Genomic DNA, 115,343 nt, shown 5'->3' with positions numbered 1-115,343 from the left:
TAATAATATTAAAAAAGGACATGTCTCATGTCCCTTTTTTGTATAATTCAATTTTTGAAGAAATCTTTCTGGAATTCTTTTTTATTTATTTTTTTCAGAAATAATAGTTGAAATCTATGCTATCTTGGATTACATTAAAATTGTTGAATGTTATAATTTTTATTATATAATAATTATTATTTGTTAATTTCTTTAACTTAAATCTTAAGTTATGGAATTGATTAATGGGGGAATTATTTTGGAGAAAGAACAAGACTTATTTTTGTCAGTTTCTGACATGGAAAAACTACGATTATTTGAACGGGTACGTCAGTTGAAAATTATGGAGATTTCGTATCGGAATGATTTGAAAGCTCATGAGAATTTGGACTTTGATATTACTGATATTAATTTTCGTCAGGCAGCATCACAGATGAACAAGAGTTATGGAAGTATTTATAATACTTACGATGGTATTGTTCAAGATATGAAGGAAATGTTGGGTAAAGAAGATCCAACAATTGAGGAAATTTTTTCAATTGATAATGACCAATATCATTTTTTCCTAGTTTCGAAATCTGATGCATATAATTTTATGATGGGGATTTTAGAAGATACTTGTCAATCTTTTGATGAATTCTATCGCAGATGTGGTAATAGTAAGGCAACTGCGCTACGTCATTTAAAACCAATGCGGCTGTTTTTGAAAAATTTTAATGTTCGAATAACATATGAAAAAATGCGTTTCGTTGGGGAAGAAACCGATGTTCGTTTGGCATTATCAGTTATGTTTTGGGAAGCTACTCGTGGATATGCTTGGCCATTTAAATCTATTTCAGAATCTCAAGCAAAGTGGTTGGTTGATGAAGGTCTAAAAGCATTTAATGTTGTATCGGTACCTAATAAAATGACTTTTAAAGTTTATGAAATTTATTCGACAGTGAACTGCTTAAGAATTATTCGCGGTCATTTTGTTGAACGTGATGTCAAAATTGATTGGGTACATTATCCTAATCTTAATGTTTACGAAAGCTTTATGACAGAAGACAGTTATGAAAAGTTTGCTGACAGTGAATTCTCTAAAATTATTAACTATTATCGTAGCTTAACACCTGCTCGTTTAATGAATGAATCATACAATTTGTATAATTTGGTCAATTGTTCATTATCAATAGTTCCTTGCGGTGATGAAAAAGCGGATCAAATTTTGGATCATATGGAGGAATATGATACTAAAATTTATGATTTTGTGGGTTCTTTCCTACAATCTATGCCATATAATATTCAGCATCATTTTAACTTGCCTGATAATATTATGAAACTATATCGAATTGCTTTAATGCGAGTTCTAATTGGTGGTTTAGCTTTTGGAAATAGCTATTATCAAATGATAGAAGTTTATACTGGTGAACAATTGGGACTTTCTAGTATTGATTTACCAGAATTTAAAAAAGTAATTCGAAATATTTTGCAACATTTATTTGAACAAAATGAATTTAAGGATTTTAAAGACAAAGTTAATTTATTAACCGATGCAGTTTATAAAATTCTTTTGCGAGTAGTGGTCATGTTTTCGGATCACTTTGCTGTCAAAATTTATCCAGGAATTGAAGAAAATCAATTATATTTCTTTGATATGATTGAAACAATTTCTAGTTTACCTTACGTCAAATTGGTTCGGACACAAGAAGAAGCTGATTTGATAGTTACAACGTCCTATAATCCTGATTTAGAACCACAAAAACCGGACACTTATATTTTTAAATGGGAGCATGACACTAATAGTGCTCAGTATGGACAACTAATTAGTTTAATTCGCGATATTTGGACAGAAAAGAAGATTTCCAAATAGTGGCTTGCCTTTTAATCAAAGATATATTATTATCAACCTAGAAACGCTGATATTTTGTTAACTTTACAGAGAACTAGTGCTTGCTGAGAGCTAGAAAGTTACTTTTCCAATATCGTTATGATGCGGATAATTAATAATTATACGGTAGTACCGTTATTGCTAATGAGTGTAGTGTCTAACACTAAAATTGGGTGGTACCGCGATGAAGAGTTTGATTCGTCCCTTTCTGGGATTAATCAACTCTTTTTTATTTTAGACAGGAGGAAGTTAGAATGTTAGATTTAAAATTAATTAGAAATAATCCTGATTGGGCTAAGCAAAAGTTAGCTGAAAGAAACGTCAAGGCAGAAGAGATTGATCAGTTATTGAGTTTAGATGTTAAAAGACGCCAAGTTATGACTGAAACTGAAGATTTAAAGGCAAAGCGGAACGAAGTTTCTAAACAAATTGCTGAAAAGAAACGGCAAAAAGAGGATGCCAGTACTGCTATTGCCGATATGAAATCCGTTGGTGAACAAATTAAGCAACTAGATGAACAATTAGCTAAATTAAACGATCAAACAGATTATATCTTGGTTCGGTTACCAAACTTTCCTGACGACTCGGTACCAGTTGGTGCTGATGAATCATCTAATGTTGAGATCCGTAAGTGGGGAAAAATTCCAGAATTTGATTTTGAAGCGCAAGCACACTGGGATTTGGGCGAAAAATTAGGTATTTTAGATTTTGAACGGGCAGCGAAAGTTTCTGGCAGTCGGTTTGTTTATTATTTAGGTGCTGGCGCTAAGTTAGAACGTGCTTTATATAATTTTATGTTAGATGAACACCAAAAAGATGGTTATACCGAAGTGATTCCACCTTATTTGGTGAATAGTGATTCAATGTTTGGAACTAGTCAATTTCCGAAGTTTACTGAAGATGTTTATACAATTATTGATGAAGATCGTCCTTTAACTTTAATTCCGACAGCAGAAGTACCACTAACGAATTACTACCGTGGTGAAATTTTAAGTGAAGAGCAATTACCCACTTATTTAACAGCCTTAACTCCTTGTTTCCGTTCGGAAGCTGGATCAGCTGGACGTGATACTCGTGGATTGATTCGAATGCATCAATTTAATAAAGTTGAAATGGTGAAATATGTTAAACCAGAAGATTCTTGGGCTGAATTGGAAAAATTAACAGCCAATGCAGAAAATATTTTACAAAAATTAAACTTACCATATCATGTAGTGACTTTATCAAGTGGTGATGCTAGTTTTAGTTCAGCTAAAACTTATGACTTGGAAGTTTGGATGCCACAGCAAAACACTTATCGGGAAATTTCTAGTTGCTCAAACTGTACCGATTTTCAGGCGCGTCGGTCACAGATTCGTTATCGTGATGAAAATGGTAAGTTACAATTTGTTCATACACTAAATGGCTCTGGCCTAGCTGTTGGACGAGCAGTTGCTGCAATCCTTGAAAATTATCAAAATGCTGATGGCAGTGTTACTATTCCAGAAGTTTTAGTTCCTTACATGAATGGTTTAAAGAAAATTACTAAGTAAATATGTAAAAATCTTAAATACTCAAGTAAATCTTGGGTATTTTTTTATTAGCACGAATAGCGGTGTAAAGGGAATTAGAGAGCAAAGAGCAAAAAAAATCAAAAAAGATAACAAAAAGGGGTTGCAAAAAGGACGAAAAGTTGATAATATATTTTCTGTTGTCAATGAGTCATGCAGGTCGCTGCTAAACAAATAAAAAAAGCAGTTGACAAGCTCATGATAAAATGATAAACTAAATGAGCCGCTTAATCAAGTGGCAAATGATAAAAAGTAGATCTTTGAAAACTGAACAAAGTTTCTTTTAACACCAAGTGCTGGGTTCTGAAAAGAACCTGTCAATTGAACAAAAATAAAGAAGACAAAGAACGTTAGAGTTCTAAGTCTGAGTCAACAAACTAACAAAAAATGAGAGTTTGATCCTGGCTCAGGACGAACGCTGGCGGCGTGCCTAATACATGCAAGTCGAGCGAGCAGAAGTAACGGAATACCTTCGGGTAGGAAGATATGGACGCGAGCGGCGGATGGGTGAGTAACACGTAGGTAACCTGCCCTTTAGCGGGGGATAACAATTGGAAACAGTTGCTAATACCGCATAAAGTGCTTAATCACATGATTAAGGAATGAAAGACGGTTTCGGCTGTCACTAAAGGATGGACCTGCGGCGTATTAGCTAGTTGGTAAGGTAACGGCTTACCAAGGCAATGATACGTAGCCGACCTGAGAGGGTAATCGGCCACATTGGGACTGAGACACGGCCCAAACTCCTACGGGAGGCAGCAGTAGGGAATCTTCCACAATGGACGAAAGTCTGATGGAGCAACGCCGCGTGGATGAAGAAGGTTTTCGGATCGTAAAATCCTGTTGTTGAAGAAGAACGTATTTGAGAGTAACTGCTCAGATAGTGACGGTATTCAACCAGAAAGTCACGGCTAACTACGTGCCAGCAGCCGCGGTAATACGTAGGTGGCAAGCGTTGTCCGGATTTATTGGGCGTAAAGGGAGCGCAGGCGGTTTGAAAAGTCTGAATGTGAAAGCCCTCAGCTTAACTGAGGAAGAGCATCGGAAACTGTCAAACTTGAGTGCAGAAGAGGAGAGTGGAACTCCATGTGTAGCGGTGAAATGCGTAGATATATGGAAGAACACCAGTGGCGAAGGCGGCTCTCTGGTCTGTAACTGACGCTGAGGCTCGAAAGCATGGGTAGCGAACAGGATTAGATACCCTGGTAGTCCATGCCGTAAACGATGAGTGCTAAGTGTTGGGAGGTTTCCGCCTCTCAGTGCTGCAGCTAACGCATTAAGCACTCCGCCTGGGGAGTACGACCGCAAGGTTGAAACTCAAAGGAATTGACGGGGGCCCGCACAAGCGGTGGAGCATGTGGTTTAATTCGAAGCAACGCGAAGAACCTTACCAGGTCTTGACATCTCCTGCAAGTTGTAGAGATACAAGGTTCCCTTCGGGGACAGGAAGACAGGTGGTGCATGGTTGTCGTCAGCTCGTGTCGTGAGATGTTGGGTTAAGTCCCGCAACGAGCGCAACCCTTGTTACTAGTTGCCAGCATTAAGTTGGGCACTCTAGTGAGACTGCCGGTGACAAACCGGAGGAAGGTGGGGACGACGTCAAATCATCATGCCCCTTATGACCTGGGCTACACACGTGCTACAATGGATGGTACAACGAGAAGCGAACTCGCGAGGGCAAGCGGAACTCTAAAAACCATTCTCAGTTCGGATTGCAGGCTGCAACTCGCCTGTATGAAGTTGGAATCGCTAGTAATCGTGGATCAGCATGCCACGGTGAATACGTTCTCGGGCCTTGTACACACCGCCCGTCACACCATGAGAGTTTGTAATACCCAAAGCCGGTGGGGTAACCTTTCGGGGAGCTAGCCGTCTAAGGTAGGACAAATGATTAGGGTGAAGTCGTAACAAGGTAGCCGTAGGAGAACCTGCGGCTGGATCACCTCCTTTCTAAGGAAAAGATACGGAAAGCATTTGGTTAGAAACTTTGTTTAGTTTTGAGAGGTTTACTCTCAAACATTAGTACTTTGAAAACTGAATATTATGATAAGAAAGACACCGAGAATCGAGAGATTCGAGAAGTAAGAAGTAATAAATAGGTTAAGATAAAAAGGGCGCACGGTGGATGCCTAGGTACTAGGAGCCGAAGAAGGACGTAACGAACAGCGAAATGCTCCGGGGAGTTGTAAGTAAGCGAAGATCCGGAGATGTCCGAATGGGGGAACCCGGCTAAGGTAAAGCTTAGTCACACTTTGTTGAAAGATAAAGTGAGGAAGACGTGGTGAACTGAAACATCTAAGTAGCCATAGGAAGAGAAAGAAAAATCGATTTCCCAAGTAGCGGCGAGCGAAACGGAAGGAGCCCAAACCAAAGAGCTTGCTCTTTGGGGTTGTAGGACTGGGACGTGAGACAGTCGAAGATAGCTGAATCAGCTGGGAAGCTGAGCTAGAGAGAGTGAAAGCCTCGTAAGCGAAATCGAAGACGCTCTACCAGGATCCTGAGTACGGCGGGACACGAGAAATCCCGTCGGAAGCAGGGAGGACCATCTCCCAAGGCTAAATACTCCCTAGTGACCGATAGAGAACAAGTACCGTGAGGGAAAGGTGAAAAGCACCCCGGGAGGGGAGTGAAATAGATCCTGAAACCGTGTGCCTACAAGTAGTCAGAGCTCGTTAAAGAGTGATGGCGTGCCTTTTGTAGAATGAACCGGCGAGTTACGATTGCGTGCGAGGTTAAGTTGAGAAGACGGAGCCGAAGCGAAAGCGAGTCTGAATAGGGCGAAAGGAAGTACGTAGTTGTAGACCCGAAACCAAGTGACCTACCCATGTCCAGGTTGAAGGTGCGGTAAAACGCACTGGAGGACCGAACCCACGTAAGTTGAAAATTGCGGGGATGAGGTGTGGGTAGCGGTGAAATTCCAAACGAACTTGGAGATAGCTGGTTCTCTCCGAAATAGCTTTAGGGCTAGCCTCGGAGAAGAGGATCTTGGAGGTAGAGCACTGTTTGGACTAGGGGCCCAACATGGGTTACTGAATTCAGATAAACTCCGAATGCCAAAGATCTTTCTCCGGGAGTCAGACGGTGAGTGATAAGATCCATCGTCGAAAGGGGAACAGCCCAGATCACCAGTTAAGGTCCCAAAATCCATACTAAGTGGAAAAGGAAGTGGAACTGCATAGACAACTAGGATGTTGGCTTAGAAGCAGCAACCCATTTAAAGAGTGCGTAATAGCTCACTAGTCGAGTGGTTCTGCGCCGAAAATGTACCGGGGCTAAGTATGGTACCGAAACTGTGGATGTGCATTGAAAGATATGTACGTGGTAGGAGAGCGTTGTAAGCACGAAGAAGCCAGATCGTAAGGACTGGTGGAGAGCTTAGAAGTGAGAATGCCGGTATGAGTAGCGCGAGACCAGTGAGAATCTGGTCCACCGGAAGACTAAGGTTTCCTGGGGAAGGCTCGTCCGCCCAGGGTTAGTCGGGACCTAAGATGAGGCCGAGAGGCGTAATCGATGGAAAACAGGTTGAGATTCCTGTACTGTTCAGTGTTGTTTGAACGATGGAGGGACGCAGGAGATGAATTGTGAGCATGCAGCTGGAAAAGCATGTCTAAGCATCGAGTCTGGATATGAGTCAAATGCTTGTAACCGAGAAGGATGAGATGTGATAGGGAGCGAAAATAAAGTAGCGAAGCACAATAGTCACACTGCCGAGAAAAGCTTCTAGTTAGATACTGAGTACCCGTACCGCAAACCGACACAGGTAGTCAAGGAGAGAATCCTCAGGTGAGCGAGAGAACTATCGTTAAGGAACTCGGCAAAATAGCCCCGTAACTTTGGAAGAAGGGGTGCTGGTGTAAGAGCCAGCCGCAGTGAAAAGGCCCAAACAACTGTTTATCAAAAACACAGGTCTCTGCAAAATCGTAAGATGACGTATAGGGGCTGACGCCTGCCCGGTGCTGGAAGGTTAAGAGGATGAGTTAGACGTAAGTCGAAGCCCAGAATTGAAGCCCCAGTAAACGGCGGCCGTAACTATAACGGTCCTAAGGTAGCGAAATTCCTTGTCGGGTAAGTTCCGACCCGCACGAAAGGCGTAATGATTTGGGCACTGTCTCAACGATAGACTCGGTGAAATTATAATACCCGTGAAGATGCAGGTTACCCGCGACAGGACGGAAAGACCCCATGGAGCTTTACTGTAGCTTGATATTGAGTTTTTGTGTAACATGTACAGGATAGGTAGGAGCCGTAGAGATCGGTACGCTAGTATCGAAGGAGGCGCTGGTGGGATACTACCCTTGTTATATGAAAGCTCTAACCCGCGCCGTTGAATCACGGCGGGAGACAGTGTCAGGTAGGCAGTTTGACTGGGGCGGTCGCCTCCTAAACAGTAACGGAGGCGCCCAAAGGTTCCCTCAGAATGGTTGGAAATCATTCGTAGAGTGTAAAGGTAGAAGGGAGCTTGACTGCGAGACAGACAAGTCGAGCAGGGACGAAAGTCGGGCTTAATGATCCGGTGGCACCGAATGGAAGGGCCATCGCTCAACGGACAAAAGCTACCCTGGGGATAACAGGCTTATCTCCCCCAAGAGTTCACATCGACGGGGAGGTTTGGCACCTCGATGTCGGCTCATCGCATCCTGGGGCTGTAGTCGGTCCCAAGGGTTGGGCTGTTCGCCCATTAAAGCGGTACGCGAGCTGGGTTCAGAACGTCGTGAGACAGTTCGGTCCCTATCCGTCGCGGGCGTAGGAAATTTGAGAGGATCTGTCCTTAGTACGAGAGGACCGGGATGGACATACCACTGGTGAACCAGTTGTCTTGCCAAAGGCATAGCTGGGTAGCTAAGTATGGAAGGGATAAACGCTGAAAGCATCTAAGTGTGAAACCCACCTCAAGATGAGATTTCCCATTCAGGAATGAAGTAAGACCCCTCAAAGAAGATGAGGTAGATAGGTTGCGAGTGGAAGTGTAGTGATATATGGAGCTGAGCAATACTAATCGGTCGAGGGCTTAACCGAGGTAGTCGAGTAGGATCATAATATTCAGTTTTGAGAGGACTAAGGTTCTTTCAGAAGGTAAGAAGAGAGCAAGTGTGGTGGCGATAGCGAGGAGGAAACACCTGTCGACATGCCGAACACAGAAGTTAAGCTTCTCAGCGCCGAAAGTAGTTGGTGGGAAACTACCTGCGAGGATAGGTCGTTGCCATGCTGGTCTTATTCCGGTTTAGCTCAGTTGGTAGAGCATCTGACTGTTAATCAGGGTGTCGTCAGTTCGAGTCTGACAACCGGAGTTATAGTCGGATGTTTAGCCGACTTTTTTTGTTAGAAAGTTTTGTTCGCCAGCTTAGCTCAGTTGGTAGAGCATCGGTATCGTAAACCGAGGGTCACAGGTTCGAATCCTGCAGCTGGCAGTAAGCGATATATTGTCGTCATACAGATGTATGGCGTTTTTTATTGCATTTCATTCAGGTTCTATAATGTTGAGTGTCGATGAGTAATTTAGTCGACACTCTTTTTGTCTGATTAACAATAGTTAAATTACATTTCTTATTGTATGAAGCGTGTATCAGTATTTACTCCTAACTGTTTCGAAAGAAGGTTGAATTAGATTATAGTGGTTTAGCAATCTGATACAGAACTATTGGCGCTTATTTAGAGAGTTAACCTACATTTTTTTAATTATCGTTTCAAGGTATAGATCCAGTTTAACCAATGATCTCAAAGCCAAAATTGTTAGCAAAGTTCAACTGATTTTATTAATTCTACTTGAGTGTGCAATTATTGCTTAGTATCGTGGCTTAATTGTTAAATAGCTTAGAATATTACTGTTCTGAAATTTAACTTAAATAATTATCAACTAGGCAAGTACCAAGCAAAACATTTGATTGTAATATTAATGGCGGTGTCATTGAAAGCAGAGTAGTAGTAATTAAGCGGTCAACTTTTATTTATGCTTAAAGTGTGAATATCATCAAATAACTACTAGAAGAAGCTAAGACAAAATAAAATGCCCGTATCAAAATACGAACATTTTTCTTTATGGTGTTCCAAAAGTCAGAAATTTGGGTTGAATTACGCCTAACGCTAAATTAGCCGTTAGATTAAAGAGACTTAATCATTTGATGATGTTGAATACCAGCATCTAAAAATTGTTTTCCTTGCACTTGATAGCCAAGTTTGGTATAAAAATCTTGAGCCTGATCTTGTGCATTGAGAACTAAAAGTCTAATACCATTTTTTTGAGCTTGATCTTCGATACTTGTCATCAATTGACTAGCTAAATTTTGGTGACGATAATCTTTTTGGACTGCTACTCGTTGAATGTGCCATTGGGTAGGAGTTTCTGGCAAAATTCGTGCTGTCGCCACGGCAGTTTGATTTTTATAACCGACGAAGTATTGACAATTGGCTTCATCTTGATCTATCTCGCGGCTTTCTGGGACGTTTTGTTCATTAATAAAAACTTCTTGACGGATTTTTAGACTGTCTTGATAGATAGAACTATTGATATCATTGGTTGTTTTAATTTGCATTGCTTTTTTCTCCTTGTTGATTTGCGGTTTAATGTAGTTCAGCAGTACAATTGCCTGATTATGGACTTGATCTTTAGCGCCATATAAAATGGTAACGTTATTAGAAATAAGTTGTTCATTGATTATTTTAATTAACTGCTGAACTGCGGGATTTTGTTGCAGCTCTTGTTGATATTTTTGCTTAAATTGTGAGTATTTATCACTATCATGATGATACCATTTACGTAATTCAGTTGATGGGGCAACTTCTTTAGCCCATAAGTTCAAGTTGGATTTTTCTTTAGAAATACCACGGGGCCAGAGTCGATCTACTAAAATACGATAGCCATCTGTTAATGAAGAAGCTTTATAAATCCGCTTTAATTGTAATTTAATTATTATCAGCTCCAAACTCTAATATTTATTTAAGCTTAACATATATTTCATCAATAGAAAGGGATGAATTGTTATTAATTTAATAAGTGATTTTTTAAAAAGTGAAACGACTGTTCAACTGGCTCAAGACCTTTTAGGTCGGGAATTGTGTTACAATTCTGAGCAGGGAAAAATTGCGGGCTTAATTGTTGAAACCGAAGCTTACTTAGGCGCTAAAGATTCAGCTTCACATGCATATCAAGGACACCATTCTGCGGCAAATGAAGCACTATATCGTGAACCAGGTACAATTTATATTCATACACAACGCGGACACTACTTACTTGATATTGTTGTTCAAGAACCAAATCAGCCCGACGGTATTTTAATTAGAGCTTTACAGCCCACACAAGGCTTAAAAATAATGCAGAGATATCGCCAAACGGCGAATTTTAATTTAACCAGTGGTCCAGGAAAATTAACCCAAGCTCTAGGGATTAACTCTAAAAAATTGAATTTAACTTTACTTAATTTCAAGACTTTGAGCTTAAGTAGTAAAAGAATTAAAGTTCCCAAAATTATTAAAACTTCTCCCAGAATTAATGTTAGTACTAGAGGGTCTTGGACACAACGTCCTTTACGTTTTTTCGTTGCTGGTAATCCATATGTTTCTAATTGTGTAAAAAAAGAATTAGAATTAGTTAATTATGGCTGGCAGTGAAAATTATTAACGACATTTTGACATTATATGTTAGAAAGATTAAAATGTTAAGGCATTGTCTAATATTTAGGGAGATTAATTATTAATTATGGATACAAAAAAACAAAAAACTTTCTTTGGTCAACCAATGGGCTTAAAGACTTTGTTTATGACCGAATTTTGGGAACGGTTCAGTTATTATGGCATGCGTGCTATTTTACTTTACTATATGTATTATGCAGTGACCCAAGGTGGTTTGGGCTTTAAACAAGAAACTGCAGCTTCAATTATGTCGATCTATGGTTCACTAGTTTATATGACCAGTGTATTGGGGGGATATATTAGTGATCGAATTTTAGGGAGTCGGCGAACCGTCTTTTGGGGGGGAGTTTTAATCATGTTTGGACATATTTTCTTGTCCTTACCATTAGGCTCAACCACGTTATATTTATCAATATTATTTATTACCATTGGAACAGGTTTGTTAAAACCTAATGTTTCTGATATGGTTGGCGATTTATACAGTGCTGAAGATAATCGACGTGATGCAGGTTTTAGTATTTTTGTTATGGGAATTAACCTTGGTTCATTGATTGCACCTGCAGTCGTGAGTCAAGCTTGGAAGAGTTATAATTTTCATGTCGGATTTTCTTTAGCTGCGATTGGTATGTTTTTTGGTTTAATTACTTATTACATTCAAGGTAAAAAGTATTTACCTTTAGAAACATTAAAACCCTCTGATCCGATTACTGGTGCTGAAAAATCACGGTTAGTGAAACATGTTCTTTTATTTGTAGCAGCAATTGTCGTTATTATCATTGCAATGATTCTTACCAAGTTAGCTAGTTTACAAAACTTTATTAATTTGATTAGTATTTTTGGCATTGTTTTACCAATTATTTATTTTGTCATTATTTTAAGTAGTCAAAAAGTGACTAAAATTGAAAAATCACGTGTTTATGCTTATATTGGTTTATTTATTGCAGCAGTAATCTTTTGGGCAATTGAAGAGCAAGGTTCATCTATTTTAGGCCTGTTTGTTGCTAATAATACGCAATTAAAGCTTGGTGGGCTTGAGCTGAATCCAAGTTGGTTCCAAATGTTAAATCCATTCTTTATTATTATTTATACACCACTATTTGCTTCGCTTTGGACTAAATTAGGTAAAAAGCAACCTTCTTCGCCAACTAAATTTTGGTTAGGTTTAGTCTTTACTGGAATCTCATATTTAGTTTTAGTGTTACCGTTAATTGGTGGTAGTCGCGGTAAAGTTAATCCATTATGGTTAGTTTTAAGCTGGGGAATTGTTGAAATTGGTGAAATGCTGATCTCACCAATTGGCCTCTCTGTAACAACTAAATTGGCGCCGAAAGCTTTTTCTTCAGAAATGATGAGTATGTGGTTCTTAGCTGATGCTGCTGGTCAAGCAATTAATTCACAATTAGTAAGATTTTATCCACATCATGAAATGGCTTATTTTGGCGTTACCGGTTTAGTTGCAATTGGTTTTGCTATTTTATTGATTTTCTTTACACCAAAAATTAAACAGTTAATGTCTGGGATCAATTAACACAAAGTTCACCTACGGGTGAGCTTTTTTACTTAAAAAATTAGTAACTTGGAGAGCTTTAAAAATTGTGTTAAAATCAAATAGTGAAACGGTCAACTAGATTGTTGAAGCTAAAGATCGCTTTGTTTTTGATTAAACTGAGATCAAGGCTAAGATTAACGGTTACGTAATTTATTTGATTTGAAAAATAAGTTATTTTAAAGCGACAAGTAATGCCTTTTTTAAGCTGTGGTGAATTGCTTCTCAACTTAAATGTGGTAACATCTAATTCGAAAACAAAGAACTTTAAAAATAACAAAATATTGGTTTGGAACAAACCTTGGTAAAGTAGGACAGCCACTACTGAGTTGTAAGAAAAAGCTTAGCAAGTTAAGTCCGTTCCCAGAAACTCGGTATTTTAGTACCGATGTAGTTCACTAGTATAATGGTAGATGATGTTTCAGGGGTATCAACAGAAAAAAATTAGCAAAACCTCTTGCAAATTTATGCTAAATTGGTTATTATATTTAGTGTCCTATTGATAGTTTGGAAGGGTAGCGAAGTCTGGCTAAACGCGGCGGACTGTAAATCCGCTCCTTCGGGTTCGGTGGTTCGAATCCACTCCCTTCCATTGATTGGGTTATAGCCAAGTGGTAAGGCAATGGACTTTGACTCCATTATGCGCTGGTTCGAATCCAGCTAACCCAATAATTGACTGAAACGTTTGTTTCAGTCTTTTTTTATTTTTGAAAATGAGCCAAGAATCACGTTTTTTTAAGGACGTGATGAATTTCTTTGATATTTAAATTTTAACCGTTTCATAACTATGAAACTTTGATTCTGGGGTATTTTAAATTTGTGAGGTATTTTCTGTGTCAGAAATTCCGATTTATGTTCAAATTCATAACCGCATGAAATCTGATATTGCGCAAGGTAAGTGGCAAGTGGGCCAGCGAATTCCCTCTGAACGGTGGTTAGCGCAAAAATTCAGTGTTAGTCGTATGACAGCACGGCAAGCCATTCAAACGTTAGTAGATGAAGGAATTTTATCACGTAAAGTTGGTTCAGGAACTTATGTGGCGAGTCAAAAAGTTCAAGAAAAGATGTCTGGAACCACTAGTTTTACTGATATTATGCTTTCGCAGGGCAAACATCCAGCTAGTAAGGTGGTTTCTTATCATTTAGCTGAACCAACATTAAGCGAAAAAGAAAATTTACAGTTATCTGAAAAGATTGATGTTTTACGAATGGAACGCATTCGCTTGGCAGACGGCATACCAATTTGTTTTGAAATTACAACCGTGCCTTGGAATTTAGTGCGCGATTTAAGTCAGCAACAAATTACCCAATCTTTATATCATGCCTTGGAACAAAAAGGATTTAAATTAGGTCATGCTCAACAGACCGTTTCAGCCATGTTAGCGTCAGAAAAAGTGTCTGAGCTTTTACGAGTTAAGTACGGTGCACCTGTGCTAAGATTGCGGCAGGTTACTTTATTAGATAACGGTCAACCTTTTGAATATGTTCGCTCACAGTATGTTGGTGAAAGATTTGAATTTTATTTAGAAAGATAATGGAGAATTATTGTGAAAAACAAGCTAGTTCAGAATTTTAGTTGGTATATGATGCTCTATGTATTAATCCAACCACTTTTGGATGTAATTACAGGTTGGCAAATTAAATTGTTACCTAACTTTAGTTTGACGGTTGGCGTAGCTGTCAGAGCTATTATGTTATTAGTCATTGTTTGGTTTATTTTATTAGTTGCTAGGCAGCATAATAATTGGATAGATCGTTATGTGCCTTGGTTTTTAGGACTTTTATTGATTTTAGCTTTGATTAATTTAGGGGTTAATTATTTTAATAAGCCTGTCTTTTCTTTATTCACGGAAATAGCGGCCTGTTTTAAAAGTCTACACTATTTGGTTATCATTCTTGGAATGTACTATGCTTTTGAAAATTTATCTCGGCAACAATTAGCTAAGGCAGTACCAGCGTTTGTTTATTGGGCACAGATGATGATTAATGTTGTCATGCTAGTAGCAGTTTTGACTAATACTGCTTTTAAAACTTATCCTCAGGGAAAATTGGGGCTCAGCGGTTGGTTTAATGCCGGCAACGAATTAGGGGCAATTTTGGCGATTACTTTCCCCATTGTTTTGTTGTATGCTCTTAATAAAGCGCAAATTAAGAATAATTATTGGTATTTTGTGGGCGTAATTTTATCAGTTAATTCGATTATTTTAATTGGAACTAAAAGTTGTTTTTATGGCATGTTGCTGGCTTTAATCGTAGCCGCGGTTTTTCAATTGATCAAAACTTTTATTTCGAAAAAATATCGGCTAGCCAATTTGATTAGTACAATTTTAATTGTAATGTTGTTTGGTGGGGTCATGGCGATTTATCCGCATTCACCAGTTCATAACAATAGTGCCATTCAAAATCGAATTATTCGGGAAAACCAAAAGAACAAAGAAAAAATTTTATCTAGTAAAAAGAAAAAACACCGGATGGATCACTATGAACGTTTTTTGATGCAAAATAAAGAATTAAGTAATCCATTATTAGCTAAATTATTAAGTGGCCGAACTAATTATTATCGCTTGAACAGTTATCAGTATAAGAAAGCTCCTTTGGGGCAAAAGTTATTTGGCATGGGCTACGGGGGCAATTATCATAAACGTCCGCGCACCGTCGAGATGGATTGGTTAGATTTTTATTTTGAATTTGGTTTAATTGGGTTTTTAATTACAATGTTGCCACTGCTAGTTATTACGATTTATTTATTATTTGAATTTTTCCGCAACTTTTTGCAGGCTAAAGTCCAACAAAATTTGTTGTACTTTGTCGCTTTTGGTTTAGGAATTTTTATGTCAATATTGTCAGGCCACGTTTTAACTGCTCCTGGTGTTAGTTTGTATTTTGGTTGGGTCACGGCTTATTTGTTGTTTGCTTTACGCAGCCCACGACCGCAACATTTAGCTCGCAGTATTAGACAAATCACGTTGCCTTGATTTATTAATCAAGTATTAAAAGAAAAAAGTGACCGAAAAAATGCCGCGGCTGAGACAAAAGTCGCTAAGCAGTTGAACGCTAATGGTTGTAAAGCTGCAGGTTAAAATTAATATTGGCAGATTTAAGATCATTAGGCACAAACTGTTGACTTTTAGAAATTAATGTTCGTTTGATTGAAATAAAATGCGATCATTAATTTTATTGTTGCAGTCTGACAAATTTTTGGGGTCACTTTTTTAACGGCTTATTGTAGTTAGTGATTTTGTTTGACTAATTTTAAAAAACGGGGTAAAGCCATGAAACGTTTGAAACGACTAGGATGACTTAATAAGCGATAAAGCCATTCTAAATGCCAGTTTTGGATAAATTTGGGTGCCCGCTTAACACTGCCGGATAAAACATCAAAACTGCCGCCAACGCCAATCCAGACCGCGGGACTTAATTGGCGGTAATGGTGGATAAACTCTTCTTGTTTTGGAAAACCTAAGGCAACTGCAACAATGTCGGGCTGGGTTTGCTTAATTTTCTGGGCAATAGGTGCTGCATCTTGAAAATAACCATCATGACTACCGACAATTGTTAAATGCGGATATTTTTGCTGAACATTTTGGACAGTTTGAGTGATTATTTCGGGTTTAGCACCTAACAAATACACTTTTAGGCTACACATATTTGCAATTTCTAGTAAACTAGTAAGTGTATCAAAACCAGTAATTCTTTCTGTTAAGGGCTGATTAATTAAATTACCAGCCTTAATAATTCCAATTCCATCTGGTGTAATATAATCAGCAGTCTTAATAATTTTTCGATATTGTGGATGATCATACGCATAGACTGCAATTTCGGGATTAGCAGTAACGATAAAAGTGTTTTGATGATTCTTTAAACGTTCTTGAAGCAGTTTGATGAAAGCCTGATTGGTGGTATTAATAAAAGGTAAATCTAGAATAGTTATTTTTTTTAGCACTGTTGAAAAACTCCTTTTTTGATAACCTTAGTTTACGATAACTGCTAAATTTTAACAATTTATTGTGAGGATTTAATTATGAAAACTTTACATGTCAACGCTGGAAATGAAAATGGTGGTGGGCGAACTATCATTATCAATTTAGTACGTGGTTTAAATGAGCTGGATATTAATTCACAATTATTAGTTTTGGAACGAGGCCCAGTTTCTGATCTAGCAAGTAAGGCTCAAATTCCAACGACAATTATGAATCAAAATGGTCAATTGGATTTACGAATTTTGGGTCGTTTAAAAAAATTTATTAATGATAATCAAATTGATGTTGTGAATACCCATGGACCACGAGCTAACTTTTTAATGAGTTTGATTCATAAGCATATTCATGCTAAATGGGTGATAACTTTGCATAGTGATCCATATGTTGACTTTCCCGATAATCTCAAAGGAAAGTTAATGACTTCCTTAAATATTCGTGCCTTAAAAAAAGCCGATTTGATCATGCCAGTTACCTCTAAATTTGAAGCAATTTTAAAAGAATTGGAGATTAAGCCAACTAAAATTCATTCGGTGTTTAATACCATGTATTTTCAGCCTGAGCCCCCTAAAACAACACGGCAAGAAGTTTTTACATTACTTAATGTGGCACGGTTAGTGCCCGTTAAAAATCAGCAACTATTATTAAAAGTTTTAGCAGATTTGGATTTTGACTATCGCTTACAATTAGTTGGTGAGGGGGTGTCAGAAACACAATTAAAACAATTAGCGCAAAAATTAAAAATTCAAGATAAAGTCGAGTTTGTGGGTTTTACAGAACAAACAGAACAATATTATCAAAATGCTGATTTATTTGTTTTACCTTCAACTTCAGAGGGTTTTCCACTTGTTTTATTAGAAGCAGCCAATAATGCGCTACCCGTGGTGGCTAGTGATGTTGGTTCCGATGCTGAAGCAGTGCAACCAGACGCGGGCTGGATTGTTGCGATGAATGATTTTGACGACTTAAAACAAGCAATTTTACAAGCCTATACTTTTTGGCAAAAGGATGAATTACGGTTGATGGGACAGAACAATTACCAGTATTGTTCCACACATTTTTCTAATGAGCGTTTAGCTCAGACTGTCAGCCAAATTTATCAGAATGTGTTAAAGTAGAATTATTTTAAAAGCGAGGTTAGATTGTTGCGACCATTACAAAAAGAAATTATTGCCTATGAGAAAGTTGCACCGCAAATTGATCCGGAAAAGGAAATTCAGCGAAGTGTGAACTTTTTAAAAACTTTTTTACAAAAAAATCATGTTAAAACTTTAGTTTTAGGAATTTCTGGGGGACAGGATTCCACTTTAACTGGACGTCTAGCTCAATTAGCAGTGTCTCAATTACGTCAAGAACTGGCTGATCAGAGTTATCAATTTATTGCAGTGCGTTTACCATACGGGCAACAAGCTGATGAGTCTGATGCTTTGGCAGCTTTAGAATTTATTCAACCTGATCAAACTTATCGTGTCGATATCAAACCAGCGGTTGATGCAGTGGTTAAAAGTATTGCGACTAATGGTCTGCAAATTAGTGATTTTAATAAGGGTAACATCAAAGCGCGGCAAAGAATGGTTGTTCAATATGCGATTGCAGGAAATACCAATGGCATTGTGGTAGGAACTGATCATGCTGCTGAAAATATCACTGGTTTTTATACTAAATATGGTGATGGTGCCGCCGATGTCACGCCGCTATTTCGCTTGGATAAACGCCAAGGTCGCCAATTATTAAAGTATTTACAAGCACCCCAAGCACTTTATTTAAAGACGCCAACTGCTGATTTAGAAGATGGTCGGCCAGGATTAGCTGATGAGGTGGCATTAGGTGTTACTTATCAAGAAATTGATGACTATTTAGAGGGACATGAGATTGATGAAGCTGCGGCTCAAAAAATTGAATCCTGGTATGTAAAAACGACGCATAAACGGCAATTACCATATACGGTGTTTGATCAATTTTAAGCTTGTTTGACAACAAGTTTTAAGAATGTAAATTAGATTTTAATTAAAGAAGGAAATAATTAATGGTTAATAAAGCACAACAGCGCGCAATTAAGTATGCGCAGACTTTGAATGACGTTTTGCAACGTACACAAGAAATTCAAGGTGAACTAAATCCTAAATTTCAGGAAATCAAAACAGCTTTAAAAAATGATGAATTAACACAGATGCAATCAGCCCACTATTTGGAAATTCAAGGCGCTTTTCAACGGGGAACTGATGAATACGCTCAGTTAACACAAAAATTAGCTGCATTAAGAGCTCCTGCTAGATTAATGGGGATTCATTTAACGTTAGTTAGTGCATATCAAGACTATGTCAAAGCTTGTCAGGCAATGATTGAAAGTATGAAAGATGACCGCACTGTTGATCACGAGCAGTTTAATCAATCGGAGCAGGATCAAGATCAAGCAACCGAAAAAATTGCTAAATGTCTGCAACGTATGAATTAATTTGCAACAAGTCTTGCAAAATTTGTTCAATCATATTATCATGAATAAGTGTTATTTGCGGGCATGGCGGAATTGGCAGACGCGCAAGACTAAGGATCTTGTGGAGAATTATCTCCGTGGAAGTTCGAGTCTTCTTACCCGCATTTTGGGACAGATAATCTGTTCATTTTGAGGTCTGATGGCAAAAATTGTAGTTTGATGGACTATGATTTTTTCATCACTATTTTAAAAGTAACGTGATTTTAAGGCTGACTTGTTTATTGATAATTAATTAAAATAAATTTAATAAATTTATTAAAACTTGATTGATTATCTTGAGTGAGCATGTTAAGATAAAGACGTGTTTTTGAATGGTTATGGTTCGATGGTTCATGTGTAACTAACTTCCATATCGGCCACAAAGAAATGCAAAAAGTGTTTTGAGGAGGATGTTCACATGGAACATGGAACAGTAAAATGGTTTAACGCTGAAAAAGGTTATGGTTTTATTACTCGTGAAGATGGTAGTGATGTATTCGTACATTTCTCCGCTATCAACGGTGAAGGCTATAAGACTCTTGAAGAAGGTCAATCAGTAACTTTCGATATCGAAGAAAGTGATCGTGGACCACAAGCAGTTAACGTTAATAAAGACTAAGATTTTAATTTTAGTTCTGACCAGCCAGTGGGCTGGTTTTTTTTTACATAAAAACTTTTGAGAGATTATGGTAAAATTGTCTTAGAAATAATCGGGGAAAAAATGTGGCAAAAAGACGGCGACGAATTTATCAAAAAAGTAATAATATTAATGGTTTGATGGCAATAATAATTTTAAGCTTGGGCTTTGTAGTGGCAGTCGTGGCGATTAATCATTGGCGCCAAAATGTGGTAGAATCACAACCAAATATTCAAGTTCAAAATCAATTTCAAAAAAAACAGCATTTCATTAATGAGTTGGCACCAGCAGCCATTAAATATGGTCACCAATACCATGTTTTGCCGAGTATCACTTTAGCACAGGCAATTTTAGAGAGTAACTGGGGCAAAAGTGGTTTGGCTGCAGATTATTATAATTTGTTTGGGGTCAAAGATGATAATCCTCATCAGTCGCAAGAATTACAAACCCAGGAGTACCAAAATGGCCAATGGCAGACAGTCACAGCCCGGTTTCGAGTATATCAAAGTTTTGAAGAATCAATTGCTGATCATGATGCCTTAATTGCTAACGGAACAACGTGGAATAAGCAGCAGTATCAACAGGTTTTAACGGCTGATAATTATCTGGAAGCGGCGCATAGTTTGCAAACGGCCGGTTATGCCACGGATCCTGACTATGCTAAAAAATTAATTCAGATTATTCAAACTTATAATTTAAGTCAATATGATAAAAAGTAAAGTAGATAATGGTAGGCTTAAAATAAAAGTTAAGGAGGAAATATTGTGGATGAACTAAAAGCACGGATAAAAAGCGACGGTCGCGTTTTGGGAAAAGATGTTTTGAAAGTTGATAGTTTTTTAAATCATCAAGTAGACCCACTGTTAATGCAAAAAATTGGTCAAGCTTTTTATCAATATTTTAAAGAACAACCGATTACCAAAATTTTGACGGTGGAATCCTCGGGAATTGCTCCAGCGGTGTTAACAGGCTTGGAATTTCAGAAACCAGTAGTTTTTGCCCGCAAGCATCGTTCAATTACAATGAGTCAAGATTTATACGTGGCTGATGTTTATTCCTTTACTAAAAAGGAAACTAATAAAATTAGTATTGCCAAAAACTTTTTAACCGCACAAGATCGGGTCTTGATTGTCGATGACTTTTTGGCTAACGGACAGGCGGTTTCGGGTTTAACGGATATTATTCAACAGGCGGGAGCTCAACTAGAAGGCATTGGCATCGTGATTGAAAAAACCTTTCAAAAGGGACGGCAATTGATTGAACAGCAACAAATTCCGATTTTATCCTTAGCGAGAATTAGTGGATTTCAAGATGGAGAGGTAATTTTTGCAGAAGAATGAGGCAGATTTAAGTATGAAATTTATGAAACCCCAGATCCCAATTGGGATTATTCATGGCGGTATTAGTGATTATAGCTTGGCTCACCAAGCTCATCTCATGGGCTTTAAAGTGGTAGTTTTAACCAATCAACCACAATTATGGCAAAATTTTTCTGGTGAATTACTAGTTGGTGATTATCATAATTTAGACAATTTGAATGATTTGTTTGCGCAAGTTGAGTTGGTAATCTATAACAATGCCAATATTGAATTACCTGATCTGCAACAGTTAAAGCAACCAGAGAAACTAGTCCAGGGAACAGAAATCTTAGATTTAATGCAAGATCGCTATCTAGAACGTTGTTTTTTAAATGAGCATAATCTTAATATCACTCCTTATGTAACGGTGGTTAATAAAGCGGATCTACAAAAAGCCGTTTCTGAGATTGGCTTTCCTTGTATTTTAAAACCAATTCAGCGCGCTGTTTATCCGGGATTTCGAGAAATTTTTTATGATCAAAAGCAAATTGACCAATATCAATTACCGCAAGGTTCATTTATTTTAGAGTCCTTAGTTGATATTCACCAAGAACTTTTTGCGATGGTGACCAAAGATGCAGCTGAACAAATTAGAACGTATCCTTTAATCAAAGTTACGCGTCCCCAAGGTTTAAAAACGGCGTTAATTACAGCCAATAACAACACGACTTTAGTGAAAGAAGTGCAAGATATTGCTCAAACAATTGGGCAACAACTACACTACCAAGGCTTATTTGCAATTAAACTGTGTACGACTAATAGTGGGATGTTATATGTAGAACGTTTATATCCAGGTACCGTTTTTTCGGCTCAAATTTTTGCTGCTGTTACCCAAAGTAATCAAGAAGAATTAATGCTCCGCAGCTTATGCAATTGGCCGTTACCTCAGTTAAAACCCTTGATTAACGGTTGTGAGTTATTAGTGACAGCAGAACATTTAAATATTGCTCTGGATTTGATTCAACAACATCCACAGTGGCAATTACATTTTAATTCGAAAGTTAATGCTAACTTAAACAATGATAATGAGGAAATTGGGGCGCTTACAATTTTTGCCCAAACGGAGCAACAATTAATTAATTACGTCAATGCTACAGGATTGTGGCAAATTTAAGTTTAATTTTAAAAGGTTTAAATAAAAATTGAAGGAGATTACTTATGGTCATAAAACGTTATCAGCGGCCAGAAATGGCTCAAATCTGGAGTGATCAAAACAAATATCAAGCTTGGCTAGATGTGGAAATTGCAGTTGATGCTGCTTGGAACAAATTAGGAAAAATTCCTGATGCTGACTTAGCTGCAATTAAGCAAAAAGCTAAGTTTAATGTTGATGATATTTTGACCATGGAAAAAATCACGAAACATGATGTTGTAGCTTTTACAAGAACTGTTTCACAAAGTTTGGGACCAGAAAAAAAGTGGATTCACTTTGGAGTCACCTCGACTGACGTGGTCGATACGGCTTATGGTTATCTACTTAAGCAGGCGAACGCTATTTTACGCCAAGATTTAACGGCTTTGCTGGCTGTAGTAGCTCGTAAAGCGCGCCAGTATAAAACCACTGTTATGATGGGGCGAACACATGGTGTGCACGCGGAACCGACAACTTTCGGGCTAATTTTAGCTAATTGGTATTCAGAATTGAAACGCGATTTAGACCGTTTTGATCATGCTGCCCAGGGCGTCCAAGCCGGCAAAATTAGTGGGGCTGTCGGCACTTTTGCTAATGTTCCACCAGAAGTTGAACAAATGGTTTGTGCCCAGTTAGGCTTGACGGCTCAAGAAATTTCAACTCAGGTTTTACCACGAGATTTACATGCTGAATATATTATGACTTTAGCTTTGATTGCTTCAGCTTTAGAACGGTTTGCCCTAGAAATTCGCCATCTACAGCGCACCGAAGTACGAGAAGTTGAAGAACATTTTGCAGCTGGTCAAAAGGGATCTTCAGCCATGCCACATAAGCGTAATCCGATTGGTTCTGAGAATATTACTGGTTTATCACGGGTTATCAAAGGGCAGGTTTTTACAGCACTAGAGAATATTGAGCTCTGGCATGAACGGGATATTTCTCACAGTTCAGCCGAGCGCATTATTTTACCCGATGCCACCGAAATTTTGGATTACATGTTACATCGGTTTACTAATATTTTGGACAACCTGACTGTTTTTGAAGATAAAATGTTAGCCGATTTAAATGTTACGCATGGTTTGATTTATTCACAGCGGGTGATGTTAAAATTAATTGATTCCGGTTTAAGTCGAGAACAAGCTTACGATTTGGTTCAGCCCAAAACCGCTCAGGTCTGGGAGCAACAGGTTGACTTTCGCCCCTTGTTGGAAGCTGATGACCAAATTATGCAGCACTTAAGTCAAGCTGATTTAGATGCAGCCTTTGACTATCACTGGCATTTAAAACATATTGACGAAATTTTTGCTCGCGTGGGAATTGAATAATTCTTACAACTTTAATTATTAAAGAGGTTGGGATACCTAAATTAATGGTCGTTGACGTTACGATCATTGACTAGGAGGGGATCCGATCCTCTTTTCTTTTCGCGATGCTGGATTGTCTGTAAGAGTTTGCTATAATTAAAAATGTAATTTATAGAAGAAAAGGAAGAATCTATTTAATGTCAGAAGCAGCTATTTTACAAGGACTAAATGATAAACAGAGACAAGCAACAACAACGACCACTGGTCCTTTATTGGTTTTGGCTGGAGCTGGTAGTGGTAAAACGCGGGTTTTGACGCATCGAATTGCCTATTTAATTGAAGAACAGCATATTTTACCATGGCATATTTTAGCCATTACGTTTACTAATAAAGCTGCTCGTGAAATGCAAGACCGTGTTAAACAGTTGTTAGGTGAACAAGGACAGGAAGTTTGGGTTTCAACTTTTCATTCAATGTGTGTGCGGATTTTGCGACGTGAAGCGGAAGCAATTGGCTACAGTCGAGCTTTTACCATTACAGGCTCTTCGGAACAACTGACTTTAGTTAAGCAAATCTTAAAACAGTTAAATTTGGATCCTAAAAAATATGATCCGCGAGCAATTTTAAGTTTAATCAGTAGTGCTAAAAATGAATTATTGACAGCTAAAGCCTATTCTCAGCAGGCTAATAATCCTTTTGAACAAGTAACCGCTCAAGTTTATGAACGGTACCAAAAACGTTTGCAGGAAAATCAAAGTCTGGATTTTGACGATTTGATCATGCAAACGACAATTTTATTTGAACAAAATAATGATGTTTTACAAAAATATCAAGACAAATTTCAATATATTCACGTTGATGAATATCAGGATACTAATGATGCACAGTATCGGTTAGTCAATTTGTTAGCGGCTAAGTATCAAAATTTGTGTGTAGTTGGTGATGGTGATCAGAGTATCTATGGTTGGCGTGGGGCTAATTTGGATAATATTTTAAACTTTGAGCAAGATTATCCGAAAGCCCAGACGATTTTACTGGAACAAAATTATCGGTCCACCAAAACGATTTTACAGGCGGCCAATGAAGTGATTGCTAATAATAGTAATCGGAAACCGAAAGAATTGTGGACTGATAATCCGCAGGGAGAAAAAATTTCTTATTATCGTGCTGGCTCAGAACAAGATGAGGCTTTATATGTTGTTGATCAAATTAATGAATTGACACATAAAAAAAATTATCAACTAAAACAGATTGCTATTTTATATCGAACGAATGCGCAATCGCGAATTTTAGAAGATCGATTGTTAAAAGCCAATTTACCTTATAAAATTATTGGCGGTCATAAATTTTATGATCGTAAAGAAATTCGGGACGTTTTGGCTTATTTACAGCTAGTTGCTAATCCAAAAGATTCGCTAAGTTTTCAACGAGTAATTAATGAACCTAAACGCGGCATTGGTCAAGGATCCATTGCTAAATTGCAACAAGTAGCCGATCAAGAACAGCTTAGCTTATTGGAAGCAGCTTTTAATGCAGACACAATTACGGGCTTAACCAGTAAAGTTAAAAGTAATCTTCAAGAGTTTGCACAAATGATTAATGATTTGCAAAAAACACAGGCAAATGCTAATATGACGCAATTATTGCAAGCAGTTTTAGAAAAAAGTGGTTATGTCGCCAGCCTAGAACGCCAAGATTCTTTAGCGGCACAAACTCGTTTAGAGAACATTCAAGAATTATTGACGGTCACGCAAGATTTTGATCGCACCTATGAACCTGAGGAACCAGAAGCAGATTTCTTAGTCGACTTTTTGGCCGATTTAGCTTTGGTTAGCAGTGAAGATAGTGAGGATGACGAGGAAAATCAAATAACGTTGTTGACGTTACATGCGGCCAAAGGCTTAGAGTTTCCCGTTGTTTTCTTAGTCGGAATGGAAGAAGGAATTTTTCCTTTAAGTCGTTCCTTGACTGATGAAAACCAATTAGAAGAAGAACGCCGCTTGGCTTACGTGGGGATTACTCGGGCACAAGAACGGTTATATTTAACTAGTGCTTGGTCACGTATGTTATATGGACGGACGCAAAGTAATCCGCAGTCCCGTTTTGTCGATGAAATTTCAGACGATTTGTTGGAACAAAAAAATGTGCAACCCCATCAAGCACCAACGCAACTACCTTTTGATCGCCAACGCTCCATTCGTCGGCCGCGTAAACCTCAACAAAAACCACAAGCTCCTAGTGTAGCTAATCAAAGTGATGCTGGTAAAGTTAATTGGCAAATTGGTCAGCAAGTTAAACATCAAGCTTGGGGTATCGGAACGATTGTGAAGATCAATGGTCAAGGCGAGAGTGCCGAATTAGACATCGCCTTTGAACAGCCAACAGGTATTAAACGTTTATTAGCTGAGTTTGCACCGATTAAAAAAGTTGAGTAAGGAGAAACTAATGGATGAACAAGCAGCAGCAGCCAAACTAACTGAATTACGGGCTAAACTAAATCGGGAACGAACTGCTTATTACACAAAAGATGCGCCAGTAGTTGAAGATCATGTTTATGATCAACAATACGAGCAATTACTCAAGTTAGAACAACAGTTTCCACAATTAGTGACCGCAGATTCTCCTAGTCAATTAGTCGGTGGTGCTGTCTTACCAGAATTCTCTAAAGTACAACATGATTTACCAATGTTATCTATGGGTGATGTGTTTTCTTTTAGTGAACTAGAGGCTTTTAATCAACGCGTTAAAAGTGCCGTTGGGCATCCGGTAGATTATTGTGTCGAATTAAAAATTGATGGGTTAGCTTTATCGTTACGTTATGAAAAAGGTCAGCTCGTTCAAGGTTCAACACGCGGAGATGGACAAGTTGGTGAGGATGTTACGACGAATGTCAAAACGATTGCCGATATTCCAGAAACTTTAGCCGAACCTTTGACGATTGAAGTTCGGGGCGAGTGTTATATGTCCAAATTAGCTTTTCAAAAATTAAATCAAAAACGTGAACAAGAAGCGACTAGTGTTTTTGCCAATCCCCGCAATGCGGCGGCTGGTAGTTTACGGCAATTAGATGCTAAAATTACGCAAAAACGCCAGTTAAGTACGTTTATTTATACTTTGATGCAACCACGTGAACTACAGGTTACAACGCAAAGTCAGGCGTTAGAAACAATGCAAAATTTAGGTTTTACGACTAATCCCGATCATTTTGTTAGTCACGATTTAGCGGGGGTCAAAGACTTTATAGCTAAGTATCAGGATTTACGTAATGACTTGCCCTATGGCATTGATGGCGTGGTTTTAAAGGTTAATGACTTAGCTGTCCAAGCTAAGTTAGGGAATACCGTTAAAGTACCACGCTGGGAAATTGCCTATAAATTTCCACCGGAAGAAGCTCAAACAACGATTCAAGAAATCGTTTGGACGGTAGGACGAACGGGAGTGGTGACACCAACGGCGGTGATGGATCCCGTTAAATTAGCTGGAACAACCGTTGCTCGTGCCACTTTACACAATCCTGATTTAATTGCGGAAAAAGATATTCGTCTGCACGACACGGTTTTGTTGCATAAAGCCGGCGATATTATTCCTGAAGTTTCCCGCGTGGTTTTAGAAAAAAGACCAGTTGACAGTCAACCATATGTTATTCCGACCCATTGTCCCTCTTGTCAAGCCCGCTTAGTTCATTTAGAAGAGGAAGTGGCACTAAGATGTATTAATCCGATGTGTCCCGCTCAAGTTAAAGAAGGCTTGGCCCATTTTGCTTCACGCAATGCGATGGATATTACCGGTTTAGGTCCTCGAATTGTGCAACAACTCTGGCAGCAAGAGTTGGTTCATGATGTGGCGGATTTGTATCGGTTAACGGCAGCCGATTTAGCCCAATTACCCGGTTTTAAAGAAAAATCAATCACTAATTTATTGACGGCAATTAACCAGTCTAAAACTAACTCTTTGGAACGCTTACTTTATGGCTTAGGGATTCACCATGTTGGTGCGAAAGCTGCGTTGTTATTAGCGCAAGAATTTAAAACCATGACGCAATTAATGCAAGCTTCTAAAGAGCAAATTGCCCAAATTAATACGCTAGGAGAAATTATTGCCGACAGTGTGACCGTCTATTTTGCTAATCCTAAAGTGCAACAATTGATGGCTGAATTAGAACAACTCCAAGTGAATTTGACTTATCAAGGTGTCAATTTAGAAACTACCGATAATGCTTTCAATGGTAAAACAGTTGTTTTGACTGGTTCACTGCAGCATTATACCCGCCCAGAGTTGACGTCTCAATTAGAACATTTGGGCGCTAAGGTGACTGGATCAGTTTCGAAAAAAACAGATTTGTTGATTGCTGGTGAAAAAGCAGGTAGTAAATTAACTAAAGCGCGCCAATTAGGAGTTCTGATTTGGGATGAAGAGCAATTACAACAACAACTTAAGGAAGTGTAACCATGACAAGTAACAAAATTTCTGGACTCGTGATGACGTTAATGACCGTGTTTTTAGTGGCTGGTTGTGGTAACTTAAATAATTCCTCATTGTCAACACATAATAACGAGAAAGGCAGCAAGGTAATGACGACTGGGGCTTCCAAAACAGGACAATACAGTACGTTATTACAAAATGGTAAGTATCATACCAGCCCGATCAGCGGTTTGACTGCCGACAGTGATAGTGATAATTCCAGTAATTCCACAGCTTTTGAAAGTGGTTTACTAGAAATCTCGCAAAAAGAATTTTCTACCGATCGGTATTCATTTCAAGAAGGAAAAATTATTTCTGCTAAAACGGCTCAATCATGGCTTGATCGGAAATCAGCCAAAAATCCTGCAGGTTTAAATCCAGAGGACAATGGTGCAACGGATCCCGATAAACGCAATCCGATTTATTTACAACAGTTATTGGAACAAGATTTTTATACGCAAAATGATAAAAGTTATACTTTAAGTGGTATCAGTATTGGTTTAGCCATGAACGATGTTGATTATTATACCAAGGAGCGCTACGGTGCCCAATTTGAAACGAAAATCTCGCCGGAACAACGTTTACAACAAGCTAAGAAAATCGCCGACGAAATTGTGACGCGCTTACGAAAAAAAGCTAGTCTGAAAAATGTGCCCATTATGGTTGGTTTATATCGACAAAATATTAATGATTCACTGGTTGGCGGAACATTTTTTGGTTATGGTGTGAGCCAAGCTAAACAAAATCAAGTTACTAATTGGAAAGATATAAAGCAGGAAAATCAAGTTTGGCCCGTAGTTAATAATGAAACGCCAATTAATAGTAGTGATGCTGATAGTTTTTCGAATTTTAAAAATCATATTCAAAATTACTTTCCTAATTTAAGCGGTGTGACTGCTCAAGCGCATTATCAAGATGGTAGTTTACATGGCTTGGATATCACGATTACGACGCAATTTTATGGCGTAGCCCAAATTAATAGTTTTACGCAATTTGTTCAAGATTCGGCCAACAAGTATCTACCACAACAACCAGCTTTAGAAATTAAGATTCAGACCGTTCAGGATTTGCAGTCTTTGATAACAAAAGATTATAATAGTAAGCAGTTTAGTAGTCATGTTTTAACTTCTTATTAGGGTTTTGGTTCAGCGTAAAGAAGCTAATTGGCGTCAACTTTAACTGCTAATAAGAATCAAATTTTTAACTAAATACAGGACAATTTGATTGACATCATAAGGAGGATGATTTAATGCTTGATAAGGAATTGGTTCGGCATGTAGCCGGCTTGTCTAAACTAGAGTTTGATGATGCTAGTTTAGAACATTTTACAGTTCAATTGGATGATATTATTCGGATGGAAGATGAATTAAGTCAAGTTGATACGACTGGTGTCCAGCCAACAACTCATATTGCACGGCAAGAAAGTACTTTTCGCATGGATGAACCACAAGCTGGTCCAGGACGAGAGGTTCTCTTAAAAAATGTTCCAGAACAAGAAAGTGGCTTTATTAAAGTACCGTCAATGTTAAAGCAGGGGGACAAGTAACGTGAATTATTTTGATGAAACAATTGCATCGCTCCATCAAAAATTAGCGACTAAACAAATTAGTAGTCAAGAATTAACCAAGGAAACTTTAGCTAAGATTAAAGCTTTAAATCCACAATTAAATGCTTTTATCACGGTCAATGAGGCGGCCGGTGAGCAACAGCCAGTAACAGTTTTAGAAGATGAAGTTTTAAAGGGTATTCCGCTAGCTATTAAGGATAATATCTTGACTAAGGGAATTAAGACGACAGCTGCCAGCAAAATTTTGCATAATTTTGTGCCTGTTTATGATGCCACCGTTACAAAAAAGGCTCAAGCAGCTGGTTTGATTAACGTTGGTAAAACTAATATGGATGAATTTGCCATGGGTTCTTCGAGTGAAACCTCACATTTTGGCAAAGTTAAAAATCCGTGGAACACCAATAAAGTTCCGGGCGGTTCTTCTGGTGGTTCGGCAGCGGCCGTAGCTTCTGGACAAGTGTTAGCCGCTTTAGGAACTGATACTGGTGGTTCCGTGCGTCAACCGGCTTCTTTTAACGGGGTGTTTGGCATTAAGCCGACTTATGGCCGGGTTTCTCGTTGGGGCGTCATTGCTTTTAGTTCTAGTTTAGATCAAGTTGGCGTCTTATCACGCCATGTAGCTGATTCAGCCCAAATTTTACAATCCATTAGTGGCTATGACCATCATGATAATACTAGTTCACAAAAAGCCGTGCCCGATTGGCAAATTAAAGCCGATGTACGGGGCTTAAAGGTTGCAGTTCCTGAAGAATTTATGGGCAATGGTGTTGACGAACAAGTTAAGGCACAAGTAGAACGAGGAATTCAAATTCTGCAACAAAATGGTGCGACAGTTGATACTGTCCAATTACCGCATGCCCAATATGCCGTGCAAGTTTATTATATTATTGCTTCCAGTGAAGCTTCTTCTAACTTGCAACGTTATGATGGGATTCGCTATGGTTTTCGAGCACAAGATGTGCATAATTTGGAAGACGTTTATGTTAAATCGCGCAGCGAAGGCTTTGGTGATGAAGTTAAACGCCGGATTATGTTAGGTAGTTTTGCGTTGTCGGCGGGTTATTATGATGCTTATTTCAATAAAGCAGCACAAGTCCGGACCTTAATTATTGATGATTTTAATAAAGTTTTTGAAGATTACGATTTGATTGTTGGACCAACAGCCCCGACGACAGCCTTTGATCTTGGCAGTCGGATTGAAGACCCAGTGGTCATGTATATGAATGATATTTTGACCATTCCGGCTAACTTAGCAGGGTTACCAGCTGCTTCTGTACCAGTTGGCTTAGCTGACGGTATGCCCGTTGGTTTACAAATGATTGCCAAACCTTTTGCTGAACAAACAATTTTTAATGCTGCACAAGTTTTGGAAGATGAAACACAATTTTTACAGCAACGGCCACAGTTGGGAGGCAATAATTAATGAATTTTGAAACGACAATTGGTTTGGAAGTCCATGTTGAATTAAAAACTAAATCCAAGATGTTTAGTCCCGCTCCAGTTTCTTACGGTGCTAGTCCCAATACAATGACGAATGTGATTGATTTTGGGATGCCAGGGACGTTACCGACTGTGAATCAAAATGCTTATCGGTTGGGTGTGATGGTTGCCTTGGCATTAAATGCCGAAGTTGAACACCATACGCACTTCGATCGGAAAAATTATTTTTATCCTGATAATCCTAAAGCATATCAAATTACACAAAAAGAAAAGCCATTAGCTCATGATGGCTGGATTGAAATTGAAGTTAATGGTCAAACTAAGAAGATCGGTATTGAAGAAATGCACGTTGAAGAGGATGCTGGTAAAAATACGCATGCGGACAACGGTTATTCTTACGTTGATTTAAACCGACAGGGTACACCGTTAATTGAAATTGTTTCCAAACCTGATATTGCCTCACCAGAAGAAGCTTATGCTTATTTGGAAAAATTACGCCAAATTGTGCAATTTACTGGGGCTTCTGATGTGAAGATGGAAGAAGGTTCCATGCGGGTTGATACGAATATTTCCCTTCGGCCTATTGGTTCCGATAAATTAGGTCAAAAAGTCGAATTAAAAAACTTAAATTCTTTTCGTCATGTGTTAAATGGTTTAGCTTTTGAAACCAAACGCCAGTCCGAAATTTTAATGGCTGGTGGAACAATTGCCCAAGAAACGCGACGCTATGATGAACCAACGGCTTCCACAATTTTGATGCGGGTTAAAGAAGGTGCGGATGATTACCGCTACTTCCCCGAACCGGATTTACCTGATTACCACATTACGAGTGAGTGGATTGACCAAATTAAACAACAAATTCCCGAAATGCCAGATAAAAGACGGCAACGTTATATTAAAGAATTAGGAATTCCCGAATATGATGCCGGCGTGTTAACGGATACTAAAGAAATGTCCGATTTCTTTGATCAAACGGTGGCTCTAGGGGCTGATGCTAAACAAGTTTCCAACTGGTTAATGGTTAATGTGAATGCTTATTTGAATGAAAATGATCTTGATTTACCACAGACGAAGCTAACGCCACAAAATTTAGCTACGATGATTAATCTAGTTAAAGATGGGACTATTTCTTCAAAAATTGCGAAAAAAGTTTTTGCTGAAACCATCACTAATGGCACAGAACCTAAGAGTTGGGTTGAAGAAAAAGGAATGGTGCAACAATCTGATCCAGCAGTCTTGACACCGATTATTAACCAAATTTTAGATGATAATGAACAATCCATCATTGACTTTAAAAATGGTAAAGATCGTGCCATTGGCTTTTTAGTGGGGCAAATCATGAAGCAAACTCGTGGTAAAGCTAATCCGAAAATGGTTAATCAAATTTTAAATGCAGAAATTAAGAAGCGCTAAGAGGATAATGAATGAAAGCACGACTGATTTATAACCCCACTTCGGGTAATGAAACGATTTTAAAAAGCGTCGCTGATATTTTAGATGTTTTAGAAGAAGCCGGTTATGAAGCTAGTGCTTTTAGAACAACACCGAAACCCTTATCAGCACAAAATGAAGCGCACCGGGCAGCTTTAGCGGGCTTTGACTTAATTGTAGCTGCTGGTGGTGATGGTACTTTAAACGAAGTAGTCAATGGGTTAGCACCGCTAAAAAAGCGCCCGTTAATGGCGATTATTCCGGGGGGAACAACTAATGATTATGCACGGGCTTTAAAAATACCACGGAATGATCCTGTGGCAGCAGCACGGCTGATCTTAAAAAAGCAATTATTACCCATGGATATTGGTCAAGCTGGTGAACATTATTTTATGAATATCGCTGGCGGTGGTTCGATTTCGGAGTTGACTTATGAAGTGCCGTCGGAATATAAATCAGTTTTAGGTTATTTGGCTTATTTGGTTAAAGGGGCAGAAATGTTGCCCCGCATTAAGCCAATTAATATGCACATTGAATATGATGACGGCGTTTATGATGGTGATGTAACTTTATTCTTGTCTGGTTTAACGAACTCTGTCGGTGGTTTTGAACAAATTGCTCCAGATTCAGAATTGGGTGATGGCAAGGCTTCATTACTGATTGTTAAGGGCGCTAACATTGCGGAAATGTTAGTCTTGATTGCTAAAGCTTTAAATGGTGGCAAACATGTTGATGATCCCAAAATTATTTACACGAAAACGAAAAAGTTGTTTGTTAAACCCAATGACAACCAACGGATTATGATTAATTTAGATGGTGAATACGGTGGGGATGCGCCGATTGAGATTAAGGTTTTACGCCACCATATTCAGATGTTTGCGGATGTTGATGCGATTCCTGATCGATCAATTAATACTGAAACTCCAGATGAAAAGCAAGCTGAAGAACAATTTGTTCAAGGAGTTAATTCTTTAAACGAATAGTTATTAAGCGCTGGATAAAGTGGTTAACAACTAGAATTTGAGTTCTGAGTTCTAGTTAGATAATTGTTTCTGGTTTTGTAAACGCCATTTAAATCAGGTGGTAGCTAAAATTGGTGGCAATTTTCAATTAATTTAAGTTAAGAGGCTGGGATCAAAAGTTTCTTAGCAGTTGAGTACTATGAGGCATAAACTGCTGACTTTTGGCAAGCAATAAGAATTAATGTGCGTTTAATTTGCGACGGAATGCGACATTAATTTTATTGTCCCAGCCTCTTAGTCGTAGTTAGTGGTAAATTTTTGGTCTTGGGAATGCCATTAAAAATTATTATTCGAGTAGAAAGCAAAGTGGTGCCAAGCTTTAATTTAAATTAAGTAAAGGAAAAGTTATGACAGAAGTTAATTTAACTAAGAATCAGATTGTTACTTTAGATATTTTGGATTTATCTTATGAAGGTTTAGGGGTAGCTAAAGTTGATGGCTATTCACTGTTTGTAGAAAATGCCTTGCCTAATGAGCAAGTAGAAGCCATCGTGACGAAAGTCGGACGCAAGTTTGGTTTTGCGAAAACCAATAAAATTTTACAAGCGTCACCTGATCGGATTACGAAATATGACCCGAAGTATATTCAGACGGGAATTGCGCCCTTAATACATTGGCGTTATGAACGGCAATTAGAATTTAAACGGCAACAAGTGGTTAATAATTTTGCTAAGCACAATTTGGATATTTCCGTGGCCAAAACGGTGGGCTCGAAGCAACCATTAGGTTACCGTAACAAAGCTCAAATTCCCGTGCGGACGATTAAAGGTCAAGCAACAACTGGCTTTTTCCGGAGTCGCTCGCATGATTTGGTTCCCTTGGATGATTATTTGATTCAAGATCCAGCCATTGATGCAGAAATTAATCAAATTCGGGATTTATTACGGGAGTTTAAGATTCAAGGTTATGATGAAATTCATAATCGCGGACAAGTGCGTCACATCATGGTACGTAAAGCGCAAGCTAGTGGTGAATTGATGGTTGTTCTAGTGGTAATGTCAGACAAAATTAAACAATTACCACAATTATGTAAGGCGATTTTACAAAATCAACAGGTTGCTTCACTGTATTTAAATATTAATGCCAAGAAGACCAATGTCATTTTAGGCTCCAAATTCGAGTTGGTGGCAGGACAAAGCTATATTACCGATGAAATCCTAGGCAAAAAATTCCGCATTTCGCCGCAATCTTTTTACCAAGTTAATGCTGAACAAACTCAAAAATTGTATCAATTAGCGATTGAAGCTGCCGCTTTAACTGGTCAAGAAGTAGTCGTTGATGCTTATTCTGGGATCGGCACAATTGGCTTAAGTTTGGCTGATCAAGCTAAGCAAGTTATTGGCATTGAAGTTGTTAAACAAGCGGTGCAAGATGCTCAGGTTAATGCTGCGATTAACCAAATTGAAAATGCTAAGTTTATTGTTGGTAAAACAGAAGAAGTTTTACAAAAATGGACCCAAGGACAACGCCAAATTGATGTCTTACTAGTGGATCCACCACGCAAGGGCTTGGATGCCAGTTTAATTGCTAGTATTCAGGCTTTAAAGCCACAAAGAATTGTTTATATCAGTTGTAATCCAGCTACTTTGGCCCGCGATGTTGATTTGTTGAGAGCAGATTACCAAGCAATAACTAGTACACCGGTTGATATGTTTCCAATGACCAAACACGTTGAAAGTGTGACGAAACTAGAACGAATTGATAAAGATTAAATTAGTTTGAGGGCAGCTTGTTTAATTGATAATTTTCTAAATAAAAAAAGTGTGATGTGACCCCCGAAGTTAGGACAACTTCGGAGGTTATTTTTATGTCTAAATTGTCTAAGCAAGATAAAATTGATATTTACAATTTATGGAAATATTATGGTATTGGTCCAAAAGTCAACAGTTTGTTAGTGCTCAATTGTTAAACGCCTTCTTTTTCAGCCTCATTTCTTTACATAAGTAATAGTAGCGTAATTAGCTAAAAACAGCGTTTTTAAAGTCGAAAGCTTTGATATTAGTTTAATTTTATAAGTGGTCTATTGAATGTTTAGTTGTCTCAATGTTAATAATTATAATTTTGGGGCAATTTTACTTTGCTTGAAACTAATCAATATGTTAAATTTATGTACATCTTAATAAATTATCATAAAAATTAATTATGCTGGAAATATAATATTAATATTCTGCTCAGAATTAATTCATATTGCGTTCCAAAAAACAAAATCTGGCAGCTTACTTGTTTAAGTTACAAAATAACTTAAATAAGTATTCTAGGTTATACTTAGTTGCTAGCGCTTTTATTTTCAGCTTTTTAATTTTTAAATAACAATAAAATGGGGAAAATGATGGTTAAAATAGATATGAATCAACTGGAAGCCAATAATTATCACTTACAAAAGCAAACGCAAGCGTGGAATTTATTATTAATAATCAAACGGGTCAATTAGTCAAATTTGATCCGGCAGTAACTATTGGTAAAAGTGGGACAAATTTAGCTGAATGGCAGTTACTAATGCGAAAATGGAAAAAAATAACTTTTATAAGATTTTAATTACTCCGTAAATTGCAATAATAAAGCTGGCCTGTCATAAAAATAAGTTTACTAACTGATAAATTAAACTTTATTTTCTTTCAAAAAAGCCACTGGTACCGTTCAATGCGTTTTACATTTGCTCAAGATAAATATGAATAATTTTAGGAAATAAGCCGATATAGTTCGCTAATCACGAATTATTAATTAAAATTTATTTGTTATAGTTCACTATTTTGGAGTATAATCAAATTGTGGTTCAGTTGAAATTTGAAAGGAATTGGTGAAAAATGACAGTCGTTGATCAACTTTTTATTAATGCACAAGTATTTAATGTTTACTTAAAAGAGTTTCAAAAACGAAATATTGCTGTAAAAGATGGCCAAATTTATTGGGTAACGAAACAACAACCAGAAGCCAAAACGATAATTGACTTGAAAGATAAGTTTGTGATTCCCGGTTTGGTTGATGCCCATATGCACATTGAAAGTTCAATGACAACGCCCACTGCGTTTGGTGCGCAAGCAGCCCAATTTGGAACAACGACGGTCGTGGCTGATGATCATGAAATTGCCAACGTGGCTGGTTTGAGTGGCTTAAAAGAATTTATGGATCAGCCCAGTTTGATTGATATCTTTTTTGCCATTCCTTCGTCGGTACCGTCAACGAATACGCAAATGGAAACCACTGGCGGAGTGATTGATGAGCAAGCTGCCAGTCAATTATTGGATGATCCTCGCGTGGTTGTTTTGGGAGAAGTCATGAACTTTCAAGGAGTTGTGGCTCAACCAGATTCTTTAATTAATAAATTAATTGCTGTTTGCCGTAAAAAACGGCCCACCATGCCTTTAGAAGGTCACTGTCCCAAATATTTGGATGAAGATTTAGCTCGCTTTATCAATGGCGGCATTACTTCTGATCATACTCAGCAAACACCCGAAGGGATGCTGCAGCGGATTGAAAACGGCATGTTTGTGGAAATTCAGGCGAAGTCGTTAACGCCCGAGATTATTCAAACAGTGATTGACCATCAGTTGTATGAACATGTTTGTTTTGTTACGGATGATGTCATGGCTGATGATTTACGTTATGGTCATTTGAATAAGATTGTCGCGCAAGCGATGAGTTACGGCTTGAGTCCCGAAATGGCTATTTATATGGCGACTTATACTCCCGCGCGGCGTATGAGTTTGTGGGATCGCGGCGCGATTGCTCCCGGTCGGGTGGCTGATTTAATTGTCTTGGATGATTTGGCCACTTTGAAAATTAATTCCGTTTATAAAAATGGACAGCTAGTTGAAGATACTAAACCGCAGCCTGTGCACTTTAGTGAACAATTAAGTCATTCGATTCAAGCCAAAACTTTAACCGCGGCTGATTTACAATTAGCCGTTCCCCAAATTTCAGGGACAGTCACCGCCAATGTAATTCAAATTGAACCCAAGAGTACTTTTACCAAGTGTGTACCAACCACTTTAACTGTTAAAGATCATCAAGTACAATGGCAAGCCGCTGGTTTGGCCTTATTATTAGTTCAAGAACGTTATGGTCATCATAATCCTTTGCAATTTGCGTTAATTAAAGGTGCAATTGATCAGCTAGGGGCGATTGGCACGACTTGGGCGCATGACCATCACAATTTAATGGTTATGGGCACCGATTTAGCTGACATGGTTAAAGCTCAGAATCAATTAGTCAAACAACAAGGTGGTTATTTAGTAGTTAAGAATCAAGAAGTGATCGCAAATTCACCTTTACCAATTGGAGGAGTAGTTTCTAATGCCCCAATTGCTGAATTAGGACAACAATTAGCCCAGGTTCGTCAAGGAATGCAGGACTTAGGTTATCATCATTTTAACGAGATTATGTCGTTGTCGACGTTGTCGCTCTTAGTTTCACCAGCACTTAAAATATCTGATCAAGGCATGTTTGATGTTAAATCGCAACAGCCCGTACCCTTGTTTCAAAACTGATTTTCCTAAATTGATGGCACGTTAAAAATTAGCTGGAGGGTACGGATTCATGCAGACCATTTTAATTTTATTAATTAGTTTAATTGCCGTGGGAATTTTAGTTTATATGTTGCTGAAAAAAAATGATATTAAAATGACGTTACTGTTATTGGGTTTAGTTTTGATGTATGTAGCACTAATTTTGGGGCAAAAAGTGAAAGTTAGTGCGCCCACGGGAAATATCTGGTTAAATCCTTTTCAATCGTTGGTTGATCAATTTACGACCACGTTAGTCGGTCCGGGTTTTGTCATTTTGTTATTAGGTGGTTATAGTGCTTATATGAATCAAATTCAAGCCAACCAAGTGACCGTTGATGCGTTAAGTAAGCCGATTAAGAAAATTAAATCCGTTTATTTATTAGTCCCCATCGTTTTCTTATTAGGAACATTGATGTCGTTAGTCATTCCTAGTGCCGCCAATTTAGCTATTATTTTGTTGGCCACTTTGTATCCAGTGTTACGCACAGCGGGCATGAGCCGCTTTAGTGCGGCAGCGGTAATTGCGACTTCGGCGACAATTGTGCCGACGCCGTTAGGTGCGGATAACGTGGCGATTGCGGCCCAACTACATTTACCCGTTAGTACCTATGTATTTCAATATCATGCGATTATTTCGGTGCCGACCATTTTAGCTATGGCTATAGTGCATTATTTCTGGCAAAAATATCAAGACCAAAAGCATCCTGAGCAATTAACTTATCAACAAGAATTAGCGCAAAAAACGACCACCAGTCAACAGCAGGCGGCTCAACAAGTCCCTCATTATTCGGGTGGTTGGCGGTTCATTTACGGGATCTTACCGTTATTGCCAATTATCTTGTTATTATTAGTTTTTGTTGTCAATTTGTGTTTGAAGAAACCCTTAAACATAAGTGTTCAAGTGGTTTCCATTATTAGCTTCTTCTTGGCAGTAGTGGTTGAATGCTTAAAAAAACACCATTTGCAAAGTGTTTTAAAAGAAACGAATATGTTCTTTACCGGCATGGGCAATGTGATGAGTGTTGTGGCGTTATTGGTGGCGGCACAAGTCTTTGTCCAAGGCTTAACGTCGTTAGGTTTGATTAATTTAGTGCAAACTACAATGCACAATTTAACCGGCGCCGGTTTCATCTTACCAGTGGTGATGGTGGCCTTTACGGCGGTGATTGTCCTATTAAGTGGTAGTGGCATGGCCTTAATCTTTGCCATGATTCCGCTGATGGTGCCGTTGGCCAAAGCCGCTGGCATTACGCCGATGGCCTTATCCGTGCCCATGCAATTAGCAGGAAATTTGTTACGGGCGGTTTCGCCGGTGGCGGCCGTGATTTTGATTGTCGCTGGTGAAACCAAATTAGCACCCTTACAGATTATTCAACGTACTTGGGTGCCTATGGTTTTTGGCACGATCATGATGCTAATTATGGCGTTAGTGCTATTGTAATAACAAAATAATTTACAGTGAAAGACTAGTCTTGATTAGTTAATTGAGACTGGTCTTTTTTCTGTGGCTTAATTAGTAGGTAATCTGCTCTTAATTTGTTTAAAAAATAAGCATTTTATCCAACACTAGTGTTGGAACTTAATAAAAACTTAAGAATCTTAAGAAAAACTTAACATTTAGATTTTTGCTATTTTTGAAAAAATCGTTCACAAGAATAAATGCGATGAATATCAGCTTTACGGCAAGTATGTGAAAAAACAAAGTGATGATTTTGTGTGATGTATAAATCACAACGGGCTTTTTCGAGAGTTTTTTGCCAAATAGGGTTTGATTTATCACTAATTAACCAATTATAATATGAAATATATGAGAGACTAAGATTATTAATTGATTATCATTTGATAAAATTAGGTATCAAATCCGATCGAACATAGTCAAAATTATTTCCAAAAAACGTAAATATTTTAGACGATTAAAGGAGCGTATAAAAATGCATCGAAGTAAAAGATTGTTAGCAACTATGGGTGTGACCTTATTCTCATCAACATTGTGGTTAACTGCCAATAAAACGACCACTAAAGCAGATGAAGTTAATGATCAAGGTAAAGTCGATCAAGCCGCACCAGGAGAAGAAATTCAGACGACCGATCCCAGTGAAATAAATGGCAGTAACAATCGACAATCGACAATCGACAATCGACAATCGACAATCGACAATCGACAATCGACAATCGACAATCGACAATCGACAATCGACAATCGACAATCGACAATCGACAATCGACAATCGACAATCGACAATCGACAATCGACAATCGACAATCGACAATCGACAATCGACAATCGACAATCGACAATCGACAATCGACAATCGACAATCGACAATCGACAATCGACAATCCTGCAGTTAGCAGCGTAAACAGTACAAGTAATAATAATCAGCAGCAAGTAGAGGGTATTACTAACGAAAATAGTACGACTAGTTCAGTAGGTGGCTCTAATGTAAACGGTAACATCAATGCTACCAATAACGCCGACCAAGATAATACTAGTGCAGTTACTGGTAATCATAGTAATGCAAGTAATTCTACCAACAATTCCGCAACTCAACCAAGTAGTCCAAACCTAGCTGATCATAATACTAATCAATTAGAACAACCTAATAGTACTGACACTGATAATAATCAAAGTGTAGTACATAATGATACAAATGAAACCACCAAACCAGAAATTGCAAATTTTGATAAAGTTGTTACAGTTTCTACCTCTCAGGAATTAATTGAGGCAATCATGCATTCGAATGCTTCTAAAATTGTTTTAAATAATGATATTTTAGTGGCAGCATATAATGTAGGTATCTTTAGATCTATGATTATTGACGGTGGTGGTCATTCCTTAAAATCTTTTTCTGGACAGTTAAATCAACCGCAATTTGAATTACTGACTGCTGGAGTATCTTTGACATTGCAAAATATTAATATTTTTAGCAATGGTAATTTTATTTCTGAACAGCCTAATAACGACGCAGAAAAAGGAATTTTAACTGACTTATATTTAAATAACGTTACTTTTCAAGGTGGAGTTTTTAGTGAGGATCATAATGTTAGTATTCATGTAACCGGAAATACTTCGATAAAAGGTGTACAAAACTTTGCTTTTATGGGTCAAACGTATACTGTTTCATTCACAGATTTGATTCGAGCTAATAATTTGACAGTTGAAAAAGGTGCTACGCTTAGCTTAGATAACATGGGGATTAGGTGTGTTAATAGTAATGGTACTATTGATGTTCAGCAAGGCGGCTCCATTAATGCCAGTTATGAAGTTAATAGCTCGAATTATAGTCTTTTTCAGACTAACAGCATGATTTCCGCAAATAACTTAAAGATAAGTGGTACTTTTGCCGCAAAGTTGTTAAGTAATAATGTTCCGTCTAGTCGTGGCTATTTTGTGAGTGTTGATCACTTTTTTGCTAATAAGGGTTCTAATATAGAAATTACTGATGAAACTTCTGGTCATTACACACTTTATAACGTTACTGAGACTGTTATTGATGCTCCAAAAGATTTTATCGTAAATACTAATGGTAATGCTAATGACACTTTGGTAATATCTGTAGTCGGTGGTATTAAGTTTAATTTTAATAATGTCCAATACATTAATGGCAATAATTATTCACCAAATATAGGAAATATGGACTTTGTGGTTAAAAACAATGTCATTCAAGATATTACAAATACAGTTTGTCAAACGCAAGCAGATGAACAGACTGTTATTTCACTATTAAATAACAAAAATCTTAACGGCGGAATATTAGAGTTTAAGGCTATACCTGGAGACGATGTTGGCTTTTCAGAAACTCCGACAATAGATTCTCAATTGGTTACCGGTACAACTAATGTTGGTGATGCTAATATCACGGTACAAATTAAGCATAGTGATGGTACACAAACTTTGCTTTTGATTGATGGGCAATCAACTAATGGAGGTTATTGGCGAAATACTGAAAAACTTTATATTACTAAATCAGATGCTGATGGTAAGTTTAGTTTTACAATTCCAAGTGGCATTTTAAAAAGGGGCGACCAGTTAGAGTTAGTTGCTAATAAGGATTTTTGGGATAGTCCAGTCTATGATTTAGATACAGCAGTGTTATTTGAATATCAAACCGCACTCTCAGCTTTAGAGACTCAATTTAATACCGATAAGTCCGCTTTAGAAAGTATGGCTACTAATCTGGATAATACGAACGATTTAATTACTTCTTTAACAACTTCTTATAATACTGCGGTTAAGGATGTTAAAGATGCTACTTCAGTTACCGATATTGAACCGGCTAAACAAGATGGCTTAACTGCTATGGCTAATATCATGGCTTTACCCCAAGCACAAAATGATGCTTTAAATAGTTTAAAAGATAAATATGATGGCACCAATGGTGCTTTGACAACAATTAACGGTTTGCAGAATCTAACTCCTGACCAAATTGATTACTTTAATAAAGAAACCACTGGTCAAGTACCATTAGCTTATCAACAAGCTGTCGCAAACATTAAAGCTGCAACTGATTCAACAGCTGCTACTAGTGCAGGTGGTGTTGGTGAGCAAAAGTTAACTGATTTAGTTAGTTTGGCTACGGCTTTAGATACTGCTAATCAAAAAATTAAAGCTTTACAAGACCCAACAGGGCAATTAAATGAGACTCAAGTTGACAACTTTTTGACTCAAGTTAATGAAGCTTTGACTACTGCAACAAGTGCTTATAATACTGCTACGAATGACAATGATCGCCAAACAGCAGTAGCTAAAGGTCAAGCTGCCATTGATGCTTTAGCTGCTTTAGTGGATGAGTTAAATACGACTGACCAAACGATTGCTGGTCAGACCGACTTAGATACAGATGGATTAAAGAATCAAGCCTATCAAGCAGCTAAAGTTGGAATCACAGCGATTCAGACGGCACAAACAGATGCTACCTTGGTAGCATCTGATGTTACAAATGCGGCGAGTGACGCGTTAAGCAACATTAATAATTTAGTTAGTGACCAGCAGACTGCAATTAATAATTTAAAAGATAAACTGGATAGTGCTTTAGCAGCGGTCACTGCTTTAAGTAAAGATAATGGTCAAAGCTTAACAACTGCACAAATTAATTACTTCAATGAAAATGACGAAACGCAAGTGGGGTTGATTTATCAAGCTTATCAAACGGCTGTAGATCAAATTAAGGCAACAACAACTAGTGCAGATGCCACCTCAGCTGAAACGACAGCAGAAGGTATTTTAGATACGTTAGTTGATTTAGCGAATAAATTTAATGAGACTAATAACAGTATTAATGATTTAAGTAAGGATAAAAATGGACATTTAAGTTCAACTGAAGTCGATGTTGCATTAACGTCAATTGATCAAAAAGTTCAAGGTATGGTCACAGCATATCAACAAGCTAGTTCCGCAAATGATAAATCGAGTGTCATTAATCAAGGCATGGTTGATTTAGCCAAAGGCTTGGCACAAGCCCAATTGCAAGATTGTGTTAATAAGGCCAAGGAAGACTTGAATGCCTTAAGTACGGACCAAGGTGGTGCTTTAAGTCAAGACCAAATTAATGGCTATATAGACGAAATTATTAATACAGATACTGGTGCACAAGCTAATGGTCAAGCCGCAATTAATGCCGCTACTGATGCGCAAGAAGCAGCAGCTGCTTTTGCTGGAACTGATGGAGCCAAAGGTAAGATCGAAGCTATTGTGGCGGCTGCTAGGGGATTATCAGATGCTAACAGTGGTTTCTTAACGGACGATACTAAGAATGGTTTGGCTGGTTGGATTGAGGTAGCTAAACAACAGATTGAGGCCTTGCAACATTTGACAGTTGGTAGTGATCCAGCTGATACAAGTGCACAAGTTGGTCAATTGTTGGCCTTAGTGGATAATGTTCAAAAAGAGATCACTAAAGATGTTAATAATTTAGGTGCTGGTGGTTTAAATGATGCTTTTAAAGCTGACGAAAAAGCGAAAGTTACAAAGATCACCGACTTGGCGGATGAGATTAATGACGCCATGGATGAATTGAAGAGTCAACATGATAGCGCCAATACGACAATTAATGACTTACCGAACTTAGCGACTGCTCAGGATAAGAAGAAGTACACTGACTTGGTTGATAAAGCTTATAACGATGCTACAAATAATTTAAATACCATTACTGACCAAACAACACAAGCTCAGGTAACAGAGGTTGAAAACACTGGTTTATTAGGAATTGCTAAGGGATTAGCTACTGCTCAATTGCAAGATTGTGTTAATCAAGCAACAGTTGATTTGGATGCCTTGAGTACTGCCAATGGTGGTCGTTTAAGTGCTAATGTTGTTCAAGATTATAAAAATAAAATTACAAATTCTGATGCAAGTAAAGAAACTGAACAAACTAAAGGTCAAGCGGCAATTAATGCAGCAAGTGACGCTGATAAAGCTAATAGCGCTTTTACCACAGCCCAAGCAGCTATTAATGAGATTGTGCAAGGCGCTCAAGGTAACGCTGATGCTAACAATGGTTTCTTAAATAATACAACGGATGGTTTAGCTGGCTGGATTAATGATGCTAAACAACAGATTAAGGACTTACAACATTTGACGGTTGGCAGTGATCCGGCTGATACAAATGAGCAAGTTGGCAAATTATTGGCATTAGTGGACGATGTTCAAGCAGTAATTACGAATGATTTAAACAATTTAGCTGCTAATGGCTTAACTGAAGAATGGAAGACCAACGAAAAAGCTAAGATTAATGTTATCACTGATTTAGCTACTAACCTTGATACTGCCATGAGTAAGTTACAAACTGCTAAAAATGATGCCGGGGAAACAGTTGATAATGATTTAACCGCCTTAACTGATAAGGAAACTTATAAAGATAATATTGATGGTGCTTATAATACGGCAGTTAGTGGTTTGGATTCTTTGATTGTCACAACAACAACCCAAGACCAAATTGATGCTACTGTTAATACGGGCTTAAAAGAAATTGCCCAAAAGTTAGCTGGTGCGCAACTTCAAAATGGGGTCACGGCTGCTGTTAACAAAATTAATGGTTTAACGCATTTAACAAATGAACAAAAGACAAAGTATCAACAACAAATTACGAATACTGATCCGACTAAAGAAACCGAACAAACTAAAGGGCAAGCTGCGATTGATAGTGCTACTGATGCAGACTCTACTGCTAGTGCTTATCAAGCTGCTCAAGCAAAGATTAACAATATTGTTAGTCAAGCTACAACTGCCGATAAAGTTACTGATTGGTACAATACCGAAAAGGAAAACATTACTAATTTAGGCGACAATAAACAAGGGCATTTAACAACCACAGCGCCTGACGCCGAACATAAGTCACAAGTGGATACCTTAGTGGAACAATTAGGTACGGCTTACGATACAGTCTTGAGTGATTTAGAAAATCCTGGGGCAAACTTCAACGAAGAAACAGAGGAGCAAAAGCTCACAGCAGTAACTGGTAAAGCAAGAACCATGAATACAGACATGGGTAAGTTACAAACTGCTTACCAAACAGCTCAAGCTGAAACAGCTGCTGACAAACTCGGTCATTTAAAGCCGAATCAGCAGACATCATATCAAGGCCAAGTAACAAGTGCTTATCAGGCTGCAGTAGCTGAGATTACTGCTGGAACTGATAACGCTGAAGCTGATGGTGAAACAGCGTTACAACAAGTGGTGGATCAAGCACAATTGGCGGAACATAAAGCTGATAATCAAAGCCAATTAGATAGCTATGCGCAAGCTGCGAGTGACATAATTGGTCATTTGACGGACACCTTGCAACCAACAGATATTCAAAAGTATCAAGATCAAATTACCAATACCACTGATGGCGCCCAAACGACAGCAAATCAGAATATTGAGAAAGCTGATAGTGTTACTGCGGCTAATACAGCTTTAAGTGATGGTAAAGATGCAATTGATAAGATTGTTACAGCGGCGCAAAACTTATCCGATAACCTAAGTACAGTAGCTGGTTGGTATAATACTGCTAAGGATAATATTAATAAGTTAGCTGCAAGTAGTCATAATGAAGACAGTTATTTAACTGGTGCTGCTGATTCAACTGATACCAGTACGCAAGTTGGTAAATTATTAGCTGATTTAGCTAGTGCTTATGAACAAGTTAAAACAGACGCTGCTAAACCAGGCTTTGATGATACTCAAGAACCAAGTTCCTTAACTGATGTTGTGACTAAAGCTCATGCTATGAATACGGCTATGCAAACAGTAGAAGCCGCTTATCAAACAGCTAAGGATGCTTTGAGTAATTTACACCATCATGATGAGTTGGTTACTGGTGATCAATTAACGACAGCTTTAGATAATGCTTATCAAACCGCCCAAGCTGATTTAAGAGATGCAACTACTGCCAACATGTCGGCGCAAACTAACGTTGAAGTGACAAATATTCAAGCTGTGATTGCGTTAGTACAAGACCAAGCAACGGCTTGGGATGATCTGGAAATCATTTATAACAATGGTGTGAATGACTTAAATGGTGCTGCTGGCAATCACTTTGGTGATAACTTAACTGCGGCTTTGAAGAAGTTGAAAGACCAATACGATACTGAAGTTGATAGGATTAAAGCTGCAGACAAAGGCACGATAGAATCTGTTAGTTCCTTAGCGCAATCTAATGTCCGCGACTTGTTGGCAACCTTAAAAGAACAAAATACGCAATTAGGGGCGTTAGCTACTGCTAAACAAGATGTGGAAACAGCTTTAAGTAATGCTACCGATTTAAGCCATGATCAACAGACTAATTTCACTGATGAAATTACAAACACTTATAATCAGGCTGTCAATGATGTCTTGGTTACTAAAAATTCAACTACTGCTCAAACCAAAGGGCAAGCAGGGGTTACTGCTTTAAATAAGATTAAAGAAACAATCACCCAAAAAGCTACAATTATGCAACAGTTACAAACTGACTACAATACTGCAGTGGATCATATTAAAGAGTTAGGTGACGGTACCACTGGTCATAACTTAACGGGTGGCACGACGCCAACTGATGAAGCTCAACAAATTGGTAAGTTATTAGCTCAATTAGCGGCAGCGAAGACAACAATTGAAACTAACTTACAGAATGTTACTGATTTGTCAGATTCATGGTTAACTGATCAAGAAACAACAAACTTTAAGCCGGTAACGGATTTAGCTGATAATATGAATACGGCCATGGGTGTGGTTAATTCAGCTGTTACTGCCGCTAATACTGCTATTGGTAATTTGGATCAATTAGCTGACCAACAAGCTGGCTTGAAGCAACAAGTTAGTGAGCAACAAGCTAAGATTGTTGAACAAATTACTAAAGCTGATGCAACGACTAATCTTAATAAAGTAGCGAGTGACGGTGCCACAGCTATTAATAAGTTGTTGAAGTTATCGCAGGCTCAAAATGAGGCCTTAACAGCCTTGCAGACGCAAATTACCACGGCTACGAATCAGCTTGAAACCACAGCTGGTTTGACGGCTGCGCAAAAGACACAATTTAAAGATCAAATTACCCAAGCGCAAAGTTCATTAACTACTAAAATCAAAGCGGCAACGAGTGTCGAGGCGACTCAAGTCAAGACGCAAGTTATTACGGACTTAACTAATTTAGCTACGACTTTAGGTCAAGCCAACAACGATTTAACTGGTTTAACGAATATCAGTGCTGAGCAACAAACTGCTTTCTTAAATCAAGTCAATACCGCTGCTAACACGGCTTTAACTGGTATGCAAGATAGTAACACCGAAGCTACGGCCTTTAATAAAGGGGGCGCCGCTATTCAAGCAATTGTGGCTTTAGCGCAACAATTAGCTGCTAATAAGCAAAAGATTAATGATTTAGGTCAAGGCGACAACAAGTTAGACTCAGATCAAATTAATCAATTACAACACCAAGCTGACCAAACAGCAACTAATGGGGTGGCTGCCATTGAAACGGCACAACAAGATTCCAGTAAGACGGCGCAGGATGTCACTAATGCTGCTGGTCAAGAAAATACTGATTTAAATCAATTAGTAGCGACTGCTAAACAAAAGCAGAAGTTGCAAGCAAGTATTAACCAAGCAGTCAATGACGCCAAGCAAAAGATCAAAGATTTAGGTAAACCGGACAAAGGTGGTCACTTAACCGCTGATCAAGTTAATAATTTATTAGAGCAAGTCACAACCGAACAAACAGCGATGTTAAATGATTTAAATGAAACCACCGACGTTACTGAAAGCTGGCTCACGCAAGAAAAACAGAAGTTACAACCAACGTTAGACTTAGCCGAGACGATTAATCAGGCGATGCAAAAAGTTGATCAAGCCGAAACGGCCGCCAATGAGGTAATTGCAGGCTTAAATCATTATCAAGCTGACCAAGATAGCTTGAAACAAGACGTGCAAAACCAAAAAGCGCAGGCGATTGCCGTTATCAATCAAGCTACTTCGACCACTGCTATTCAACAAGTCGCTAAAGATGGTGTGGAAAATATTAAGCAAGTAACGGACTTGAAGCAACAACAAAATGCCGCTTGGAATGCCTTGGATGATGAGTTAAATCAGGAGCAACAAGAACTTAATGGTTTGACTAATGGTGGTAACTTAAGTAGTGACCAAGTTAACCAATTACAACAACAAGTGACAACTGCTTATGAGACTGGTTTAAACCAAATTAAACAAGAAACGACCGCTGCCAACGTTGCTGGTGAACAACAACAAACTATTGAGCAAATGAAACAACAAGTCACTTTAGCCCAACAAAAAGCTCAGGCAGTGCAACAGATTAAGCAAACGCAAAAACAAGTTCAACAAGCTTATAATGTTGCGGAAGCTTTGAATAGTGATCAACAAACTATATTACAGAGTCAGATTATTCAACAAGCCACAGCAGCCATTGATCAAATCTTAGCGGCAACAGATCAAAGTGGTGTTGATCAGGTTCAACAAACTGGAACTAAGCAATTAAATGACACTAAGACTTTGATTAATCACAAGAACCAAGCGATGCAGGAATTAAAACAAACCTATCAAGAAGAACAAGCTAAGATTAACGGCTTGATGCATTATAAGGATCAAATTGGCAGTTTGAATGGTTTGTTAGAGACCGCTTATCAAGCAGCGCAAGACAGTATTACTAATGCCGAATTAACAGAAGTTGATCCGCACAAACAAACCGGAATTGAAAACATGCAACAAGTAGTTCAAGTTACGAAAGCTAAAGATGATAGCCTGACCATTCTAGAGAATCATTATCAAGATACCAAGGATCATTTGAACGATTTAACTGACTTAACACCTGAACAAAAAGACGACACTCAACACAAGGTGGATGCGGCCTATCAAGCGGCCAAAGATCAAATTGATCAAAGCCAAGGTGTTGATGCTGCTCATGCTGCCGAAGTAGTAGGGGAAAATAGTATCTCTGATGAAGTGGTTAAAGCCCAAGTGGCGCAAGCTAGTGCGGTTGCCATTAATGCCATTCATCAAGCAGCTGATCAAGCGGTTAAGAACTTAGAGAACAATACCAGTTTAGACGCTGATAAACGCCAAGATCGGATCTTTGCGGTGCGGCATGCTGAAAGTGCGGGCATTGACCAAGTGCAACAAGCAACGAGTGTCGCAGCTGTCAACCAAGCCCAACATGATTGCATTCAACGCATTAATAGTTTAGCAGGCACAGGTAGTGTCAACTTGGCTGATAATTTAGGTGGTGGCTTGAGTCAAAGTCATAGCGTTCGCAATCCGGGAATTGCCATTGTTAAACCCGATGTCACGGGTGGTTTCATTCACTTGTATGACCAGCAAGGTCACCAGTTGGAGCAAGTCTTAGCCGCCAATACTGATTGGAAAGTCGATTATATTTATACGCAAAATGATGGCACGATGTATTACCGTGTAGGTGCCAATGAATATGTTAAAGCTGACGATGTCAACTATACTAAGATTGGTAAACGGCAAATCATTGATGGAGTAATTACGGTACAACCAACCGCTGGTCAAGACTTCATCACCGTGTATAGTGATCAAGGTGCTGCGCTGAAGCAACAATTGCCAACGGGTACGCAGTGGTTAGTTAATGCCCAAGAAACATTAGCTGACGGACAAATTTATTATCAAGTAGCACCACATCAATATGTGCGAGCCCTGGATGTTACGGTCATGACGACGGCAATTGTCACCAAGTCCCAAACCGGAACCTTAAGCTTGAAAGAACAAGCGGCACCGATTTATCATTATCAATCACAGATTGGTTTCTTAAGTCGTTCCACAGATAAACACTTAACTCGCCAAGCTACTTGGAACTTCGATCAAGTTCTAACGGTTAATGGTCATCGTTATTATCAAGTAGGTGATAATGATTGGGTCAGAGATGTGGATGTTAAATTGAATTAAAAGCAAATAAAGCAAAACAAAAAGAAAGTTTCTAACAAAGGAAACTTTCTTTTTTTATAATTAAAATTATCTTAAAAAGTGTATCTCAAAAATGTTATACTAATTATGTACATAAGGCTCAACTAAGACGGTGGCTTCTCTTCTGAAGGAGATGGTTGCTTATGGTGTAAAAATTGTAATAATTAACATTCTGATGAAAGGAGGAGCGCTTTGACTTGGCTTTTCGTTTTAGAAGCTATCTATTGGTCTGTTAAAATAATCCATGAGATTGTGAATACAGTCATAGATATTCTAAAATATCGAAAATCTAAGTAAAAACAACCGCTTAGTAGGCGGTTGTTTTAATTTTGTATTAATACAGCTACCATCAGTAGCCTTATGAGAAGTTGGTGCGGTAACACCAACTTCGATCTACATAAATTGTAACACGTTTAGTTGAAAAATTAAAATCTTATAAGTGCTTTTGTTAGCGTAAAGTATTTGTGGGCAGAAATCTAAAAATATAAAATAGAGAACCAACTCTCGGTTACAATTGTAATTACTTCAAAACAATGAAAAAAACGCTATTTCCTAATGGATATTTTACAAAAGATGGCGAAAAAGTTCTGTACGATAGTGTAATCTTTCGAAGGAATAACTTGATAGTAATGGTGTTTATTAGTTAATTGTTTTAAAATGAAGTCATATTCAAGTTAGAGTTAATTTAAATAAGGAGTACTACTTATGATTTATTGGACCGGTAAAACTACTGTACAGCTCAAAGCAATTACAATTGAAGCCCAAGATATGCGAGATTTAATGTTTCAATTAATGCACACGACAAGCCCTAATTATCCGGATAAGCCAATTATTACTATTGAAGAAATCAGAGATTATGTTGAATACAATAATCAGCGCGTTAATGATATTGTGCTTAATTTAATGGCTGCAGAAGGAATTGGTGATGAAAGTTTAGTTCAAGAATTTGAACGACAGGAGGATGAAGCACTGACCGAAGAAGTGAAAAAAATGAATGACCGAAAATTGAAGTCAATGATTAAAGAGCTTTGTGAGGATAATGATCTTCAGTGTAAAATTACTGAAGTTAAATCATAAAGTAACAAAAAAAGCTAGACGTGAGATTTAATTTCTCTGTCTAGCCTTTTTATTGAAAAGTGTTAGTTATTCACCCTTAAAACTATTGATAGTTTTTTCATCTAAGGATTCAATAATCTTAACAGCTAATTTAACAGCATTTTGAAAGTCATCTAAGTTAGCCCAGTTAAAGGCTGTGTGCTCATAACGAACAGGAATACCGATTACGATAGTTGGTGCGCCACGGTAATATTGAATTGGGCCACCATTAACGCCACCACCAGTCCGCACCGAACGAGTATGCGGAATATCATATTTTTTAGCAACATCATCAGCGTATTGTTCAAAAATCGGATTGGCAATAAAGGAAGTATCCATATCCCGTAACATTGGTCCCCGTTTCAACCCCGTCTGTGCTAACCAAGCGGGTGTAAAGGTATCATCACAAGGACAACCTTCAAAAACGATTGAAAGGTCGGGATCAATATTGCGGACTGTCACTTGCGCGCCACGCGTACCTACTTCTTCTTGCGTGGATAGAGCCATGGTTAAGTCAACGTCTAAGTCTTTATCGGCGAGGTCAGCTAAAGTAGCCACTAATGCAGCGGCACCAACCCGGTTATCAAAGTCTTTACCAAAGAACATCCGCGTTTTATCGTAATATTGACATTCGGCATCAACGGTAATTGGACAGCCCGTATTGATTTTGAAATCGTTAATCGTTTCTTCGCGGCTAGTGGAACCAACATCAACGGATAAATCAGCAATTTTAGGCACGGCATTGCGTTCTTCAGCGGTCATAAAATGTGGTGGCTTAGTAGCAACTACGCCTTTAATATATTGACCGTCTTGATTACGTACACGGACACGCATTGCTGGGATATTAGTTGGCGCCCAACCACCAAGCGGAACAAACTTGATTAAACCGTTAGGACGGATAGCTTGAACAATGAAACCAACAGAATCGGCGTGAGCATCCATTTGAATCATTGGGCGTTTACCAGTGTTTTGTTGGCGGCTAACATAACTGTTAAACAGGCCATCAATTTTTGTCTGGCCATAAGGTTTAGTTTGTTGTTGGAAGAATTTAGCAACTTCCATTTCAAAACCAGAAGCACCGTTTAAGTTGGAAAAGTTTTTAATTAATTCAATTTCTTGATTTTCTTTCATCTAGACAGCTCCTTAAAATTAGTCTTGGGTACCAGCTAACATGACGATGGCGATAATTTCGTTCAATAAAGCTTTCATGGAAGGACATTGTACTTCGATAGTCCGACCATCAACGCGTTTAACATCTTGCATTTGTTCGACGGCATCAGCTTTAGCGGTATTAGCTAATTGCATTTTCAAAGTTAATGGCGCACCTAATGGTTCAACTGCACTATAAGGTGTTGGATTATCAATCACTTCTTTGGCACCATTGATAATATCAGCTTTTACTTGTTTACGAGGATAACTCATGGCTGAAAAACGATTTAAGGATTTTTTAGTAACGACCATTTTTGGTGTAGGGCACATTTTTTCATCAACCAATTGTTCTTTTAAAGCAGAATCGCCGACAACTAAGGTTACAGGCACACCTAATTCATTAGCGTAAGCAACATTGATGGTTGTTTCATTTTGATATTTGCCGTTAATCCACACGTTATATGCAGAACGAGCACTATAACTGTGATCCATATTGCCATGTAATTTACCAATTCCGGAATGGTAACCCACGAAGAAGACTTGATCAAAGGAAGAATCAAAGCCACTCATCATATAGTCTTCCCGTGGATAACCACTAATTAAAGAGATTCGGTCATCAATATCAGATAAATAGTTATAATCAAGGTTAGTGCCACGGGCATGGGAATCAGAAATTAAAATTTCATCAATTTGATCGTTATTAGTAGCTTGTTGAATACCTTGTAAAACCCAAGCTACTTGGTCATTATAAAGTTTGCGGAATTTGACTGTGTCATTATCGTCCATACTCCAATCAGTAATACCAGCTAAACCTTCAACATCAGTTGAGATATAAATTTTCATAATTATTGCTCCTAAATTTTTTGTTTTTGGTTAAGAAAATTGTAACGCTTAGTTCATCGTTGCATTCTTATAGTATGGGAAGCCCATTGGTCCCATCACAATGCCCTTTAATTTGGGATTGATTAAATAAACAAATGATAGATAATACATCGGCGTCATTGGGGCTTTTTCAATAACTAACTTATTAGCTTGTTGTAAAGTATCCCAACGTTTAGCAGGATCAGTAGCGTATTGATTATTAGCAGTATCGATTAATTGATCATACTGACTGTCGCTAAATTTACCATCATTATTCTTGTTATCAGTTGTAAATAGGTTTAAGAAATCAGTTGGATCCGCAAAAGTTGGTGACCAACCAATAACTGCAGCGTCAAAGTCGCCTGATTGACATGATGATAAACGACTATTGAATGGGACAGCTTTGACAGAAACCTTTAAGTTAGGTAAATTACTTTGTAATTGAGATTGCAAGAATTCATCTAATTTTTTAGTTTGGTCGTCATTACTAGATAAAATAGTGAATTTACCCGACTTCAAGCCTAATTCACTTAAACCACTTTGCCAGAGTTCTTTGGCCTGTTTCGGATCGTATTTATTTAACTGACCAGCTTCTTTAGAAAAGTCCTGTTTGGTTTGCGGATTTTTGAAACCTTCGGGCACAAAACCAGTCGCTGGTTCCGATTTATCTTGTAAAACTTTATCAGTTAATTGTTTACGATCAACGGCCATTGACATGGCTTGGCGAACTTTTTCATTACTGAATAATTTGCGCTTAGTGTTATAAGATAAATACATCGTAGCCGGTAAGCGTCTGACATATAAGGCTTTACTCTTGGCGTGATTCTTAATTTCTTGACCGGTCAATGGTACTAAAGCTAATTCCTTTGATTCAAATTGGTAAGCCCCAGTATCTTGACTCTTAATTACTGAAACTTTGATTTTGTCTAAGTGCACGTGCTTTTTATCCCAATAGTGCGGATTTTTGACATATGACCAAGTATCACTAGTTCCATCCCAATCTTTTAAGACAAACGGTCCGTTGTAAAGGGTATGACTAGCATCAGTCCCGTACTTCTTGCCTTGAGCTTCCACGTATGGTTTATATAGTGGGAATGAAGCACTCATGGCTAGCACTGATGGAAAGTAAGGTACGGCATGATCCAAAGTAATCTGCAATTGGTATTTGCCAGTGGCCTTGATCCCAAAATTGCTGGGGTCCATCTTACCACTGTTAATGGCCTTGTAATTTTTGACATTTTCCAAGAAATAAGATTGCTGTGACTTAGTCTTGGGTGTCACTGTCCGTTGCCAACCGTAAACGAAGTCTTTGGCGGTGACGGGTTTACCATTACTCCAATGTCCATTATGTTTCATATTAATGGTATAAGTAGTTTGGTTATTTGATAATTTTGGCATGCCCTTGGCCAGAGCCGGAATAATTTGTCCTTTCTTATTAAAGTTGTACAAGCCTTCGTTAACTTGTTCAGCGACTTCGGCTGATTCGTTATCCATGGCTAAGGAGACATCAGCCGTACTTAATTCAGCTGATGTTCCAATGGAAATCTCTTTTTTGTTGTTAGCGTTATTGTGACCGCAACCAACAAGACTGAGGCCACTTAAAACGGTTAAGCCTAGTAAAGCTAATTTCTTCATGAACATCCCTCCTTAAAATTAGAAATTAATTTCATTTTAATTCGATATTAATTTAATTGCAATTAAAAATTAAAAATAAATATAAAAATCTTATAAGAGTTAAATTTATCATGAGTAAAAATAGCCTTTACGAGCCTAGAAAACTAATTAATTATGTGCTTGTTGATGTCATTTTTATAGAAATATTATAATTAAATCTAAAAAGTAAAATTGAAGTTGATTAAAAATAAATAATTTGTGGACGCTTGTTAGTTAGAGACTTTAAGGTGATTTTGCCGCGCAATTATTAGTTCTTATTTGGCAATTGAACTAATTTGCAGTAACAAAAAAAGCATTTAAAATTTTTTGAATTTTAAATGCTTAATTAGCTGCTGCTTATCATTGAACTTGGAATCCGTTTCTCAGCCCATATCTTGGACTGATGAACTGGAGGATTAATTATAAATGAAACCAAAATTTCAACAGAGTACCTAAAATAAGGGCGATGACAGCAGACATAAGATAGTGATTCATTTGTTCTTCATAAGTCTTTTTCCGTTTTCTTTTCATAAAATTTGTCCAAGTATTCTGGATCCAGTTGAATTTTAAAAGTTGGTTCAAGACACTTAGTGTTCTGAAGTTGGTTGGTGTAGAACCAATTCTTATCTGGAACAAACTTGTTTATCACACTCCTAAATTCAATCATACTACATATTGAAGATTCATAACTAATTCATCGTTGCATTTTTATAGTATGGAAAACCCATAGGTCCCATGACGATTCCTTTTAATTGAGGATTGATTAAAAAGACTGATGATAGATAGTATAACGGCACAATAGGTGCTTTTTGAACTACTAATTGATTAGCTTGCTGTAAGAGATCCCAACGTTTGTCCGGATTGGTAGCGTATTGATTATTAGCGGTGGCAATTAAACGGTCATATTGTTGGTCATTAAATTTACCGTCGTTATTTTTGTTATCCGTAGTGAGCAGGTTTAAGAAATCAGTCGGATCTGCAAAAGTTGGGGTCCACCCTGTCAAAACGGCATCGTAATTACCTGATTGACTTTCTGATAAACGACTGTTAAAGGGCACTGCTTTGACGGCGACTTTTAACTTCGGTAGGTGTGTTTGTAATTGGGATTGTAAAAATTCATCCACTTTTTTTGTTTGATCGTCATTGCTGGATAAAATCGTCATTTTACCGGAGCTCAAACCTAATTCATTTAAACCCGCTTGCCAGAGCATTTTGGCTTTTTGGGGATTATATTGATTTAATTGACCCGCTTCTTGAGCAAAATCTTGCTTGGTTTTTTTATTTTTAAAACCAGTCGGTACAAAACCAGTAGCGGGGACTGATTTATCTTGTAAAACTTTATTCGTCAATTGTTTGCGATCAACAGCTAGCGCCATCGCTTGGCGAATTTTTTCGTTGCTAAAGAGTTGGCGCTTTGTATTAAAATCTAAATATTGTGTGCCCGGTAATTTACGAACGTATAAAGCTTTACTTTTGGCATGATTTTTAATTTCTTGGCCTGTTAACGGTACTAAGGCTAACTCTTTGGATTCAAATTGATAAGCGCCCGTATCTTGACTTTTAATCACTGAAACTTTGATTTTATCTAAATGCACGTGCTTTTTATCCCAGTAATGCGGATTTTTGACATACGACCAAGTATCACTAGTTCCATCCCAATCTTTTAAGACAAACGGTCCGTTGTACAGCGTGTGTTGGGCGTCGGTACCATATTTCTTGCCTTGAGCTTTGACGTAAGGCTGATATAAGGGAAAAGAAGCACTCATGGCTAAGACCGAAGGAAAATAAGGTACGGGATGATCGAGCGTGATTTTTAATTGGTATTTGCCAGTCGCCTTGATCCCAAAATTATGCGGATTCATTTTACCACTATTAATAGCTTTATAGTTTTTAACATTTTCTAAGAAGTAAGATTGTTGCGATTTGGTTTGAGGAGTGACGGTTCGTTGCCAACCATAAACAAAATCTTGGGCGGTGACGGGTTTACCATTACTCCAGCGCCCGTTATGTCTCAGATTGATCGTGTAAGTAGTTTGGTCATTAGACAATTTTGGCATACCCTTAGCTAAAGCGGGGATGATTTGGCCTTTTTTATTGAAGTTATACAAACCTTCATTAACTTGTTCGGCAACCTCAGCGGACTCATTATCCATGGCTAAAGACACATCGGCGGTGCTCAACTCGGCGGAGGTTCCAATCGCGATTTCTTTTTTGTTAGCGGCATCATTGTGACCACAACCCCATAAACTTAAGCTGCTTACTAAAATTAAACCCAATAAAGCTGGTTTTTTCATACTAATTCACTCCCCTTGGTTTTTATAAATTAATCGTATTCTAATTTATATCTAATCAAAATGCAAGAAAAAATTAATTATTTTAGTACGTCGGCTTTGCTGCTATTGAAGTTAGCGCCAAGCACTGAACGACAAAAAGAGCTTTAAGTTAGTTATGCCAACTTAAAGCTCTGATTGCAGGGGAGAATTATAATAAACTTTGATAAATATCGTTAACATCTTGTTCGCTTAATTTAATTGGTGAATTAACCATTAAGCGTTGTTGATTATCCATAACCGATTTGGCAAATTCTTGACAAGTCGTATTGTTCATGCCGATTTGACTGAGACTTTGATTGGGCAAAATTTGGTCAATTAATTTTTCTAATTCTGTTAAAGTTTCTTGAGGAGCAACTGGTAAAACGGCAGCTAAAATAGTTTCTAAAGAACTTAAATCGGCACCTAATTCGTGGTATTTTTTAAAAGTACCACTAAAGACTAGATAATTAGACTGCCCATGAGCAATATGGTACGTAGCTCCAATGGGGTAAGCTAAAGCATGCACGGGGCCACACCCCGCATTACCAAAAGCTACGCCTGCCATGGTACTAGCCTCTAAGAAATCTAAGAGTAACTGGCCTTGTGGTGTTTGACCAACTTGTTGGTTAATAATAATTTGGTTATAACCTTGAATAATAGTTTTCATTGCTTGCACGGAGAACATTTGACTGAAGCTTGTCGCTTTGGGTGAGAGATAGGATTCAATTGAATGAACTAAAGCGTCAATAGAACTAGTGGCAAAAACTTTGTACGGCATCGTTTGGGCTAGTTGTGGTACTAAATAAACTTGATCAGCGTACATTTGCGGATAAGCGAGGCCGACTTTAGTTTGTTTATCTAAGAAATTAAAGACTGCAACATTAGTGACTTCACTACCAGTACCAGTAGTGGTGGGGACAATGATTAATTGCCGCTTTTTTGGTAAAGTTGCTCCTTGTTGGGCAATCATTTGCATATTAACGTCAGCGCCATAAACTAATAATTTGGCGTTATCAATGACCGATCCCCCGCCAATGGCTAAAATCCGTTGGTAGGACTTTTGGTTAACTTGGCTTAATAGTTGATCAGCTGCTTGATCAGTTGGCTCGCCTTGAATATAGTTTTCTAAATAGATGACATCTAATGGGAGCTGCTCTAAATCTAAGTGTGGTTCAATAATATACTTATTAGTTAACAATAAGTCGTGAGGGCCAACCTGGAGTGCTTGAAATAAGGTTGGTAAATCAGGCACGCTGGTCAGTGTGGGTTTAATACTGAATTCATTCATGGGATTATCGACTTCTTTCATTATTTATTAAAGTTAAAAACAACTACATTGTAGAGAATCGCTCGTAATTTGCTTAACAATCTGCTTAAAAATTGATCTTGTTTGTCATAGTGAGCTAACTAATTTTTTATCGAGGGAAATAGTTAGTGCTTAAAGACTAATCGTTACTTTGCCTAGTTTGTCGATTAACTTCATATTTTCTGAGTAATCAACAGGGCAGAAAATAACGTTAACTTGTTGATTAGTTAAACTAGTTTGTAAAGTTTGGACTAAATCTTGGCGACTTTGCACTAAATGTGCATTAGCACCAAATGATTGGGCGTAACTGATTAAATCTGGATTTTTAAAGTCGACTTCAGAATGATGACCGAGTTCCATATCCATCTTCCATTTGATTAAACCATAAGCTTGGTCGACCCAAACTAAATTAGTGAGTGGAATTTCATAACGAACAGCTGTTTCTAACTCTTGAGAATTCATCATGAAACTACCATCACCCATGACAGCTAAAATATTCTTGTCAGGACAGGCTAGTTTAGCACCAAGGGCGCCGGGCAAAGCCCAAGACATTGTGGATAAACCATTATCAATCAAAGCAGAATTCGGCGTATAGGTTTGATATAAACGGGCCATCCACATTTTAACGGCTCCAGTATCTACCAAAACAATTCCTTGATCATCCACGGCTTGGCGCGTAGCAGTCACAATTTGTTGTGGTGTTAACGGTACTTGGCTTTCTTGTTGACCGGCGGTTAATTCACTTTGAACAGCTTCTTTGATTGCTGGCTGGAGATCAGTTGCGTGAAAGTCAGCTAATTGTTCTTGGAATAAAGGTACAGTGGCTGCAATATTGCCAATTAAGTTTTGACTAACAGTATAATGACCATCGGTATCTTCTTGAAAATCATTCAGATGAATAATTTTTTTATCGCCTTGCGGATTAATTCGCTTAGGGTCAAACTCAGATAATTCATAACCAATAGTAATAATTACATCCGCTTGATCATAAGCAAAGTTTTCATAATCATGCCGCATAAAACCGACAACTCCTAAAGCTGATGGCAACCGATCATCAATGGCACCTTTACCCATAAACGTTGTGGCGGCTGGCAAATTAGTCTTTTTGATCAAATCATTAACTTGTTGACTGGCTTGATCGCGAATGACGCCCATGCCAATTAAAGCAATGGGATGCTGAGCGGCTTTGATAATCTGTGCCGCATGTTGTAAATCGCTGGCTTGCGGGATCGTGTGGTTAGCTGGAGTTGAAGCACTAGGCGCAATGTCCAAGACAGCAGCTTTTGGTTCAATATCTTGTGGAATACCGACGTAAACAGGACCGGGCCGACCGTTGACTGCCTGGTTGAAGGCTTTATTAATAATTTCGGGAGCGGCGTTAGCTTCATAAATATTTTCGGCCCATTTAGTAACTGGTTGAAACATTGTTCTTAAATCAATCACTTGGTGGGATTCTTTATAAATACGATTTAATCCACCTTGAGCGGTAATGGCAATCAAAGGAGTGGAATTAGTTTTGGCATCTGCAACGCCTAATAGTAAATTGATCGCCCCTGGTCCTAACGTGGCCGTGGCAACACCTGGTTGGCCAGTTAAGCGGCCATAAACATCGGCCATGAATGAAGCGCCTTGTTCATGGCGCACTAAGATAAATTGAATTTTGTTGGAATCATGAATGGCATCGACAATGCGAATATTTTCTTCGCCGGGAATGCCAAAAACATACTTGACGCCGCGATCTTCTAAAATTTTAACAATTTGTTGAGCAATATTCATTAGTAACTAACTCCTTTAATAATTTTAATTAAATACCTAAGAAAATAATGATGAAACCTAAAGTGATGACTGATAAGACAGTGCTTAAGAATAAGGTTGAAGCCATTTCCCGTTCCGCCAATTGATATTGGTTAGCAAAGATTGTACAAATCGCTGCGGTGGGAATACCTAAAGATACTAAAGCTTCTTTGAGGGTTTGGGAATCAACATGAAATACAAGCATTAAGAGGTACATAATGATTGGAATAATAACGATTTTGGTAATGGTATTGCCCCAGACTGGCAGGGATAATTTGGGCTTTTTCTCAAATAAAACAATTCCAGAAGAAAAGAGTGCCAAGCCACCAGTTGCTTGCCCTAAAACTGAGAAGCAACGTTCCCAATCGCTAGAAATGGTTAAGCCACACATGACTAAGATAAAAGCTAAGATTGGTGCCCAGACAACAGGCTTTTTAAAAGCATTTTTTAAATTAGTCCCCAAGCTAACGTGTTGACCGGTAGCACTGGATAGCAAGATAACGGTCACGGGGACTTGAATAATGTTCATTACTAAGCCGCCAATGGAAACTAAGAGGGCACTTTTACTCGGAAATAAAGCTCCTAAAACCGTTGGTCCGACAAAAGGAATGGCTGGACCAGTAATGGCTAAAGTCCGTAAAGCTGCTAGGGATAATTTGTTTTTTAAGAGATAGTGTAAAATCAATAAAACAAGTACGTAACCGCCAATCATGCCAATAAAGATCCACCAAGCAACCTGAACATTTTGGAGTAGAACTTGGCCGTTGGTGGCAACAATTCCGCCGAAGAGACTCATCGGTAAGGTATAACTCATGACTAACTTGTTAATGCCAGCAGCACTTTGACCGTTAAAGTCGTGGCGATAGCCAGCGTAGTAGCCCAGCATTAAAGTGACAACTACCGGTAATAAAGCACTAACTAGAGTAGAAATCACAGAGGTCATCTCCTTTATTAAAAGTAAGTTTAGTAGTGAACGTTCACAACGCAACTGTAGTTCTTTGTGAATATATTGTCAATTGTTTTTTGCGAAATTTATTTAATTTAATTAGTGAAATTAGTCGCAAAAGACGATGATAGTGGTCATCGTCAATTCATTATCTTTTTTAAATAAAATTTTTGATAATTATTGAATAATTGACCTAATTAAAATGGATTTGATAATTAAGATTTTGGACTATAAATTAAAAAAGATAGTGTCTATGAAGCTAATATTAGAAGCCGAGTGCGTTGAAAATGAAAAATCTGTTAAAATAAACTGAAAAGGAGGTAATAATTAAGTATGACTGATAATTTTTATCCAGGTGATTTGGCACAATTTTTTTCAGTGATTCACCGGGCCTTTTTAAGAGATACTCATGCGGCCTACCAAAAGTTAAACTTGAATGCCACTAGTGCTTATATTTTAGTGTTGCTATGTAAAAAAGGTTCTCAAAATCAGAACCAAATTGCGCAAACTTTGTTAATTAGTAAGGGACAAATTACCCGGGAAATAAAACGTTTAAAAGACTTAAAATATGTGACGCAAGAAGTTTCGACGCAAAATCGGGCACACAATATTATTGCTTTGACTAACGAAGGTCAGAAAGTTTTACCGCAAATTGAGGCCATTCGTAATCAATGGTGGCAGCAAAGGATTACCGCTAATCAGATCACACCCCAATCGTTATTTGAACCCGCTTTACAGCAGATAACTCAAGAATTAATTGCGCGTATCAATGGTTAAAAAATGACAATAAAAAAAGAGGCTGAGCCAGTAAGGCTAGCACTCGTATTAGAGAAAATTATGCAAATATTAATTTATGAATTATAACTAGTTTATTAAATGATTTTTAGCAAGTTAAGTTGGTGCGGTACTAAATTTCCGACGTAGTTTATAAGAGATGATGATCTTGGTACCAATTGATGAAATCTTTAAAAAACGGTAAGGAAAAACAAACTTTTCCACGAGTGGGAACTTGGATTAGTTGAGCATCAATTAAACGAGCTCGATAAACGGATAAATAATTTTTCGGCTTATGCAATTGATTTTGAATGAAGTTGATAGGGACTAATGATTGCTGATAAGATGCCATGATTTGGAGTGTTTTTTGATCCATGGGTGAAAGTTCTGTGTAGAGCTTTTCATAGGAGTTGCGATAAAGATCTTGTTTAGTTGCTTGAACTGTTTGGTCAATAACATTTTGGTTAATTATGTTCTTACTAAAGCGCCAAGCATAATAGCCCACAGTCTGAAAGGCGTAAGGGTAACCGCCGGCACTATTAGCTAAAAAATCCAAGTCATGGTCGTCAATTATTTTGTTACCCTGATTAAATGCTGCCTGATAGTTATTAATGATAGCTGATTTAGTTAACGGACTGAGATAAATGCGATTACTGCGTAGTAAGAAAGTTAATACTTGATCGTTTTGTAATTTTGATAGGCGATTAGGCAAACCAGTCATTAACAAGGCTACATTATATTCTTCACCAATTAGCATTTGATACATCGAAGCAAATGCTCGGACGTCAGTACTAATTTCCATTTCATCAATCCCTATTAAAACAAAGATCTTTAATTTTTTGAGATGCGCTAACATTTTTTCTAGTAACCCTTTATAGTCAATACTTTGATTTGAAGTATTACTTTTTAAGGTAATACCAAAAATACTAAAATTTAATTCCGCTGAAAATTGTTTTAAGACTTGTCGCCAATCAATACCGTTGATTTTTTGGAGCTCTAAGACCAATTGCATTAATAGGTTGTCCTGACTTAAGGTCAATCTTAAGAAGCGCCAATTAGGGACTTTTTCTAATTGACGTTTTACATTAATTAAAAAAACTGTTTTACCAGAGCCACGAACACCGTAAACCATCGAAGTTTGGTATTTACCGTCTTGATCAATTAAACCAGTTAAGTAATCATTGAGCGTAGCCTGTTGATCAATGATAATGACAGGTAATCGCCCAAAACTAGGGAGAAAAGGATTTTTTGTCTGCATGATGGGTACTCCTGAAATTTTATTTTATACTTGTTTTATACTTTGATTTTTAATTTTATACTTATTTTATACTTTCAACAAGGAAGTTAGCTGAAGAATGATTTATGAAAAAAATTTGGTGCAGTTACAAAAATTTTACCGTAGCGATTATTTTAAACAATTGCAGATGGACGATCCGACAACAATCACTAGAATAATAGCAGCACTTTGCTTAGACCCTGATGTGAGCGATGATGCTTTATATCAACAATTAAGTGCAAAATATCACTTGCCAGTTAAGTCTAGAAATCTAATTGATCAAGTTGATGGTCAAGAAATTAGATTAGGGGCGGATGTAGTTTGTGGCTGGAAACAGCTTTACACATATTTACCTAACTTTCAAGACTGGTTGACTGCCTATGCAAAAATTCGTAGTAATTTAAATTTACATTTTATTTGGCCACGTCATAAATTACCGACGATTAATACCTATCGTTATCAGCGCTATGATGATCGAATTGATTATTGTTTGTTGGATTTAAAGTGTTATTTTTCTGGTGTACAAACACCAATGAAGGCTAAAGTTTACCAACAATTGGAAACTAAATTATGGTTGAGTCAATTTAACAATGATTTTTCTTGTTTTATTAAAAAAATGCAGCTAGAAAATTTCGTTGATCAAAATTTTGCTGTCTTGGATATTGCTGCGGGACAAACAAGAACTTTGAGTGCTAAAAATTTGCTTGATGATAATTTGAAGCAAACTGTGCCACAATATCTGCAGCAATTATTGTTATTAAACAATCAAGGAAGATTTTAGAATATTGCTACTTAGTTACTGTATAATAAAGGACTGATGTTAACTAGTATGAAAAGGAGACGAAAAGTTTGACTGATGTGAAGACAACCAATGTTTTATATGAAAATCAGGTGGTTGATTGGTCAATTGAACAGATTTTTGACCATGAACAATTTGATCAACTGATAGGGGTCACTTATTCAATTTCTCCTAAATTTGTTAATCAATATTTAGAACAATTTGCCCAAGTTTCATTAGTTGTGGGGATTCCCGAAGGTAAAGTACAAGCTGCGACTAATGATGAATTGATTAAGGCAACTATTAAGTATGTTAATCAACAAACCGCTAAAAAAACTCCCTTGAAATTCTTTGGTCAGCTTAAAGCCCCAATTAAGCAAGAAATTTTAGAGCATCGGTTTGAAATGAAAGTTCCACAACCAGGTTTTTCGATCCATTCTAAATTTTATTTGCTGAAAAATAGTCACAATCAACAAACACGGGTCATCATCGGTTCTGCTAATCTATCGCCGCAGGCTTTTGATAATAATTTTAATCAATTTGAAGAGGTTTTAATTTATGATAATAGTGCACTATACCAACAGTTAAACCAGCATTATCAAACCGATTTGCAGCCCATTTTAACAGATTATTTACCAGCAGAATTATTTAAAATTGTGAAAAAGAAAAAACATGATAATCAAGAATTGAAACCCATGGAGCAGATTGTTTCAGCCACCGTTTTAGATGATCAAGACGTTATTGATATTCAACAGGATAGTGTAGTTCAAACGGTGGATAATTTACGCAATGGGATAGCAATTGGACTTTTACCACAAAATACTGGTGAACTAATCAATCAAATTCAGGATGAAAAGACAATTGGTAGTCCCCAAGCCCAACAAAAGAAGGAAGATCAACAAGCCGAAAAATTTGTGTATGATATTGCTAGTGACATGATCTCTAATCGGAATCAAAAGCACTCCTTAGCAACAACGCCTACAGTTAAGAAAAGAGTAGTCAAGCATTTACAACTTAAACAAGTAGCAAGCGTTGATGAACAAGTTCATGAAAGAACTTCATTGATTTTTGATGAATCAACAATTGACTTATTACGAAAGCAATCAGGTTTATTTGCCAAAGATTCAGTTAACAAAAACAAGGCTATTCCTTTTGGCAAGTATGCTACCACTGAGCAAATCAAGTTTGCATTGACGACGATTAATCACTTATTGCGTAATTATGAAAAATATACAATTAAGTATACTAATGATTATGGTGCGCGTATTTATGAAGCTATCTTGTATGCTTTTACAGCACCGTTTATTTCCGTATTACGGCATCATGCGGGTTCAGCAGAGGAACAAAAAGATGTACCACAATTTTTATTTTTAGGTGGTACCGCTAATTCAGGTAAATCAAGTTTGTTGAGAATTATTTCCCGCATGACGGCTGTTCATACAACTAAATTGGATTTTTGGGACTACAATACTATTTTGCCAGAAAATATTCATAATAAAAAATCCCAAACGATTCAACAATTAGCTAATTGGCTACAGGAATCTAATGTCTATCCATTATTAGTTGATGAAATTCCTAGTGAATTTTTCAGTAAAGCTAACTATGGTGAAAATTTGGTAGTTAATACAACCAATACGGTAGATAGCCAACAGGAAAATTATCCAGCCTTTATTGGGACGACCAATAGTGATGGCTATACTTTACCGGAAAGAGCGCGGCGGCGGAGTTATTATTTAAAAAATGATAAAGTGTTTGATGATAAGTATAAGCAAGAATCAGTGGCGTCATACAATGAAATTTTAGATCGCGTTGATAATACCTTATTTAAAGATTTTGTATTAAGATTTGCTGCTCGAATTGTTGATGATCAACAAAATTGGGCTTTCTATGAAAACGGTGGAAAGATCGACTTTTTGCACATCACAAGAGAAATTTTTAAAGAATATTATGAATTAGTTGATGAAGCACTGCCGATTTTCTTTCCGGAGCATCGTTATGATGACTCACAAGAATCCAGTCAAGAAAAATGGCGAAAATTATATTTAGGATCAAGTCATGAGTATTTTAAATATAATCACGAAACTGACTCCTTAATTTTTAAAATTTCTAGTTTGGACGAAAATGCCAGTCGCTTTGGTGATAGTCGTCCATCGAAGGTTTATCGAGATGCTTTATCACCCAAAGTTATTAATGGTAATTCAGAAGGCGTTGATATTGAACTAGATGCGCCAGCGTTTTTTGAGTGGATTAACGTGAAAAATCCTTATCAAAGTAAGAATCCTTTTAAAAAATTATTTTATAAATAAAGCGTAAGATAGCTGCCCAAAAGTAGGCTAGTATATTACTAATGTTTATGATTTAAAGTGTAAAAAAACCTCAAGTTGCTTGTGAACTTGAGGTTTTTTGTTACTACAGAAGTTTGGCTGGCACCACAACTTTTTGATGATCTAATTGTTGATTAGTTAATAACTTGAGTAACATTTCCGCAGCAATTCCGCCCATTAGAAAGGGATTTTGGGTAATTAATTTGGAGTCGGGATTAATGAGATGTGCGGTTTTGGTATCAGCAAAACCGGTAGCGGTAACTTTTTGATTATCAATGTAGCCATCAGAAATTAATGACGGAATAAATTCTAAAAACCAGCGTTCTTTCAAGGTAAAAATCAGCGTTTTTTCCGTACTATTTTGCAACTTAGTTTTAATTTGGTGCTGAATTTGGGTACGATTATAAGTTTCTTCTGGAATTTCAATTACATCAATGTCTTGGGTTACAGCTTTAATGCCTAAGAAACGTTCTCGACGCGTTGAAACGGAATCAATGGCAGATGAGAGCACTAAAACATGATTAAAACCTTTTTGCTGGAAAAACAAAGTAGCTTTGCGGGCACTTTCATAGTTATCAGTGATGACTTGTGGCCAGCGCGTGGTATCTAAATTCCGATCCACAATGATCATCGGAATATCAGGTTGAATTTTAAAATTCATGTAGTCTAATGAACTGTTATTGGGTTGAAAAATCAAACCATCAAAACTGTATTGATTAATCGTTTGAATAATTTTTTGCTCTTTTTGAACGTCAGCATTGCTGTCAAATAAAACGGCGATGTAACCATTTGATTCCAAAAAAGAACTGACACCTTTAAATAATTCAGTAGAGAAGTAATCATCAATATTAGCGACAATGACGGCAATCATCATACTAGCATTAGTGACCATTTGCCGCGCCGCTGCATTGGGAATGTAGTTTAATTTATCAATTGCAGTCTTGATTTTAGCTGCCGTTTGCGTTGACATTTTATCTAAATTTTTATTTAAAAAGCGTGAAACTGTAGTGGTAGAAACACCAGCTAAGTTAGCCACATCTTTCATATTGGGCTTTCTTTTTTTGGGGCGACTAACCATAAATTTCCTCCATACTAATAAAATACAATTAATTATAGGACATGTTGGCAAAAGATGTAAAACCAATAAATTTTTAAAAAACAAGAAAACGTGTTCAAAAAACTATTGCAATGTTTTGGTTAAACGTTTAACATAAAAAGAGTAAATAGGCCTGTTTATATAATTTTGACCATTTCAACGGAAATAAATGGTTGAGCTAGTATGCAATTAAGAAATTTTTTTACCTTTTTAGGAAAACGTTAAACCTAAAAGGCACTAACTACGAATCATTTAATAAGCTAGAGGAGGATATTCATGACATTAATTTTGAATACTTGGATTTTTGAAAAAGATGTTCAAAAAGGAACAGATCAAGTAACTTTAGTGGATCGAGTTCACGCTTTAGGTGCTGATGGAATCGAAGTCCGACGCGAATATTTTGACGATCTGCCAAAGCAATTACCGTTAGTTGGCAAAAAGGCGCAAGAATTAGGCTTGATTGTTAATTATAGCGTGCCAGATGCTATTTTTTTAGCAGACGGTCAGTTAAATCCTAAGTTACAGCAATATTTTGTTGAAGGACAAACCCTCGGGATTACTAAAATTAAATTTAATATAGGTCATTTTGAAAAATTTCACGGTGACTTGAAACAGGAACTAAGCCAATTACCGTTAGATAAAATCGAAATGAATGTGGAAAATGATCAAACCCTATTAAGTGGCACTTTAAAGCCAATTCAAAACTTTTTAACAGCTACTAGCCAAGCTGGTTTGCAACAAATTGGTTATGTTTATGATTTAGGCAATTGGGCTTTTACCCACGTGGATCCAATTGAAAGCGCTCAAGCGTTAGCCGCGCGGACGCATTATATTCATTTGAAAAATATTATTAGTGATAGTGGTGAATTGAGTACTTCGGCTGATTTAGAAACCGGAATTTTTGATTGGCGCCAAATTTTGCAGTACTTGCCTCAAGATGTGATGGTGGCTTTGGAATATCCGATGAATTCTGATCAAGAGATTAAACAACAAATGCAGTTATTGCAACAAGAAATCGGTGATGGCAAATGAGTTCAACCATTATTTCAATCCTATTATTAATTTCTTTTGTGGCATTTATTGTTTACATTTTGAAAGGTGGCAATTTAGTCATCGGTTTCTTCGTGATGGCAATTTTATGGTCAATTATTGGCCTAGTACCTTTTAATGTGGCCATTAAAAAAGTTTTTGCAGAACCAGCACTGAATTATGGTCCGACGATTATTTATATTATTTTTGGTTCTTGGTTTGGCCGCGTTTTGGTTGATAGTGGTATTGCACCCGCTATTTCTCGGGCGACGAATAAAGTCGGTAAAAAGAAACCGTTAATCGCTGCGATTTTAGTGATTATTGTGACCGCTTTTATTTTTGTGAGTGCTTACGGAGTAGGTTCAGTCATTGCCATTGGAGTCATTTTACTACCAATTTTATTGTCCGTGGGTGTACCGCGGGATATTGCTCTAACCGCTTTTTCGTTAGCAATTGGCGCGCCAATGTACGTCAATATTGTGTTGTATAACCAAATTAAAGCCTTTTTCCCGCATGCAGTTTACGGCGGCCGTTATTTACAATTTGGCTGGATCGCTGCGTTGGTGCAATTGGTAATTGTGATTATCTTTTTGGTTTTGATGCGTAAGAAATTCAATCCGGATCAAGCGGCAGAAAATTTAGAGGTTATTGGCGCCAGTTTTGAACAAAATGACGAGCACCAAGAAAAAGTTCCGTATTTAGCTTATGTCGTGCCCATTATTCCGGTAGCCATGAACATGTTATTTAAGTGGGATGCCATCCCCTCTTTAGTGTTATCAATTATTATTGCCATGCTTTTAACGGGTAAGTTAAAAGGCTATAAAAAAGCGGTGGACTTTATTAATTCTACTGTTGCACAGGCAATTAGTGATATTTCTGGCTTAATTATCTTCTTAATGGCCTTAATTATGTTTAGCGGGGCAGCCACAATTAATGCCAAACACTTTGAACCGTTATTTAACGCGATTTTGCCCCATAGTCATCTGATTTTGGCGTTAGCCTTAGGAATTTTAGCACCATTGGCTTTGTTTAGAGGCCCACTACATGTTTGGGGTGCCGGTGCAGCCACGGCAGCAGTTTTATCAGGTACTGGTTTGTTTAAAGATGCTTTCTTATTACCGTTACTTTACGTGCCAACGTTGATGGCAGTTTCAACTGATATTACGCAGTCTTGGAATGTTTGGGGCTTGGATTACATGAAAGTGGAGTCTAAAGACTTTCTCAAATACGGAGTGCCGGTGATGTGGCTGGTTTCAGTCATTAATGAAGTTTTAGTTTATGTCTTTTTTGGCTAAATTTTTGGAAAATAAAATGGAGATTAAATAATGAGTGAATTTATTACAATTGGTGAACCACTGGTAACTTTTGCTTCCAAAGATCCAGATATTTCTTTAACTGATGCGCTGGATTTTGGCAAAATTATGGGCGGTGCTGAATTAAATGTGGCGATTGGGGTGACCCGCTTGGGGCATAGTTCCGAATATATTTCTCAAGTAGGTGCCGATCCTTTTGGTGAATTTGTTAAAAAAACAATTCTTAGTCACCATGTGGGCACTACGTACGTTTCAGAAGATCCTAAACATTTTACTGGTCATCAGTTAAAACAATTAGTAACTAAGGGTGATCCAGATACTTTTAATTATCGTAAAGGTTCGGCAGCTTGTTATCTAGATGAAAAAATCATTGACCAAGTAGATTTAGCGGGTGTCAAAATTGCACATATGTCGGGAATTTTTCCAGCCATTTCTAAAACTGCTGAGTCGACTTTTCGTAAATTATTTCAACGGCTCATTGACCAAAAGATTTTGACAACGTTTGATCCCAATTTACGGCCATCATTGTGGTCTTCACAAGAGCAGATGGTGCAGACGGTTAATGAATTAGCTGGTTTGGCCGATATGGTTTTACCAGGAATTAACGAAGGAAAAATTTTGGTCGGCACTGCTGATCCAGAACAAATTGCGGACTTTTATTTGCAACAAGGTCGCACGAAAACGGTGATTGTCAAAATTGGACCAGCAGGAGCTTTTGTTAAAACTAAAGCTGGTACTAGTTATACAGTACCTGGTTTTAAGGTTGAACACGTGGTTGATACAGTGGGCGCTGGTGATGGCTTTGCCTTGGGGGTCATTACGGCACTTTTGGAGAAAAAAGATTTGCATGCAGCTGTGATCCGCGGCAACGCGGTGGGGGCTTTACAAGTTCAAACGCCTGGTGATAATGATGGTTATCCAACACCTGTGCAATTACAAGAATTCTATCAACAGCATGGGGTTCAAGAAAACTAATGAAATTACAAGTCGCCTTAGATCGCGTTAGTTTAACAACAGCGCTCAAGTTAGCACAACAATTAGATGGTCAAGCCGATATTGTAGAATTTGGCACCTCAATTATTAAAGATTATGGTTTACAGTTTTTACAAGCTATTAATTTTCGGCTGAATCATTCGCAATTGTTATTAGACTTAAAAACGATGGATGAAGGTGTTTATGAATTCGAACAAGGTTTTAAAACTGCTGCTGATATTTTAACCGTTATGGGTAGTTCAACGATGGGCACGATTCAACAAACTTATGCAATCGCCAAACGCCAACAAAAGGGTGTTCTGATAGACTTGATGGCAACTGATGTGGCAAAAATTAGACAATTACAATACTTTCAACAAGCTATTTTTAATATTCATGCGGCTAAAGACAGTCATCAAGTAATTGATTGGCCTAAAAAGATTGCTGATTTTCGGCAACAATTTCCATTGATTAAGCATATTGCCGTAGCTGGCGGAATTGATTTAACCCAAGCCCAAGCGATTGCGCAACAAGGATTGGCCGAAGTGATTATTGTTGGTGCCAAAATTACTCATGCTGCGGATCCGCGAGTGGCAACGCAAAAATTTTTGGAGGTCGTAAAATGAAAGTCATAAAAGAGGTGTTAGACGAAATTCAACAAGTATTGAACTTGGTGGATGAAGAGCAATTAAGAAAAACACTGGCGCTGATTCACAAGCAGCAACGGATTTTTGTTTTAGGTGCTGGACGTTCCGGTTTAATGGCTAAAGGTTTTGCCATGCGCTTGATGCATTTGGGGTATCAAGTCTACGTGATTGGTGAAACCATTACACCAGCAATTCAAAAAGAAGACTTGTTAATTGCTGTTTCGGGCTCAGGACAAACGAACAGTGTGCTTGAACCGAGTCAAAAGGCGCACAATGCGGGAGTCACAGTTCTTGCGATAACTAGTGATCCACAATCGCCCTTAGCTCAATTAGCCACCTTGACTTTAGTTGTCCCGGGGGCGACGAAAACGGGTGCGGGCATCAAGTCGATGCAGTTATTGAGTACGTTGTTTGATCAAAGTGTTCATATTATTTTAGACATCGTGTGTTTATTATTGAGTCAACGCGATCAAACTTCTAATGAAGCAGCTAAGGCTAGTCACAGTAATTTAGAGTAAAAAGGAAGTTAAAAAGTAATGCAAAAGGTGAATATTTTAAATCAAATTCAAGCTGCGGGGGTCGTGGCTGTGGTTCGGGGCGAGAACGCTGACCAAGCTGTCCAAACGGCGACAGCTTGTATTCAAGGTGGAGTTAAAGCCATTGAATTGACGTTTACGGTGCCGCAAGCTGATGCAGCAATTACAAAACTTAAACAAGACTTTGTGACAGATTCTCAAGTAGTCATTGGTGCGGGCACCGTGTTAGATGCCATCACGGCGCGAATTGCTATCATAGCTGGTGCTCGCTTTATTGTCAGTCCTACGTTTGATAAACAAACTGCGTTATTGTGCAATGAATACCAGATTCCATATCTGCCAGGTTGTATGACACCCACGGAAGTGGACACGGCTTTGCGCTATGGGGTGGATATTGTCAAGGTCTTTCCTGGAAGTGTGGTTGGTGCTAATTTTGTGCAAGCCATCAAAGCACCATTACCATATGCCAACATCATGCCCACAGGCGGTGTTAATTTAGAGAATATGCACGAATGGTTTGAAAAAGGTGTGGTGGTTGTAGGTGCCGGTAGTGATTTAACGGGTGCAGCCAAACAGGGTGATTTTGCCAGTGTTACCAAACGTGCGCAAGCATATTGCCAAGAATATCAACGAATTCGGCAAAATTAATTGTCCAAATAAAATAGCAGGTTAAGAAGCTGGGATACAATAAGGAATGAATGCGCGTTTAATTCGACGATAATTATTCTTATTGTCTCAGCATCAAAGCCTGCTATTTTTGTGCTTTAGATTAATTAGTTTAAATAAGCAATATCTTCAACTGGTTGAACTTTAAATTCGCGATAATCAGTTTCTTTGAGTAATTCTGGCGTTAAGCGAACGCAATTAATCCGTTGATTACCATAAGTTGAATAGTAATAACTGCGCGATTCTGCACAAATGTAAGCACTGTAACAAGTATAATCAAACGTTCCATCAGGAGTAACGACGATACCGCGCGGAATGCTAACGGGTTCTAACATATGATGAGCTAAAGAAACTCCCGCTTTCTCATCAGCTGCTGGTTCAACATTGTTTTTCATGAAGGCAGTCCGTACAAAACGACTAACTGGTGTGTAATCACCGGGCAAACCAAAAGTTCCAGAACCTTGACTAAAAGGTTTTAAGGTTTTACCAATAAAGTCCACGTCATCATGTTGCATCGAAGTAACGGATAAGTAATTACGTAAGTTAGTTTCATGCCAATGATAATCGGGACTGTTAGTCATGACACCAATGGAGTTTTCGATCAAATGGACGCCATCGGCTTGTGGTTCGACGATTAAACTAGCACCACTTTCATCAGAAAAAATATAATGCAAAGGGGAAACAGCTTTTAAAGTCGGATTAGCATCGTTGATGATGGTAATTTTGTCATTGAATAATTGTTTGATTTCCGCCAAATTTTTAGCTTGTGACAAAATGACCGAAATTACTTTATCAGGGGAAACTGCCCAAGTATTGGCTGCGGCCTGATCGTGATAACTGCAATAACCTGGAAAATAAAGGGTGCCGCCCATGACACCTTGTTCATTCACACCGTCAAAGGTGATGGGGGCTTGATTTTCAATAGCGCCCATTCCTAAAAAAGCATACTTACTAGTAACTGTTTGTGAGCTACTGTAAGCACTGGGGAAAGTTTTGTTTTGGGGCACGAAAACCACTTGTTGTGCCATTTCCATCATAAAATCCATGGTTCGTGATAAGAAATGTTTCTGATCTTTAGTGGCCATTGTAAAACTACTGCATCCGATCATTTAAATCACTCCAATTCTTAATTTTAGATTAATAATCTTGATAAGAATTATAGGCTTGGCAAGTGTTGAATGCAATTTATATTTAAAATTTGGATATAAACTGTATAATTATGAATAGATATTATCATAGTGAAAATTAGAAGGGTATGGATCTAGGTCAAACATTTGGACACATTTTTGTAGAATTTTTTAGTGTTTTGAGACATTTTTGCTTGCTTCAATTTGAATTGGAAACTAAAACTTTCTAATTAAAACTGAGGCAAGTAAATTAAAAGCCTGATTATATTGATTCAACTTGATTAGGTGTTAAATAATTGGGACTACTATGAATTCTCTGGTTATTATAAAATCCTTCAATGTATTTAAATACAGCAATTTTGGCTTCCTCAAAAGTTTGATAATTATGCAGACACACCTCTTCTTTTTTAATGAAGCATGAAATGATTCAATCGTAGTGTTGTCATAGGGATATCCCTTTTGACTATATGAATGTTTAATACCTAGTCTGCTTAATTCTTGATTGTAAAAATTGCTGGTATATTGTGAACCCATATCTGAATGTAAAATCAACACAAACTTGGGAATCTTTTGAGTCTCACAAGCATTATTTAAAGTCTTTACGCATAAATCAACAGTCATTCTTTTTGAAAAAACCCCGGCAATAATCTTTTTTGAATATAGGTCTTGAATCGTTGATAAATAGCACCAACCAACTTGTTTGGTATAAATATAAGTGATGTCTGTTACCCATTTTTCATTATAATGTTGGGCTGTAAAATCTTGCTTTAATATATTTGGTAATTGAACTATTTTACGTTTTTTACCAACACTGGGACGCCATTTCTTAACTGTTTTAGAATGAACTCCTAATCCCTGCATGATTCTTTGCACCAACTTCAAACTAACTTTTAGCAGGATCTGGTAAATTTTTGGTGCGCCATAGATGCCCTTAAACTGATCATAAATTTCTTTAATACGTTTTTTCAAAGACAAATGACGTTGTTTTCGTTGAGAAACCTTATATTGTAAAACGTTATAATACGTTTATCTTGGACTATCTAATACCTGACAGATTTCAATAACGGAATGCTACTTTTGATTGACCAGCAGCGCACCTTGCCAATCATTAGCACTTACTTTTTGGAGAACACGGTTAAGGCTTTTTTTAAAATATCATTTTCACTTTCTAGTTTGGGTACTTGCTTTTTTAAGGCTAAAAAATCAGCCTGAGAAATACCTGTTTTCGAATCTTTTTGATAAAGTTTAATCCATTTATAAATTGTTGCCTCTGCTAAACCATATTCACGTTGTAAGTCAGCTACTGAAGAACCATTTTCATATAAACCGACAATTGTCTTTTTAAAGTCTATAGAATATTTTTTTCTATTCATGTTTGGCGCATTCCTTTCCTTAATGGAATTCTACCAAATTCTGTCCATGAATTTATACTAGCACCAACAAGTGCTGATATTGGTACTTAATATTTACTTTTTGGTTCATGAAATTCTAGATGTTGATGGAACTTACTTTTCAATTGTTCTTTATTTATTAGGTACGGTTTTTGTAGTTATTTCCTTGATCTGTATTGATTTACCAAAATTTAAGGTAATTTCTAATAAGACGAGAATACTTCTAGATTCTTGGAGCACAGCTCTTCTATTTGCAGCAGCTGTTTTTGATCTTACTGCAGAAGGAGTAATTCATTCAGTTTATGGAATAATGGCTACTTTAATTTTACTGGTGTTGTCTGCATTTTCTGTATTTGTTGATTACATTTTAGAAAAACAACGTAAGAAATAGTTTAATCTTATATTTCTTACTTGATACTTACTTTTTTAATTATTAACTTGATTTATAAAAGAAAACGCTTATACTATTAAATGCGAACATAAGTTCGACATGAATATTTTATTTGGAGGATAAACTATGTTTAATCTTGATGTAACTGTTAATAACGCTTTGAGTCTACTAGATGTTGATTTTAAAAAAGGAGTAAGAGAGCTTAATAAAAGACAAGTTTGATCTTATTTTGTTTTTATTCAAAGATATGATGGAACTGTACAAATCTGAACTGTCTACGGATATCAACCATGTTTTGAATCAAATTATAAGCAGATGTATAGCGGAACGATATCTGTATATTAAATTTCTTGTTTGTGATGGTTCCAAAAGATATGATTTGAAAAAAGAAGCGTATTCTCTGGTTCAGGAGACATATGCTGAAAAAAAGTATAAAGATGTATTTCGTTTGGTGGAAATAAAATCTGAAAAGGATGCATTTCAAATTGCAGCAGCTACTAATATTGCAAGCAACCAGTTTAGGAAAACAAATTCATCTTTTGAAAGTAAGGAACAAAAGATTATGAGTTCTGTAAATGACTTTTTAGAAAGATTTAATAAAGAATATGGGTCTAATTTGACTTATGAACAATTTAAAGACAAAGACCAATTTTATAAGATTTTTCCTAATGAAAATAAGAAACAATTAGGTACTTTACAAGAATTGGCAAGATATTTAGGTGACAATAAAGAAAATGTATTGGTGATGAACACTTCATCTCAAAGGGTTCACGCTTCTGATGAATATGACGAGTATTGTATAAAAAATGGTTCTATCAAAAAAAAGCAGAATCCAGATGATATGATTCCTAAGATGATTGGCATTAAATATTTAGGATACTCTCTTAAAATAATTGCAGAGTTTTGTTCATTTGATAATTTGATTGATAGAAAAGTATTTGAATATGTTGATAATGTCTATAAAGAAGGAAGGAAAACGGCAGAGTATTACATGAAAAATTAAAGGAGTAAAAGTTAATGTATGAAGCAGTATTTAACGGGCAAAGATTAACAGAGGCAAGGCATTACAGAGGAATGACGATTAGTGAATTAGCAAGCCTCCTATCAGTTTCAAATAAGATATTGAGTCAGTACGAGAATGATATTTTGATGCCCAATGAGGATAAAATATTTGTGCTGATGAAAGAGCTGGGGCTAGATAGGGATTTCTTTTATGGAACGGACAAAGTGATCGTCAATAATGAGAGTACATTTTATAGTTCCAATAATAATGTTGATGTTGCTTCAGTAAAGGCACCTTTTGATTTCTACTTAAAAGTAGTCTGTATACTGAGAGACTATTTTGAAAACTACTTAAACTTTTCAAGCTTGAATAGTGACCTTGGTTACTTATCAGAAATGAAACCAGTTGACGCTGCAATGGCTTTAAGAATGGAATGGGGATTAGGTTCAGATCCTGCTGATAATTTACTGTACAAGTTACAGCAGAACGGTTACTTAGTAGTTACCTTACCATCTTGGATAAGTGATCCATATAAAGATACTTCAGGAATGGCGACATGTAGATCAGTTCAAGATATTAATTTGGGTAATAAAGTCAAGTATTACTTACTTGTCACTAGCTCAAATATTTCAGTTTTTGATCAGCAATGGTCTTTGGCCAAGGGTCTAGGACACATGCTTTTGCATATGGGAAATTATAATCCTTTAGAATTAGATAGCATGGAGCTATTTGACTTAAGCAAACAAGCAGAGGAGTTTGCAGATGCTTTGTTATTACCACCGACTACTCCAGTTCAAAAAGAGATGAACAATATTAGGTCAATAGATGATGTCTTTAGTATGAAGCAGAAATGGAAAGTATCAGCTGAAAGAATTATTTTGCGTTCTAGAAGTTCTCAATTTAGTACACAAAGTGCCCCAACTCATTTAATGTCGCAATTAGATGAGTATAAAAAGAGCAACAATGGTATTGAGGAATATGAAAATGATCCAAACTTTAAAATGATTCAACCAGCCACTTTAAACCAAGCTGTAATGATTTTACAAAATAATGATGTATTGAATTTAAATGAAATTGCTGATCAAATACAGAAAAATTATGGAATAAAGTATCCAGTAAGTTTAATAGAGTCAATATGTGGTATTTCAAATAATTACAAAGTTTTTGGCAAGGAAACACGCTCTTTTAAGGACGTGATGAATTGCCTAGTATTTAAATCTTAACTACTTTATAAATAACTATGACTTATAATTAATTTATTAAACCAAAGGTGGTGCAAGATCTTGGTGTTCAAAGCTGTTCAACTAAAAATCTATCCGAACCAAAAACAACGACAACAAATTATTGAAAACTTTGGTGCTGTGCGCTTTGTTTGGAATCAAATGTTAGCGATGCAGCAAGAACGTCATGATAACGGTGGCAAGTTTGTTAAGACCTTTGGCATGAATTATTTAATCAAACAGTTAAAGCAAGAATACCAGTTCTTAAAGAATGCTGAAGCTACTAGTTTGATCAACACCAATAAAAACTTAGGAATTGCTTATGAACGTTTCTTTCATAAACAAGCTCGTTTCCCCAAGTTCAAATCTAAACACTATGCTAAACAAAGTTATACTTGCAATAATGTTAACCAAAACATTAGAGTCCTGAAGCAACATTATTTGAAACTTCCTAAGCTGGGGGTGGTTAAATATCGTGGTCGTTACATCACTGACAAAGTTAAATCGGCTACCATTAAGCTTAGTCCAGCAGGCAAGTTTTATTGCGTTTTATTGATTGAGTGTGAAAACCAAACACCTTTCAAGAAAACAAGTCAAACTGTGGGTTTAGATATGGGAGTTGCTGATTTAGTGATTAGTTCTGATGGTCAAAAATTTAAAACGATTCGGTTTGATAATCAGTTATCGCAGAAAAAACGTCAGTGGCAACGTAAACTAGCTCGTCGACGAGCTTTAGCTAAGACGCGTGTTGCCATGCATAATCGGTTTCATCCTGATAACAAGATTGATCTAAATGATTGTCACAATTATGTGCAAGCCAAACAAAAGGTAGCTCAAATTTCAGAACAAATTGCCAATCAACGCCATGATTATCTAAATAAGTTAACGACCCAATTAGTTAACGGCTATGACTTGATTGTGATAGAAGATTTGAAAACCAAAAATTTGCTAAAGAATCACCATCTAGCTAAAGTGATAACTAATCAAGCGTGGCGAGAAATTCGCCGACAATTGGAGTATAAGTGTGCATGGTACGGTAAACAATTAATTACTGTCAATCCGAGAAAAACGAGTCAAATCTGTTCCAATTGTGGCTATGATGACGGAAAACATGAGTTAGATGTCAGACAGTGGCAATGTCCACAATGTAAAAAGACTCATGACCGCGATGTCAATGCTGCATTAAATATAAAGCAATTAGGCTTGGAACAAGCCATGGTAAATTAGGATAAACCGCTACTAAGTTGTAAGACAAAGCTTAGCAAGTTAAGTCTGTTCCCAGAAGCTCGGTACTTTAGTGCCGACGTAGTTCACGGGCCTCGTTTCTAACTCCTAAACAAGCGCCATTCGTGGCAATCACATTTTGGTACCAGTAAAAAGATTGCTTTTTGTAACGCTTAAAAGTCTGAGCATCAACATAAATAAAATCATAACGTTTTTCAATTTCACCAGTCGAAGCACTGATCAAATCAATAGCAGACCACGGTGTATAACCCAAAACGTCAACACCGTCCAGTTCAATGGCTTTGATCATTTGGGTGACATGTTGTTGTAAATACTCAATGCGATAATCGTCATTGATTTTACCAGCTTCAAATTTGTCATAAGCACCAAAACCATTTTCCACAATAAATAATGGTTTTTGATAGCGCTCATATACAACATTTAAGATATAGCGTAAGCCGATTGGATCAATTGCCCAACCCCAATCACTTTTGGGCACGTTGGGATTAGCCACTTCAGTAAAATCATTTGCGGCGTTGAATTGTGCGGTTGTGGATTTATAGTAGCTAAATCCCAAGTAATCCACCGTTCCTTGTTTAATCGTAGCTAAATCTTGGTTCGTGATATCGAGCTTAAAATGTTTACGTTCCCATAATTTGGTGATGTAAGCTGGATAAGAGCCGCGTACTTGCACGTCACTGAAGAAAAAGCGGCGATCCATGGCTTTCACACTAGCCAGCACATCTTGTGGTTGACATGAGTAAGGATAAATGGGGCCGAAGTGAAGCATACAACCAACTTGAAAGTCAGGATTGATTTTTTTGCGGCTTGCACAGCTAAGGCACTGGCGACAAATTGGTAATGACTGATTTGATACATCGTTTGTTCAGCATTTTCATCAGCATGATATAAAACCCCAGCGCCCGTCCAAGCGTTAAAGGGATTGTCAATGTCAATTAAGTTATTGATTTCGTTAAAAGTCATCCAATATTTGACTTGATTAGCATAGCGATGGAAGCAAACTTCGGCATATTTTAAAAAGAAGTCAATCATTTTGCGATTGCGCCAGCCACCATAAGTTTTCGCCAGATGGTAAGGCATTTCAAAATGCGACAAGGTAACGACAGGTTGAATGTCATATTTTAAGCATTCAGCAAAGACGCGGTCGTAGAATTCTAGTCCCATTTCATTAGGTTGTGCTTCATCACCATTTGGAAAAATTCGCGACCAAGCAATACTCAAGCGAAAACACTTAAAGCCCATTTCCGCCATTAATTTAATATCTTCTTGATAGTGATGATAAAAATCAATTGCTTGATGATTCGGATAGGTTTGATTGGCGAGAACTCCGGCGGTAATTTTGCGTGGATGTTTGACATCACCTTTAGTCATAACATCAGTGACACTGACACCTTTGCCAGCGACATTCCAAGCACCTTCATACTGATTGGCAACCACGGCGCCACCCCAGAGAAAATTTTTATTTAACATGGATCATTATTCTTCCTTTTCTTGATCGACTTGGTGTGAGATGCGGTTGATGGTCGGGTAATTAGCTAACATTTTAAAAGAAACGATGACATCGAATAAATACTGGAGTGCAGCAATATAAACCACATTACTGAGATCTAAAGTTCCTTTAGTCGTCATGATCACAATGGTTTCATCACAAATTTGACAAATTGGGCGCTTATTACTATCACAAATTACGACCGTTTGGTAATTTTGGGAGCGCAATTGTTGGGCAATTTGATACATTTGTTGATTATTACCAGTATGGGTCAAGATAAAAGCTAAAACAGGCGGATGTTCAGCAGTCGCGTTGTTAGAATGCATTGGATTTAAAGAATTATAAGCATTAGAAATGCACCCGACTTCTTCCAGTTCTAAACAAAAACTTCGTGCTAATTCATAATTTAAACCTTGACCATAGATTTCGATTCGTTGAGCTTGTTGAACTAACTCAATAATGTGTGCAATAGTCGTTGGATTTAATAAGCTATTTGTATATTCGATAGCACGTTTATGCACCCGAGCAATGCGCTTAAAAACATCATCTATGGGCATGGTTGGTTCTAAAGGTTTGACGTCTAAATCTTCGCGCAATTTAATAATATTGGGTAATTCACAAGCAAACGTATACTTAAACTGTGAATAACCACTAAAACCAGCTTTTTGGCATAAGCGGACAATTGTTGCGGCACTAGTGTAACTAGCTTTAGCTAATTGATTAATGTTTAATCCTAAAATTTTAGTTGGGTTATTGACGATATAATTTAAACTAACGCGTTCTTGGGCGGTCAAGTTAGTAATTGCCTGCATCTCATCAAGGATCATGATTTAAAATTCCTTTCCAGTCGACATGGAAGAAAGTCGTGAGCATTTGAGATTAAAACTGAGTAATAATCTGATTTTAATTAGGAGCCAACTAATTAAAACTGTTTACTTGCGACTTCACTTATATTATAAAGTGCTTTTAAGAGCGACTGCAAGACTTGGAGATTAAATTGGTAATCGTTTTCAAAAAAGCGTAATTTCAAAATAAAAATTGGAAGATATTTTCAAAAATAGGTAACAGCTATAAAAATGACCAGTTGCAGGCTAGAAGGCAACTGGTCATTGGGATGAAATTTTTAAGTGATACTGCTAGAATTAAGGCAGACTAATTAAACCTGTTTAGCTAACAAGTTTAATTGGTTTAGCAGTGACGTGTGACTACGCACCCTTCAAATATACTAAACTGTGGAGGTGAAAGTCATGCTAATTTGGCAAGGACTAGGAGGATTCTACGATTAAAATCGCTATTATTATCGTAGCTTGTGGGCAATTCATCATTGATTGCGCTAGAGCTTACGCGATAATAAAAAAAAGCTAATCATTAAGATTAGCTAGCTCCTAGTCACTAAACTGCGATTGAGAGTATCAGCTGCATCTGATACTTTCTTTACATAATTCATTTTAATCAGTAATTTTCTTTTTTGCAAGTATTTTGTTATTTATATACTCATAGTATTATGACAAATTATCAGTTGCTTTTATATTGATCTGCAATTTCTTTATTTCTCAATTATTAGCTTTTAAAAAGCTAATGAACGTAATGAAGTTGATTTTTATTCATCATCTTCGCCATACAAAAATTGATCACCTTGATGAATAATAGCATCTAAAAGGGTTTTAGAAAGATCTAGATCTAAATTTCGACTTAAATCATCTGCCCATTGGGGGATAGTTAAAGTTTTTTCTATCAGTTGATCAGCTTGTAAGTACTTAGTAACATCGACCATAACCATAGAGATAAAAGATTTATTGGGATCATAATAAAACTCGCCGGGTAAGGGATTATTTTTAACTAATGACAACGTATTGATGTTAGAAGCTTTTGGCAGAGGGCGCTTTCTTTCAAAATGATCAGCCAACACCATACCTAGCCAATCACTAGCCATAAAAAGTGCATCAGAAATATCTGCGCCTTGTGTTCCTGCTCCATCAAAATCAGGGAAACTAATGAAAAAAGAATCTGCGTTGCTGTTACTGTCATCATAATAAAAAAGTGCCGGATAACTATAGTTCATATTTAAACTCCTAAATGAAAAATTTATTAATTACCAAAAATATCAATAAATTAAAAATATTTATCCCATTATTATAATAAGCTGAATTGATTTGATTTTCAAATTCATAATATAAAAATAGTTTATTTCCGATGGAGTTAGGCTACGACCAAAGCTAACGGTTAGGTACAAATTAATATAATGCGTAAATTCATCTTATTGCTCAAATTTCACTAATTGTTAATCAATTTACCATATTTTTAATCCAGTATTTGTTATAAAATTAAAAGTTTTGCTACAAATTGATTAGATTTAGGTTATTATGTAATTGATAAAATAATTTATTCAATTGTGGGGGATAGAGTAAATGGATTTTTATGATTTGTTGAAAAAGTACAAATTAGAAATTATTGTAGAATTGGTGATTATTGTCTTGCTCCTAATTTGTGGCTTGGCAGGAATTCTAAATTTTCGTAGTGTGTTAAGTGATGGTACCTTTGTGGCAGCAGCGCTATCTGTGCCGGTGGCAATAACCCAGTTTCTAATTTCCAAAAATGAAAATGATGATGAGTTCTACTATGATTATCTAGAAAAAATGATTCAGTTGCCAAATTTTGAGAATGAACAGTTTGATGATGATATATGTGTGAAATTAAAGTCCATTCAATTAAAAAGAATTTATGAATCGGCGATGCGCGAAATTAGTGATCACAAATCAAGACAAGATTTTAAGGCAGCGACTTTGTCGACTTATTTTAAAATTTTTACCAAGGGAATGAACTTTGATATTGACCAGATTTTTCCAGTGGCTGAACAAAATCAATTAGAGACAACAATTAATCCTGAAACTTATTTGCAAGATTGTAGAAGCTACATCAAATTTGTTGAAGATAAGTTACAAGATGATCAGGATTTTAGACAACTTTTACAACAGGTAGCTGAACAACAGACGAATAATGAAGTTTATGCCGACCTTCAAACGCAAGTAATTGATCAAGAATTTGGCAAAATCTTTAAAAATGTTGTTTGGAAAAGAATTTTTGACTGGAAGGATTCTGATAATAACCATCGTTATTTTAATAAGAATATTTTTTTAAATGCCCAATTCAATAATTGGGAAGACATGGGTGTGTTTGATAGCTCAATTTTGATTAATCCAGTGTTTAATTACTCGAATATGTCTGATGGTGAAGCTCGCAGGTTACGCAACGGCTTGGAACTAAATCACTATACGGATATTGAATATGTAGTCAAAAATAAATTAAATAGTGTAATGATTAATCCACAGGTTAAAATCGAAGGCAAAGATTTGGCACTTTATGGTGATGATGAACCTAAAAATGAAATTGAAGCTTATGTCGAACTGAGTGACTTAGTCGATCGTTCAATTTTGCGGCAAAATTATTTATCGGAGAATGATGGCATTGTGAAGATTTCTAAGGCTTATAATATGGATTATGCTGCAAAGTGGGAATCTTGGTTTAGTTTTAATCGTGATTATTGGCAAAGGTTTTATAATGATAATAGCGTTCGGCATTTTTATTTTATTATTGCTGGGGATGTTAAATCTTTGATTATTAAGTTTGATAAATTCAACCTGCAAAAGATAATTGCCGTTAAGGAGAATAGTGGTAGTTATGATCGCTATGATTTTTATTTTCGCTTTCAGCCACTTGCTGGGGCTCAATGGCAATTGTGTGATTCTAAGGTTAAAAATGATGATGCTATTAAAATTAAGACGAATGTGAATGAGCTGGAGCTTTTGTGACAGGTAGAAACATTAGTAGTTGCTCGGTTTTATAAACAAGCAGCTTTGATCAAAAATAACCACTAGTTGAAGAAGAATATTCTCCAACTGTGGTTGTTTGTGTGGATTAAGTTGTTCCATTGCTAAATCTTTAAGGGTACAAAAACTAATACTATAGAGTACATTAAACTGTTAGCCTTAATATACTTTTATTACTATGTGAAAGTCAAGTTAATCAAATAATTTTAAATCATCATAATACTATAGAACATTAGTTTTAATCCCATGTATGAATGTAAATGATTTTTTGAAATTTAACCTTGAAAATTGCTAGAATTCGGTTTATTGTTAAAACATATAAAATAAAAATTACAGATTTTTAATTGATTTAAGTTTATTACTTTTTGAAACAAGTTAAAAGGATTTTACTTATGAAAACATATGAAGAACCAATAATTGCCAACTTAGATGTTACTGATAAACGTTTGATCATTCCAGTTTATCGGCGCAATTATGATTGGCAACGAGATAATTGTCGGCAATTATTTCAGGATTTGTTAACAGTTATTAAAGAACAAAAGAATAGTCATTTTTTTGGTAGTATAGTTCAAGTTCGTGATGAGGAGGTTTCAGATGATGAAATAGTTATAGACGGCCAACAACGCATAACTACTGTTTACTTACTTTTATTGGCAATTGAAAAGTTATTGAATGAAGACAAAATTCAAGTTCATGATAAGCAATTAGTCTTGCGAATTAAAGATGGTTACTTAACCAATCAATTTTTACCTAAGAACGAAAGCTTACGATTGAAGCCGATTGACGATGATGAAGTAGCTTTGAAAAAATTAGTTTTTGATCCAGCTACTGAATATGTAATGGATTCTAATATTACTAATAATTATCAATATTTTTACGAAACTATTTTACAAAGTGGTCTTTTTGCAGATGAACTATTCGCCGCCATTAAGAAATTGCGTGTTGTAAGAATTGCTTTAAATCCTAAAGAAGATAATGCACAGTTAATTTTTGAAAGCTTGAATTCCACGGGTTTGGATTTGACGGAAGCTGATAAAATTCGAAATTATGTTTTAATGAATCAATCACAGAAACTGCAGGAAAAATATTATCAACAATATTGGCACAAAATGGAGCAGTTAACACAATATCAAGTGTCCGATTTGATTCGCAATTTTCTGACTTTAAAATTAAAACGAACGCAAAAAATTAATCAAGTCTATCCTGAATTTAAAAAATACGTTCAAAAATCTAAACTCACGATTGAACCAGTTTTACAGGAATTGACTCAATTAGCTAAATTTTACCAAGAAATCGTTGCTGCTGATACTTCTGATGAAAATGTTGATATTATTTTAAAACGGCTTAACGTTTTAGAAATGAATGTTACTCGGCCATTTTTATTAGCAGTATTTGCTGATTGGCAACAAAAGAAATTAACAGCTACTCAAGTTGTGCAAATTTTACAAACAATCGAAACGTTCATTTTTCGGCGATTGATCTGTGACTTATCTACTAACTCACTCAACAAAGTTTTTGCTACTTTATATAATGATATTACTAAGTTGGGTGCTAGTGCTGAACAGTTTGTTCCCGTCCTTAATTATATTTTGCTGAATAAACAAGATTCAGGGCGGTTACCAAATGATCGTGAATTTTCCAATGCTTTAGCAACTAAAGATATTTATCACATGCAGTCTAAAAATAAGCGTTACTTATTTAATCGGTTAGAAAATCAAAATTCACGTGAACGGGTGAATGTGCTGCAAAATACGAATAATGGTACTTATACAATTGAACATATTATGCCACAAACTTTATCTGCCACTTGGAAGAAGGAGTTGGGAACCAATTATCAACAAGTTCATGAACAGTGGCAAAATCGTTTGGCTAATCTGACGTTAACAGCCTACAACAGCAATTACAGTAATCGCTCTTTTACAGAAAAGAAAAACATGCCAGATGGTTTTAACCATAGTGGGTTTCGAATGAGTGAGTTTATGAAAAACTGTGATCATTGGACAAAAAAAGAACTATTGGAGCGAAATGAATTATTAAAACGACAAGCTTTAAAATTATGGTCTTATCCGACGACGAATTTTGTTCCACCGGTCAAGATATATGAACAGCATACCATTGATGAAGATTATCAGTTTACCGGTAAAAAATTAGTATCCTATATTTTTCAAGGAACGACTTATCAAGTTAAATCTTGGCGAGAAATGTATCTTGATATGATTCATAATTTTATGGAAATTGATCCAACCCCGGTTTATAAATGGGTCGCTAGTAAAGCCACTAAGGGATTAGGATTACATTTTACTGCGACCTCCAATGAAAAAAATAAAAAATTGGCAGATGGCGTTTATGTTTTAGTTCATAGTAGTACTTGGAATAAAATTCACATGTTGCGCAAATTATTTAATTTGTATCAGGTTGATTGATATGGATGAGTTAGTGTTGGAAGTTAAATAACGGAGGAAATAATGTCACCAAAGTTAATTGATAATAAGGAAAATAATACCCTTAAAAATGTTTTGGCTGATAAAATTGTTAAGGGTTCAAAGATTAGTATTCAAACGGATGCTTTTTCAATTTTTGCGTTTCATGCTCTTCAAAAAGAGATTAAACGTTCAAGTGGATTGAATTTGTTATTAACAACAAGATCTTTTCTTGAAAATGAAGAGACAAGTCTATTAAAACGCTACGAAATTGCACAAATTAAAGAGTAAATTTAATGGAATGGGATGGATATTTTGAAAATTAATAAAAAGTTGATTGTTTTGTGTTTTATGTTTCTCATGATTATTTTAACTGGATGTACTAGTAACAATTATAGTAAAGATAACAATAATAAAGAGTACTCAGAGTCCGATAATATAATATCTAAAATTAAAAAATTTCATTCAGCTGATGATGTTATTACATTTGAAGAAACTGATGGTAATAAAAATAATAATGAACAGTCAAGTGGGAGAGCATACCTAATGAAAAATATGAGTGATGGGGGGTCTTATAGATTTGGAATGACAGAATCAGGGAATGATGATCCATTTATAATGTTTTATTTGGCTAAAGTTTATGCCCATGATTGTCATCATTACATGTATGTGTTATTTCCATATTATACAAGCTATAAGCGTGGTGTTTTGAAGGCTTATGTAAAAAGTAAGCAAGTTATATTAAGTAATAATCTTTTTGTTTCCAGAAATATGAATGAATTTTCACCTAATCAATTAGAAAGTATTTTTAATATGGAGATTGATAAGAATACTAAGTTTACTTTTACCCCAGATGGGGATGATTATTTTATTTGGAGGTGATTGTTTATATTAATTTTTTCAATTTATCTGATGATTAATGAAGTTCATGTGGTTTTAGTTAAAGAATATGGGGTGCTAGTATAAATTCATGGACAGAATTTGGTAGAATTCCATTAAGGAAAGGGATGTGCCAAACATGAATAGAAAAAAATATTCTATAGACTTTAAAAAGACAATTGTCGGTTTATATGAAAATGGTTCTTCAGTAACTGACTTACAACGTGAATATGGTTTAGCGGCTGCAACAATTTATAAATGGATTAAACTTTATCAAAAAGATTCAGAAATAGGTATTTCTCAGGCTGGTTTTTTAGCCTTAAAAAAACAAGTAACCAAATTAGAAAGTGAAAATGATATTTAAAAAAAAGCCTTAACCATATTCGCAAAAAAGTAAGTGTTAATGATTGGCAAGCTGCGCTGCGGATCAATCAAAAGCAGCATTCCATTATTGAAATCTGTCAGGTATTAGATAGTCCAAGATCAACGTATTATAGTGTTCTGCAATATAAGGTTTCTCAACGAAAACAACGTCATTTATCTTTGAAAAAACATATTATATTAAAGAAATTTATGATCAGTTTAAGGGCATCTATGGCGCACCAAAAATTTACCAGATCCTGCTAAAAGAAGGTCTCAAAGTTAGTTTGAAGTTGGTGCAAAGAATCATGCAAGAATTAGTAATTCATTCTAAAACAGTTAAGAAATGGCGTTCCAGTGTTGGTAAAAAGCATAAAATAGTTCAATTACCAAATATTTTAAAGCAAGATTTTACAGCCCAACATTGTAATGAAAAATGGGTAACAGACATTACTTATATTTACACCAAACAAGATGGTTGGTGCTATTTATCAACGATTCAAGACCTATATTCAAAAAAGATTATTGCCGAGGTTTTTTCCCAAAAAATGACTGTTGATTTATGCGTAAAGACTTTAAATAATGCTTGTGAGACTCAAAAGATTCCCAAGTTTGTGTTGATTTTACATTCAGATATGGGTTCACAATATACCAGCAATTTTTACAATCAAGAATTAAGCAGACTAGGTATTAAACATTCATATAGTCAAAAGGGATATCCCTATGACAGTGCTACGATTGAATCATTTCATGCTTCATTAAAAAAAGAAGAGGTGTATCTGCATAATTATCAAACTTTTGAGGAAGCCAAAATTGCTTTATTTAAATACATTGAAGGATTTTATAATAACCAGAGAATTCATAGTAGTCTCAATTATTTAACACCTAATCAAGTTGAATCAATGTAATCAGGCTTTTAATTTACTTGCCTCAGTTTGAATTAGAAAGTTTTAGTTTCCAATTCAAACTGAGGCAAGCAAAAAGGTCTCAAAGCACTAAAAAATTCTACAAAAATGTGTCCAAATGTTTAACCTAGATCCACAATTTTGCCTCTTTCTTCAGGAGAGAGTTGGTGATAATGGTGTTGCGTGTTAGACTGAGATTGGGTCATGGAGAATTACCTACTTTTTTGTTTGATCACTTTAAGTTTAGGACTCTATGGCCTATTTGTATACTTTATTTTTTGTTGCATTTAGATTTTAAATCAGGCTATAAATTTTGTCTCTCTTATTAGAAAAAATTTCGATAATATCCAATGCGTGTTAAACTTAAATTAGACAAACAGAGTTCCTACTTTTTTTACTTTAATTTTAAATTCAAAAAAGTTTTTATTTCACTATAGGGTAATTTTTTAAGGGAACGTAAATACAATGTCCATATTAATTGATGAATATTTTCTATGAGATTATAGACTTAAAACATTAAGCTAATAGGAAATATTATTTTTGGTAAAATAAAGAATCGAGGAACTATTTATGTCACAGTACCCACAGTTTATAGACAATAAGAGAAAAACTTTAGCTGAGACTCTTAGGATGATAGCACCAAATTATCGAGTACTAAGGATTGCTACTGGCTATTGGGATTTACCTGGAACCATTGAGCTTATAGATGAAATTAAAGACTATAAAAAAATAAAATTACTTATTGGTCAAGAGCCGCTAGCAGATCATCTTCAGAAAAGATACAATCTTGTATTTGATGAAAAACAACTGTTTCCAGATAGTTATGTTGAATCTGATTTAGAAGATTGTGGAACAAATAATGAAATTAATAAATTGCGAGAAACTGCGAAAAAATTAGTTAAATTAATTGAAGATAAAAAACTCGAAGTTAAAGTTTTTCGTACTCCACGCCTTCATGCCAAAGCATATATATTTGGAGAATTAGGAGACGGAAATTCTGTTGGTATTGTAGGTTCATCTAATTTTACTAAGGCAGGTCTTACAACAAGCCAAGAACTTAACTTTTTAACCGATGACTATAGAATAGTTGAATTTGAGCCAAAAACTGATAATCAGGAAAATGGTCATATTACTTGGTTTGATGAATTATGGAATGATAAAGAAGCAGAAGAGTGGACAGGAGATTTTACTAAAATTATCAGCAATAGCCCAGTTGGTGATACAACCTATGGTCCTTATGATGTTTATATTAAAACATTAATGGAAGTTTTTTCTGACGAAATGGTAGATGTGCCTCCCTTTGATAAAGATATTGAAGATGTATTATATGAATTTCAAAATCAAAATGCATTAAGTTTAAGAAGGAAGCTTGACACTATGGGGGTAGCAATGCTTTCTGATTCTGTTGGATTAGGTAAAACTGTTACTGCTGCTGCGATTATTAAGCAATATATTCAAGAAGGGAAAGTTAATATAGCTATTATACCTCCTGCATCATTAAGGCAACAGTGGATAGATGAATTAGAAAGTACACGTTGGAATTTGATAGAACATCGTGATTTTGAAATTTATGCTCAACAAGATAGTGTTAAAATTGGCAAGTTAATTGAAAAATCACAAAAAAGAAAAAATACACGAGATGAGATAAATCTTTTTGTAGTGGATGAAGCACATAACTTGCGAAATCCCGCTTCAACTCGTCATCAGCAGATACTAAAACTATTTCAAGAGAATCCTAATTCTAAAGTATTATTACTTACAGCTACTCCAATAAATAATTCTTTAATGGATTTTGCTAACCAAATTCAACTTGGATCAAAAGGTGATTTGGTTTCTGTAAATGTTCCGTATAGTACTAAAAATTCATCACTTGAATATATTGATTTTTTTGAAGCTTTAAAGCGAATTCAATCTCAAGTTTCTCGTGCGGAGAAGTCCGGTGAAAAACTAGATTGGAATATTTATAAAAAGTCTTTAACTTCAGGTATTCGGCATTATTTGGTTCGTTCTACTAGACAGGGTGTCGTTAAAAGAAATACGATGAAGTTGGCAGCGAATGGACATAACTTGTTTCCGAAAACTAGAGTAGAGCAATTTTCATACAGTTATAGTAAAGATGACACTGTGCTACTTAAAGAAGTTATTGAAGCAGAAATTGGTAATATTTTTGAAGGATTAGATCCAAGAAAACTAAATTTAGATTTTGTAAGTGAAATAACACAACGAACTATGCATCCAATTGATCTATATAATAAAATAAAAAAATTACAAATTGATGGAAAAATAGATAAAGTACTTGAGGATAACGATATTTCTGAAGAATATAGAAATACAGGAATTTTTAATGATAGTATTTCTGGGACAGTTATTCTGATGCTATTTCAATTAATTAATTTTTTGGGATTTACGCCGTATAAACCAGATTCATATCTAAAAGAAATTTATGGTAAAACTATTCCTGAAATTCGAGCTAAAAAAATTTCAGGAAAACAGCGTACGCAGTTAGCAATTCATAATATGCTTCATGTTACTTGGCTGAAACGTCTTGAATCTTCAATGGCTGCGTTACGTAAGTCTGTTGAAAACTATCAGCAACGTATTAAACTTTTTGAAAAGTGGCTAAATAAAGGTTATGTTGTAGCTTTGAGTGATGCTACTCTATTAGAAAATGAATACGGTGAAGATATTGATCAAGCTTTTGAAGATTATGAAGCTTATCTGAAAGAGCTTGACGCAGCAGCTGATGGCGATGAAGAATTGATTAAGAAGCGCGGTGTAGAACGAAGAAAAGCAGATCCTGAAGTTTATAATTTGGATCAATTAAGAAAGGATATTAAAAGAGACAAGGATATAATAAATATACTTAAACAAATATTGTCTTTGCTAACAGGAAAGGGAAAAGATGATAAGATCAATGTATTTTCAGATCATTTGGTTAGAAGTATGCATGATGGCAAATATGGGAAAAAAGTTCTTGTATTTAGTTTCTTTTCAGATACAATTGATTATCTTAGAGAGTCGTTGCCGGCTTTGTTAGAAGAAAAAATTCCTGGATTTTCAGGTCAAGCAGAATTTGTATCGGGAAATAGTAAAGAAGTAGAACAAATTGTAAAACGCTTCTCTCCTAATAGTAAAAAGTATGATTTCAAAAAAGGTGAAAAAGAATTAAACTATTTGTTTGCAACTGATGTTCTTTCGGAGGGTCAAAACTTGCAAGATTCAGGAATTCTTGTAAATTATGATCTTCACTGGAACCCAGTTCGTATGATTCAGCGTAATGGGCGTATCAATAGGCTAGGTTCACCGTATAATGAGGTACTGATTGCTAATGCAAGGCCTAGTGCTGATCTGGAAACATATTTAAAATTGGTACGTCGATTAGAGAGAAAAATTGACACGATTAATTCAACAATAGGAAATGATCAAAGCATTTTAGGAGAAGAAGCTAATCCTGTAGAATTCAATGATTTGCTTGACTACTTTAATCCAGATTCAAGTACTGCAAGTAGAGCAGCTAAAAAATTAGAACAGCAGGAAGATCCTTTGGATTGGATTGATGATTATTTACTGGAACTCAGAGCATATCTTGAATCACACAAAGACGACGGTGAGATAACTCGAATTAAGTCTATTCCAAAAGGTAAATGGAATTATTTACCTGATGACAGAAATAATTTAGTAGATCCAACAGAAGTTTTAGGATTGTATACAGCAAATGGTAAAATAACTGGAACTGGTGAGAAAATTAAAGATATTGGTTTTGTAAAGATTTCATCTTTAGGTAAAAGTCTTGGACCATTTAGTTCTATTACAGCTGAATATGTGGAAGATCAGGTTGCTTTGAAAAAAATAAAAACAACATCTGACAATAATAAAACTGATATAGATAAAATAAAAGTGAATCGCGAAGATTACATTTCTAAAGGGAAGACGGAAGTAAAAGTTCAGTTTGATAAAAATAGGTCTGTTTTTGAATTGAAACCAGCTCAGCGTAAAGCTTTAGAGTTGATCAGTAATGATTTCCCGATAGACGTTTTAGGTGTTGTTAAACGAGGTATTAAACGTTCTAATGAAAAAAGAGAATTTAAGAAATTGGTTGGAAAGTTAAATAAAGAAGTCAGAGAATCCGGTTCTCCTTTTTCAACTACAATTCATAAACTGAAAGATTTTATAAATCAATTATCGGATAAAGAAAATCAAGAACGAAAACTAGGGAAAATTGAAGGAATGTTATTTTATGCTCATAAACAATAGTCTTAATAAGATAGATGGATTAGTTAATAAATTATATTTAGAAAAAAGCAAATGGACGTCATTAGCAATTGCCATTGATTTAGCAGATGAGGTATTAAAGATACTATTACCTGACAAGACTGAATGGCAAAAGAAATTAGATCGCAATTCTCAAAATACTGGTAATTTACCTCAACCACTTTCATTGGATACTTTTAAGAATAAGAAACAAGAAAGTTGGTTTCATTCATATCCTGGATTAAGTTCTGCTAAAAGTGCATTTAAGCTATTTTTTGAAGAAAACTGTGCGTTGGAAAGTAACTTTTTTTGGTTTAGTAAGTCTGCTACAAAACAAAAAATATCTGTGGCAACTGAATATTCTCCAAATTGGGAAGATTCGGAATTAACAAGAAAGCCGCAATATAAGGTTGGAATAGACTTCTTCTTGACGTCAGATGCGAATAGCCTGCTAATTGTATTATCTAACCACCAGAAACTTCGTGTACTTGAATTACGTGATCATTTAAGCAATACACAAAAAAGAATTTTTACAGATAGGCTAAATGGTGCTGCTTCATATACAGGAATTGAGGATGGAGAGCAATTAGATTTTGAACCGCAGAGAACGATCCATACAACTTTATGGGATGCTTTTCAACTTAAAGAAGTCAACAAACAATTTTATGACTATATTGCAGGACATTTTAAAGAGCTTGTAGATACAATGGAATTAAACGGGAAAAGTCCAGATGATGCAAAGCAATTTTCTTCTCGATTGCTTGGACGCTTGTTATTTGTATGGTTTTTAAGAAAGATGAATATAATTAACGAAGACTCCGGATATTTTGATACAGATTCATTAAGTGCTACAGATTACTATGAGCAAAAATTAAAAGTGCTTTTCTTTAGAACTTTAAATACAGAAATTTCAGATAGAAAAGATCAAGATTTAAAGACACCGTATTTAAATGGTGGCCTTTTTGCTGCTCAATATAATGATTTTGCAGATGAAGTATTGCACTTCCCTAACGCCTTTTTTAAAAGATTATACGAACACTTTAACGAGTTTGATTTTACAGTAGATGAGTCTAGTGCTGATTATGAGTTAGTGGCTGTTGATCCTGAAATGTTGGGAAAGGTATTTGAATCTTTGTTAGCATCACAAACAAGTGAAGATAATACAAATGCAAGAAATAATACAGGTTCTTTCTATACGCCACGTGAAGTTGTAGGATATATGGTTAAAGAAACACTTCGTCAGTATTTGTACTCTAAACTTGATCAATCTGCACATGACGGAATTGATGAGTTGTTAGATTTATCTGATTCTCAATGGCTTAGACGAAAGAGCACTTCACAAACTAATGTGTGGGGAGTAAATAGTAAAAAAGTGATTGCAGAAATTAAAATAGCATTGAAAAATTTCAAAGTACTAGATCCAGCCGCTGGATCAGGTGCTTTTCCTATGGGAATGCTTCAACAATTGCTGAAAACTTATGAACGAATTGAGAATAAGGATGAATTTGATCAATACAATCAAAAATTATCAATTATTGAAAATAATATTTTTGGTGTTGACTTGCAGCCAATGGCAGTTGAAATTTCTAAGTTAAGAGCATGGCTGTCAATTATTATTGATGAACCTGATAAAAATAATATTCAACCATTACCAAATTTAGATTTTAAGTTTGTTGCGGCAAACAGTTTAGTAAAACTTGAATCGGGTGAAAATCAAAATGGTAATTTATTCGAACAAGATTCACTAGAATTAGATAGTAAATTACGAAGTTTACGTGATAATTATTTCAATGAACGTGATCCACAGCAAAAACAAGGATATCAAGATAAATATCATGAGTTAACTGTAATAAATGGTGACTACGAGGATAAACGAACAAAACAGCTTAAGTCTTTTGATCCCTTTAATGATTGTAAAGCTGCTGACTTTTTTGATCCGCATGTAATGTTTGGGGTAACCGAAGGTTTTGATGCTGTGATTGGTAATCCGCCTTACATCCATCTTGAAAGAATGGAAAAAATTGAACGTAAGTTTTATAAAGACAATGCAAAAAAATTAGGCTTTACAACATATGCTGCTCGTGGAGATATGTATACGTTGTTCTATGAAAAAGGTATTCAACTGCTTCATAATGGTGGAGTTTTGACGTTTATTACTTCTAATAAATGGATGAGAGCTGGGTATGGTGAAAAGCTTCGTGATTTTTTTGTTAAAGATACTAATCCTGTTGAGCTAATTGACTTAGGACCGGGTGTTTTTGAATCTGCTACTGTAGATACAAATATATTATTGCTACAGAAAAATCAAAATCAACATCAACATCAACATCAATTAAAAGCTATTACTCTTGATAAGGATTGCTCAGAGAATATGAGCGATTATATTCGACAGAATGCTACATCAATTGATTATAAAAAAGGAGAAAGTTGGGTCATTCTTAATGAAATTGAACAATCTATCAAAAAGAAAGTTGAAGCTGTTGGTACACCACTTAAAGATTGGAATATAAAAATTAACTATGGTATTAAAACCGGTCTAAACGAAGCATTCATTATTTCTAAGGAAAAAAGGGATGAACTAATTGCAAAAGATCCTAAATCTGCCGAAATTATACGACCGATTTTACGTGGCAGAGATATTAGAAGAAACTCAATAGACTTTGCTAATTTATACGTAATTACAACATATAAAGGAATTAACGAAATAATACAAAAGGAATATCCAGCTGTTTATGCCCATTTAAAACAATTTGAATCCAAGTTACGAGAAAGAGGGCAAGTTGAAGGGAAGCCAGGCAGTCCTGGATCTAATCAGCACCATTGGACAGAACTAGATAATAATATTAGTTTAGAAAAATTGGACGATTTTTCTAAACCTAAAATATTATATTCAGAAATAGTACAATCGCCACAGTTTTACCTAGATTCAGAAGGAGTATTTACACCTGAAGCGACTTCATTTTTAATTATTGGTTCACACCTTGACAATTTAATTAAATATTTAAATTCTTCAATTGTTTCATGGATATTCAAACATTATTATGCTGGTGGTGGATTAGGTGAAGGATTCAGATATAAGAAAAAGTTTATCGAAAAACTTCCAATTCCATCTAACTCAATTAGAGGAACAAGTGATGAGGACATTGACAAAGAAATAGCTAAAGCATACCAATTAAGCGATATAGAAGTTTGCCATATTAAAGAATTAATATAAGCTATTCTTATATGTATATTAAAATTGTTTCTATACTAACAAGTGTTGATGATGGAAAATCAATGCTTTTTTGTATAACAATTTAAATTGGTTCTATAATATTGAGTGTTGATGAGTGATTTCATCGGCACTCTTTTTATGTATACCAATTCATTTTTGGACACAAAAAGAACATTGCCTCCCTATGTTACAATTTAGTCGACTAAAACCTATTGAAAGAGGGAAAAAACAATGTTCCTAGACAATTATTTTACCAGTTTATTTTTAATTAAATATGAAAATAAATATTGATTTTAAGCTTGTAGATTAACTCCAAGTTATAAATTTTTTAATCACTTCTGTAAATTATTTAAGGAAATTTCAAGTCTTGCTGTGTTAACTGCGTCAAAGTTTTGTGACCATAATGATGAACTTTTTCCGGAACTTTGTGGATTATTGCCAAGTGAACGCATCATTTCTATAGTATTATTGACTAGCTTTGACTTAGTCTTTTCCCAAACATCAATTGGGTCTACACTCCACTGTGGTTGACCATTTTCAGCTGTTGTTACTAAAGCTCTAAATGCAGCTAAGATAGGGAAGATTAATCCTTGAGAGATTGTATAGTCTATTTTTTCATTATAAAATTTACTGCCAATATTTTTCTTGTTAAGATCAACACCTTTAATTCGACCAAAAGCACCATTTTTCGTGACTTGAAGATATGCTTCAGGCATTTCTTCTTCGATTTTGTCGTAAAGTTTGGTTATTTCTGGTAATAATGGCGCCAATTTTTTATAAGGATTGTCTTTGTTAGAATATTCGTTTAGATAGTCTTTTAACACTGCTGATTTACCACTATATGCAGCAATCGGCTGAGTTGTTGTATTACTATCATATTTGAAAATATTGAATACATATAATAAACGGACAAAATCAATTGAGTCTATCGGGTTTTCCTCGTTTTCTCTATAAGCGACTAGTTGTGCGTAAGGTTCATTTTTTATAGCATCTTTGATAAATTCGAATTTGTCTGCTAATTCTGCTATTGCCTTATCTGAAACTTGAACACTGGTATTTCTGGCAGATGCTAGTTCATCAATATTTGTAACATTAGTCATAATTTCTAAGTGAACATATTCAACGTCGCTATTATTCATTTCATCTCTATGACTAGTAATGGCATTATATGTGTGACCACCATCTAAGACTCCATACAGTGTGTTGTCGTGCTCAGATCCATTACCAATATTGAGCTTTAATATTTTATTTAATTTGTCCCAGGTCACTTCTTTTGCTGCAATTAGTAGGCCACGATTATTAACAAAAAATGAGTTGCTATTTTCAGACAAGGCATTTACTATTATTTTGTAAACCTTTTTATGAGTATTAACATCTCGAGGATTAACTTCAGTTGGAATACCTTCAGGCAATTCATTAACGTTAACAAAGAAATGATAAATGACACGATTATCATTTTTGTAAGGACTATCCATTCTGACACCTTTTACGTATGGAATATTAAATACTTGTTCTTTATTCATTTTATTATCTCCTTTGCTTTTGACTACGTTTTAATAGTATAAAAATTAACGAATATATTAAAGGAACCATGGTGCTTATTTTGACAATTAGAAATAATTTGTATGATGAAAAACTGCGTTACGCAGGTGATAATTTAAGGAAAATAAGAAAAAATATATGCAATATGAGTATTGATAACTTTTCAGAAGTAGTTAACTTGTCTTCAAAAACAATTAGTAACTATGAACTTGGTAAAAACCTTATATCAATTGAAAGCTTGATCAATATATATGAAGGAATTTTAAATTATCAAATTGATGAGGGTGCTGTTCCAACTTTTTCTACTTTAACTGATTTATTTGATGCGGTTGTAACTGACGTGTATGACAATTGATATTAATTTTTTTAAATCTATTTTTTTACTCTCTTCCACGATCATCTGCATATCCTTCATCCTGTTGCTATTGAGCTAATTGATTTGAACGATAATAGTGCATATCAGTCCACAGGCTAGCGCCACTGGCTGCAAATAAAACGGGTGTTTGTTGACCGTCAATATCTTCGTTCATAATATAGTAATATGTTCCATCACCGGCGCTTTGGTACCAGCCACGTAAGTCAACAATTGGTGATAGTGGTGTGGTGTCAAAATTGGCGGTTTGTGGATCAATACTAGATAGAGCTGTCCAGTTATCCATACGATTTTGTTGTTCTGCATTTAAAGAATTTGTGCCGTTATTTAAGGTAGCTTGATCATCTGTGGGACGAACACTGCCATCATAGGCATAACTATCTTTACCATCAACAGTGATTTGATTGCCCGTAAAAGTTATAGCTTTGACGGAATCTGAATATTTATCATAACCATACCAAGGTCCTTGCATGATCTGGGGAAAATCAACTTTTTTGAAGCTATTATCATTTGTATTAGTTGGAAGTTTGGCTGCAGAGGTTTGATTTTGAGTATTTTGGTTAGTTGCTGTTTTGATTGTTTCTTGATTGAGATTAGCAGCCTATAATTGAGGTGTTATTTTTGATAATTGTCGGCCATGAACAGTCTTGGTTTTTATGATGTGCCATTGACTACCAGCAGCTAATAATTTTTGCGGTACTTTGTGACCATTTGCATAATAAAGTGGCGTGATTTTGGTTACTGTTGCTGAAGAGTTGGCTTGGACATTATTAACTTTGAAGAATTGTTTACCTCCTGTAAGTAATAAAACGGTACCAATCATTGTACTAATTGCTATCTTTTTGTTCATCTTTAATCTTCCTCTAATAATAAATAGCATTTTTGTGGAAAAATTTCAAATCTATTTTATCTGACCAGTTTGTGTTAAGTTACGGATTAGATTATTTGATAGTTACGGTCTTGAGCTAAACAAATTCTCAGTTACAGTCTTAATGAATATTTTTATTTTGTATAATCAAAGTGATTTTCTTCTATCAAATGAATAATACCAGGATTATTAAAATTTTTTATTGTTTTTATTTAAAGTATACACAAAGAGAAAACGCTATATTAAAATAGAACTATGTAAATTGTTATTGAAGGGGAGATTAGTGTGAAACACAATAAAAGTATTAGTGTTGGTGCAATAGTAATGACTTTATTAGCTGTGGCACCAATAGCAACTGCTAGCATGAACATTCAAACTAATGTTTATGCTGCTACAACTAATGAAGGTGATCAAACAATTATTGATAAGTTTGCGTCCCATTTTAGTCAGGATACTTTGGTTATGGATGGTTGGAGAGCAAAAAATAATTTAAGAGTCAAAGATTTTAATGTTAGTCAACCTGCTGGTGGCACTGATGATGATTCTAGTTTTGTTAATGTTTATGGCAAAGTAACTGGTATTGCTAACGAATTTTTTGGTGAGGGTGGTAACGATAAAGATGAAGAATTTGCTAAAATTGCTGCTAATTATCGTATAAAAGTGTTATTAAATATCAATGGTCAAGATTATTCATCTGATCCTAGACCAGTTGATGAATTAAATAAAGTGATTGATCATGGTGGAACTATCATAGAAAAGATTAATATTGTTAAAAAAAGTTCTCCAGATATAATTTTGAAAACAATCAATTTACCATTAAGAATAATATCGGTTGAAGATGAAAATATTTTTAATTATACTAATGTATTTTGGTCTTATTTTGTTCCAACTCCCTTGCAACTGGATTCTGATTCACCACAATTGACAGTTGGTATATTTAATCCATCAACTAAACTAGTACAAAGTGTTAATACTCCTGGTTTTATAGATAAGAAGCACAATTATAAAATTAGTGGACTAGCAGGTGCATTATTAAATAACAATACAAAACATGACATTCAAGATTTAGCCGACAAATATCCAGATTTAGATGTTAAAGTTCAAATTTTTAATGATAATAAATTAGTTAAAGATACTGATTATGCTAAATTAATTAAAGATTTAAAGGAGAGTGGTGGTACTGTTACAGAAAAGATTGTTTTGTTAAAAGATGATCAGCCAATTAGTAATCCAGTTAGCCTTAATTTAGTTGTTAATCCACCTCAGAATTCTTCCAATGCTACTGCACTTCCTGTAACTTCAAGTTCAGGTAATGATACTAGTTCTAGTGAAACTAATAAACCTATTTCTGACAATAAGCCAAATAATAATCAATCAACAACCAATTCAACTAAACCCAATGATAGCAATCAAACAAATACTAATAATTCAACTGATAATCATTCCCAACCAGTTGTTGTAACGCATTCGTTACATGGTACAGTAACCGTCAATCCTACTATTGTTGGTGGCTATGCTCAAATTTATGATGCTAATGGAACTGCAATTTTAGATCGTGCATTGGCTGCTGGTACCGGTTGGGCGACTGATGGCAAGCGGACATTAAATGATGGGCGCGTTTTATATAAAGTTTCTCCATCTGAATATGTTTTGGCTTCTGATGTTAGTTTTGGAGACATAAGAGCAGCATTTACAGAGACTGGGTCTGTGACTATTACTAAACAACGTGGTGTTGTTACTGTCACTTCACCAGGAATTGTATTTTTAAATACTTGGGATGATGCGGGGCCAGGATTTAGAGTTTTACCCAATCGAGCAGTTGCTACGAATACTAGTTGGAAATTCGATAAAAAAGCAACGATCAATGATTCAACTTATTATCGAGTGGCTGGATACGAATGGATTAGGGGGCAATATGTTGCTGAACAAAATAGTAATCATTCTGTAAGTCATGAAAGTAAACCAATCGTTGTCACCACTAAGCCTGACCAACAAAAAGTTCCACAAGAATATAAGAATGCACTTTTAAAAGCAGAAGAATATCAACAACTAAATGGAACTATGAGTTATAAAGGTTTGTACAAGCAACTGACAAGTCAATATGGTGAGGGCTTTTCCGCTTATGCTGCTAACTATGCACTAAAGAATATTAGTATTGATTACAACCAAAATGCATTAAGATGTGCAAAACAATACGAAAAATTAGATCATTTAAGCACATCAGAACTTTTTAAACAGTTAACCAGTGAATATGGAGAAGAATTTACTACCGAGCAAGCGCAGTATGCAATTGATCATTTGAGCAAATAAGCTTACTAATTAAACTTAAATACTTGTTCTAAATTAAAGTGATGTCATTTTCAATCTTATTAGTTCATTATTGAAGATGACACCACTTTTTTATTTTACTCAACTCCTTTTACTCAAATCACCTTAAACTTTTACAAAACATTTACACTATTAACAATAGATTTTTACAATTGTTTGTTATACTTTCGCTTGGAGGTAAGACTTGATGAAAAAGTTGAACTGTTTTCTATTATTAATAATAGAATTGTTGACAGTTGTGGGCTGTAGCCAAATTAAAAGTTCTGAACAGACGATTACGGCTGTCGGTTCTTCTGCCTTGCAACCTTTAGTTGAGGCTGCAGGGGAAAAGTACAGTCACAATCATCCTAATTCATTCATTACCGTGCAAGGTGGCGGAAGTGGTACTGGGTTGTCACAAATTCAACAAAATGCAGTGGCAATTGGTAACTCTGATGTTTTTGCTGAACAAAAAAAAGGCATTCAAGCCGACCAATTAATTGATCATCGGATTGCAGTAGTTGCTGTCATCCCTGTAGTTAATTCTCAAGTTAAGCTCAATAACATTACTTTAAAACAATTACAAGCTATTTTTGCCGGCAAAATTACTAATTGGCAAACCTTGGGTGGTTCCAATTTAAAAATTTCAGTGGTGAACAGAGCTCAAGGTAGTGGAACCCGCACTGTTTTTGAACAACAAGTGATGCGTGGCGTTGGTAGTGTGCGCAGTTCTGAGCAAGATTCTAGTGGCATGGTTCGCCAAATTGTAAAAAATACGCCAGGCGCCATTAGTTATGTGGCTTGGCCTTATCTGACTAAAGATCTACGGCCATTAGCAGTCAATGGAGTAAAGATTTCAGCTACCAATGTCCAAACTAATCGTTGGAAAATTTGGTCATATGAACATATGTATACCACTAAGAAACCCAATGCTTTAACGAAAAATTTCATTCAATATTTATTAAGTGCTGACTTTCAAAATCATGAAGTTCAGCAAATGCGCTATATTCCGATCAAATCCATGCATTATCAACAAGATGCTCAAGGACAAGTAACGCCCATTACTCAAGGAGGAAAATAAAGTGGCAGATTCAATTGCAAAAAAATTACAGCACAAGTCGCTCTCCGCTAAAATTGAACATCGCGGTAAACTAGTTACTCAGATTTTAACGTTACTCATTGTTTTGTTACTCTTGGTTATCTTTGCTTTTATTGCGACGAAAGGACTGACCATTTTTGTGCAAGACCACGGCAGTTTATCCAATTTTTTAACGGGCAAAATTTGGAATCCCGATAAAATTGATTTGCACCACCAACCTTTAATCGGAGCGTTACCGATGATTGTGGGGTCATTTTTGGTTACTTTACTAGCGGTTGTGGTAGCCACACCATTTGCGATTGCAGCGGCGATCTTTATGACAGAAATTGCTCCCAAAAGAGGACATCAGATTTTGCAACCAGTCATTGAATTGTTAGTGGGCATTCCTTCGGTGGTGTATGGCTTTATTGGCTTAGGGGTGATTGTTCCCACTGTGCAAAAAGTAATTGGTGGTAGTGGTTTTGGCATTTTAGCGGGCGCCATTGTATTATTTGTCATGATTTTACCAACGATTACTTCAATGAGTGTTGATGCTTTAAAATCAGTGCCGCGCTATTACCGCGAAGCTTCCTTAGCTTTAGGAGCAACGCAGTGGCAAACTATCTATAAAGTCGTTTTAAGAGCAGCAGCACCTGGGATTATGACAGCAATTATTTTTGGCATGTCGCGGGCATTTGGCGAAGCCTTAGCGGTGCAAATGGTGATTGGCAATGCTATTTTGATGCCGACCAGCTTAGTCTCACCAGCAACTACATTGACAAGTGTTTTGACGATGAATATGGGTAATACGATTATGGGTACTACTGCCAATAATGCCCTTTGGTCGTTAGCGTTACTACTATTATTAATGTCGTTAGTCTTCAATATTGTGGTGAAATATCTGGCGAAGCGAGGTGAGCTGAAATGAATCCGCAAAAAGTTGATAAGTTGATGACCGCTTTAATTTGGATTTTATCTGGTTTTATTATTTTAATTTTAGCTTCGCTATTATTATATATTTTGATTAGTGGCATTCATGTGATTAATTGGCATTTTTTGACTGCACCGGCTAAAAGTTTTCAAGTTGGCGGCGGGATTGGTGCACAGTTATTTAATTCTTTGTACTTGTTAATCTTGTCCATGATGATTTCCGTGCCCATTTCTTTAGGGATCGCGATTTATTTATCTGAATATGCACAAAATCTACGTTTAACCAATTTAGTACGCTCTGCTATTGAAGTTTTAAGCTCCCTACCTTCTATTGTCGTTGGTTTATTCGGTTTTTTAGTCTTTGTGATTAGTTTTCATTTACAATTTTCGATTTTATCGGGTGCTTTAACACTGTTGATTTTTAATCTACCGTTATTAATTCGCAGTATTGAAGATGCTCTGCATTCAGTCAGCAATAGTCAGCGTGAAGCGGGGTTAGCACTGGGATTATCGCGTTGGGAAACCGTTATTCACGTGATTATTCCCGAATGTTTACCAACGATTGTCACCGGCATAATTTTGGCCGCTGGGCGAGTTTTTGGGGAAGCGGCGGCTTTGATTTACACTGCTGGTCAAAGTGCTCCACCACTGAATTTTCATAATTGGAATATCTTAAGTTTAACCTCACCGTTAAATCCAATGCGGCCAGCGGAAACTTTAGCCGTGCATATTTGGAAGGTTAATTCTGAAGGCTTAATTCCGGATGCCCAAGCCATTTCAGCTGGGTCTTCGTTGGTGCTAGTTTTAGTTGTATTAATTTTTAATTTACTGGCTCGTTATTTTAGTAAAAAATTATATCAACATTTAACAGGAGATTAAAATGATGCAAGAATTGACGACCTATACAGCGCCTTTACCAGCAAAAACAGAAGTTGCATTAGCAACACATGATTTACGGGTTAACTATGGTAATAAAGAAGCTTTACATGGCGTCAGTCTGCAATTTGAACGTTATAAAATTACGTCTTTGATTGGCGCTTCTGGTTCAGGAAAATCAACCTTTTTACGATCGTTGAATCGCATGAATGACACCGTAGCGACAGCGAGTGTTCATGGTCAGATTATGTATCGCGGAGTTGATATTAATTCGCCCAAAGTTGATGTCTATACAGTGCGCGAACAAATTGGCATGGTTTTCCAACGACCTAATCCGTTTGCTAAATCTATCCAAGACAATATTACTTTTGCCCTGCAGCGTCGCGGGTTAACGGATCAACAACAACTGGCAGAAATTGTGGAAACAACTTTGAAGCAAGCTTCTTTGTGGGATCAAGTCAAAGATGATTTGCATAAAAGTGCTTTGGCTTTATCAGGCGGACAACAGCAACGCTTATGTATTGCCCGAGCCTTAGCATTACAACCAGATGTTTTATTAATGGATGAACCCGCGAGTGCATTAGATCCAATTTCAACGGCACATTTGGAAAATACGATGCAAGATTTAAAGAAGCAATATACAATTATTATTGTGACTCATAATATGCAACAAGCAGCGCGCGTTAGTGATTATACAGCCTTCTTTCATTTAGGGCAGATGATTGAATTTGATCAGACGCGCAAAATTTTTACGCGTCCGAAAGTCAAGTTAACTGAAGATTACGTATCCGGTCATTTTGGTTGAAAGGAGAAGCAGCAATGGTACAACCTATTATTACTGCGCAAGATGTTCATTTGTTTTATGGCGCTAAAGAAGCATTAAAGGGAATTAATTTGCAAATTAATCCCCATGAAATTACCGCGATGATTGGCCCTTCTGGTTGTGGCAAGTCAACTTTTTTACGGTGCTTGAACCGCATGAATGATTTGATCAATAGCGTCAAAATTACTGGTCAAATTAAATTAGCTAATCAAGATATTTATGCGCCCAATACTGATACGGTGCAATTAAGAAAACGTGTGGGAATGGTTTTTCAACAACCTAATCCATTTCCGTTTTCTATTTATGATAATGTTGTTTATGGCTTGAAAATTGCGGGGATTCATGACCGTCCAACTTTAGATGAGGCAGTGGAAACCAGTTTAAGAGCTGCAGCACTTTGGGATGACGTTAAGGATAAATTAAATCAAAGCGCGCTAGCTTTATCGGGGGGCCAACAACAACGAGTTTGTATTGCCCGCGTTTTAGCGGTGAAACCAGAAGTAATTTTACTTGATGAACCGACCAGTGCCTTAGATCCTATTTCAGCTACTAAGGTGGAAAACATGTTATTAGAATTACGCACCAATTATACAATGGTGATTGTGACGCACAGTATGCATCAAGCATCACGAATTTCTGATCAAACGGCCTTTTTTTATCAAGGAGAATTGATCGAAGCTAATCAAACCAAAGAAATATTTTTAAATCCTAAGCACCAAAAAACAGAAGATTATATTAGTGGACGTTTTGGATAGAGGAGAATACTATGCGCAGTGATTTTACAACGGAATTAAATAATTTACACGTTCGTTTTGCCGAGATGGCCATGATGGTCAACGAAGCCATCAAAAAAGCAATGTTAGCCTTTGAAAATAATGATCTAACTTTGGCCCAAGAAGTCATTGATCATGATCAATATATTAATAACCGAGAAGTGGATTTAGAACAAAAGTCGTTTGAAATGATTGCCTTGCAACAACCGGTAACCTCTGATTTGAGAATGGTTGTGACCATCTTAAAAGCCAGTTCGGATTTAGAACGAATGGGTGATCACGCCGTTAGGATTGCGCGGGCTGTTTTTAATTTAAAAAATCAAGTTTCTATGGCTTCAGCCAAAACTAAGTTAGTTCAATTAGCGCAATTAGTAGAGCAAATGTTTAGCCAAGCTTTAGATTCTTATTTACAAACGGATGATCAAAAAGCAGTGCAAGTAGCGCATCAAGATGACCAAATTAATCACTTAGCACGTGCAATTGATCAACTCTGTATTACCACTATGAAAGCCGATGCCCAAAGTGTTGAAGATGGGACATCGTATTTATTGATTTCTACTTACTTGAAACGCATGGGTGATTACGTGACCAACTTATGTGAATGGGTAGTCTACTTGCAACAAGGTAAATTATGTGAATTAAGTTAGCAAGCATTCTTAACAGTTTTCCCGAAAAGGATTAACTGGTAAAGAATGTTTTTTTGTACCGAAAAGCAGTTTTAATTTTTTTAAAGTGTAAAATTGATTGAGCTAGATTAAAATCAAAAAAAGTGATATTATTAACTTGCTGAAGGCGGTTGCAAATTTATTATTTTTTTTAATGCTTTTGTAAACGTTTATATTAAAAGGCAAATCAATAAAATTAATGATTCTATTACACATAGTAGTTTAAAGTTATGAACATAAAGTCAGTAATAAAGCAGTTGAAGGCACTGCGTTTTTTTAATTATTACTTTACGTCTAAGGGGATTAAATTTGAAAGCAAGGCTAAGGTTTTGAAATTTAACGCTCTGGGGGTGCTCATTGCTAAACAACATGTTGAAGGTCGTTAATTGGTCTTGTTGTTTGAAAGTTGTTTCTTTGGGTCTAATAATCTGAAGTTTATATGCAAGATTAAAAGGCTAATGGAACGTAACTTTTGTTGTCTTATCTATAAGGAGGAAAAACTGATGAAAGCAGCGCGAATTTACGGTAAACAGGATTTAAGAATTGAAGATGTTGAACTCAAAGAACCACAAGGTGATGAAGTTCAAATCAAAGTTAAGGATATTGGAATTTGTGGTAGTGACATTCATATGTATCAAGAAGGAACCGGTATTCCTTATCAAAAGCATCCATTAACAGGTAAAACAGTTCCAATTACTGAAGGTCATGAATTTTCTGGCGAAGTAGTCAAGGTAGGTTCTGATGTTACTAAATTTAAACCAGGCGATCATGTTTGTGTAGAACCAATTATTGCTTGTGGTAAGTGTGAATTTTGTCGTAAAGGACAATATAATTACTGTACTCAAGGTGTTGGTCCAGATGGTAGTTTACAGTTTATTGGTTTTTCCGATGATGGGGCAATGGCTGAGTATGTCAATGTCAAAGAAGGTTTTACGTTTAAATTACCTGATGGTATGGATTATGAATTAGGTGCCTTAATTGAACCAACAGTTGTTACTTACGAAGCAGTTCGTGATAGTGGTTTAATTGCCGGTCAAACTGTTGCCGTCTTTGGTGCCGGTCCCATTGGCTTATTAACCGCTTTAGTTGCTAAATATGCGGGAGCTACTAAAGTTTACATTGCTGATTTGTCCCCAGAACGTTTAGCTAAAGCCAAAGAATTAGGCTTCAGTGATGTAATTAATTCTGGTGAAGTTGATTTTGTCAAACACGTCAAAGATGAATTACCATATGGTGTGGATGTGGTCTTTGAGTGTGCTGGTGCGCAACCAACTTTGAATCAGGCGGTGCAATTAGTAGCCCCGGCTGGCGTCTTAGAAATTGTATCTTTATTTAATGGTGAATATACATTTGATATTACCACCTTACAAAATAAGGGTGCCAATGTGCATACAATTATGGGCTACGCTAACGGCTTTCCACAAACAATTGGAATTGTTAATCAACATCGTGATACCTTTAAAAAATTAATTACCAAGAGAATTAGTTTAGATGATGCTGAAGCAGGTATTAAATCTTTAATGACTGATAAATCACAAGTTAAAGTCATGATTTCTCCCGAATTGTAAAAAAATTCAAACATTTAGATTTATTAATTGATATTCATAAAAAAGCCGAAACTGATTTAATTAACGTTTCGGTTTTTTCATTGTTTTTAATTTTAACGATAGTTAAGCTTTGGAGTTCTAAATCTGCTTAGCTGTGAACCAGCTCTTGTCCTAGCTGCAGACCTTAACGTATATGCTATAATAAAAAAATAATACGAAAGAGAGCATAAATTTGAAAGTTGTTTATCAAACTGTCATTAATACATTATTGTTTATGGCGATGGCTAAAATTTTGCCAACCATGTTTTTCTTAAGTGATTGGTTAACCGCATTAATTGCTGGTTTTGTTTTAGTATTATTGAATTTGACGATTAAACCGTTATTGAAAATTATTTCTTTTCCGATTACTTTAATCACATTTGGTTTATTTTCCATTATCATTAATGCTTTAACACTGGAAATTATTGCTGCTTTAATTCCGGGGTTTATTTTTCGGAGCTTTTTTGCAGCAATTGTGGTGGCCGTTTTAATGTCTCTGGCGAATGCATTTGTTGGCTATCATGTTTTTCGAAACTAAAAAGAGGGGAATTAGCTGATGGTTACAGTTCAAGATTTAATTGATCATACTAATGTTCAAGTTTACAGTGGAGCTGAGTTTTTAAAGGAACGCAATATTACTGAAAGTGAAATTTCTCGTCCCGGGTTAGAGTTAACTGGTTATTTTGATTATTATCCTGCTGAACGTGTGCAGTTATTTGGTCAAACGGAAACTTCCTATGCACAATCAATGACGTCAATCAATCGTTATCATATTTTAAGAGAAATGGCGACTGATCAGACTCCAGCGTTTGTTTTTTCCCGGGGCATTCAACCGTCCCAGGAAATGCAACGTGCCTCGAAGGAACATCGAATTCCGATTCTATCTTCACCATTAACGACAACGCGCGTCTCCAATATCATTACGCAATATTTGGAAAAAGTTTTAGCTCCCAGAAAAAGTATTCATGGTGTATTAATTGATGTTTATGGTTTGGGCATTTTGATTAAGGGTGACTCAGGCATTGGCAAAAGTGAAACAGCTTTAGAATTAATAAAAAATGGTCATCGGCTAGTGGCTGATGACCGCGTGGATGTTTATCAGCAAAATGAGCATACGATTGTTGGCGAAGCACCTGCTATTTTGAAAAATTTGATGGAAGTACGTGGGATTGGCATTATTGATGTGATGAATTTGTTTGGTGCGAGTGCGGTTCGGACTTCGATGGAAGTACAGCTGATTGTTAATTTAAGAAATTGGTCTGAAAAGGAAAATTATGATCGGATTGGCACTGATAATCAAACAGAGCAAATTTTTGATGTTGCCGTACCTTCAATGACGATTCCAGTTAAAGTTGGCCGCAATATTTCTAATATTATTGAAGTAGCAGCGATGAATTATCGAGCTAAAAAATTGGGTTATGATGCTGCTTCTCGCTTTGAAAAGCAGTTGAATGATTTAATCAAAGAACATTCAGAAAGTGAGAAATTATGATCTTAGCTTTAAATCCTATTTTTTTACAGTGGGGACCTTTTACTATCCATTGGTACGGAATAATTATTGCTGTTGGTGCTATTTTAGGCGTCCTTTTAGCTTTGAATGAAGCGCCGAAACGCCAGATTATGACTGATGATTTGATTGATTTAGTTTTATGGGGAATTCCGTTTGCGTTAATTGGTGCCCGCATTTATTATGTTGTTTTTCAATGGTCATTTTATGCTAAATATCCTAGTGAAATTATTAAAATTTGGCATGGGGGAATTGCCATTTATGGTGGTTTAATTGCGGCGATGATCGTGACCATTATTTTTACGTATGTGCGCCAATTACCGCTGTGGTTAATTTTGGATATTGCCGCTCCTAGTTTATTAGTTGGTCAATTAATTGGACGCTGGGGTAACTTTATGAACCAAGAAGCATACGGAGCAGTAACTTCCGCACACTTTTTACATGCACTGCACTTACCAAATTTTATTATTCAACAAATGTATATTAGTGGCGCCTTTCGGCAACCAACTTTTCTTTATGAATCCGTTTGGAACTTCATTGGTTTAATTTTGTTATTAAGCTTACGGCACCGGGTTCATCTTTTTAAACAAGGAGAAGTCTTTTTAAGTTATGTAATTTGGTATTCCTTCGGGCGCTTTTTTGTAGAGGGAATGCGTACGGATAGTTTGTATTTATTGAATACTTTACGTGTTTCGCAAATTTTGTCATTAATTTTGTTTATTGGGGCAGGGGTAATTGTGGTTTATCGCCGCAAAAAAATTCAGCCGCCAGATTATTTAGCGGGCAGTGGTCTCAAATTTCCTTACCACCGTTAAGCGCTAGATTAGCATTTGGTTGGATAAACGATTATGATATAAATTGTGATTAAACGTAGAAAGTGGGCATGAAAAAATGCAAGAATTTGATGTAATTGTCATTGGCGCTGGTCCGGCGGGGTTGACTGCTGCCCTGTACGCATCGCGAGCTAATTTAAAAGTTTTGATTTTAGATCGGGGCATTTATGGTGGCCAAATGAACAATACTGCTGCGATTGAAAACTATCCTGGTTTTGATTCAATTATGGGGCCAGATTTGAGTGAAAAAATGTATCATTCAACTGTTCAATTTGGAGCGCAGTATCAATACGGGACCGTAACGGCAGTTGAAGATCACCACAATTATAAAATTGTTAAAACGAGTGATGAAAGTTTTAAAACAGGAGCTATTGTAATTGCCACAGGTTCAGAATATAAAAAAATTGGCATTACTGGTGAAGATGAATATTCGGGTAAGGGTGTTTCTTACTGTGCAGTTTGTGATGGCGCTTTCTTTAAAAATGAAGATGTCGTGGTCATTGGTGGTGGTGATTCTGCGGTTGAAGAGGGGATTTATTTAACCCAATTAGCAAAATCGGTAACGATTATTCACCGTCGTGATCAATTACGGGCTCAACAAATTTTACAAAAACGAGCTTTTGCTAACGATAAAATTAAATTTATTTGGGATGCAGCGGTAGAAGAAATTCAAGGTGACCAAACGAAGGTTACCGGTGTCAAGTATCAAGATAAGATTAGCGGTCAAGAACACGTGATTGCTGCCAGTGGAGTTTTCATTTACGTTGGTATTCAGCCTAATACCGCCCAATTTGTTGGCTTAGAGATTACAGATGCCGCGGGGTGGATCACCACTGATGAGCAGATGCAGACTAAGATTCCTGGAATTTTTGCTGTTGGTGACGTACGTAAGAAAAACTTACGTCAAATTACTACTGCCGTTGGTGATGGTGGTTTAGCTGGGCAGAATGTTTTTAATTATTTACAAACCTTAAAAGATCAAGACTAATTCATTTATGAATTAGTCTTTTTTTTAGCTTGATTGTATAATGTAGAAGAGGCTGAGTTGATAAGATGAATACTCGTATTCTATATGGAAATTCATTATTGCGTTTCAAGAGTTAGCAGTTTGAAACTAACCAAATTAAGTTTTCAATGACTTTTGTCTCAGTTTTGTTTATTAACATTAAATTTAGCGCCTAAGGAGTGGAAGTTAACCATGAGTTGGCAGGAAAATTATCAAGTATGGGCTAATTATGAACAATTAGATCCCAATTTAAAACAGCAATTAACCAAGTTAGCAACTGATAGTCAGCAATTACAAGAGGCTTTTTATGCACCGATGGAATTCGGTACTGCAGGGATGCGGGGCTTGATGGGACCAGGAATTAATCGAATGAATATTTATACGGTTCGCCAAGCAGCTGAAGGGTTAGCACTTTTTATGGATACGTTATCCCCACAAGTGAAACAACAAGGAGTTGTTATTAGTTTTGACTCACGATACAACTCGGTTTCATTTGCTCAAGAATCAGCTCGTGTTTTAGGTCAACATCAAATTCCAGTTTTTTTGTTTGATAGTTTGCGACCAACTCCAGAACTATCTTTTGCAGTGCGCCATTTGCAGACCTATGCGGGAATTATGATTACTGCTAGTCATAATCCAGCTCCTTATAACGGTTTTAAAATTTACGGTTCAGATGGCGGTCAAATGCCACCTAAGGAATCAGATTTGATTACGACTTATGTACGCCAAGCCGCTGATTTATTTGCGATTGCGGTGGCTGATTTACATGAATTACGAAAGCAAAACTTATTAACTATGATCGGTGAAGATGTCGATCAAGCTTATTTAAAAGCTATTAAAGCCGTCTCAATTGACCAAAAATTGTTAGCGGACTATTCAAATATGAAATTTGTTTATACCCCATTGCACGGAACCGGTAAAATGTTAGCTGGTCGGGTATTTGCCCAGGCTGGTTTGAATAATATGCAATTAGTAACGGAACAAGCCATTTTAGATCCTGAGTTTGCAACGGTCGAATTTCCTAATCCTGAGTTTGCAGAAACTTTCAATTTGGCGATTCGCGACGGTCAAAAAATTGCTGCTGATGTGTTAATTGCAACTGATCCTGACGCTGATCGTTTAGGAGCAGCTGTTAGACAACCGGATGGCAGTTATCAATTAATGACCGGAAATCAAATTGCTAGTGTGTTATTGGAATATATTTTAAGTACTAAGCAACGCTTGCATCAATTACCAGTTAATGGGGTGGTGGTCAAGTCCATTGTTTCCACGGAATTGGCAACCAAAATTGCTCAAAATTATCATATCGAAATGATTAATGTTTTAACTGGATTTAAATTTATTGCTGAACAAATTCAGAATTTTGAAGAAACTAAATCGCATCAATTTCTATTTGGCTTTGAAGAAAGTTATGGTTATTTAATTCAGCCTTTTGTCCGTGACAAAGATGCAATTCAAGCTAGTTTGTTATTGGCTGAAGTGGCAGCTTTTTATAAGAGTCAAAATTTAACATTATATGATGGTTTACAACAAATTTATCAAAAATATGGTTACTTTAAAGAACAAACCATTTCGAAAACTTTTACGGGAATTGATGGAGCCGCCCGAATGCAACAATTGATGGAAAACTTTCGGCAACAAGTTCCAACTGAAATTAATGGGCAATCAGTAGTCAGTGTCCAAGATTTTCAAAGTGGTTATCAAGCCAATGACGATGGTACTAAAAAGCAATTAGCATTACCTTCAGCTAATGTTTTAAAATTTATTTTAGCTGATGAAACTTGGATTGCAGTGCGCCCGTCAGGTACTGAACCGAAGATCAAAAACTATATTGGCGTGACAGCTGAAACTGATCAAGCAGCAGTTGCTAAATTAGCAGCTTATGCTCAAACTGTTAATCAATGGTATGAATAACCGTCAGGCACCAGCATTGATTAATATAAAAATTGCTTTAAATCTTAAGCCTAATAATTAGCTCTCGTGATTGGGTAGATAGTATGATTAAATTGGATTCTTGAAGTTGAGACAATAAGATTAACGCTTGTCTCCTATGATAAAATGACACAAACATTAATTGATTTTGTGTTTCAGAAAGCAAAAGCTTATTTCTAACTATATTTATAATTTGCTTTATAAACGTTTTTGGTTCCGGCTTCAATTTAGGGCTAGTTGGGGAGGTAATGATAATGGGGTTGCATCAATTCATTCAAGGTTTAAGTGATTTAGAGAATATTCAACGGGCGCCGGGGCATTTCCAATATCAACCGCATAGTGTAGCAGCTCATAGTTTTAAAGTTGCAGAAATTGCACAGATTTTGGGTGATATTGAAGAATTAAATGGACAAACCGTTAACTGGCAGTCGCTTTATGAAAAGGCCCTCAATCATGATTATACCGAACGTTTTATTGGTGATATTCAAACTCCAGTTAAATATGCGACACCTCAATTACGGCAGATGTTAGCACAAGTCGAAGATCATATGACTGAAAACTTTATTCAAAAAGAAATTCCAGCTAAATTTCAAGCGCGCTTTCACCGCCGGTTGGGTGAAGGTAAGGATGAAACTTTAGAAGGTAAAATTTTATCTTTGGCTGATAAAATGGATTTACTTTATGAATCTTTTGGTGAAATTGAAAAAGGTAATCCGGATAATGTTTTTATTGATATTTTTCGTGAAAGTTTGACCACAATTACCCAGTATTTAGATTTAGCTTGTAGTCAATATTTTATTAATAAGATTTTACCCGAGTTATTAAATGAAGATTTTGCGAGTCGTGAACGGTTGCAGCAAATTAGCCACGAAATTTTAGCACAACATTAGCGAAAGTATGTTCGCTATGATATCATGTACGATGATAGCTTGAGTTGGGACAATTAAGTACTCCAAAATTAGAACTTAACAGCTAACAGTATTAGCTTCAGTTCTTATGGCGACTTTAGTTCCAACTTTTTTGAACGATTTAATTTCAAGGGAGGTTACTCAGTGATTGAACGTGTAACTGATAATCAATTTGAATTAGTTTCTAAATATCAACCAGCCGGGGATCAGCAACAAGCCATTGATCAGTTAGTTACTGATTTTCAACGTGGTAATCGCTCACAAGTTTTAAAGGGCGCGACAGGGACCGGTAAAACCTTTACGATGGCCAATGTGATCCAAAAATTAAATAAACCAACCCTAGTTATTTCGCATAATAAAACTTTAGCGGGGCAACTTTATGGTGAATTTAAAGAATTTTTTCCACACAATGCAGTGGAATACTTTGTCAGTTATTACGATTATTATCAGCCTGAAGCCTATGTGCCTTCTAGTGACACTTATATTGAAAAAGACTCCAGTATTAATGACGAAATTGATAAATTACGGCATTCAGCCACATCTTCTTTATTAGAACGCAATGATGTGATTGTTGTCGCCTCGGTTTCTTGCATCTTTGGTTTAGGTGATCCGCATGAATATCAAAGAAGTGTAATTTCTTTACGAGAAGGGCAAGAAATTAGCCGTGATCAATTACTCAAAGATTTGATTAATAACCAATTTGACCGCAATGATATTGACTTTCAACGGGGAAGATTTCGAGTGCGGGGTGATGTTGTCGATATTTTTCCAGCCTCACGTGATGATAATTCGTTACGCGTTGAGTTTTTTGGTGA

General features: G+C 36.4%; 84 protein-coding genes, 5 tRNA genes, 3 rRNA genes and 2 pseudogenes (1 of these 94 only partly in view). 73 read left to right on the top strand and 21 right to left on the bottom strand.

What is annotated here, in order from left to right:
* Positions 1-238: 238 nt before the first annotated feature.
* From AC3B7A_RS02960 to AC3B7A_RS02930, 7 genes are all read left to right on the top strand, one after another.
* On the top strand, positions 239-1,831 hold the full coding sequence (locus AC3B7A_RS02960) for a helix-turn-helix domain-containing protein (protein WP_489756242.1): 1,593 nt from the start codon (positions 239-241) through the stop codon (positions 1,829-1,831).
* Between the two features lie 272 nt (positions 1,832-2,103).
* Positions 2,104-3,381, top strand: a complete 1,278-nt coding sequence (gene serS / locus AC3B7A_RS02955) for a serine--tRNA ligase (protein ID WP_489756241.1) — start codon at positions 2,104-2,106, stop codon at positions 3,379-3,381.
* A gap of 401 nt (positions 3,382-3,782) precedes the next feature.
* Positions 3,783-5,349 (top strand): 16S ribosomal RNA (locus AC3B7A_RS02950).
* 148 nt (positions 5,350-5,497) lie between these two features.
* A 23S ribosomal RNA gene (locus AC3B7A_RS02945) occupies positions 5,498-8,415 on the top strand.
* 73 nt (positions 8,416-8,488) lie between these two features.
* Positions 8,489-8,605 (top strand): 5S ribosomal RNA (gene rrf, locus AC3B7A_RS02940).
* The 16S, 23S and 5S rRNA genes sit together here with 2 tRNA genes alongside, the layout of an rRNA operon.
* 9 nt (positions 8,606-8,614) lie before the next feature.
* Positions 8,615-8,687 (top strand) — tRNA-Asn (locus tag AC3B7A_RS02935).
* Between the two features lie 47 nt (positions 8,688-8,734).
* Positions 8,735-8,807: transfer RNA gene (locus AC3B7A_RS02930), tRNA-Thr, on the top strand.
* 690 nt (positions 8,808-9,497) lie between these two features.
* Here AC3B7A_RS02930 and AC3B7A_RS02925 read toward each other — a convergent pair.
* Positions 9,498-10,319 (bottom strand): DUF488 family protein, N3 subclade, encoded by an 822-nt coding sequence (locus AC3B7A_RS02925; protein WP_489756240.1) that lies wholly within the window; start codon positions 10,317-10,319, stop codon positions 9,498-9,500.
* Positions 10,320-10,371: 52 nt separating this feature from the next.
* On the opposite strand from AC3B7A_RS02925, the gene AC3B7A_RS02920 reads away from it, so the two are divergent.
* The 6 genes from AC3B7A_RS02920 (at position 10,372) to AC3B7A_RS02895 (ending at position 15,546) form a co-directional block, all read left to right on the top strand.
* A complete protein-coding gene (locus AC3B7A_RS02920) occupies positions 10,372-11,004 on the top strand; it encodes a DNA-3-methyladenine glycosylase (RefSeq protein ID WP_489756530.1) in 633 nt (210 codons plus the stop codon).
* Positions 11,005-11,092: 88 nt separating this feature from the next.
* Positions 11,093-12,553 carry a peptide MFS transporter gene (locus tag AC3B7A_RS02915; protein WP_489756239.1) on the top strand — a complete coding sequence of 487 codons (1,461 nt, stop codon included), beginning with the start codon at positions 11,093-11,095 and terminating at the stop codon, positions 12,551-12,553.
* A 527-nt stretch (positions 12,554-13,080) separates the two neighbouring features.
* Positions 13,081-13,163 (top strand) — tRNA-Tyr (locus tag AC3B7A_RS02910).
* Positions 13,164-13,168: 5 nt separating this feature from the next.
* A tRNA-Gln gene (locus tag AC3B7A_RS02905) sits at positions 13,169-13,240 on the top strand.
* A gap of 164 nt (positions 13,241-13,404) precedes the next feature.
* On the top strand, positions 13,405-14,106 hold the full coding sequence (locus AC3B7A_RS02900) for a GntR family transcriptional regulator (protein ID WP_489756238.1): 702 nt from the start codon (positions 13,405-13,407) through the stop codon (positions 14,104-14,106).
* 12 nt (positions 14,107-14,118) lie between these two features.
* A complete protein-coding gene (locus AC3B7A_RS02895; protein WP_489756237.1) occupies positions 14,119-15,546 on the top strand; it encodes an O-antigen ligase family protein in 1,428 nt (475 codons plus the stop codon).
* A 254-nt stretch (positions 15,547-15,800) separates the two neighbouring features.
* Here the strand turns inward: AC3B7A_RS02895 and AC3B7A_RS02890 are convergent, their stop codons facing one another.
* Complete coding sequence (locus AC3B7A_RS02890; protein WP_489756236.1) at positions 15,801-16,514, bottom strand: WecB/TagA/CpsF family glycosyltransferase; 714 nt, start codon at positions 16,512-16,514, stop codon at positions 15,801-15,803.
* Between the two features lie 78 nt (positions 16,515-16,592).
* Between AC3B7A_RS02890 and AC3B7A_RS02885 the strand changes: the two genes are divergently transcribed.
* From AC3B7A_RS02885 to AC3B7A_RS02775, 23 genes are all read left to right on the top strand, one after another.
* Positions 16,593-17,666: a glycosyltransferase family 4 protein gene (locus AC3B7A_RS02885; protein WP_489756235.1), complete on the top strand. Its 1,074-nt coding sequence runs from the start codon at positions 16,593-16,595 to the stop codon at positions 17,664-17,666.
* Between the two features lie 27 nt (positions 17,667-17,693).
* Positions 17,694-18,512, top strand: coding sequence for an NAD(+) synthase (nadE, locus tag AC3B7A_RS02880; protein WP_489756234.1), 819 nt, complete (start codon positions 17,694-17,696; stop codon positions 18,510-18,512).
* A 62-nt stretch (positions 18,513-18,574) separates the two neighbouring features.
* Positions 18,575-19,003, top strand: coding sequence for a hypothetical protein (locus AC3B7A_RS02875; protein WP_489756233.1), 429 nt, complete (start codon positions 18,575-18,577; stop codon positions 19,001-19,003).
* A gap of 57 nt (positions 19,004-19,060) precedes the next feature.
* A tRNA-Leu gene (locus AC3B7A_RS02870) sits at positions 19,061-19,146 on the top strand.
* A gap of 293 nt (positions 19,147-19,439) precedes the next feature.
* A complete protein-coding gene (locus AC3B7A_RS02865) occupies positions 19,440-19,640 on the top strand; it encodes a cold-shock protein (RefSeq protein ID WP_489756232.1) in 201 nt (66 codons plus the stop codon).
* A 104-nt stretch (positions 19,641-19,744) separates the two neighbouring features.
* Positions 19,745-20,377: a glycoside hydrolase family 73 protein gene (locus AC3B7A_RS02860; RefSeq protein WP_489756231.1), complete on the top strand. Its 633-nt coding sequence runs from the start codon at positions 19,745-19,747 to the stop codon at positions 20,375-20,377.
* A gap of 45 nt (positions 20,378-20,422) precedes the next feature.
* Positions 20,423-20,998, top strand: coding sequence for a xanthine phosphoribosyltransferase (locus tag AC3B7A_RS02855; protein WP_489756230.1), 576 nt, complete (start codon positions 20,423-20,425; stop codon positions 20,996-20,998).
* Between the two features lie 13 nt (positions 20,999-21,011).
* Positions 21,012-22,130: an ATP-grasp domain-containing protein gene (locus tag AC3B7A_RS02850; protein ID WP_489756229.1), complete on the top strand. Its 1,119-nt coding sequence runs from the start codon at positions 21,012-21,014 to the stop codon at positions 22,128-22,130.
* A gap of 44 nt (positions 22,131-22,174) precedes the next feature.
* Positions 22,175-23,473: an adenylosuccinate lyase gene (purB, locus tag AC3B7A_RS02845; RefSeq protein WP_489756228.1), complete on the top strand. Its 1,299-nt coding sequence runs from the start codon at positions 22,175-22,177 to the stop codon at positions 23,471-23,473.
* A gap of 176 nt (positions 23,474-23,649) precedes the next feature.
* Positions 23,650-25,887, top strand: coding sequence for a DNA helicase PcrA (gene pcrA / locus AC3B7A_RS02840; RefSeq protein ID WP_489756227.1), 2,238 nt, complete (start codon positions 23,650-23,652; stop codon positions 25,885-25,887).
* A gap of 10 nt (positions 25,888-25,897) precedes the next feature.
* Positions 25,898-27,898 (top strand): NAD-dependent DNA ligase LigA, encoded by a 2,001-nt coding sequence (gene ligA / locus AC3B7A_RS02835; protein ID WP_489756226.1) that lies wholly within the window; start codon positions 25,898-25,900, stop codon positions 27,896-27,898.
* 2 nt (positions 27,899-27,900) lie between these two features.
* Complete coding sequence (locus tag AC3B7A_RS02830; protein ID WP_489756225.1) at positions 27,901-29,049, top strand: CamS family sex pheromone protein; 1,149 nt, start codon at positions 27,901-27,903, stop codon at positions 29,047-29,049.
* Between the two features lie 113 nt (positions 29,050-29,162).
* Positions 29,163-29,459 carry an Asp-tRNA(Asn)/Glu-tRNA(Gln) amidotransferase subunit GatC gene (gene gatC, locus AC3B7A_RS02825; RefSeq protein WP_489756224.1) on the top strand — a complete coding sequence of 99 codons (297 nt, stop codon included), beginning with the start codon at positions 29,163-29,165 and terminating at the stop codon, positions 29,457-29,459.
* 1 nt (position 29,460) lies between these two features.
* Positions 29,461-30,903, top strand: a complete 1,443-nt coding sequence (gene gatA, locus AC3B7A_RS02820) for an Asp-tRNA(Asn)/Glu-tRNA(Gln) amidotransferase subunit GatA (RefSeq protein WP_489756223.1) — start codon at positions 29,461-29,463, stop codon at positions 30,901-30,903.
* A complete protein-coding gene (gene gatB / locus AC3B7A_RS02815; RefSeq protein ID WP_489756222.1) occupies positions 30,903-32,333 on the top strand; it encodes an Asp-tRNA(Asn)/Glu-tRNA(Gln) amidotransferase subunit GatB in 1,431 nt (476 codons plus the stop codon). Before gatA ends, gatB begins: the two co-directional genes overlap by 1 nt.
* A gap of 11 nt (positions 32,334-32,344) precedes the next feature.
* Entirely contained in the window at positions 32,345-33,334 is a 990-nt protein-coding gene (locus AC3B7A_RS02810) for a diacylglycerol kinase family lipid kinase (RefSeq protein WP_489756221.1), read from the top strand.
* Positions 33,335-33,720: 386 nt separating this feature from the next.
* Complete coding sequence (gene rlmD, locus AC3B7A_RS02805; protein ID WP_489756220.1) at positions 33,721-35,085, top strand: 23S rRNA (uracil(1939)-C(5))-methyltransferase RlmD; 1,365 nt, start codon at positions 33,721-33,723, stop codon at positions 35,083-35,085.
* 682 nt (positions 35,086-35,767) lie between these two features.
* Positions 35,768-35,908, top strand: a complete 141-nt coding sequence (locus tag AC3B7A_RS02800) for a hypothetical protein (protein ID WP_489756219.1) — start codon at positions 35,768-35,770, stop codon at positions 35,906-35,908.
* Positions 35,909-36,177: 269 nt separating this feature from the next.
* On the top strand, positions 36,178-37,860 hold the full coding sequence (locus AC3B7A_RS02795) for an adenine deaminase C-terminal domain-containing protein (RefSeq protein WP_489756218.1): 1,683 nt from the start codon (positions 36,178-36,180) through the stop codon (positions 37,858-37,860).
* Positions 37,861-37,909: 49 nt separating this feature from the next.
* The gene (dcuC, locus tag AC3B7A_RS02790; protein ID WP_489756217.1) at positions 37,910-39,319 is read left to right on the top strand and encodes a C4-dicarboxylate transporter DcuC; all 1,410 of its coding nucleotides are present in this window, start codon (positions 37,910-37,912) and stop codon (positions 39,317-39,319) included.
* A gap of 490 nt (positions 39,320-39,809) precedes the next feature.
* Positions 39,810-40,238, top strand: coding sequence for a hypothetical protein (locus tag AC3B7A_RS02785; protein ID WP_489756216.1), 429 nt, complete (start codon positions 39,810-39,812; stop codon positions 40,236-40,238).
* A gap of 371 nt (positions 40,239-40,609) precedes the next feature.
* Positions 40,610-50,254 (top strand): SLAP domain-containing protein, encoded by a 9,645-nt coding sequence (locus tag AC3B7A_RS02780; RefSeq protein WP_489756215.1) that lies wholly within the window; start codon positions 40,610-40,612, stop codon positions 50,252-50,254.
* 723 nt (positions 50,255-50,977) lie between these two features.
* Positions 50,978-51,349, top strand: a complete 372-nt coding sequence (locus AC3B7A_RS02775) for a hypothetical protein (RefSeq protein ID WP_489756214.1) — start codon at positions 50,978-50,980, stop codon at positions 51,347-51,349.
* A gap of 66 nt (positions 51,350-51,415) precedes the next feature.
* Here AC3B7A_RS02775 and AC3B7A_RS02770 read toward each other — a convergent pair whose 3' ends face one another.
* The 7 genes from AC3B7A_RS02770 to AC3B7A_RS02740 all read right to left on the bottom strand — a co-directional run bounded on the left by AC3B7A_RS02770 (position 51,416) and on the right by AC3B7A_RS02740 (position 61,385).
* On the bottom strand, positions 51,416-52,498 hold the full coding sequence (locus AC3B7A_RS02770) for a M42 family metallopeptidase (protein ID WP_489756213.1): 1,083 nt from the start codon (positions 52,496-52,498) through the stop codon (positions 51,416-51,418).
* Between the two features lie 18 nt (positions 52,499-52,516).
* The gene (locus AC3B7A_RS02765) at positions 52,517-53,359 is read right to left on the bottom strand and encodes a M55 family metallopeptidase (RefSeq protein WP_489756212.1); all 843 of its coding nucleotides are present in this window, start codon (positions 53,357-53,359) and stop codon (positions 52,517-52,519) included.
* Between the two features lie 48 nt (positions 53,360-53,407).
* Positions 53,408-55,012: a peptide ABC transporter substrate-binding protein gene (locus tag AC3B7A_RS02760; protein ID WP_489756211.1), complete on the bottom strand. Its 1,605-nt coding sequence runs from the start codon at positions 55,010-55,012 to the stop codon at positions 53,408-53,410.
* Between the two features lie 707 nt (positions 55,013-55,719).
* Positions 55,720-57,324, bottom strand: coding sequence for a peptide ABC transporter substrate-binding protein (locus AC3B7A_RS02755; protein ID WP_489756210.1), 1,605 nt, complete (start codon positions 57,322-57,324; stop codon positions 55,720-55,722).
* 187 nt (positions 57,325-57,511) lie between these two features.
* The gene (locus tag AC3B7A_RS02750; RefSeq protein WP_489756209.1) at positions 57,512-58,651 is read right to left on the bottom strand and encodes an iron-containing alcohol dehydrogenase; all 1,140 of its coding nucleotides are present in this window, start codon (positions 58,649-58,651) and stop codon (positions 57,512-57,514) included.
* A gap of 129 nt (positions 58,652-58,780) precedes the next feature.
* On the bottom strand, positions 58,781-60,424 hold the full coding sequence (locus AC3B7A_RS02745) for an acetolactate synthase large subunit (protein WP_489756208.1): 1,644 nt from the start codon (positions 60,422-60,424) through the stop codon (positions 58,781-58,783).
* Positions 60,425-60,452: 28 nt separating this feature from the next.
* Complete coding sequence (locus tag AC3B7A_RS02740) at positions 60,453-61,385, bottom strand: AEC family transporter (RefSeq protein WP_489756207.1); 933 nt, start codon at positions 61,383-61,385, stop codon at positions 60,453-60,455.
* A 336-nt stretch (positions 61,386-61,721) separates the two neighbouring features.
* Here AC3B7A_RS02740 and AC3B7A_RS02735 point away from each other — a divergent pair, with 336 nt between their 5' ends.
* Entirely contained in the window at positions 61,722-62,165 is a 444-nt protein-coding gene (locus AC3B7A_RS02735) for a MarR family winged helix-turn-helix transcriptional regulator (protein ID WP_489756206.1), read from the top strand.
* A 148-nt stretch (positions 62,166-62,313) separates the two neighbouring features.
* Here the strand turns inward: AC3B7A_RS02735 and AC3B7A_RS02730 are convergent, their stop codons facing one another.
* Entirely contained in the window at positions 62,314-63,420 is a 1,107-nt protein-coding gene (locus AC3B7A_RS02730; protein WP_489756205.1) for a DUF8462 domain-containing protein, read from the bottom strand.
* 97 nt (positions 63,421-63,517) lie between these two features.
* Here AC3B7A_RS02730 and AC3B7A_RS02725 point away from each other — a divergent pair, with 97 nt between their 5' ends.
* Together AC3B7A_RS02725 and AC3B7A_RS02720 are read left to right on the top strand one after the other, a co-directional pair.
* Positions 63,518-64,219, top strand: coding sequence for a DUF6994 family protein (locus AC3B7A_RS02725; RefSeq protein ID WP_489756204.1), 702 nt, complete (start codon positions 63,518-63,520; stop codon positions 64,217-64,219).
* A 77-nt stretch (positions 64,220-64,296) separates the two neighbouring features.
* Positions 64,297-66,522: a phospholipase D family protein gene (locus tag AC3B7A_RS02720; protein WP_489756529.1), complete on the top strand. Its 2,226-nt coding sequence runs from the start codon at positions 64,297-64,299 to the stop codon at positions 66,520-66,522.
* A 103-nt stretch (positions 66,523-66,625) separates the two neighbouring features.
* On the opposite strand, the gene AC3B7A_RS02715 is transcribed toward AC3B7A_RS02720, so the two are convergent.
* Positions 66,626-67,618 (bottom strand): LacI family DNA-binding transcriptional regulator, encoded by a 993-nt coding sequence (locus tag AC3B7A_RS02715; RefSeq protein ID WP_489756203.1) that lies wholly within the window; start codon positions 67,616-67,618, stop codon positions 66,626-66,628.
* A 294-nt stretch (positions 67,619-67,912) separates the two neighbouring features.
* Here AC3B7A_RS02715 and AC3B7A_RS02710 point away from each other — a divergent pair, with 294 nt between their 5' ends.
* Genes AC3B7A_RS02710 through AC3B7A_RS02685 form a run of 6 tightly spaced genes read left to right on the top strand, consistent with a single transcriptional unit; the run spans position 67,913 to position 72,781 of the window.
* Positions 67,913-68,668 carry a sugar phosphate isomerase/epimerase family protein gene (locus AC3B7A_RS02710; protein WP_489756202.1) on the top strand — a complete coding sequence of 252 codons (756 nt, stop codon included), beginning with the start codon at positions 67,913-67,915 and terminating at the stop codon, positions 68,666-68,668.
* On the top strand, positions 68,665-69,960 hold the full coding sequence (locus tag AC3B7A_RS02705) for a gluconate:proton symporter (protein WP_489756201.1): 1,296 nt from the start codon (positions 68,665-68,667) through the stop codon (positions 69,958-69,960). Before AC3B7A_RS02710 ends, AC3B7A_RS02705 begins: the two co-directional genes overlap by 4 nt.
* Positions 69,961-69,990: 30 nt before the next feature.
* Positions 69,991-70,953: a sugar kinase gene (locus tag AC3B7A_RS02700; RefSeq protein ID WP_489756200.1), complete on the top strand. Its 963-nt coding sequence runs from the start codon at positions 69,991-69,993 to the stop codon at positions 70,951-70,953.
* Entirely contained in the window at positions 70,953-71,576 is a 624-nt protein-coding gene (locus tag AC3B7A_RS02695) for an orotidine 5'-phosphate decarboxylase / HUMPS family protein (RefSeq protein WP_489756199.1), read from the top strand. Before AC3B7A_RS02700 ends, AC3B7A_RS02695 begins: the two co-directional genes overlap by 1 nt.
* A complete protein-coding gene (hxlB, locus tag AC3B7A_RS02690; protein ID WP_489756198.1) occupies positions 71,573-72,115 on the top strand; it encodes a 6-phospho-3-hexuloisomerase in 543 nt (180 codons plus the stop codon). Before AC3B7A_RS02695 ends, hxlB begins: the two co-directional genes overlap by 4 nt.
* 18 nt (positions 72,116-72,133) lie before the next feature.
* A complete protein-coding gene (locus tag AC3B7A_RS02685) occupies positions 72,134-72,781 on the top strand; it encodes a bifunctional 2-keto-4-hydroxyglutarate aldolase/2-keto-3-deoxy-6-phosphogluconate aldolase (protein WP_489756197.1) in 648 nt (215 codons plus the stop codon).
* Between the two features lie 125 nt (positions 72,782-72,906).
* Here AC3B7A_RS02685 and AC3B7A_RS02680 read toward each other — a convergent pair whose 3' ends face one another.
* From AC3B7A_RS02680 to AC3B7A_RS02665, 4 genes and pseudogenes are all read right to left on the bottom strand, one after another.
* Positions 72,907-73,908: a choloylglycine hydrolase family protein gene (locus AC3B7A_RS02680; RefSeq protein ID WP_489756196.1), complete on the bottom strand. Its 1,002-nt coding sequence runs from the start codon at positions 73,906-73,908 to the stop codon at positions 72,907-72,909.
* A gap of 280 nt (positions 73,909-74,188) precedes the next feature.
* Entirely contained in the window at positions 74,189-74,323 is a 135-nt protein-coding gene (locus AC3B7A_RS02675; RefSeq protein WP_489756195.1) for an IS3 family transposase, read from the bottom strand.
* Between the two features lie 14 nt (positions 74,324-74,337).
* Positions 74,338-74,940, bottom strand: a pseudogene (locus AC3B7A_RS02670) (IS3 family transposase); the annotation flags it as partial.
* 101 nt (positions 74,941-75,041) lie between these two features.
* Positions 75,042-75,299: a transposase gene (locus AC3B7A_RS02665; protein WP_489756194.1), complete on the bottom strand. Its 258-nt coding sequence runs from the start codon at positions 75,297-75,299 to the stop codon at positions 75,042-75,044.
* 100 nt (positions 75,300-75,399) lie between these two features.
* Between AC3B7A_RS02665 and AC3B7A_RS02660 the strand changes: the two genes are divergently transcribed.
* From AC3B7A_RS02660 to AC3B7A_RS02645, 4 genes are all read left to right on the top strand, one after another.
* Positions 75,400-75,708 carry a hypothetical protein gene (locus AC3B7A_RS02660; RefSeq protein WP_489756193.1) on the top strand — a complete coding sequence of 103 codons (309 nt, stop codon included), beginning with the start codon at positions 75,400-75,402 and terminating at the stop codon, positions 75,706-75,708.
* Positions 75,709-76,087: 379 nt separating this feature from the next.
* Positions 76,088-76,711, top strand: a complete 624-nt coding sequence (locus tag AC3B7A_RS02655; RefSeq protein WP_489756192.1) for a hypothetical protein — start codon at positions 76,088-76,090, stop codon at positions 76,709-76,711.
* A gap of 14 nt (positions 76,712-76,725) precedes the next feature.
* The gene (locus AC3B7A_RS02650) at positions 76,726-77,934 is read left to right on the top strand and encodes an XRE family transcriptional regulator (RefSeq protein ID WP_489756191.1); all 1,209 of its coding nucleotides are present in this window, start codon (positions 76,726-76,728) and stop codon (positions 77,932-77,934) included.
* 63 nt (positions 77,935-77,997) lie between these two features.
* Entirely contained in the window at positions 77,998-79,158 is a 1,161-nt protein-coding gene (locus AC3B7A_RS02645) for an RNA-guided endonuclease TnpB family protein (RefSeq protein WP_489756528.1), read from the top strand.
* Positions 79,159-79,225: 67 nt separating this feature from the next.
* Here the strand turns inward: AC3B7A_RS02645 and AC3B7A_RS02640 are convergent.
* The 3 genes and pseudogenes from AC3B7A_RS02640 to AC3B7A_RS02630 all read right to left on the bottom strand — a co-directional run bounded on the left by AC3B7A_RS02640 (position 79,226) and on the right by AC3B7A_RS02630 (position 82,727).
* Positions 79,226-80,646, bottom strand: a pseudogene (locus tag AC3B7A_RS02640) (6-phospho-beta-glucosidase).
* Between the two features lie 6 nt (positions 80,647-80,652).
* Positions 80,653-81,492: a MurR/RpiR family transcriptional regulator gene (locus AC3B7A_RS02635; protein WP_489756190.1), complete on the bottom strand. Its 840-nt coding sequence runs from the start codon at positions 81,490-81,492 to the stop codon at positions 80,653-80,655.
* Between the two features lie 773 nt (positions 81,493-82,265).
* Positions 82,266-82,727: a type II toxin-antitoxin system HicB family antitoxin gene (locus AC3B7A_RS02630; protein ID WP_489756189.1), complete on the bottom strand. Its 462-nt coding sequence runs from the start codon at positions 82,725-82,727 to the stop codon at positions 82,266-82,268.
* 346 nt (positions 82,728-83,073) lie between these two features.
* Here AC3B7A_RS02630 and AC3B7A_RS02625 point away from each other — a divergent pair, with 346 nt between their 5' ends.
* The 8 genes from AC3B7A_RS02625 (at position 83,074) to AC3B7A_RS02590 (ending at position 96,521) form a co-directional block, all read left to right on the top strand.
* Entirely contained in the window at positions 83,074-84,474 is a 1,401-nt protein-coding gene (locus AC3B7A_RS02625; protein WP_489756188.1) for a hypothetical protein, read from the top strand.
* A 410-nt stretch (positions 84,475-84,884) separates the two neighbouring features.
* A complete protein-coding gene (locus AC3B7A_RS02620; protein ID WP_489756187.1) occupies positions 84,885-86,915 on the top strand; it encodes a DUF262 domain-containing protein in 2,031 nt (676 codons plus the stop codon).
* A gap of 42 nt (positions 86,916-86,957) precedes the next feature.
* Positions 86,958-87,203, top strand: coding sequence for a phospholipase D-like domain-containing protein (locus AC3B7A_RS02615; protein WP_489756186.1), 246 nt, complete (start codon positions 86,958-86,960; stop codon positions 87,201-87,203).
* A 24-nt stretch (positions 87,204-87,227) separates the two neighbouring features.
* Positions 87,228-87,794 carry a hypothetical protein gene (locus tag AC3B7A_RS02610; protein WP_489756185.1) on the top strand — a complete coding sequence of 189 codons (567 nt, stop codon included), beginning with the start codon at positions 87,228-87,230 and terminating at the stop codon, positions 87,792-87,794.
* 136 nt (positions 87,795-87,930) lie between these two features.
* A complete protein-coding gene (locus AC3B7A_RS02605) occupies positions 87,931-88,155 on the top strand; it encodes a transposase (RefSeq protein ID WP_489756184.1) in 225 nt (74 codons plus the stop codon).
* Positions 88,156-88,330: 175 nt separating this feature from the next.
* On the top strand, positions 88,331-89,059 hold the full coding sequence (locus AC3B7A_RS02600; protein ID WP_489756527.1) for an IS3 family transposase: 729 nt from the start codon (positions 88,331-88,333) through the stop codon (positions 89,057-89,059).
* A 567-nt stretch (positions 89,060-89,626) separates the two neighbouring features.
* Positions 89,627-93,310, top strand: coding sequence for an SNF2-related protein (locus AC3B7A_RS02595; protein ID WP_489756183.1), 3,684 nt, complete (start codon positions 89,627-89,629; stop codon positions 93,308-93,310).
* Entirely contained in the window at positions 93,294-96,521 is a 3,228-nt protein-coding gene (locus AC3B7A_RS02590) for an Eco57I restriction-modification methylase domain-containing protein (protein WP_489756182.1), read from the top strand. The genes AC3B7A_RS02595 and AC3B7A_RS02590 overlap by 17 nt, the downstream gene beginning before the upstream one ends.
* Positions 96,522-96,853: 332 nt before the next feature.
* Here AC3B7A_RS02590 and AC3B7A_RS02585 read toward each other — a convergent pair whose 3' ends face one another.
* On the bottom strand, positions 96,854-98,044 hold the full coding sequence (locus tag AC3B7A_RS02585) for an AIPR family protein (protein WP_489756181.1): 1,191 nt from the start codon (positions 98,042-98,044) through the stop codon (positions 96,854-96,856).
* Positions 98,045-98,142: 98 nt separating this feature from the next.
* On the opposite strand from AC3B7A_RS02585, the gene AC3B7A_RS02580 reads away from it, so the two are divergent.
* Complete coding sequence (locus AC3B7A_RS02580) at positions 98,143-98,418, top strand: helix-turn-helix domain-containing protein (RefSeq protein ID WP_489756180.1); 276 nt, start codon at positions 98,143-98,145, stop codon at positions 98,416-98,418.
* A 67-nt stretch (positions 98,419-98,485) separates the two neighbouring features.
* Here AC3B7A_RS02580 and AC3B7A_RS02575 read toward each other — a convergent pair whose 3' ends face one another.
* Positions 98,486-98,908, bottom strand: coding sequence for a hypothetical protein (locus AC3B7A_RS02575; RefSeq protein WP_489756179.1), 423 nt, complete (start codon positions 98,906-98,908; stop codon positions 98,486-98,488).
* A 129-nt stretch (positions 98,909-99,037) separates the two neighbouring features.
* Positions 99,038-99,286: a hypothetical protein gene (locus tag AC3B7A_RS02570; protein ID WP_489756178.1), complete on the bottom strand. Its 249-nt coding sequence runs from the start codon at positions 99,284-99,286 to the stop codon at positions 99,038-99,040.
* Between the two features lie 303 nt (positions 99,287-99,589).
* Here AC3B7A_RS02570 and AC3B7A_RS02565 point away from each other — a divergent pair, with 303 nt between their 5' ends.
* The 15 genes from AC3B7A_RS02565 to uvrB all read left to right on the top strand — a co-directional run.
* On the top strand, positions 99,590-101,614 hold the full coding sequence (locus AC3B7A_RS02565) for an Ltp family lipoprotein (protein ID WP_489756177.1): 2,025 nt from the start codon (positions 99,590-99,592) through the stop codon (positions 101,612-101,614).
* Positions 101,615-101,819: 205 nt separating this feature from the next.
* On the top strand, positions 101,820-102,692 hold the full coding sequence (locus tag AC3B7A_RS02560) for a phosphate ABC transporter substrate-binding protein PstS family protein (protein ID WP_489756176.1): 873 nt from the start codon (positions 101,820-101,822) through the stop codon (positions 102,690-102,692).
* 1 nt (position 102,693) lies between these two features.
* Complete coding sequence (gene pstC / locus AC3B7A_RS02555) at positions 102,694-103,617, top strand: phosphate ABC transporter permease subunit PstC (RefSeq protein WP_489756175.1); 924 nt, start codon at positions 102,694-102,696, stop codon at positions 103,615-103,617.
* The gene (gene pstA, locus AC3B7A_RS02550) at positions 103,614-104,498 is read left to right on the top strand and encodes a phosphate ABC transporter permease PstA (protein ID WP_489756174.1); all 885 of its coding nucleotides are present in this window, start codon (positions 103,614-103,616) and stop codon (positions 104,496-104,498) included. The genes pstC and pstA overlap by 4 nt, the downstream gene beginning before the upstream one ends.
* Before the next feature lies 1 nt (position 104,499).
* Positions 104,500-105,300: a phosphate ABC transporter ATP-binding protein PstB gene (pstB, locus tag AC3B7A_RS02545; protein ID WP_489756173.1), complete on the top strand. Its 801-nt coding sequence runs from the start codon at positions 104,500-104,502 to the stop codon at positions 105,298-105,300.
* Between the two features lie 14 nt (positions 105,301-105,314).
* Positions 105,315-106,073: a phosphate ABC transporter ATP-binding protein PstB gene (pstB, locus tag AC3B7A_RS02540; protein ID WP_489756172.1), complete on the top strand. Its 759-nt coding sequence runs from the start codon at positions 105,315-105,317 to the stop codon at positions 106,071-106,073.
* Between the two features lie 11 nt (positions 106,074-106,084).
* Entirely contained in the window at positions 106,085-106,738 is a 654-nt protein-coding gene (gene phoU, locus AC3B7A_RS02535; protein WP_489756171.1) for a phosphate signaling complex protein PhoU, read from the top strand.
* Between the two features lie 521 nt (positions 106,739-107,259).
* Positions 107,260-108,324: a 2,3-butanediol dehydrogenase gene (locus AC3B7A_RS02530; protein WP_489756170.1), complete on the top strand. Its 1,065-nt coding sequence runs from the start codon at positions 107,260-107,262 to the stop codon at positions 108,322-108,324.
* 211 nt (positions 108,325-108,535) lie between these two features.
* Positions 108,536-108,880, top strand: coding sequence for a phage holin family protein (locus tag AC3B7A_RS02525; RefSeq protein WP_489756169.1), 345 nt, complete (start codon positions 108,536-108,538; stop codon positions 108,878-108,880).
* 18 nt (positions 108,881-108,898) lie between these two features.
* A complete protein-coding gene (gene hprK / locus AC3B7A_RS02520; protein ID WP_489756168.1) occupies positions 108,899-109,834 on the top strand; it encodes an HPr(Ser) kinase/phosphatase in 936 nt (311 codons plus the stop codon).
* Positions 109,831-110,664 (top strand): prolipoprotein diacylglyceryl transferase, encoded by an 834-nt coding sequence (gene lgt, locus AC3B7A_RS02515; RefSeq protein WP_489756167.1) that lies wholly within the window; start codon positions 109,831-109,833, stop codon positions 110,662-110,664. The genes hprK and lgt overlap by 4 nt, the downstream gene beginning before the upstream one ends.
* A 76-nt stretch (positions 110,665-110,740) precedes the next feature.
* Positions 110,741-111,670 (top strand): thioredoxin-disulfide reductase, encoded by a 930-nt coding sequence (trxB, locus tag AC3B7A_RS02510; RefSeq protein WP_489756166.1) that lies wholly within the window; start codon positions 110,741-110,743, stop codon positions 111,668-111,670.
* Positions 111,671-111,880: 210 nt separating this feature from the next.
* Positions 111,881-113,602: a phospho-sugar mutase gene (locus AC3B7A_RS02505; RefSeq protein WP_489756165.1), complete on the top strand. Its 1,722-nt coding sequence runs from the start codon at positions 111,881-111,883 to the stop codon at positions 113,600-113,602.
* Between the two features lie 272 nt (positions 113,603-113,874).
* Entirely contained in the window at positions 113,875-114,510 is a 636-nt protein-coding gene (locus tag AC3B7A_RS02500; protein WP_489756164.1) for a YfbR-like 5'-deoxynucleotidase, read from the top strand.
* 162 nt (positions 114,511-114,672) lie between these two features.
* On the top strand, positions 114,673-115,343 hold the 5' portion of the coding sequence (uvrB, locus tag AC3B7A_RS02495; RefSeq protein WP_489756163.1) for an excinuclease ABC subunit UvrB. Its footprint extends 1,342 nt past the window's final position; only the first 671 of its 2,013 coding nucleotides appear in the window; the start codon lies at positions 114,673-114,675; the stop codon falls past the right edge of the window.

The sequence above is a fragment of the Bombilactobacillus sp. ESL1202 genome (genome assembly GCF_058107125.1).
This window is presented reverse-complemented; position numbering and strand designations above follow the sequence as displayed.

Excerpts from the sequence above, each read along its gene's own strand:
- serS (WP_489756241.1), top strand. The coding sequence starts at position 2,104 with ATGTTAGATTTAAAATTAATTAGAAATAATCCTGATTGGGCTAAGCAA.
- AC3B7A_RS02915 (WP_489756239.1), top strand. The coding sequence starts at position 11,093 with ATGGATACAAAAAAACAAAAAACTTTCTTTGGTCAACCAATGGGCTTA.
- AC3B7A_RS02885 (WP_489756235.1), top strand. The coding sequence starts at position 16,593 with ATGAAAACTTTACATGTCAACGCTGGAAATGAAAATGGTGGTGGGCGA.
- AC3B7A_RS02875 (WP_489756233.1), top strand. The coding sequence starts at position 18,575 with ATGGTTAATAAAGCACAACAGCGCGCAATTAAGTATGCGCAGACTTTG.
- AC3B7A_RS02865 (WP_489756232.1), top strand. The coding sequence starts at position 19,440 with ATGGAACATGGAACAGTAAAATGGTTTAACGCTGAAAAAGGTTATGGT.
- AC3B7A_RS02850 (WP_489756229.1), top strand. The coding sequence starts at position 21,012 with ATGAAATTTATGAAACCCCAGATCCCAATTGGGATTATTCATGGCGGT.
- purB (WP_489756228.1), top strand. The coding sequence starts at position 22,175 with ATGGTCATAAAACGTTATCAGCGGCCAGAAATGGCTCAAATCTGGAGT.
- pcrA (WP_489756227.1), top strand. The coding sequence starts at position 23,650 with ATGTCAGAAGCAGCTATTTTACAAGGACTAAATGATAAACAGAGACAA.
- ligA (WP_489756226.1), top strand. The coding sequence starts at position 25,898 with ATGGATGAACAAGCAGCAGCAGCCAAACTAACTGAATTACGGGCTAAA.
- AC3B7A_RS02830 (WP_489756225.1), top strand. The coding sequence starts at position 27,901 with ATGACAAGTAACAAAATTTCTGGACTCGTGATGACGTTAATGACCGTG.
- gatC (WP_489756224.1), top strand. The coding sequence starts at position 29,163 with ATGCTTGATAAGGAATTGGTTCGGCATGTAGCCGGCTTGTCTAAACTA.
- gatB (WP_489756222.1), top strand. The coding sequence starts at position 30,903 with ATGAATTTTGAAACGACAATTGGTTTGGAAGTCCATGTTGAATTAAAA.
- AC3B7A_RS02810 (WP_489756221.1), top strand. The coding sequence starts at position 32,345 with ATGAAAGCACGACTGATTTATAACCCCACTTCGGGTAATGAAACGATT.
- rlmD (WP_489756220.1), top strand. The coding sequence starts at position 33,721 with ATGACAGAAGTTAATTTAACTAAGAATCAGATTGTTACTTTAGATATT.
- AC3B7A_RS02795 (WP_489756218.1), top strand. The coding sequence starts at position 36,178 with ATGACAGTCGTTGATCAACTTTTTATTAATGCACAAGTATTTAATGTT.
- dcuC (WP_489756217.1), top strand. The coding sequence starts at position 37,910 with ATGCAGACCATTTTAATTTTATTAATTAGTTTAATTGCCGTGGGAATT.
- AC3B7A_RS02785 (WP_489756216.1), top strand. The coding sequence starts at position 39,810 with ATGCATCGAAGTAAAAGATTGTTAGCAACTATGGGTGTGACCTTATTC.
- AC3B7A_RS02780 (WP_489756215.1), top strand. The coding sequence starts at position 40,610 with ATGCATTCGAATGCTTCTAAAATTGTTTTAAATAATGATATTTTAGTG.
- AC3B7A_RS02775 (WP_489756214.1), top strand. The coding sequence starts at position 50,978 with ATGATTTATTGGACCGGTAAAACTACTGTACAGCTCAAAGCAATTACA.
- AC3B7A_RS02770 (WP_489756213.1), bottom strand. The coding sequence starts at position 52,498 with ATGAAAGAAAATCAAGAAATTGAATTAATTAAAAACTTTTCCAACTTA.
- AC3B7A_RS02765 (WP_489756212.1), bottom strand. The coding sequence starts at position 53,359 with ATGAAAATTTATATCTCAACTGATGTTGAAGGTTTAGCTGGTATTACT.
- AC3B7A_RS02760 (WP_489756211.1), bottom strand. The coding sequence starts at position 55,012 with ATGAAGAAATTAGCTTTACTAGGCTTAACCGTTTTAAGTGGCCTCAGT.
- AC3B7A_RS02755 (WP_489756210.1), bottom strand. The coding sequence starts at position 57,324 with ATGAAAAAACCAGCTTTATTGGGTTTAATTTTAGTAAGCAGCTTAAGT.
- AC3B7A_RS02750 (WP_489756209.1), bottom strand. The coding sequence starts at position 58,651 with ATGAAAGAAGTCGATAATCCCATGAATGAATTCAGTATTAAACCCACA.
- AC3B7A_RS02745 (WP_489756208.1), bottom strand. The coding sequence starts at position 60,424 with ATGAATATTGCTCAACAAATTGTTAAAATTTTAGAAGATCGCGGCGTC.
- AC3B7A_RS02740 (WP_489756207.1), bottom strand. The coding sequence starts at position 61,385 with ATGACCTCTGTGATTTCTACTCTAGTTAGTGCTTTATTACCGGTAGTT.
- AC3B7A_RS02735 (WP_489756206.1), top strand. The coding sequence starts at position 61,722 with ATGACTGATAATTTTTATCCAGGTGATTTGGCACAATTTTTTTCAGTG.
- AC3B7A_RS02730 (WP_489756205.1), bottom strand. The coding sequence starts at position 63,420 with ATGCAGACAAAAAATCCTTTTCTCCCTAGTTTTGGGCGATTACCTGTC.
- AC3B7A_RS02725 (WP_489756204.1), top strand. The coding sequence starts at position 63,518 with ATGATTTATGAAAAAAATTTGGTGCAGTTACAAAAATTTTACCGTAGC.
- AC3B7A_RS02715 (WP_489756203.1), bottom strand. The coding sequence starts at position 67,618 with ATGGTTAGTCGCCCCAAAAAAAGAAAGCCCAATATGAAAGATGTGGCT.
- AC3B7A_RS02710 (WP_489756202.1), top strand. The coding sequence starts at position 67,913 with ATGACATTAATTTTGAATACTTGGATTTTTGAAAAAGATGTTCAAAAA.
- AC3B7A_RS02705 (WP_489756201.1), top strand. The coding sequence starts at position 68,665 with ATGAGTTCAACCATTATTTCAATCCTATTATTAATTTCTTTTGTGGCA.
- AC3B7A_RS02700 (WP_489756200.1), top strand. The coding sequence starts at position 69,991 with ATGAGTGAATTTATTACAATTGGTGAACCACTGGTAACTTTTGCTTCC.
- AC3B7A_RS02695 (WP_489756199.1), top strand. The coding sequence starts at position 70,953 with ATGAAATTACAAGTCGCCTTAGATCGCGTTAGTTTAACAACAGCGCTC.
- hxlB (WP_489756198.1), top strand. The coding sequence starts at position 71,573 with ATGAAAGTCATAAAAGAGGTGTTAGACGAAATTCAACAAGTATTGAAC.
- AC3B7A_RS02685 (WP_489756197.1), top strand. The coding sequence starts at position 72,134 with ATGCAAAAGGTGAATATTTTAAATCAAATTCAAGCTGCGGGGGTCGTG.
- AC3B7A_RS02680 (WP_489756196.1), bottom strand. The coding sequence starts at position 73,908 with ATGATCGGATGCAGTAGTTTTACAATGGCCACTAAAGATCAGAAACAT.
- AC3B7A_RS02665 (WP_489756194.1), bottom strand. The coding sequence starts at position 75,299 with ATGAATAGAAAAAAATATTCTATAGACTTTAAAAAGACAATTGTCGGT.
- AC3B7A_RS02650 (WP_489756191.1), top strand. The coding sequence starts at position 76,726 with ATGTATGAAGCAGTATTTAACGGGCAAAGATTAACAGAGGCAAGGCAT.
- AC3B7A_RS02635 (WP_489756190.1), bottom strand. The coding sequence starts at position 81,492 with ATGATCCTTGATGAGATGCAGGCAATTACTAACTTGACCGCCCAAGAA.
- AC3B7A_RS02630 (WP_489756189.1), bottom strand. The coding sequence starts at position 82,727 with ATGAACTATAGTTATCCGGCACTTTTTTATTATGATGACAGTAACAGC.
- AC3B7A_RS02625 (WP_489756188.1), top strand. The coding sequence starts at position 83,074 with ATGGATTTTTATGATTTGTTGAAAAAGTACAAATTAGAAATTATTGTA.
- AC3B7A_RS02620 (WP_489756187.1), top strand. The coding sequence starts at position 84,885 with ATGAAAACATATGAAGAACCAATAATTGCCAACTTAGATGTTACTGAT.
- AC3B7A_RS02615 (WP_489756186.1), top strand. The coding sequence starts at position 86,958 with ATGTCACCAAAGTTAATTGATAATAAGGAAAATAATACCCTTAAAAAT.
- AC3B7A_RS02605 (WP_489756184.1), top strand. The coding sequence starts at position 87,931 with ATGAATAGAAAAAAATATTCTATAGACTTTAAAAAGACAATTGTCGGT.
- AC3B7A_RS02595 (WP_489756183.1), top strand. The coding sequence starts at position 89,627 with ATGTCACAGTACCCACAGTTTATAGACAATAAGAGAAAAACTTTAGCT.
- AC3B7A_RS02590 (WP_489756182.1), top strand. The coding sequence starts at position 93,294 with ATGCTCATAAACAATAGTCTTAATAAGATAGATGGATTAGTTAATAAA.
- AC3B7A_RS02585 (WP_489756181.1), bottom strand. The coding sequence starts at position 98,044 with ATGAATAAAGAACAAGTATTTAATATTCCATACGTAAAAGGTGTCAGA.
- AC3B7A_RS02575 (WP_489756179.1), bottom strand. The coding sequence starts at position 98,908 with ATGCAAGGACCTTGGTATGGTTATGATAAATATTCAGATTCCGTCAAA.
- AC3B7A_RS02570 (WP_489756178.1), bottom strand. The coding sequence starts at position 99,286 with ATGAACAAAAAGATAGCAATTAGTACAATGATTGGTACCGTTTTATTA.
- AC3B7A_RS02560 (WP_489756176.1), top strand. The coding sequence starts at position 101,820 with ATGAAAAAGTTGAACTGTTTTCTATTATTAATAATAGAATTGTTGACA.
- pstA (WP_489756174.1), top strand. The coding sequence starts at position 103,614 with ATGAATCCGCAAAAAGTTGATAAGTTGATGACCGCTTTAATTTGGATT.
- pstB (WP_489756173.1), top strand. The coding sequence starts at position 104,500 with ATGATGCAAGAATTGACGACCTATACAGCGCCTTTACCAGCAAAAACA.
- pstB (WP_489756172.1), top strand. The coding sequence starts at position 105,315 with ATGGTACAACCTATTATTACTGCGCAAGATGTTCATTTGTTTTATGGC.
- phoU (WP_489756171.1), top strand. The coding sequence starts at position 106,085 with ATGCGCAGTGATTTTACAACGGAATTAAATAATTTACACGTTCGTTTT.
- AC3B7A_RS02530 (WP_489756170.1), top strand. The coding sequence starts at position 107,260 with ATGAAAGCAGCGCGAATTTACGGTAAACAGGATTTAAGAATTGAAGAT.
- hprK (WP_489756168.1), top strand. The coding sequence starts at position 108,899 with ATGGTTACAGTTCAAGATTTAATTGATCATACTAATGTTCAAGTTTAC.
- lgt (WP_489756167.1), top strand. The coding sequence starts at position 109,831 with ATGATCTTAGCTTTAAATCCTATTTTTTTACAGTGGGGACCTTTTACT.
- trxB (WP_489756166.1), top strand. The coding sequence starts at position 110,741 with ATGCAAGAATTTGATGTAATTGTCATTGGCGCTGGTCCGGCGGGGTTG.
- AC3B7A_RS02505 (WP_489756165.1), top strand. The coding sequence starts at position 111,881 with ATGAGTTGGCAGGAAAATTATCAAGTATGGGCTAATTATGAACAATTA.
- AC3B7A_RS02500 (WP_489756164.1), top strand. The coding sequence starts at position 113,875 with ATGGGGTTGCATCAATTCATTCAAGGTTTAAGTGATTTAGAGAATATT.